The organism is Erwinia sp. AC075 (assembly GCF_979253995.1).
On record NZ_CEEDEU010000001.1, the window covers coordinates 3,249,361 to 3,364,703 of the forward strand.

A 115,343-nucleotide genomic window follows, 5' to 3' on the forward strand; every position below is an offset into this window, starting at 1 on the left:
CATGAATTCGAGTTCTTCGGGGTCGGCAAGGCGGTAAAGATCGAAATGATAGACCTGGCGATCGGGCAGACTGTAAGGTTCTACCAGAGTATAGGTGGGGCTTTTAACGTTCCCCTGATGCCCCAACGCCTGCAGGAAACCGCGGCTGAAGGTGGTTTTTCCCGCGCCGAGATCGCCAAACAGGTAGATCATGGCCGCGCCATGACAGGCGCGTGCCAGGCTGGCACCTAAAGTGAGGGTTGCTGCCTCGTCGGACAGTGCAATTACACAGGTCTTCATTCTTTTTTATTCAGGATCTCTGGATTAACAAACAGATAAAGTTCGGAAAATAGATCGGTAGCCAGCATGCCGCGCGTACCGACGCGCGCTGAAACGGCTTCAGCCGCTGCGCCATGCGCGACGCATCCTGCACAGGCGGCATCATACAATGAGAGCTTTTGCCCTAACAGACTGCCGATGATCCCTGAAAGCACATCGCCCATCCCGCCCGACGCCATGCCTGCGTTGCCGACATCGGCAAACGCCATTTCGCCTGCCTCGCTGGCGATGATTGTGCCGGCGCCTTTCAGCACCACCACGCCGCCGTAGCGTTTCACCAACTCTCTGGCTGAATGTAAGCGGTCACTCTCAATTTCGCTGGTCTTACAGTTCAGCAAACGCGCCGCTTCGCCAGGGTGAGGCGTAAGGATCCGATTTTGACGTTTATCGGGACTGATTGCCAGCAGGTTAAGCGCATCTGCGTCCCAAAGCATCGGTTTCTGAGAGTTTTCCACCTTTTGTAACGCTTTTTTACCCCATTCGCCCTGGCCGAGCCCCGGACCAATGACAATCACATCCGCCCATTCCAGCGCCTGATCCACGGCCTTGTCGCTCAGCTCCTGCACCATCAGTTCGGGTCTGGCGGTCAGCAACGGCGTGATGTTGTCTTTGTGAGTAAGCACTCGCACTAATCCAGCACCGGCGCGCAGTGCGGCCTCCCCGGTCATACGAATCGCCCCGGCGGTGCCGTGATCGCCGCCAATAATCGCCAGCGAGCCATGATCGCCTTTGTGCGAGGTGGGTTTACGCGGTTTCAGCCAGCCAGAAAGTGAAGAAGCATCAAAGCGGGCCATCGGTGCCTGCTGTTGTGACAGCCAGGCATCCAGGCTCAGGGCATGAAAATGCAGCTGGCCGGTGTAATCGCGGGCTTTACCGGTCAGTAAGCCGGGTTTCAGGGCAATAAACGTCAGCGTGTGGCTGGCTGCGATAACGGCGCCTGGCGCTGTACCGTTAGCGGCCACTAACCCAGACGGGATATCGACCGCAAAAACCGGCGCCGCATGGCCGTTTGCCTGCTCAATCAGATCGGCATAAGGCGCGTTCGGGGCCCGGTTCAGGCCGGTGCCCAACAGGGCATCAACAATCACCTCGATACCGTCAGGCCAGACATAAGACGGATCGTGGATCACCCCACCCGCCGCCAGCCAGGCATCACGCGCCTGATCGGCTTCTTCGGGCAACGGCTTGCTGCCTTCGCAGGCAATCACCGTCACCGTTAACCCGGCCGACTGCGCCAGCCGCGCGACGATAAACCCATCGCCGCCGTTATTGCCGTGTCCGCAGAGTATCACCCAGTGCTGCGCGTCAGGCCAGAGCGCGCGGAGTTGGGCAAATGCCGCGTCGCCCGCGCGCTGCATCAGTTCAAACAGCGTGATGCCCAACGCATCAGCCGCTTCACGCTCCAGACGCGCCATCGCCTCTACAGGCCAGACAGAATAGGGTAAACTGGTGGGGTTACTTTGTTTATTCAGGTTTGTCATGTCGCTTCCTCTCGATCTCCATCAACTTGCCCTCGATATCAAACGCTGGGGGCAGGAACTCGGCTTCCAACAGGTCGGTATCTGCGATACCGATTTAAGCGCGGAAGAACCGCGCCTGCAGGCCTGGCTGGACAAGCAATACCATGGCGAGATGGAATGGATGGCACGTCATGGCATGATGCGCGCACGTCCCCATGAATTGTTGCCCGGCACGCTCAGGGTGATTAGCGTGCGGATGAACTATCTTCCTGCCAAAGCGGCTTTCGCCAGCACCTTAAAAAATCCGCAACTGGGTTATGTCAGTCGCTATGCCCTCGGGCGGGATTACCACAAAGTATTGCGCAATCGCCTGAAAAAGCTCGGAGACTTGATCCGTGCGCGCTGTGAAGAAGTGCAGTTTCGCCCGTTTGTCGACTCTGCGCCGATCCTCGAAAGGCCCATTGCCGTCAAAGCGGGGCTGGGCTGGACGGGCAAGCATTCGCTGGTCCTTAACCGCGAGGCCGGTTCGTGGTTTTTCCTGGGCGAACTACTGATTGATCTGCCGCTGCCCGTCGACCAACCGCAGGAAGAACAATGCGGCCGCTGCGTAGCCTGCATGACCATCTGCCCTACCGGCGCCATTGTCGAGCCCTACACGGTCGACGCCAGGCGCTGCATTTCTTATCTGACCATCGAGTTGGAGGGCGCGATCCCGGAAGAGTTCAGGCCGCTGATCGGTAACAGGATTTACGGTTGTGATGACTGTCAGCTGATTTGCCCGTGGAACCGTTATGGACAGCTGACTGACGAAGATGATTTTAGTCCCCGCGCGGTGCTGCATGCCCCGCCGCTCAACGAGCTATTTGCCTGGGATGAGGCCAAATTTTTACGGGTAACCGAGGGTTCCGCCATCCGCCGTATTGGTCATCTTCGCTGGTTGCGCAATGTGGCGGTGGCCCTCGGCAATGCGCCGTGGTCGGCCGACAATGTGGCGGCACTGGAAGCCCGTCAGGGAGAGAACGCGATGCTGGATGAACATATCAGCTGGGCGCTGGCCCGCCAACTGGCGAATCGCAGCGAACATGCGGTCGAAATTCAGGGACAGCAGAAACGGCTGGTGAGAGCGGTAGAAAAAGGGTTACCACGCGATGCATAAGTGAACAATGCGCGATTATTTTCTGCCGTAGAAGGTTTTCCACACGCTGTGCATAAAAATAAAAAGTTGTTGTCATTCAAGAGTCACAGAAAGCACAAGCGATCCAGATAACAATTTGAAATATTATTATAAAGCGTAAAAACAGTAAGTTACACGAATTCTCAACAACTGTGCGCAAAGATGACCAATTGATGACAGATACGTCGCCTGTGGATAACTCTGTTAAAGAACTTTTTGTGATGAGCAAATGCAACGAAGCGCAGCTGGGTTATCGCTGTGGATAACATCATCTGGATATAATGAGAAGAATGAAGATTTGGAGCGGGAAACGAGACTCGAACTCGCGACCCCGACCTTGGCAAGGTCGTGCTCTACCAACTGAGCTATTCCCGCATAAGATACTTGGTATATGACTGCAAAACGTTTGGAGCGGGAAACGAGACTCGAACTCGCGACCCCGACCTTGGCAAGGTCGTGCTCTACCAACTGAGCTATTCCCGCTTAAGATACCTGGTACATTACTGCAAAAAACTTTGGAGCGGGAAACGAGACTCGAACTCGCGACCCCGACCTTGGCAAGGTCGTGCTCTACCAACTGAGCTATTCCCGCTCTGCGTAACGAGTAAAAAACTCTCTCGGTACGGGGTGCGCATTATACGAGAAAACAGACCTGCTGCAAGACTGAAAATACAAAAATTTTCTGCTTTCGGTCTGATTGCTGATTAAATCGGCAAAGTGGCAATTTAATCAGCAGCAACAGGTTGCAGGGTTTACAACTGGATAAAATGCTCGCGGTAATACGCCAGTTCCGCCACCGATTCACGGATATCATCCATTGCCTGATGCGTGCCCTGCTTCTTAAAGCCCGGCAGAATGCCTGGTTTCCAGCGGCGCGCCAGCTCTTTCAGCGTGCTGACGTCCAGGTAGCGATAGTGGAAGTAGGCTTCCAGTTCAGGCATGTACTTGAAAAGGAACCGACGATCCTGGCCGATGCTGTTGCCACAAATTGGCGAACTGTTTTCCGGCACCCACTTTTTCAGAAACTCAATTGTCGCCTGTTCAGCCGCACGATCGTCATACTGACTGGCCTTCACGCGTTCGACCAGGCCGCTGTTGGTGTGCGTATTCACGTTCCACTCATCCATCAGTGCCAGCTGCGCATCGGACTGATGCACCGCGAAAACTGGCCCTTCCGCCAGAATATTCAGATCGGCGTCGGTCACCAGGGTCGCAATCTCAATAATGCGGTCCTGTTCCGGGTCCAGCCCGGTCATTTCTAAGTCAATCCAAATCAGGTTACTGGCATTTGCGGTCATAGGGATCCTCACCGTGGCTTATATCATCAAACATTAGGGTGTATCATAAACGTTTTGCCCTGTCAGGGCGAAGCCTGCCAAGCCGTGTGAGGAAGAGTGAGTAAAAACAAACTGTCCAAAGGTCAGCAACGTCGCGTCAGCGCTAACCACGACCGCCGTCTTAAACGCGCGGATAAACCCGAGCCCGATGACAGCCTGTTTGGCGATGCGCGGGACGGTGTGGTCATTAGCCGTTTTGGTATGCACGCCGATGTGGAAGATGCGGATGGTTCAGTGCACCGCTGTAACATCCGTCGCACCATTCGCTCGCTGGTCACCGGTGACCGCGTGTTGTGGCGTCCAGGTGTCGAAGGCAGTGCCACCGTTAAAGGGATTGTCGAGGCCGTTCATGAACGCACCTCGGTCCTGACTCGCCCCGATTTTTACGATGGCGTGAAGCCGATTGCAGCCAACCTCAACCAGATCGTCATTGTTTCTGCGATCCTGCCCGAATTATCACTGAATATTATCGACCGCTATTTGATCGCCAGCGAGACGCTGGATGTCGAGCCCTTACTGGTGCTGAACAAAACCGACCTGCTGGATGATGCAGGCCGCAAGTTTGTTGATAAGCAGATGGAGATTTACCGCCGCATTGGTTATCGCGTGCTGATGGTCTCCAGCCATCAAAAGAACGGTCTGGAAGAGCTGCAGGCCGCACTGATTGGGCGTATCAGCATCTTTGCGGGCCAGTCGGGCGTCGGCAAGTCCAGCTTGCTGAACACCCTGCTGGGGCTGGAATTGGGTGCCAATGAGATCCTGACCAACGATGTCTCTGACGTCTCCGGTCTCGGCCAGCACACCACCACCGCTTCCCGTTTGTACCACTTCCCGCAGGGCGGCGATGTGATTGACTCCCCTGGCGTCAGGGAATTCGGTTTATGGCATCTTGAGCCGGAACAAATCACCCGTGGATTTGTCGAATTCCGTGAGTTTCTGGGCCACTGCAAATTCCGCGACTGTAAGCATGACAACGATCCGGGATGTGCGCTGCGTGAAGCCGTCGAAAACGGCAAGATCGATGCTGCCCGCTTTGAAAGCTACCACCGGATTCTGGACAGCATGGAGGATATGCAGTTGAAAACCCGGCGATCTTTCTCAGAAAACAGTAACTAATACTGGCCTGCCTGCATACCGCAGGCAGGCGCCATAGCCTAATCACCAGGGCGCTGCTACAATCCGCCCCGTTTCTCTATTTGTCTGATCAAGCCAGGAGGCTACTGTGTTGGATCGTTTTAAACTCGGCCTGAATAACATTTTGCCTAAAAAAGGCCTGACTGAACTGGCTGGCTGGGGCGCAGGTAAGCGCGCGGGCTGGCTCACTAAAGCGGTTATCGATGCGTTTGTCTGGTTCTATAAAGTCGATATGAAAGAGGCGCAGAAATCAGATACGGCGAGCTATCGCACCTTCAACGACTTCTTCGTGCGCCCATTGCGTGACGAAGCGCGTCCGATTGAGACCGATCCTAACCTGTTGGTACTGCCTGCCGATGGCGCGGTGAGCCAGTTAGGTCATATCGAAGGCGATCAGATTTTCCAGGCGAAAGGTCACACTTACTCACTGGAAGCGCTGCTGGCCGGAAATACCGCCATGGCCGACCTGTTCCGGGATGGTGAATTCATCACCACGTACCTGGCACCACGGGATTATCACCGCGTGCATATGCCGTGTAATGGCATCCTGCGCGAGATGATTTATGTGCCTGGCGATCTCTATTCCGTTAACCCGCTGACGGCACAGAACATCCCTAACCTGTTCGCCCGTAACGAGCGCGTGATCTGCCTGTTTGATACCGAATTTGGCGCGATGGCGCAGATTCTTGTCGGTGCCACTATCGTTGGCAGCATCGAAACCGTCTGGGCTGGCACGGTCACCCCACCGCGTGAAGGCGTGATCAAGCGCTGGAGCTGGCCGGGTGCCGACGCTGAAGGATCGGTGGTGCTGTTGAAGGGCCAGGAAATGGGCCGCTTTAAGCTGGGTTCAACGGTGATTAACCTGTTTGCGAAAGACAGAGTAAAACTGGCCGAAAGCCTGACGCCAGAAACCAAAACGCGCCTGGGTCAGACGCTCGCCATCGCACTGCAGAAAAACAGTGCGGAAGAAGTTTTACACCACCCATAGCAGACTCCTATGTTACGCCTGATCCTCCCAATTTTGTTCGGCTGGATGCTCCTCCAGCCCGCCTGGGGCGCCAGCGCCCCGGATACTGCTCAAATCAAGCAGCAGCTTGAGGACGCTAAGTCGGACAAGACCACGCCGAATCAGGCGGAAACGATAGACGCGCTGCAGGCGACGCTGAACTGGCTGGATGAGATGCAAAAATCTCAGGCCAATTCAGATGCCTATCAGCAGGTTATCGATGGTTTTCCGAAACTTTCACGCGATCTGCGCCAGCAGATCGCCGCGCTGACGGATAACCCGAAAACCATCAGCAATACCATGACGGCCCCTGAACTCGACCAGGAGATCCTGCAGGTCAGCAGCCAGCTGATTGAAGAAGGTCGCCAGGCCCAGCAGGAACAGGATCGCGCCCGGGAGATCAGTGATTCACTGGCGCAACTTCCGCAACAACAAACCGAAGCCCGCCGGGCGCTAAACGACATTGAACGCCGTCTGCAAGGACAGCCTTCCGCCACCACGCCGTTAGCCCAGGCACAGCTGGCTTCCCGTCAGGCGGAATCGGCAGCGCAGAAAGCCAAAGTCGATGAGCTGGAACTGGCTCAGCTGTCGGCCAACAATCGTCAGGAGCTGGCAAGAATGCGCGGTGAACTTCACCAGCGTAAAGCCGCACAGCTCGATGCCTATCTGCAGGACTTACGTAACCAGCTCAACAGCCGTCGTCAGCGCGAAGCCGAAATCGCCCTTGAGCGCACCGAGCAACTGGCGGAGAACAGCGGCGATCTGCCGAAGAATCTCGACAAACAGTTCCGGGTCAACCGCGAACTGTCCAATGACCTCAATCAGCAGGCCCAGCGTATGGACCTGGTGGCCTCGCAGCAACGCACCGCCAATAACCAGACCATTCAGGTGCGTCAGGCGCTGAGCACCATCCGCGAGCAGTCGCAGTGGCTGGGCGTCTCTAACGTGCTGGGCGAGGCACTGCGCGCGCAGGTTGCACGCCTTCCTGATATGCCGAAACCGCAGCAGCTTGATAATGAGATGGGCGAACTGCGGGTGCAACGGCTGCGCTATGAAGACCTTCTCGAACGTCAGCAGCAGCTGTTGCAGATTAAACAGGATGACGGCACGCCGCTCACCGCGGAACAGAAACGCATTCTGGATGCGCAAATCAAAACCCAGCGCGAGCTGATCAGTTCGCTGCTGTCAGGCTGTGACAACCTGATCCTCGAAGTGACCAAGCTGAAGGTGGCAAATGGTCAGCTGGAAGATGCGCTGAATGAAGTGAAAGAGGCGACCCACCGCTACCTGTTCTGGACCGCGGATGTTAATGCCTTAAGCCTGAATTTCCCGATGGATCTGGCGCGGGATCTGAAAAGCCTGCTGTCGCTGGATACGCTCGGTCAGCTTGGCGGCGCGATGGTGATGATGTTTACCAGCCGCGAAACCGTTATCCCGATTATTGGAGCCGTGCTGCTGGTTGGCTTTAGCCTCAGCTCGCGCCGCCATTACCGTGATTTTATGACCCGCTCGGCCAGCAAGGTCGGCAAAGTCACGCAGGATCGTTTCGGCCTGACCATGCGGACGGTGTTCTGGTCGATTCTGGTGGCCGTGCCCTTGCCGGTGCTGTGGATGGCGCTGGGTTATGGCCTGCAACACGCCTGGCCGTACCCTATCGCGGTAGCGATTGGCGATGGCATAACGGCCACCGTGCCGCTGCTGTGGGTGTTTATGATCAGCGCGGCGTTTGCCCGTCCGCAGGGATTGTTCATTATCCACTTCCGCTGGCCTCAGGCCCGCGTGGCCCGCGCGATGCGCTTCTACTCGTTGTGCATCGGTCTGGTGGTTCCCCTGATTATGCTGCTGATAAGCTTCGATAATCTGGAAGACCGGCAGTTCTCCGCCACGCTGGGAAGGCTCTGTTTTATCCTGATTTGTGGCGCGATAAGCCTGGTGACCATCAGCCTGAAGCGTGCCGGGATCCCGCTGCATCTGGACAAAGAAGGCAGCGGTGACAACCTGATCAACAAGCTGCTGTGGAATCTGATGATCTGCATTCCATTGTTTGCTGCGCTGGCGTCATGCATTGGTTATCTGGCGACGTCGCAGGCGCTGCTGGCCAGGCTGGAAACCTCCGTCGCCATCTGGTTCCTGCTGCTGGTGATTTACCACATTATCCGCCGCTGGATGCTGATTCAGCGTCGCCGTATTGCCTTTGACCGTGCGCGAAATCGCCGTGCTGAGATCCTCGCCCAACGTGCGAAAGGCGAAGAGGAAGCGGTCGCACATCAGAGCAACTCCGATACGCTTGAAGTGGAAGAGCCGGTGATCGATCTGGATGCCATCAGCGCGCAGTCTCTGCGACTGGTACGTTCAATTCTGACGCTGGTTGCGCTGATTTCGGTGATTGTGCTGTGGTCCGAGATCCATTCGGCATTCGGCTTCCTCGAAAACATCCATCTGTGGGATGCCAGCACCACCGTGCAGGGCGTTGAAAGCCTGCAGCCGATCACGCTGGGATCGGTGCTGATTGCCATTCTGGTGCTGATTATCACCACCCAGCTGGTGCGCAATATGCCGGCGCTGCTGGAACTGGCGCTGTTGCAGCACCTGAGCCTGACGCCAGGCACCGGCTATGCGATCACCACGCTGACCAAATACGTGCTGATTTTTGTCGGCGGGCTGGCCGGGTTCTCAATGATTGGCGTCGACTGGTCGAAGTTGCAGTGGCTGGTCGCGGCATTGGGTGTCGGATTAGGGTTTGGCTTGCAGGAAATTTTCGCCAACTTTATCTCCGGTCTGATTATTTTGTTTGAGAAGCCGATCCGTATTGGCGATACCGTCACCATCCGCGATTTGACCGGCAGCATCACCAAAATCAACACCCGAGCCACCACCATTACCGACTGGGACCGCAAGGAGATTATCGTGCCGAATAAGGCCTTTATCACCGAGCAATTTATTAACTGGTCGCTGTCAGATTCGGTGACGCGCGTGGTGCTGACCATCCCGGCCTCTGCCGAAGCCAACAGTGAAGAAGTGACCGACGTGCTGCTCACCGCGGCAAAACGCTGTCAGTACGTGCTGGAAACCCCACCGCCGGAAGCCTATCTGGTCGATCTGCAGCAGGGGATCCAGCTGTTTGAGCTGCGTATTCACGCCGCAGAAATGGGTCACCGTATGCCGCTGCGCCATGAACTGCACCAGCTGATCCTGCGGGGATATCAGGAACACGGGCTGGAAATGCCGTTCCCACCTTTCCAGGTGCGCATGGAAACCATTGGACGCAAGACGCCCGCGCAGAATGGCGCACCGGCGGCAAGAGCCTATAAATCAGGCGGATTGTAAGGCAGCAGAGGCGGCAGACCGCCGCCTCTGGGAAGGGTTTAGCAGCGATCGACCGGGAAGGCGATCACCTCACTCAGGGAGTCGGCTTTCAGCGCCAGCATCACGATACGATCGACGCCTAACGCCACGCCGGAACAATCTGGCATGCCGTGCGCAAGCGCATCCAGCAGGTTGGTATCGATCGGCTGCTGAGGCAGACCGCGCGCCGCTCGCTTGCGGTTATCCTGGTCAAAGCGTTGCTTCTGCTCACGGCTGTCGGTCAGCTCGCGGAAACCATTCGCTAACTCAATCCCCTTAAAGTAGACCTCAAAGCGCTCCGCCACGCGGTGATCTTCGGTGCTGATCTCCGCCAGAGACGCCTGGCTGGCCGGGAAGTGATACACAAACGCCGGCTTATCTTTCCCGATTTGCGGCTCCACACCCATCATAAACAGCAGCTGCAATAAGGTGTCGCGGTCTTCTTCGCGGTTAGCCAAATCGCCCACGCCCAGTTTTTCCGCCACTTCACGCATCTGCGTTTTATCCGCCGACAGCGGATCCATTTCAAGATGGCGGATAAACGCCTGCTGATACGAGAGCGTTTCGGCCGGTGCGCATTCCAGCACCTGCTGTAACAGGTCATCGACCTCGTTCATCAGCCGGTACATATCGTAATGCGGGCGATACCACTCCAGCATGGTGAATTCAGGATTATGGTGACGTCCGGCTTCCTCATTACGGAAGCTGCGGCAGAGCTGGAAGATCGGTCCACTTCCCGCCGCCAGCAGGCGCTTCATATGGTACTCAGGGCTGGTCATCAGATAGAGGTCAAGCCCCTGCGCGGCACCCGGGCCGACAAAACGCGTCTGAAAAGGAACCAGATGAACATCGGTCACCGTGGCCTGGCTCATCGCCGGGGTTTCCACTTCCAATACCCCACGATCGGCAAAAAATCGCCGAATTTCCGCCATAATCGCCGCACGCTTCAGTAAATTGCTTATCGAAGCGCCAGGCAGCCAACTGGCCGTATCGCTCATTGTTTCTACTCCTCATCAGACAGGGTGAAGCAGTCTACCCGTACGGAGATAAACACACAAATTTGCCGCGGGAAATTCCTCTCTTTGCCGGATTTCACCGCCCATATGCCGATCTGAATGGCGAAAAACGTTGCTCAGATCCCGCTTTTTCTGTTTATTTCTCATACTAATACCCGAGCACATCAAGTTTAGCGCTGATGGCCAGTTTTATACTGTTCTCCCTGGAAAAAGTGAGGATTTCCCTCTCTTTTCCCCTCTTCTGACATTTTGACAGGGAGAACACCGTGCAAACCTGTACTGCCGATCTGGTCATCGTCGGCGCTGGCGGAGCTGGACTCCGCGCTGCCATTGCCGCCGCTGAAGCAAATCCCACCCTGACTATTGCGCTGGTCTCTAAAGTTTATCCGATGCGCAGCCACACCGTTGCCGCTGAAGGCGGATCCGCCGCGGTGACGCAGTCTCACGACAGTTTCGATCTCCATTTTCAGGACACCGTTTCAGGCGGAGACTGGCTGTGCGAGCAGGATGTGGTCGACTATTTTGTTGAGCATTGCCCACGGGAAATGACCCAGCTGGAGTTGTGGGGCTGCCCGTGGAGCCGCCGCGACGATGGCACCATCAACGTGCGTCGCTTCGGCGGCATGAAGATTGAGCGCACCTGGTTTGCCGCAGATAAAACCGGCTTCCATATGCTGCACACGCTGTTTCAAACCTCGCTGAAATACCCGCAAATCCAGCGCTTTGACGAGCACTTCGTGTTGGATCTGCTGGTTGATGAAGGCGAAGCGCGCGGCGTGGTGGCGATGAATATGATGGAAGGGACGCTGGTCCATATTCATGCCGGTGCGGTGGTGCTGGCAACCGGCGGCGCCGCCAGGGTTTATCGCTACAACACCAATGGCGGCATCGTGACCGGGGATGGCATGGGCATGGCGCTGCGCCATGGCGTGCCGTTGAGGGATATGGAGTTTGTGCAATACCATCCCACCGGCCTGCCCGGATCGGGGATCCTGATGACCGAAGGCTGTCGGGGCGAAGGCGGCATCATGGTCAATAAGGACGGCTATCGCTACCTGCAGGACTACGGCATGGGACCGGAAACGCCGCTGGGCCAGCCGAAGAATAAATATATGGAGCTTGGCCCACGCGACAAGGTTTCGCAGGCCTTTTGGCATGAGTGGCGGAAAGGCCGCACCATCGCCACGCCGCGCGGTGATGTGGTGCATCTGGATTTACGCCACTTGGGTCAGAAGAAGCTGCTTGAACGCCTGCCGTTTATCTGTGAGCTGAGTAAAGCCTATATCGGCGTCGATCCGGCTCAGGCGCCGATCCCGGTGCGGCCCACCGCGCACTACACCATGGGCGGGATTGAAACCAATGCGCAGTGTGAGACGCGCATCGCCGGTCTGTTCGCCGTCGGGGAATGCTCGTCGGTCGGCCTGCATGGTGCCAATCGCCTCGGGTCTAACTCGCTGGCTGAACTGGCGGTATTCGGCAGGCTTGCCGGGGAAAGTGCCGCAAGACATGCGGTACAGGTTCACAAAAAACCCGCCAGCGCCTTGCAGGCCCAGGCTCGGGACTGTGAAAAACGCCTGCATGGGCTGGTCAATCAACAGGGCAAAGAGACCTGGTCTGAGCTGCGCGATGAGATGGGGCTGGCGATGGAAGAAGGCTGCGGGATTTACCGCACGCCAGAGCTGATGCAGAAAACCATCGACAAACTGGCCGAGCTGCAAGAGCGCTGTAAGCATCTGCACATCAGCGATACCTCCAGCGTCTTCAATACCCAACTGCTGTACAGCATCGAGCTGGCGCACGGCCTGAACGTCGCCGAATGTATGGCGCACGCCGCGATCCAGCGCAAAGAGTCTCGCGGTGCGCATCAGCGGCTGGATGAAGGCTGTGCCACCCGCAATGACGCGCAGTATCTGAAACACTCCCTGAGTTTTTATCGCCCTGACGGCGCACCTGAAATCAGCTGGGATGACGTTAAGATTACCCGGTTGCCGCCGGCGAAACGCGTCTACGGTGCCGAGTCTGAAGGTAAGGAGGCCGTCCATGAGTGAACTCGCTCGCTGTAAAATCACCGTTCAGCGTTATAACCCGGAGTCCGACAGGGTCCCGCGTCATGAGATCTTCGACGTGCCCTGGGATGACCAGACCTCTCTGCTCGATGCGCTGGGGTTTATCAAAGATAACCTGGCGTTTGACCTGTCCTACCGCTGGTCCTGCCGCATGGCAATATGTGGCTCCTGCGGCATGATGGTCAATGGCATCCCGAAACTGGCCTGCAAAACCTTTCTGCGTCATTACCCCGACGGCCTGCTGGTCGAACCGCTGGCCCACTTCCCGGTTGAGCGGGATTTGGTTGTGGATATGAGCCGCTTTATCGAAAGCCTGGAGGCGGTAAAACCGTGGATCATCGGTAATGCACGGAATACCGATCGCGGCCCTCAGCGGCAAACGCCGGCTCAGATGGCCAAATATCATCAGTTCTCCGGCTGCATCAACTGCGGCCTGTGTTACGCCGCCTGCCCGCAGTTTGGCCTTAACCCGGAATTTATTGGGCCGGCGGCCATCACCCTGGCACATCGCTACAACCTGGACAGCCGCGATCAAGGCAAGGCGCAGCGAATGCCGACGCTCAACGGCGATAACGGCGTCTGGCCCTGCACCTTTGTCGGTTTCTGCTCGGAGGTCTGCCCGAAACATGTCGATCCTGCGGCGGCGATCCAGCAAAGCAAAGTGGCAAGCGCCCAGGATTACCTTATCACCACCCTCAGACCGCAGTAGGGAGCCCAGAAATGACAACCAAACGGAAACCCTTCCATCGCCCGATGACCGCTAACTGGTGGCAGAAGTCTGGCTATTACCGTTTTTACATGCTGCGCGAAGCCACGGCATTGCCGGCGCTGTGGTTCAGCCTGGAGATGATTTTCGGGCTGTTTGCGTTGAAGAATGGCGAGCAGAGCTGGCAGGCGTTCGTCGCAGTCTTACAACATCCTATCATGCTGCTGATCAATATCGTCGCGCTGGCCGCCGCCTTGCTGCACAGCAAAACCTGGTTTGAGCTGGCACCCAAAGCTCAGGTCATCGTGTTGGGGGGCAAAAAAATGTCTCCCGCCCCGGTGATTAAAGGACTGTGGCTGGCGATGGTGGTGGTCAGCCTGATCCTTCTGACATGGGCACTGCTTATTAAGGAGTCGCTGTGAAAAATAAGGCCATGCGTTCAGATGAACCGGTGTTCTGGGGGCTGTTTGGTGCCGGAGGGATGTGGGCGGCGATCGTCTCACCGGTGGTGGTGCTGCTGGCTGGCATCCTCCTTCCGCTGGGCATCGGCACGGAGCGGGGGCTCAGCTATACGCACCTGCTGCAGGCTGCGCAAACCCTGCCCGGCCGTCTGTTCCTGTTTCTGACTATCGTGATGCCGATCTGGTGCGCGCTTCACCGTCTTCATCACGGCATGCACGACATTCGCCTGCACGTTCCCGCCGCGAAATGGCTGTTCTATGGGCTGGCGGCGATCCTCACCGTAGTAACGGCAATTGGGGTGATCACCCTGTAATCCACAGGCGGCAACCCTGCCGCCTAAACTTCCTCTATACTCAAGCTATTCAATCGTAAAGGAATAGCCTATGTCTCTGTGGAAAAATCTGGTTGCCGGCACCGTCGCCCTGCTCTCCGTTGCCTGTAGCACCACGCCGCCCAAGGGCGTGACGCCAGTCGAAGGCTTTAATGCCGATCTTTATCTGGGCGACTGGTATGAAATCGCCAGGCTGGATCACTCGTTTGAACGTGGGCTCGATCATGTCACCGCCAGCTACAGCAAGCGTGATGATGGCGGCCTGAAGGTCATTAATCGCGGTTATAACGTCGAGAAGCAGCGCTGGCAGCAGAGTGAAGGTAAAGCCTACTTTACCGGACCACAGAGCCGCGCGGCCCTGAAGGTCTCCTTCTTTGGCCCGTTCTATGGCGGATACAACGTGATTGCGCTGGATAACGACTATCAGTATTCGCTGGTGAGCGGCCCGAACCGGGACTATCTGTGGATCCTTTCCCGCACGCCGCAGATTTCGGATCAGGTCAAAGCGTCGTTGTTAGCGAAGGCCCGTGATAATGGCTTTGATGTCAGTAAGCTGATTTGGGTGAACCAGGGGAAGTAAACAATGAGGCCGGTGCGGGAGCACCGGCACCGTAATTACTGAGCGCTTTTTTGAATCGCCTGGCCACCGGCTGACACGTCTTCACCCACGCCACGCGTGGTATTACAAGCTGTGAGCACCGAAGAGAGCACCAGTACAGAAAGAATTGAAATAATACTTTTCTTTAACATGAGAATGTCCTTTTAGCGTGAAGTAAAGTACAGCGAATTAAGCATAGCCGTAATTTAACCACATGCTATTGAGGCAGGTAGCAAAAGGACATTTTTTGCGAAGAGAGACTAGTTGGCTGCGTGTGAGATAGCACCGCCGAGGTGTTGAACATCCTCACCAAAACCGTGGAAGGTATTGCAGGCGCTGAGCGCACTGGTCATAAGCACTGCGACAGCAATGAGTTTTAACCACTTCATCATCTGATTCAGCTCACATCGTTAAAGAAAAGGGCCTGACAGTCAGGCCCACTTCATCGGGCTTATTTCACGCGAGAAACGTATTCGCCTGAACGGGTATCCACACGGATCACTTCGCCAATCTGCACGAACAGAGGCACTTTCACCACGGCACCGGTAGACAGCGTGGCTGGCTTGCCGCCAGTACCCGCAGTGTCGCCTTTCAGGCCTGGGTCGGTATCAGTGATTTCCAGTTCAACGAAGTTTGGTGGCAACACCTGGATCGGCTTACCGTTCCACAGGGTTACGATACATTCTGCGTTATCCAGCAGCCATTTAGCGGCATCGCCCACGGTCTTCTCTTCAACAGGGTGCTGTTCGAAGGTTTCCGGGTGCATGAAGTGGTAAAACTCACCGTCGTTGTACAGGTAGTTGAGGTTAGTATCTACAACGTCTGCGCCTTCAGCGGAGTCGGTAGATTTGAACGTTTTCTCAACGCGGGTACCGGTCAGCAGGCGACGCATTTTTACGCGTGCAAAAGCCTGACCTTTACCTGGTTTAACGAACTCGCTCGATTCGATAGCGTAAGGTTCGCTTTCGAACATGATTTTAAGACCGGGACGGAAATCGTTGCTAGAATAAGTCGCCATAAAGGCCCTCTACAATTTAATACTGGTACTAAGCCAAAAAAATGGCACACATTGTAACCCTAAAAACCCCTTCGCGAGAAGAATGGTTGCATCAACTTGCGGATGTAATCACCGACCCAAATGAATTACTGCAACTTTTAGGCCTCGATTCGCACCCGGAGCTGACGGCCGGCAGTGATGCCCGACGTCTGTTTGCCCTGCGCGTCCCACGGGCCTTCGCGTCCAGAATGCAAAAAGGCGATCCACAAGATCCGCTCCTGCTGCAGGTAATCACCGCCAGCCAGGAGTTTGTTGATGCTCCGGGTTACAGTACTGACCCGCTCGATGAGCAGAGCAGCGTGGTGCCGGGTCTGTTACATAAATATCGCAATCGTGCGCTGTTGCTGGTCAAAGGCGGCTGTGCGGTTAACTGCCGCTACTGTTTCCGCCGCCATTTCCCCTACCAGGATAACCAGGGAAACAAGCGCAACTGGCAGCAAGCCCTGGAGTATATCCGAGAGCAGCCAGAACTGGATGAGATTATTTTCTCCGGTGGCGATCCGTTGATGGCAAAAGACAGCGAACTGGACTGGCTGATCGGCGAACTGGAGCAGATCCCCCACCTGAAACGCCTGCGCATCCACAGCCGTTTACCAGTGGTAATCCCCAGCCGCATCACCCGCACGCTCTGCCAGCGCCTGGCGCAGTCGCGGTTGCAGGTGCTGATGGTGACGCACATTAATCACGCCCAGGAGATTGATGACGCGCTGCGGGACGCGTTGCAACTGCTGAAGAGCGCGGGCGTGACACTGCTTAACCAGAGCGTTTTGCTGCGCAATATCAACGACGATGCGACCACGCTGGCGACGCTCAGCAACGCGCTGTTTGATGCCGGCGTGCTGCCTTATTACCTGCATGTGCTGGATAAAGTACAGGGTGCGGCGCATTTCTACGTGTCGGATGACGATGCCAGGGCGATTATGCGGGAACTGTTGGCCAACGTTTCCGGCTATATGGTGCCGAAACTGGCCCGTGAAATTGGCGGAGAACCGAGTAAAACGCCGCTCGATTTACAGCTAAGACAGGTTTAAGCCCATCCTGAAAACAACAGCGGGGAGGATCATCGATCCTCCCCGCTTTCTTATCTGCTTTAAACACTCTACCGGCAGCGATAACGCGGCCCAGACGACAGAGGCTTTCCACAAACGGTTAAGGGCACTTATACACCTGGCCGCTCATTTTGCTGTCCAGCGGGGCAAAGCTTGACCAGATATTCTGTGTTGGGCTGGTTGCACCGTAAATGGTGTTGCCGCCCATTTCTGCCGCACGGTTGCGCAGATCGTTGGCCGCGCCACGCAGCGAGCTGCTTTCGCCGCCGCCTGCACCGCTCAACCAGTTGCTCTGTTCGCCGGTCAGGTTGCCCAGCAGCTGGCACTCTTTGGCTGGTTGCTGGTCGGTGAAGCTGACGCGCTCACCCGCAGCACTCAGGGTGTTAGAACTGCTGCTACAGCCTGCCAGCAGCGCAGTCGCTACTGAAAGTCCCAGCAAGACCTTAATCCGCATTTTAAATCCCCATTATTATCATCATCAGAATCAGTTCTGAGCGTACCGGAAATCGACAACCTTGGTGAAGCTTCCGTTGCCCAACACAGATAAATCCTTGTTCGGGCTACTGCTTGCGCCATAACTTTACTATCTTCCCCCCAAAAAGAAAAACCCCCGTTATAAAACGGGGGTTTTTCAGGAGGCTGCCCTTCCCGTCAAAGACGACGGGGAGCGTTATAGCCAGCCGGCAGGCATTACATCATGCCGCCCATGCCGCCCATACCACCCATACCGCCACCGCCTAAGTCAGGGGTGTCGCCTTTCGGCAGGTCGGTGATCATGCACTCGGTGGTGATCATCAGACCGGCAACAGAGGCCGCGTACTGCAGCGCAGAACGGGTCACTTTAGTTGGGTCCAGAATACCGAAGTCGATCATGTCGCCGTATTCTTCAGTCTGCGCGTTGTAACCGTAGTTACCTTCGCCTGCTTTCACTTTGTTGGTGACAACTGAAGGCTCTTCACCGGCGTTAGAAACGATCTGACGCAGTGGAGATTCCATTGCGCGCAGCGCAACTTTGATACCCACGTTCTGGTCTTCGTTCTGGCCACGCAGATCGCCCAGTTTAGACGCCACGCGAACCAGCGCAACACCACCACCAGCAACCACGCCTTCTTCAACCGCAGCACGGGTCGCGTGCAGGGCATCTTCAACGCGCGCTTTCTTCTCTTTCATTTCAACTTCAGTGGCCGCGCCCACTTTCAGAACGGCAACGCCGCCTGCCAGTTTCGCTACGCGCTCCTGCAGTTTTTCACGATCGTAATCAGAGGTCGCTTCTTCAATCTGCTGACGGATCTGAGAAACACGGCCAGAGATAGTTGCTTCTTCGCCAACGCCATCGATGATGATGGTGGTGTCTTTGCTGATCACAACGCGTTTTGCCTGACCCAGATCTTCCAGCGTGGCTTTTTCCAGCTCCATACCGATCTCTTCAGAGATGACGGTACCGCCAGTCAGCACAGCGATGTCCTGCAGCATAGCTTTACGACGGTCGCCGAAACCAGGTGCTTTAACCGCAGCCACTTTCACGATACCGCGCATGGTGTTAACCACCAGCGTAGCCAGCGCTTCGCCTTCAACATCTTCAGCAACGATCAGCAGTGGTTTGCCGGCTTTCGCCACGGCTTCCAGAACTGGCAGCATTTCGCGGATGTTGGAGATTTTTTTGTCAGCCAGCAGAATGAATGGGGTTTCCAGTTCTACTGCACCAGTTTCTGGCTTGTTGATGAAGTACGGGGACAGGTAGCCACGGTCAAACTGCATACCTTCAACCACGTCCAGCTCGTCCTGCAGGCCGGTGCCTTCTTCAACGGTGATCACGCCTTCTTTGCCGACTTTTTCCATCGCCTGAGCAATCAGTTCGCCCACGGTTTCATCGGAGTTAGCAGAGATGGTACCCACCTGAGCAATCGCTTTAGAATCAGAGCAAGGCACAGACAGTTTTTTCAGTTCTTCAACAGCGTGGATGACCGCTTTGTCGATTCCGCGCTTCAGATCCATTGGGTTCATACCCGCAGCAACGGCTTTCAGACCTTCGTTAACGATAGACTGAGCCAGAACGGTTGCGGTGGTGGTACCGTCGCCTGCAGCGTCGTTCGCTTTAGAGGCCACTTCTTTCACCATCTGAGCACCCATGTTTTCGAACTTGTCTTCCAGTTCGATTTCACGTGCGACAGATACACCATCTTTAGTGATGGTCGGTGCACCAAAAGATTTATCCAGAACCACGTTACGGCCTTTCGGGCCCAGGGTAACTTTTACTGCATCTGCCAGTACGTTAACGCCACGCAGCATTTTTACGCGTGCGTCATTACCGAATTTTACGTCTTTAGCTGCCATCTTAAAATATCCCTTAAATTCGTTTGTTCAGTGAGTTACGCGTAATTACGCTTCAACAATTGCCAGAATGTCGCTTTCAGAAATGATCAGCACTTCCTGGTTGTCGATTTTCTCAGTTTTAGCACCGTAACCTTCGCTGAAGATGACGACGTCGCCAACCTTCACGTCCAGCGGTTTCACATCGCCGCTTTCCAGGATACGGCCATTGCCAACAGCCAGTACTTCGCCACGGGTAGATTTACCGGCTGCGGAGCCAGTCAGCACGATGCCGCCAGCTGATTTAGATTCCACTTCTTTACGCTTGACGATAACACGGTCGTGCAATGGACGAATTTTCATTGATAACTCTCCTTTGAGAAGTCCAATCAGGTTTTTGGGATGAACGCCGGGCTTCACTGGCACCGACCTCGTGACGAAAGAGATAGGGCCTGGCGGAGGGGCTTTCAAGGGGAAAAAAATAAAAATTTCGCTTCTGCGAAGCAACTGCGCAAATAACAGGCAATCGTTTCCCCTGAAAAGCAAAAAGGCGGGAAATCCCGCCTTCGGCTCAGTTATCGGCGATCCTCTGGATCGTCGTGTTCAAGCAGTTTGCTGTCTTTTCGCTCAAATTCACCGTCAACGGTGAAGCCACTGTCCGGGCCAGCGCCGGCACCACGCCAGACTTTCAGATGCGGCATCAGCTTCAGCGTCAGATGCTTTTGCACCGGCGGCAGCAACAGCAGCAACCCGAGGAAATCGGTGAAGAAACCCGGCAGCAGCAGCAGGAAGCCGGCGATGATCAACGAAACGCTCTTGATCATTTCCGCGGCAGGGCTGTCGCCCACCGCCAGCTTCTGCTGCATCAGCATAAAGTTTTTCATCCCCTGGTTTTTGACCAGAGAGATACCGATCAACGAGCTGAACACCACCAGCAGCAGCGTCAGCAGCACGCCCATCACGTGGGCCACCTGAATGAAAATGGTGATCTCAATCCAGGCGAGAATAAATAGCACTAAAAACGGTAACCAGCGCACCGCAGTCTCCTGTCTGTCCGGGCCATCTCGCTCACAGCGGGACGGCAAAAAGAGGGATCGTCACGATCGTAGAGTAATGAAATGGGCTCTTACAGAGCATTTTTCAACTACCTTATACGAAATTCATGTTGGTCAGCGGTATGTGACCCGCATCACACTGTGTCGAAGATGGCTGAAAATGAACGCAATTTAAGTGATCTGGATTCAGGCTTTTCGCCCTTAACAGAATATGATCGTGCTCAGTCTACCGCAAATGGATAAAATGTCGGCCGAGGCTGTTCATGACCAAAGATTCACTTTGATTGTGATGATCTACACCGAATGATTGGGTGTATCCGGTAGCAAAAACAAGAAGGTTCTCATGACAAATAGCATTCGTATCGAAGAAGACCTGTTAGGTATGCGTGAAGTTCCGGCAGATGCTTACTACGGTGTTCACACTCTGCGTGCGATTGAAAATTTCTACATCAGTAACAGTAAAATCAGCGATATCCCTGAGTTTGTCCGTGGCATGGTGATGGTGAAAAAAGCCGCCGCCATGGCCAACAAAGAGTTGCAGACCATTCCCCGCCATATCGCGAACACCATTATTCAGGCCTGTGATGAAGTGCTGAATAACGGCAAATGCATGGACCAGTTCCCGATTGATGTCTATCAGGGCGGTGCCGGCACCTCGGTCAACATGAACACCAATGAAGTGCTGGCCAATATTGGTCTGGAGCTGATGGGCCATCAGAAAGGGGATTATCAGTTCCTCAATCCGAATGACCACGTCAACAAGTGCCAGTCCACCAATGACGCCTACCCAACCGGTTTTCGTATCGCGGTGTATACCTCTATTTTGAAGCTGTTGGATGCTATCGGCCAGTTGAGCGAAGGCTTCCAGCGCAAAGCCGTGGAGTTTGAAACCATCCTGAAAATGGGCCGTACCCAGTTGCAGGATGCGGTGCCAATGACCCTCGGTCAGGAATTCCACGCCTACAGCGTGCTGCTGAATGAAGAGATCAAGAACCTGCTGCGCACCGGCGAACTGCTGCTGGAAGTGAATCTGGGCGCGACGGCGATCGGCACACGCCTGAACACCCCGGACGGTTATCAGGCGCTGGCGGTACAGAAGTTAGCGGAAGTCAGTAACCTGCCCTGCGTTCCTGCAGAAGATCTGATTGAAGCGACCTCAGACTGCGGTGCCTATGTGATGGTACACAGCGCGCTGAAGCGCCTGGCGGTCAAGCTCTCCAAAATCTGTAATGACCTGCGTCTGCTCTCTTCCGGGCCGCGTGCCGGGCTGAATGAAATCAACCTGCCAGAATTGCAGGCCGGTTCTTCTATCATGCCGGCCAAAGTGAACCCGGTGGTGCCCGAAGTCGTCAACCAGGTGTGCTTCAAGGTGATCGGCAATGATGTCACCGTGACCATGGCGTCTGAAGCTGGCCAGCTGCAGTTGAACGTGATGGAGCCGGTTATCGGCCAGGCCCTGTTTGAGTCGGTGCATATTCTGACCAACGCCTGTTCGAATCTGCTGGAAAAATGCGTTAACGGCATTACTGCCAACAAAGCGGTGTGTGAGGCCTATGTCTTCAACTCGATCGGCATCGTGACCTACCTCAACCCGTACATCGGCCACCATAACGGCGATATTGTCGGCAAAATTTGTGCCGAGACCGGCAAAAGCGTGCGGGAAGTGGTGCTGGAGCGCGGGTTACTCACCGAAGCCGAACTCGATGATATTTTCTCAACGCAGAACCTGATGTTCCCGGTATATAAAGCCAAACGTTATACCGATGAAAATGAACAATAACAGCTTAACCTGACAGACCTTTAAGGCACGCGCGTTCGCAGAACGACGTGCCTTTTTTTATGGCACAGCCTACAAATTATTAACGGTTAGTTATCAAAAAAACCCAAGGAGCAGATCATGATTGTGCCGGAGTTACTTGTCGTCCTGTTGGCGATTTATCTGGGAGCGCGGCTGGGCGGCATTGGCATCGGTTTTGCCGGCGGTGTGGGCATGTTAATTTTAACGCTGGGCTTCCAAATCAAGCCGGGCGTCATTCCCTTCGACGTCATCGAAATCATTATGGGAGTGATTGCCGCGATTGCCGCGATGCAGGTCGCCGGAGGGATGGATTACCTGGTGAGCCTGGCGGAACGTCTGTTAAGGAAGCAGCCCCGCTATATCACCTTCCTCGCGCCGCTGGTGACCTACTTTATGACGCTGCTGGCGGGAACCGGCCATACGGCATTTTCCACCTTACCGGTGATAGCGGAAGTGGCAAAAGAGCAAGGCGTTCGCCCTTCCCGTCCGTTATCAATCGCGGTGGTCGCTTCGCAGATTGCCATTACCGCCTCGCCAATTTCAGCGGCGGTGGTTTTTCTGGCGGGGATTCTGGAGCCAAAAGGCATCAGCTATCTGGCGCTGCTTGCCGTCTCCATCCCCTCAACCATGATCGCCATTTTCCTCGCGGCGCTGATCACCAACTTCCTCGGCAAAGAGCTGAAGGAAGATGCCATTTACCAACAGCGGCTGGCGAAAGGCGAAACGGTGCTGCGTGGCGCAGGCGTTTTTGAAGCGAAACCCGGCGCAAAACTGTCGGTGCTGCTGTTCCTGCTGGGCATTGTTGCGGTGGTGCTGTATGCCACCGCCATCAGCGATACGGTTGGCCTGATTACCCATCCGGTGCTGCCGCGTAATGAAGCGATTGTGGTCTTTATGCTGACCGTGGCGGCGATTATCTGCTTCACCTGCAAAGTGGATACCGCCAAAATCCTTTCTGCCAGCACCTTCAAGTCCGGCATGAGCGCCTGTATTTGCGTGATGGGCGTGGCCTGGCTCGGCGATACCTTTGTCAAAGCGCACATTAGCGAGATCCAGCAGGTGGCAGGCGATCTGCTGACCGATTATCCGTGGATGCTGGCAGTGATCCTGTTCTTTGCTTCCACCCTTCTCTACTCACAGGCCGCGACCACCAAAGCCCTGATGCCTGCCGCGCTGATGCTCGGCGTTTCGCCCATCACCGCCGTGGCATCGTTCGCTGCCGTCTCCGCGCTGTTTGTCTTGCCAACCTACCCTACGCTGCTGGCAGCGGTAGAAATGGACGATACCGGTTCAACGCGCATTGGCAAGTTTGTCTTTAACCACTCGTTTATTGTGCCGGGCACGCTGGCCATTGCACTGTCCGTGCTGTTTGGCTTTATCTTTGGGCATCTGATTCTATAGCCACAGACGGCCACGGCACGCGCTGAACAAGGGCGGAGAGAATTCCGCCCTGCTTTCGCCGGTTACATCCTGAAAAACTCCCTGCCGTAACGCCATGTTATAGTCTGCACGCCCCGAGGATACCCCTCTGAGCTCCGTCAGAGCGCTGCCGGACGTGCTTGCGTCCTCTGCCCGACTCAGCCCAACATGGAGAATGTGGTTACCGTTATGTCTAAGCGCATTACAACACTGATTTTTATCCTGTTCACAACGCTGTTCAGCCTGAATGCGGCGGCTTCGCTGTTCGGACAGAACGGCAATCATTTCGGCACGGTTGACCAGGCCTTTGCTTTTGACTTCAATCAGCAAGCCAACACGCTGACCCTGAGCTGGCAGGTTAAACCCGGTTATTACCTCTATCGCCAGCAGATAAAAATCTCTGCTCACGGCGCAAAACTCGCCGACTTTACCCTGCCTGAGGGCACACCTCATGAAGATGAGTTCTACGGCAAAACCGAAATTTACCCCGAAAGCCTGACGCTGCCCTTAATCCTGCAGCAGGCGGATAAAGGGGCGACGGTAAGCGTCACCTATCAGGGCTGTGCCGCCGCGGGATTCTGCTATCCGCCGGAAACACGCAGAGTGCCGCTGGATGAAGTGAAGGCCGGTGATGCCACCCCGGCTTCTCAGGCAGCGGCTTCGACACCTGCACCGGTCAGCGTGCAGACCGCACCGACTGAAAACCTGCCGTTTTCGCCGCTGTGGGCGCTGCTGATCGGTATTGGTGTCGCTTTCACCCCTTGCGTGCTGCCAATGTACCCGCTGATTTCCGGCATTATTCTCGGTGGCAATCGCCAATATTCGGCGGGCCGTTTGTTCGCCCTGGCGATGGTCTACGTGCAGGGAATGGCGCTGACTTACACGGTGATGGGCGTGATCGTGGCCGCCGCTGGCCTGCGTTTTCAGGCGGCACTGCAGGCCCCGGCGATTCTGATTGGCTTGTCGCTGCTGTTTATTCTGCTGGCATTGTCGATGTTTGGCCTGTTCACGTTGCAGCTCCCTTCCTCGCTACAAACCCGTCTGGCACTGTGGAGCAACCGTCAACAAGGCGGATCGCTGACCGGGGTGTTTTTAATGGGGGCACTGGCCGGACTGATTTGCTCTCCGTGCACCACGGCGCCGCTTAGCGCGATCCTGCTGTACATCGCCCAAAGCGGCAATATGCTGGCGGGCGCAGGTACGCTCTATCTTTACGCGCTGGGAATGGGGCTGCCGCTGATTGCCGTGACGGTGTTTGGCAACCGTCTGCTGCCGAAAAGCGGTGCCTGGATGCAAACCATTAAAGAAGGGTTTGGTTTTGTGATCCTTGCCCTGCCGGTATTTCTGCTGGAGCGCGTGATTGGCGATCAGTGGGGTTTGCGGTTATGGAGCCTGCTGGGTGTCGCCTTCTTCGGCTGGGCCTTTATCAGTCTGAAGTCGAACAATGGCTGGCTGCGCCTGGGACAAATCGTGATGCTGGCAGCGGCGCTGGTTGCTGCACGTCCGCTGCAGGACTGGGCATTTGCTTCGCCCGGTCAAAATGCGGCTATCGCGCACCTGAACTTCACCCGGATTAGCGATACCGAGCAGCTCTCCCACGCGCTGCAAAACGCGCAGGGGCGTATCACGATGGTCGACCTTTACGCTGACTGGTGTGTGGCCTGCAAAGAGTTCGAAAAATACACCTTCAGTCAGCCTGAAGTCCAAAATGCCTTGGGCCATACCCAACTGCTGCAGGCCGATGTCACGGCCAACAATGCCCAGGATAGCGCGCTGCTGAAACAGCTGCAGGTGCTGGGTTTGCCGACCATTTTGTTCTTCGATGCCAACGGCCATGAGATCCCCCATTCTCGCGTCACCGGCTTTATGGATGCCGCCGCGTTTCAGCAGCATTTGCAGAAACTGGCGCAGTAAACGACACTAAGGCGTGATTTCCCGGTTAAGAACCGCGAAACGGGCATTCAAGAGGAGAGTCACTTGCAACGTGAACAGGTACTCGAGCATGCGCTGAACGTACTCGAGCAAAAAGGCCTGGCGGCCACCACTTCTTTCGCCGATATGGCGCAGGCGGTGGACTGCCAGTTAGAGGATCTGCAACGCTTCTGGCCAGACCGCGAAGCGCTGCTGTATGACGCCCTGCGTTATCACAGCCAACAGATAGATATCTGGCGACGTAAGCTGTTGCTGGATGAGACGCTGAATGCAGAACAAAAGCTGATGGCGCGCTATCAGGTGCTGGAAGATGCGGTAAATAATCACCGTTACCCTGGCTGTTTGTTTATTGCCGCCTGCAGTTTTTATCCGCAGCCGGATCATCCCATCCATCAGGTCGCTGACTTCCAGAAACGCGCCTCCTGGCAGTACACGCACGATTTGTTGTCCGCGCTGGAAACCGACAATCCCACGCTGGTTGCCCATCAGATGGAGTTAATCCTTGAAGGCTGCCTCAGCCGTCTGTTGGTGACGCGGAACGTACAGGAAGTGGTGACGGCCCGCACGCTGGCGGAGGATGTGCTGAGCATTGCGTTGTGTCGTAAGAATGGTGCGCTGGCCTGAGCAAAAACCGCGCCGACTGATTGAAAAGCAATCACTCAGTCGCGCTTTACGGGTTTTTTGTGACAAAGCCGTTGACGCCAGACGGCCTTTACGGTTTAATGCGCCCCGTTGCCCGGATAGCTCAGTCGGTAGAGCAGGGGATTGAAAATCCCCGTGTCCTTGGTTCGATTCCGAGTCCGGGCACCATATTTATAAGGCCTTGCTGAAAAGCGAGGCTTTTTTCGTTTCTGGCGCAGAGTAATACGTCAGAGCCTGGCCGGGTGACCTGGAAAAGTGACTGACAGGGATGCCGTGGTATTTTCCAGAGTGGCTACCTCCCTGATAGCCCTCTGGCACGCGAATGAAACTCGCTTCACACACTCCTCGTTGTTAGCCTCTTTCTCCTGTTAACGCATTCTGCTTAATTTCTGCATAGCTCGCCGTTAGCTGCTTCAGATGCATCTCCAGCTGCGCGTTGGCCGCGGCAGGTAAAGGCTCCCCTTTTGGTGCCTGTGACAGTGCCCGCAGCTGCTCCTCAGCCGGAATCGATTGATTAAAGGACTGCAGAGTGGCAAACACGGCGGATTTCAGTTCGCTGACCGTCATGTATTTCCCCTTCTGTTCATCCAGCCTGCTCAGCCGCTCACTCAGTTGCGTCAGCTTCGTCATCCCCTGATGCCAGCCAGACAGGCTTTCGGCTGACAATGCATTGGCCTTCTGCTGTTGCTGCCACGCCTGCACCAGCGGCCTGGCCTGCTCCGGCCACAGTATCTGCATCTGTTCGACCAGCTGACGACCGTAATCGATATTCCAGCCCGGCGGTAACTGCGCCAGCCGGGCAAGCTGCCGCTGGGTTTGTGCAATTTGGGGGGGTAACGACGCTTGCTGGCGCAGGCTATCCCGCTGTGCGGGAGAAAGCGCTGCGGGCAGCGGGGCCAGCGATGCCGCCAGCTGAGCCTGCAGCGGGTCAGGCCGGTGGAAAGCATGCCATCCCCACAGCGCGGCGCTTCCTGCCGCCAGCATGGTAATCATCCCCAACGCAAACGGCTTCCAGGATTTTGCCGGTGCCGGCAGCGTCGTCAACACGGCCACATTCGGCTGAGGTTCCGGCTGCGCCACATACACCCACTTAACCGCGTTAATGCGCTCATATTTCTCTGCCGCCGGACGACCGGACGGGGCACTAACCCAGCTTGCCTGGCCGTCAGTTGCCGGTGCGGGCAGCACAACGTCGGGTTGAATCGTAGTGCACGTGCCAGCGGCGCCGTCACTGTTTTCCAGCCGGACAGCGCTGTTATGCATCTGGCTACGCAATGCATCAAGCTGGCTAAGATGCTTAAGCTCCAGCCGCTGGAGAACGTCCCCCAGACCGGTAAGCTGCTGTTCGGCACGATACAGCTGGTTGAGGTCGCTGTAGCTCAACGGTAAAGTGCGCATCAGCTGCTGGATACGCTGGCTCAGACCGCTGAGGATCTCCATGCGGGCGTGCACAGGCTGCGGCCAGAGCGCGCCCCACTGATGGCTTATCAATGCCTCCAGGATAGACAATCCTTCATTCAGGCCAAACAGTCCGGCCAGTTGCGTGCGGGCGAGCGTGTACCAGGCCGCCGTCTGTAGCTCCACGCCATTTTGCTCAAACAGCGAAAGACACAACTTTTCGGCATAGCGCCAGTTCACATCGGGCCGCGCAGGATGGGACAGCTTGCTCAGCTCATCACGCAGGGCGGCATAATCCGCCAGCGTACGCGGGTCGTTACCGGTTTTGATTTTACGGGAGGGGGTGTCATTCATGACCTGATATCCATTTCCTGGCATTAGGGTTAATAAACTGCTGCTGTTTCAAATGGCGGATCAGCACTTTGCCTTCCGGCATAAAGTCGGTGCCATAGCGCACCAGGCCGATACCTTTGAGTTCGGCATCAATGGCGTAGCGCAGTTCGCCGGGGAGTGTTTGCGGTAGCATGTCCACCCGGATGCTGCTGAGGCGCGGCTCGTAGCGCAACAGCACGCCGGACAATGTGGTCATCAGCTGGTGCGCGGTACCGGGTAACCCCTGCAGGATGGTGGTCATATCCGGCAGACCGTAATCGGGCAGATGCGCCAGCGTGCCGGCGCGACAGTTGAGAATGCGCTGCATATTGTCGAGCACCGAGAGGATCACCTGGTTCTCCTCGCTGACGTTATGCAGCTCCAGCCCGCCGCTGAAATTGCCGTACAGCATTTCATACAGCGAGGGGGCGTTATGGGATTGTGGCATTACTTATCCTTGAGCGGTTGCAGGATCAGGCTATTGTCGGCCGCTTCCAGCACCCGGGGTTGGTCAGGGTTCAGTGCTTCGCGCTGTAGCACCTGCTGCCAGCTTTTTTTGGCCAGGTCCGGCTGACGAAATAGCGCCACTACGGCAACAAACTGCGCTTCTTGCTCCATTGGCATATTGAGGTTAACTGCACCGCCGGGAGTCAGCACCACGTCACGGCTTGCAAGCAAATCAGCACCCAAGAGCTGATCTCCGTCGGTGGCCAGCTGTTGATAGACCAGCCTGTCAAAGGTCTTGCTATCTTTCAGCTGATAAATACGGATGACTAAAGACTGCGGACTGGAATGGTTTTCTCGCGCGTCGGTATTCAGCCCCTCACGCGCAGTAAAGTCTAGGCGCAGCACCTTAATTTTTTTATAGAAAATAGACGATACCGCAGAGCGGGTACCGTCAGAAACGGTCTGCGTCAGCCCGCAGCCGGTCAGGCTAATGGCAAGCAATGGCAGCAGCCAGCACACAGGTTTAGTCAAACTGGTAATTAACACGCTTATTTCCTTTTACATGTGTGGTCGGTTGCAGGCCGTAATAGCTGCCAAGCTCGGTGGTAAATGTCTGCGGGATGTCAGTGGGGATTTCTTTCCCCTCCACGCCCAGTACCCCGCTCATGCCCAGCCAGAACGGGGCTTCTCCAAGAGGCACAACGGGCAGCAGAGCTGTACTGACGGTCAGACGAATTTTCGCTTTAAAACGCCAGCCGAGATAAACGCGCAGCATCACCAGAAAATCCAGATACAGCTGACCGTCCGGCTTCCAGCCCTGTGCTTCACGCTCGCAGTCGGTCATTAATTCAATCAGCAGCTGGCTGCTGGTATCCATCACTTCATCACCCAGCGGGGTGTTGCCATCCAGCAAAAAATCCTGCTCGCCGTAGAAGCCGAGCGGCTGATTGATTTCAATCGGGCGCAGGCAATATGGGCTGACCCGCGCCCGCGTTTCTGGCGCCAGCAGGCGTACCATTGCCTGCACGCCCTGCTGGGTTTTTGCAGGCTGGCGCAGCACGCCGAGCAGCGCCAGAAAGCGCGAAACCGGAGTGGCGATATGGCTGGCAGTGCCGGGAATTCCCAGCCCTATCAGCCCGAGCAGCGACTGGGAGATGCTGTCCGTTCCGCCGCTTTCGAAGGTGGCCGGATAGGAGTATTTACACCAGATGCGGTAGAACTGCGTCAGGATGCGATGGCTGAAGATATCGAGAAAATCCTGCAGCTCCTCGTGTCCCTCCCGCCGCTGGCTGATGTCGTCGAGATAGGCGGTCGGTAGCGGAGAATCCACTCCGTAGACGCCCATAAAGGTGGTACGCACTTTTGGTGCCAACGTGACATCGTCTTCACTGTACTCCACGCTTTTCAGCTCGCCGGCAGGAAAACCCATACCCGGCCACGGGCTGAAGCGCACAGTGTCATCTCGCAGGTGGCTAGTACTGCCGAGCGGGGGTTTATCCGGGTGCTGTTTTTCCAGCAGCTGGCAGAAGCGGTAAAAGTTCATCCGCGTCAGGTCCGCTTCCATGCGCGGACTTAGCCGGGAATGCGGCGGTTGTGTTTCTCTTGCCATTCCAGGCGCTCTCCGGTGGGTTGCAGAATGATAACCAGGCGGTTAAACAGATAGATGTCGGTGTACAGGGCGAAAAAATGGCTGAGCATCTCGCCGAACAGGCAGATATCCCCGTGCCCGGCAAAGCCGTGACTGTCGAGCGTCACCTCAATCTGCACGCCGCGCAGCAGGTAGCCCTGCTCAAAGCGCTCGATTTCGCTGTGGCTAACGTCGACTATCGCTTCCAGGCGGCGGCGGTTCATCTCGCTGCCGGTCCACTCGTACAGGGCCAGCGTACCGCGCAGCACTTCGGCATTGTCCATCATCGACAGGAAGTTGCTGCCAAGATGGCTCAGCACCCGCCAGTGGAAGCGGTCACGGTCCGGCGGATAACAGGGCAGCGTCGGCGCACAAAGGTTTCGCACCCCCATGCTAGCAGAGTTGGTTATTATCGCGGTATCCAGCACCGTGCTCTGCAGTGCACGACGCGGCAACTGGCCATTGGTACCGGTCAGCGTCAGCGACAGGCTTTCTTCATTTGGCACGCTATGGTTATCAAAGGCTTCCCCGCCGAGAATCAGCCAGGTGTTATGCAGCCCTGATGCGCCGCGCCGCACGCGGGAATGGTAGTAATATTCCGGCGCTTCGTGGCGCATCATTCCGCCTTTATGTCGGAAGCTGGAGAACGGTACATAGATGTGATTGCCGGAAGACATCACCGAGTCAACGGAATAAATTTCCGTATGACCATCCTGCACGCGCATCGGGCGCAGCAGGTATTCGGTCTGCAGCGAGTTTAGCGTCAGCGGATCGGACTCCAGTGGAAAGAGGTTGATCACCGGCGCGCAGTGCAACCGCAGATGTTTCTCACTGAAGGTAAAGTCATGTTCCCAGCGCTGCCCCAACACCACGTCGATTTCGAACCACGGCAGATCCGCAGGCAGCGCAACATTCTCCAGGCCGCGCAGGCCGGTGAACATAAACTTCTCGCGAAAGGCAAAGTACTCCAGCAGCAGCTGGTAACCACTGAAGCTGCTATTGCTCTTTGGCCACAGTCCGTCGTCTTCACCAAATCCCAACGCGGTAAAGCGCGCATCCAGCGGACGGCGATCCGGGTCGCCAGGCAGGCGCAGCCAAATGCCTGCATTGTTTAAGGTAAAAGCTTCGTGCATGGCACAGGCCAGCGGCGCGTCGGCATCGAAGTAGAATGGGATCAGGCTGAGATCCACACGGCTCCAGTCGGCCAGGCTGCTGCAGGCAAAGCGCAGGCATACTACCGAGCAGCCGTCCGGGTCGGTTGAGAGCGAAACCCGCTCCAGCGCCAGCGGCATCAGGCTGATTTCCTGGGTCGTTGTATAACGGCAACGTGTCGACTTCTCACCTATCGGCCGGGAAAGGACTTCTGCTCCCTTCGCAATCCGTATTTTCTCTTTCATTTCACGCCAGTCAGGGCTGAACTCCACCACCGACATCGACGGGATGGTGCGCAGATAGTGCGGCCACAGCAGCGTGACCAGCCCTTCCGTCAGCTCAGGCAGGTCGTCGTCGAGCTTTTCGCGCAGGCGCCCCATCATAAAGGCAAAGCCCTCGAAGAGGCGTTCAACGTAGGGGTCGCGCGCACCTGATTTATCCAGGTTCAGCAGTGCCGCCCGATCCGGATGGGCACGGGCAAACTCTTCACCGGCTTCGAGCAAGTAGCGCATTTCAGCGTCGTAATAACGCAGGGTTAAGTCGTCCATAATAAAACCTGAATAAGGGGTGTACTGGAGGGGGAGATCAAACGCAAAGTACTGCCGCACGTACCGGGTCGAGGCTGATTAATCCGCTTAGCAGCAGGTCCATCTCAGGCTGAATGCGGGTTTTATCCGTTTCGCTGCGCGAGGCTTTAATGCGCAGCAGCTTCAGACGCCGCGCCCGCACCTCAAACAGCAACCCCGGGGACCAGTGTTGCAGCGTCAGGGTTTGTGCACCGCTGTCCAGTTCGCCAAGCAGGTGGAATGCCAGTTCATGGCGGGCGTATTGCTCGGCCACGCGCGCCATCAGCAGGCGCATCAGCCAGCGGTCGCGCACGGAAGTCATACCCGGGCGCGACTGCAGCCAGCCAAACGCGGCTTCAATGCCATCGCTGTCCGCCAGCGCCAGCAACTCAGGCTCAAGCAGCAGCACCTCTTCATCACTTTGCGATTCAGGAGTCAGCGCGTCAGAACCCCAATCGCCCGGGTCATCCATCACCTGCTGGCCTATCCAGTTCTGCGTAACTTCATCGGCAAACGGCGTGCCGTCGTTGAACGCCAGTGCCTCCAGTCCAGGCAGCCGCGAAAGCAGTCCCTTAACTCCGCGACAGAGGATATCGGCACGCACGCTATCGGCATCCAGTTTCGCCAACGCCTGCCAGCTGTACCACTGCAAATCCAGCCACAGATGGTTGACGCCCTGGGCATACAGGCTGTCGGCCTGCTCCAGCAGTTCCATCCAGCTCTGCTGCAGATACAAACGCTTGAGTTGGGCACGGTGGTCCGGCTTCGGCGGCGCGAGTCGGGTACGACCGCTGGCATCAAGCGGCGGCAACTCTGTCACGGTGTCCCAGCGAATACTTTTCATCAGGTGGTGTCCTGCCAGCCAGCCGCCAGGCCGATCGCGAAGGTAGCCCGCCAGCATTTTCGCCTGGTCGAGCAGATCGCGCCCGGATGTCACGGCCGTCATCGCCGGGGCCGCCGCTGACGGCACAGCAGTAGATAAGGACTCATCACGACTGGTCTGCGGCACCATGCTGCTTGCCCCGCCGCTCTGCGCCAGCCGGGTTTCGAGCGCCAGGCACAGCCCGGTAAGCTGCGGGCGGTGCGCTTCGGCAAACGACTGCATCGCCTGATCCGCCATCAGCAGTGCGCCGGTGATGCGCTGCATGGCCGCCATATCCACCTCCGGGTAGAGCGAGAGGCTGTCGAGCACGCGCCCGCTACCGAGCCACTCCAGCGCGGATTTGCGGCTGCGTTCACGCTGCGGGTGCAGCTGCACACCGAAGCGCTGTAATATGGCGGCCAGCAGTTCCAACCCTTCCGCCAGCCCGACCTCGCCATCCTGATGTAATCGCGCCCAGATGTAGAAGGTCACTACGCGCAGGTCCTTGCTGACCGTGGTCAGTAGCTTTTCGGCCAACTGGCAGATGAGCGAGGTATCAATGCCGGAGAGCTTGTTCACCTCTTCGCGAATGCGTTGGAAATCATCGTCATAACCGGGTTCATCTCCCATCGGTTGCGCGTCACTCAGCGGTAGCAACCATGCGCTCCAGTTATCAGCCCGCGCCTGTGCCAGAGGAATTAGCGTGCCTTCATCTGCCCGGCAGGCGATGACTAAATTTTGCAGGGTGGTCATTAGGATTCTCCTTCCATGGCGGGTAGCTCATCACTTCCCGGCTGCGCCTGTGCGGCCATTTCGGCATCGACGCTGAAAATCTCTGCCGGCAGCGCGAAGTTACGCAGCTGCAGCAGCTGTAACGGTCCGCTGCCCAGCTGTGAGCGCAGTGCCCACTGCAGGACGCTACCGTCAGGGGCAGTAAAGATCATCATCCACTGGCTGCGGTCAAGCTGGTGACGCTTACCCTGCTCCAGCCAGCGGATCAATCCCCATGTGCCGCTATAGTCGCCAAACAGTCTGGCGCCGGCACTGTTGGTGCTCCATGTCAGCAGGGTACCCGGCTTAAAGGTGTCCCCCGGCCAGCGGAAGGTCTGCCATTCAGCCATCTGATTGAAGTACTTCTGCTGCTGGCCATCGATAGTGAGCTGAGTCTGAACCACCCCCGGCGTCGGCCTTGCCTGCAGCTCAAAACTGATGCCCTGACTGCCGTCGGTGAACAGCACGTCTGACAGCTGGCTCAGCTGATTGAGCGCTTTAATAAACGCCGGGTTAAAGGTCAGGCTCTGGCTGTTAGTGCGGTCCGGCACCCACTGGCTGCCCTCTTTGTGCAACACACCGCTCAGCTCGCTGTTAAGAAAGCGCTCAATGCGCCCGCTATCCTTGCGCAGGAACTCGGCCAGCATCGGCAGCGAGGCGTCGTTATTGCTGGCGGCAAACGGGTAGCGCCCATCAAACGCGCTGCGCCACAACGCCACCACCGAGCGTGACCATTTATCATTAAGGCTGGCGGCGGAGGGTTGCAACACCGTTTCCCATGCCTGGGTCAGTGGCTGAACAAACATCGTCTGTCCAAAGCCACTCCACTCCTCGCCGAGGCTGGCGGCAATCAGGCTGCCATATTGCCGCGTATCGGTCAGGTCAATGCTTTTGCCCTGGAACACGGTTTGTGCCAGTGTCTGCATCATCTCCTGCGGGTCAGAGCTGCCCGCCACCTGCTGCAGTCGCAGGCGCACGCGGGTAATGCGCGTCAGGTAAGTTTGCAGGCTCAGACTGTCGTCACCGGCCAGCGCGTTGGCGGCGCTATTCCTCCCCATCAGCGTCAACAGCGGACCGAAGGTATCGTCAAGCGGGCCCTGCGGACCGGCTGCGCCCTGGTCAATGACCGGCTTTTGGCTACTGCCGACCAGCTCCTTCGCCGATTTGATTAACGAGTCTGACAGCGCCTCGCTTTTCTGCCCGGCCTGCCCCTGCCATGCCAGCGTGTTCATCAGTGCAATCAACGGCGACTGACGTACATCGCTCATCAGCGTCAGCTGATCGGTGACGTCAGCAATATTGGCAGCCGGGTTCAGGTGCAGGCCGTTAAGGAAGCTGAGCCAGCTGCCGGCAAAGTCGGTGAAGTAGCGCTGCGTAAGGCGCTCTTTCAGCCTTTCCGGCGTGAGGTCAGCGGACAGGCTACGACGATTGTCGCTCAGCACCCAGTCAATCTCATCGCGCCGTGATTTGGCCGCGGTCTCAATCGCCTGCTGCACGCCGTCTTCCCATGCCTGGCGAGTGAACATGCCTGGCACTGTTGCATTGGTGGTGAACAGTCGGCGCGCATCGGTGCCGCTGGTCATATCCTCCAGGGAGACGTCGGCAAAGTTGCGGCGCACCGATTTCAGCATGTTCTGATACAGCGTGCTTTCGGCATTACGTCGGCCAATCTGCTGCAGCAGAACCTCGCGGCTTTGGCTGACTAACGAGGCATCCGGGATAATTTTCCACTGCGGCTGGTGCGGCAGCTCCGTGATGTAAAACGCCCACAGGTCCGGCGCCAGGCTCACCCACAGGCCGGGCGAGATGCCGTCCCGGGTCGGTTGCACCGTCTTCATCACCTGCGCGTAATACGCGCCGTCTGCCTTATCCGGGCGCGCCATCATCAGCCATGCCTTGAGCTGGTCATATCCCGGTTTAGCGCGTTCGGCGCGCAGCGGGCTGTTTGGCGGCAGCTCTGCCAGCGCGTTCAGCCGCTGCTGCAACGCGGCGCTGGCCGGGTCGCGTATCAGGCGGTTATTCGCCACGCCGTACCACGGCATCATCGCTTCAAGCAGCGGCGTATTATGGTCGAGGCCAAAGCGTTGATACCAGGGCGTGCCGTCCTGATGATGGTACTTAAGTAGCCCGGCATCGTTGCGCAGTGCGTGCAGGTCGGTGAGCTGCCGATCGGAAATCGTCGGAGTCTGCACCAGCATTTGGGCCTTCTCCGCCATGCTGACAATCTGCTGACGGTTGAGCGCAAATGAGAGCAGCAGACCCGCGCCCCACAGTCCAATAAACCCCATCAGCGCCCAGGCCAGCACCCGCTGCCAGGGCATGCCGATGCGATGCCCGGAAATATGCCGGCTGGCATTCACGATGCCGTCCCAACTGTTGGAGAGAGTCACCGCATGGTCATGGCTGGCCGAAACCCGCGCGTCGGACGGCAGGCTGAACATCAGCCCGCGCAGCGGAATAGGCGGTTGCAGGGTCAGCCAGCGTGTCAGGCGCTGCTGCCACTGCAGGCTTTCCCCCTGCGCCAGCTCGCTGCCCAGCCGAAGCAGAAAGTCATGTTCGCGATGCAGCGCAATCTGCGCCATGCCCTGCTCACGCAGCTGCGGGGCCAAACTGTCGAGCTGCTCACTGACCTCTTCCGATCGCACGCGCGCGGAAAACAGGACGCCAACCGTCTGTTCTTCGCGCCCCTGCTGGGACCAGTCGCTACCATGCAGCTGCCACAGCCAGACCGGCGGCTGCCAGCGAAGCGCCTGCGAAATATTCTCCAGGCTGCGCAGACCGTAATCCTGCATCTGCGGGGTCATCAGCTGGCCGTGTGCCAGTACCCAGACAATACCGTCGAGCGGCCGGCTACGTCGCAGCCTGCTCAGCGTGCCGAGCTTGTCGGCGTCCGGTTCTGAGCTGAGGCTACCGCCGTCAATCAGAACGGTGCGCTGCCCTTCCAACCACTGCTGCTCCCGCAGCCCGGGGATCAGCGCTTCACGCGCGGCATCATCGCCGACGACCAGCAACAGGCGTACCTTGTAGCGCCAGAACAGGTGATAGCGGTTGCGGAGGTAAGTTTTAAGACGGATCAAACTTTGCCCAACAACTGCGGTGTTAGCAGATGTTGATTTATTTGCCTTACTCGCCGTATATGGTTTGTAAATTGCCTGATTTTTTCTTTGTTGCCAACGCCACCACAGCGGTGAGCCAATCAGACCAAAAAGCAAGACGGCAAATATGGCTCCCCATATGGCCCAGACCGTATGACGCGTTGCTCCTGCACTCTCCAATGCATCCTGATTGATATACAGCAGTAATGCACTTATCCCTGCCAATCCAATAATCAGGAGAAAATATCCCCAAGAGCCATATCGTGCGGCAGGCTGTATTGTATGTTCCTTCATAGATAAAGCTCCCGGGTAATCAGACAAAGTGCCCCAGTTTGATGTGGTGTTTGATAGATAAATAGTTGGTCTTTATCTTTTTTATTCGCGACTTCAACCATCATTGCTATGCCAAGGGGCAAAGCCATTTCTCCCGGCGGTCCAAATGAAAAATCAACAGAGCGTAATGGCTGGCTATTTGGTAATAACCATTGAGTATCTGTTGCGTATTGCATGATTTCTGCGGTTGTTTTTTCTGTATTACCAGAAAGCCAGATATATTCAAGATCCTGTTTACCCGCTTGGCTATATTCGAAAAACATATCCAAATCTTTTTTGAAGCTCCCAGCCTCCAGCGGCATTATACGATTCAACCCAGCAATAACCGGTATAGAATGTTGCCGGGCATACTTGGGCATGGCCATAAGCTGGGCAGATATGAATTCACTGACTTCGCCGGCAGCAAGTGCAGACCAGTTTTGAAAGCAAATAATTAAAACCAGTCCATCGCTATCATGTGAATCGAATAGAGAGTGTAGGGGCTGGGTAGGATCAATGATGTCAGGGACTAAATCCCATTGTTGGAAAATGGCCTTATTACTCTTCTTATCATATCGCCCTGAAGCCTGTAATACATAAATAGCGTGCATTAAATTACGATAGCGAGGATATTGCTGCTCAAGATTAAGGTCTATCTTTCTCATTAATGAGGCATAGATGCATGGCGAATTAAATAACGGTCGTGCTTTTTCAGGGTATGCAGGAACATCTTCGAATTCGCCCAATAGCGACTCCATCCCATTTTCTTCAGGAGAAAATAAAACATTTCCTACTACCGCAAGCTGCCGACGGCTCCACTGCTGCCATTCAGCTTTAGTCCGTTCTCTCTCGGCTTCCCAACTTATTCTGGCATTTGAAGATTGTTCATAGCGATTAAACACTACGCCAAATATACATAGCCACAGTAAAAAAGCAGAAAGTACACCACTGAGCAAAATGGCATCATAATTCGTGGTTTTAAATACCCACATACTGGTTATAAACCCAAACGTTTGTATAACTAGCAACACAACTATCCACAGCCAAATTTTTGGCTTGGGAAAGGAATATTTCTCTGGAATATCAGGTATAGGCCAGGCCATATTATAAATTATTCCATTTTTATTTTGAATAAGAGTCTTGTATAGAAGGTATAAATCGTGCGCGGCACGGACAAGAACTAAAGCTTTCGAGTGAACCGGCTAGCATCACCCCCTCATCAAACATGTCCCCCACACCCGCTAATATTTTAAATGTACCGGTAAATTGACCGCATGAAACCATGTCCCCAGCTCTGGCAGTAGGTTTACCCCCCCATAAAAAACGGGGGGCACCCGTTAAAATTTTTCCGCCACAGGTGGTGCTATCACCAACTATTAGAAAATATCCTACGCTCATTGTATTTCCTTACTTAATGAGTATTAATTACACAGCATGGTTCTGGGTTGATAATCACCACTGCAGATCATCATCCTATATGCGTTGAAACGTACACTGAGAACTATAAAGATTGAATCAACTATTTGTAGCGTAAGGAATTTACCAGCCGGTCCCAGATTTCAACCATTTGTGCTTCGCTGTAACGTGTTTTCAAGCTCTCGTTGCCTATCCCCATGGTTAGCCATGGTTTGTCAGGTATGGCATCGGCTTCATGCGCATATAGATCGAAATCATAAGTCGGGAACATTACATTTCCCCTCGCCTCAGAGTTGGTGATGGTTTGCGTTCCGCCAGACAACCATGCCTGTGAGGAAATACCGTCTGGTGAGAGTTTGTATTTTTTTATTGTGTGTTGGTTGACTGAACGAAGGAATTTATCAATTTCATCACTGCGATTGAAGAGAGTATAATTTGAACCTGTATAAGTATTATTTGTATATACACCAAAAACAAACTCATCAGTTATGAAGCTAAATGTTACTTTTTCTTTGTGTGGCATTCCATCATCCCGGATAAATCCGTTCGGAATGCACACACCTTTTTCTTTTGGGATTTCTTCATCCTGTCTGCCACTCAAACGCGAGATCAACGATTGCAGTGCGGCGAGCTTGGCTGGTTTGGTGTTTGTCTGTTCTTCTGTAGTAGTTTTAAGATACTCAGATTTTCTACCCCTGTATTTTGGCGCCGAAAAATCACGAATGTTTGTCGTAATAATAAATGCCACCTTATTCACATAGACATGAGCTTCCAATCTTCGGTACAAATCATCAGAACCGGGTCTGTTACTATCAAATATTACCCCCTTACCTTCAGGAAGCAGGATCCTTTCTTTTATAAAAGGGGCATTTTTCGGATCGTTTCCGGGTTTATTAATTGTTTCACGTAACTCCTGCTCCCTGAGCTTTATCCGCTGCTGAAACGCAGGCGGATACATCCATTTACTGCTGATTTTAAAATCATCAATAAAGATCATATCGCGCAACTGATTGTTAACGACTGCGGGACGTCAATTACATAGCGCCCGATGCACTGCGGTTTAGTCTCTGCAAACAGAGTATTGATCACGGCACTCTTCTTCATCGGTGACGTGACGGCTATAGCCGGGAAAATAAACATGATGCAGGCCAGCGATAGCGCTACTCTGTAATAGAGAATTTTCATGATAAGCATCCTTGCACTGCTTTTAACAGTGGCTCCCAGGCAAAACCGGAGAGCCATAAGTAACTCAAGTGGTTATCTGAAGCGCAGTGAATTGACCAGTCGATCCCAGACTTCAATCATCTGTGCTTCGCTGTACCGCGTTTTAAGGTACTCGCTGCTGAGGCCAATATTAAGGTTAGGTTTTTCGGGCGTGGCGTCCCGTTCATTAGCATACAGATCAAAGTCGTAGAAGGTGATTTTATCATCCTCTTTCGTCTGCTCATTTCTGAGGGTTTGTTTACCACCAAACAACCACATTTCAGTTGGGATACTATTAATGGTTCGCGCTTCTTTTTTAATGCTGTACTCATTGGAGGTTTTCAGCGCTTCGTTTATTTGCGCACTGCGATTAAACAGGGTGTCATCTGACCCCTGTATCGTATTGTCCATTTCAGCGCCAAAGTTGAAATCCTCATTCCCATAATGGAAAGTAACTCGCTCAGTATGCGGAGCGCCATCATCCCGGATAAATCCGTTCGGAATACACACACCTTTTTCCTCCGGGATTACTTCATCCTGTCTGCCACTCAAGCGCGAGATCAACGATTGCAGTGCGGCGAGCTTGGCTGGTTTGGTGTTTGCATCAGCTTCAGTAAAGCCCCTAGCTAAATAACCGGCTTTCTTTTCCTTATTTTTTTCACCAGAGAAATCCCGAAACTCCGCGGTGATCACAAAGGCCACGTTATTTACATAGACATGGGCCTCAAGCTGTCGATAAATATCAGGGGTATCTGATTCATTATGATCGAAAATAACACCTTTCCCTTCTGGAAGCAGAATTTTTTCCTTTATATACGGAGCGTCTTCCGGTTCATTTTCGGGCCTATTAATCGCTTCCCGTAACTCCTGCTCCCTGAGCTTTATCCGCTGATGAAAGGCGGGTGGGTAAATCCATTTGCTGCTGATTTTAAAATCATCGATGAAGATCATATCGCGCAGCTGATTATCAAATGATACAGGGACATCAATCACATAGCGCCCGATGCACTGCGGTTTAGTTTTTGCAAACAGGGTATTGATCACGGCACTCTCCTTCTGCGTGACGGGTGGCATTGTGGCGGCGGCCATGGCCGGGCTAGCAAAAAGCATACTGGTGGCAACCAGCAAAAACAGGGTTAGTTTGTGGAATGATTTCATGGGACCGGGACCTCCTGAACCATTTTAACAATCGCCCGCAGGGTAAATTTCAGGGCTGGTTTGTTTGGAATATCGTTCAGGCTGTTTACGTTATAGGCGCCCTGATGGTCAACATTGGTTGCCAGCACGCTTTTGATGCTGCGGCTTTGGCGTATGGCGTTGAGGGATTCCACCGGGACCGTTCCATCACCCGGCGTATTGGACGAGCCGAGACGGTAGACTTGAGCGCCGTGAGGCGGTAGAGGGACTTCCCGGTAGTTATTGGGCAGTTTTAAGTCATTATCACCTGTTTTTTTCAGATAAACCTGGGTGATTCTGTTCCAGCTGAGCGTACCGTCAGAGCCTATTTTATGACCATAAAACGCATAAGTATTGGGATGATATTTATTGTCTAATTTTTCAATAAATCGTTGTACCGCTTTACTAATAAGATCGCTGTATGCATTCCAGTTGCGTTTAATTTCCGCAGCATCCTTATCGATGATGTCGGCCTCATACAGGCGGCACCACAGGGTTTCATTCAGGTAGATCTCACTGAACGGATCCCGCCTTTTGGGTAGTTTTATATCTGTACCATCTTCGTTGCCTCCTTCCACCGTCAGCCAGGGCGCCCCACCGAGATATTTGGCGGAGGGCAACAGCTGCAGAGGTGCCGGGGCGCGGGCCAGTACCGGCATCAGCTCCTGCGCCGTATTGCCCAGCACGGCACCCGCCATTCCCTCCTGTTTTGCCCCGACCTTCATGCGGCGATATGCCGCGGGGGAACCGATGTCCGGAATAACGCCGTGCACTATCCCCAGGATTTTATCCTGCGCCCCTGAAATCTGCGACGCATAGCGCGCCACCAACCCCCCCATGGAGTGGGTGACGATAATAACTTTCTCCTGCCCGGCGGGAAACGCCATGCCGTGACAGTGCTGGTGAGTATAGAGGTCAATCACCTCTTCAATGTAATCTACCAGGCCTTCGGCCGAGGTTTTATTATCCTGCAGCCAGTTGTAGCCATAGACGTGCAGCGGAAACAGAAAATTCCTGAAGTGGTCAAGCTCCTGCTGCGTCATCACCGATTCATCGGCGATTTTCGACGCTTTATCTTCCGACAGGCGCGCCCCAACCAGCTGGCTTAAGATCCCACCCTTTCCCCCGACGCGCGCTGCGTAATTCACCATGTCCCGCTGCCAGTCATCCAGCAATGCGCCCTGAAAGACGCTTAAAAACTTTCCATAGCTGAAGGATAAGACCCCGCCCCAGCCGCGCTCCCGCCGGGTTGGAAACAGGTTTCCGTCATCAGAAAATGGAGAATAGATGTTTTGATTAATATCGCCACGGTTATCCACCTTTGTGGTATCCGGGCTTAACAGCTTTCTTCTGCGGTTACCATCTTGTCCTGCCCACTTGAAATATACGCCAACCTCACTGTCGCCACGCCAGATAGGTTGTTCTCTTTTTGAAGAACCATCTGACATCAAATTAGTCCCCATCACCCCGGGGAGAAAAATAACCGGAATAACCCTGATGGGTGGCTGCAGCAACACCACCTGAGCGTCCAGTGATTTCTTCTGGTTTTGAATCCCCTTCCATTTAACCAGACCGTTATGCTCCCACTCAGGCAATATGCAGGTTGATGGCTGACCGTCACCGGCACCCGCAGTTTTTTCTTCCGCCATTCGTTCCGTCCTTTTCGTTCAGATGCTGACTTTATCGTTACGCCGGCTGGCGCCTTCCCTTAGCTTTTTTTTGGCAGGGTCGCGCTGAGAGAATCAATACTGACGCTGTTCTGCGTATCCACCGCCCCCGATGCCGAGGTTGGCAGGGCAGACTGGCTGCCGTCTGCATTTTTCAAACTTAACTGCTGCCTCGCCACGGGAGAGCGGTCAGAAAGGCGCAAAACCGTTGGCGTTACCGCAAAATCACTGGTACTCCATTGCTGGGCCGCCACGTTGAAGCTTTGCCCAGCAAACTTTTGCCACACCGTCGCACGCTCAACGATGTTGTCTGGCGCACCACACTCTATTGATCCGTCCGCGATGCGAATATATCCGCCACCGCTGGTTAAGATAATTTCCTGCTTCGCACTGATAAGCAGTTTTCCTTCGCTGCTGGAGATACGGATATCCTTAAGGGCATCCAGCGTCATCTCATCACTCTGAGCCTGGATTTCCACTTTTCCCCGGCTGGCAAAGAGTTTCATCCCCATCTTGTTTGCAAACAGACTGATGGCTTCACCCGCCGCCAGGGTGAAGTTTTTCACTACGCTAAAGTCGGTGTTTTTGCCGCTGGTGCTGATAATATTTTCACCCGCCGCAAGCTGCAGGCTGGCCGGGGTAGCCTGGGCAATACCCGCCGGCGCGCTCAGTAATAATGCCGACTTTTTCAGCTCGGTCAGACTCTCTGCCAGCAGGTCTTTTTGTGACTGAATATCTGCCAGTTCGGCCTTGGCCTCTTCTACCGCACTGCTTAGCGCCTGCGCCTGCGACAGCGCCTGCTGTAACTGGCTCAGTGCTGCCTGCATCTCCAGCTGCTGGCCCTGCGCCCTTTGCTGGCCATCTGCCGTTATCAGTAGCCCCTTTTCTGCACGGATGCTGCCCCAGCTGTCGCTGCGCAGCTCAAACCCTTCGCCGCGCTTCTGCTTCTCGCTGTCGACCAGGTGACCGAGATTCAGCTGACTTTTGCCGCCGTATTCGGTGCTGAGCTTGATATGCTCCTGGCCCGCCGTGTCGTCGAGGCGCAATTTGTTGTTCTTCGGCGTGCGCAGCACATTGCGTTTGTAATTGCGGATGGTGACGTGGTCGCCATGCGCCGAGTCGTGTAGCACCCCGGCAATATATGGCCGGTCCGGGTTGCCGTGATCGAAGGCGATGGCCACTTCAGTACCCGCCAGCAGCGGCAGGTGCAGGCCATATGTGTCGCCCGCATAGGGACGCGCCTGACGAACCCACAGGCTTTCAAAGCCTGTTTCCCAGCCCGCACGGTCAAACAGCATGTTGACGCGGTAGCGACCGTCGCGGTCGATATGGCCGTATTGATCGTTGACGGTGGTACTGGTGACGCGCGCCGGGAGCGTACCCGCCATCACGGGATGCGGCTGCGACACCGGGCGGAAGCCGTAGCGATTGTTCAGCGGAATACCGTCAAAGGCGGTTTCAAAGCTGCGGTCGCGCCGCGCAGTGCTGACGATGGCGGTGACCAGCACCCCGCTGCGGAACACCTCGCTGACCTCCTCCTCCCCGCTGACCTTCAGCTCGCAGCCAGGGGCCAGCGCCGGACAAGTGGTGACTGCCGCCACCCGCGTCTGGCCGTTCAGGTAGCGCTCGTGACGCAGGCGGGCATAGAAAGCCCCACTCTCCGGAGTCGGGTTATGGCTGTAACCATCGCCCGGCGCAAGGTAGTTGTCCGCCCAGCGATAGGACTCACCGTAGGTGGTGTCGTCACCGCCAGTCACATCGACCTGCACGTTCATATCTACGCTGGCGTTGCGGTAGTTGTAATCGCGCCCGCTGACGCTTTTTTCCACCACCGTAAAGCGGCTGGCAAGATCCCACACCGAATCGACAGCCGCATCGTGCATGCCGGAAGGTGGAACGGCAGGCAGCGTCAGCCCTTTAACATGGCCCTGCTGACCGTCATAGAACTCAACCACGTCGATCTGCAGGCGCGTGTCGGTGGTGAAGCGGAACCAGATGCCTACCTCACCCAGCAATCGGGTGATAAACGCCAGATCGTCCTCGCCGTACTGCATTACCTGCTCGCGGCGCGGGTACTCGTTGCTCAGCGTGAAGACAAAGTCCTGACCGCGCATCCCGTGGCGCTCACGCAGGATTTTCTCGACTATCTGCGGCACCGACAGGTCCTGATAGATGGCGTTCTGACGGCTGCGCGACAGTAGCGCCAGCCGCGGTTGCAGGGTGACGGTATAGTGGGTCTGATCGGCGCTGGTACTGAGGCGCTCAAAGCCGATCACCACTCCCTGCACCACGCGCACCGGCTGCTGCACCCTGATGCCCCAGCCCTGATCAACCGGAGCCTGCAGGGTCAGCGAGGCCGGTTTCATTAGCATTGCCTCGCGCGTGATGGCGTGATCGGCGCTGGTGAACTCCACGCGCCATCTGAACGGCTCGCTCAGACGTTCTTCACCCCTGAAGGCCAGCACGTCGGGTTGAGACGTGCTGTCGCGGACCGCCAGCAGGTGGTGGCTGTGGCTATAAAAAGAGACCGGATTTATGCTCATTCTTCACCTTCCTTTTTTGTATCGAACGCCAGAACAATCCCTTCTTCTTCATCCCAGTCCAGCGTCAGGTGCTGCGGCTTCTGTTTCACGGCCATTTGCTGTAACAGCTGCTGGCTCAGCACCGGCAGGATCTGCTGATTCAGCAGGCTGTCGATATTGCGTGCACCGGTATCCGGCAGCAGGCAGGCGGCGGTCAGGGCCGCTGACAGGCCGTCGCCGAGGGTGGTTTTCAGGCCATAGTGGCGCGCCAGCCGCTGGCTGACCTGGTCGAGCTTCATGCCGACGATGGTGCGCATCGCTTCTGCCCCCAGCGGCCGGTAGATAACGGTCTGGAAGCGGGCCAGCAGCGCGGGCTGGAAGTGGTCGCGCAGCGTCGGGCGCAGCAGCTCCTGCAAATCCCCTTCCGTGGCCTGCGGGTTTTCCGCCAGCAGCTGCATAATCGCGTCGCTGCCGAGGTTTGAGGTCATCAGGATAACGGTGTTGCGAAAGTCGATTTCGCGCCCTTCGCCGTCGCGCATAAAGCCGCGGTCAAACACCTGGTAGAACAGGTTCAGCACGTCGCGGTGCGCCTTCTCCACCTCATCCAGCAGCACCACGCTGTAAGGCCGCTTACGCACCGCTTCGGTCAGGATGCCGCCCTGGCCGTAGCCGACGTAGCCCGGAGGCGAACCCTTCAGCTGCGAGACGGTGTGCGGCTCCTGGTACTCGGAGAGATTGAGGGTGATCAGCGACTTTTCGCCACCGTACAGCACGTCGGCCAGCGCCAGCGCGCTCCCGGTTTTTCCGGTGCCGCTCGGCCCGACCAGCAGGAACACGCCCTGCGGACCGTTTTCGGCGGTCAGCCCGGTTTTGGCGGCGCGCAGCCGTTGCGCGATGGCGTTCAGCGGCACGTCCTGCCCGACCACGCGCCTGCCGATTTCCGCTTCCAGGCCGAGCAGGCCGGTCTGCTCGTCCTTCATCAGTGCGGAGAGCGGCACGCCGGTCCAGTCGGCAATCACGTTGGCAACGGTGCGGGTATCCACGTCCACCTGAATCAGCGCGTCCTGCTGCTGCTGGGCTTCCAGCTGCTGCTGAAGCGCGGCAATCTCCGCCTGCGGCCGTTGTTCCTGGCGGCCGGCCATCAGCTGCTGCGCCAGCGCCTGCTGCGCGGCGAAATGCGCTTCCTGCTGCCCGCGCTGCGCTTCCAGTCCGGCGCGGGTGGCGGCGATGGCGCGCAGGCGTTCGTCATGCTGCGCGCTGCCGGCGGCAATATCGTCCGTCAGCGCCTGCGATTCCAGCGCCAGCGCGGTCAGCCGCGCGTTAAGCAGGGTGATGGCCTCCGGCACGGTGTCGAGGCTCATGCGCACCCGCGCGGCGGCGGTATCCAGCAGGTCCACCGCCTTGTCCGGCAGCTGGCGGCCCGTCAGGTAGCGGCGCGACAGGCTGACCGCCGCTTTCACCGCGTCGTCGGTGATATGCACGCCGTGGTGCTGCGCGTAGCGCGACTTCAGGCCGCGCAGCATCAGGCAGGCGGTTTCGTCGTCCGGCTCGTCGACTTTTATCATCTGGAAGCGGCGCTCCAGCGCGGCGTCCTTCTCGAAATACTGCTTGTACTCGCTCCAGGTGGTGGCGGCGATGGTGCGCAGCTCGCCGCGCGCCAGCGCCGGCTTCAGCAGGTTGGCGGCGTCGGCGCCGCCCGCCTGGTTGCCCGCGCCGATAATGGTGTGCGCCTCGTCGATAAACAGCAGCACCGGCGCCGGCGACCGCTGCACGGCCTCAATCACGTTCTTCAGCCGCTGCTCAAACTCGCCCTTCACCCCCGCGCCGGCCTGCAGCAGGCCAAGGTCGAGGGTACGCACGCTGACGGTTTTCAGGCTGTCCGGCACGTTGCCCTCGCTGATACGCAGCGCCAGCCCTTCCACCAGCGCGGTTTTACCGACGCCCGGTTCGCCGACCAGAATCGGGTTGTTCTTGCGGCGGCGCGAGAGGATGTCGACCATCTGGCGGATTTCCGTGTCGCGGCCAAAGACCGGGTCGATGCTTCCCGCCAGCGCTTTGGCGGTGACGTCGAGGGTGAATTTGTCGAGCGCGGCCTGCAGCGCCTCGCTCAGCGCATCGCCGGCCGGGCTGCCGCCATCCTTTTTAGCCGGAGCATCCGCATCGCCCAGCGTTGAAGGCGACGGGCTCAGGCTCTCCTGCTGCTGCACTTCCGGGCGCTCGTCGGACTGCGCGTCCAGCAGCGGGCGCAGGCGATCCAGCTGGGCGCGCGTGAGGCTCAGCAGCGGCCACAGGCCTTCGCAGCTGACCAGCGACGGCTTATCCGTCAGCGCCGCCAGCAGGTGATGGCTGCGGATGTGGGCGTCGTCATCTTCCAGCGAGGCAATCAGCCAGGCCTGCTTAATCAGCGCCAGCAGGGGGCCGGCGAGCTGCGGGCGGGTGCGGACCGAGCGCGGCACGTTATCCAGCCAGCCCAGCAGCGCCTGCCAGATGCCGTCCATATCCCACTCGTAGCGCCGGGCCAGCACGGTGATGTCGCCCTCGCCCTGCTCCAGCAGCTTAAGCAGCAGGTGCTCAGTGCAGACCTCACTGTGGGCGCGGGTCTGGCACAGCGAAGCGGCCGCTTCCAGCGCGCGGGCGCAGAACGGGTTTAAACGACGTAAAAGAACGGCTGACTGGTTTTCCATGTTTTCACTCTCTGAGTAGGATGGCGGCACGCTACCGCCCATAGCCATTTCCTGAAGCAGGAACCAAGGCCCATAAGGTCACACTTGCGGATAAAATTATTTCTGGTCAGCGCGTTCGCAGAACGGAAATAACTGAAAAAGCAGGCGGCGAACCGCCTGCAGATAAACCATTACCCTAAATAATTCGTGGCGCAGGAAGGCGGCAAGTGAGCAGGTCCCCGGGAGCAGAGATAACTCTGTGACCCGGGCCGGCAAACGTAGCCAACGCACCTGCGGCGCGAAGAATGACGGGTAATTAAGCGGTGGTGCGTTCGTTCCATGAATCGGAATGAATGATGTTGCCGTCTTTGTAGGTCCAGGTGATTTTTTCGTAGCGCAGTTCAATGCGCTCCAGGTGGTTGTGCTTCTCTTTCGACGCATCCTTGATGTCGTGCATCAGCGGCGCGACTTTCACCAGCTTGACGTTCTCAAGCCGGGTGTTGAAATACTCCACTTCCTGACCGGCATCGTTGATGCGGTACCACTTGAACTCGGCGGATTTCAGGGTCTGACCGGTGGTGACCGCCTTGTAGAGGTACGGGCTGGATGAGTCGATTTCCTTGGTGAACAGGAACGGCGTGTGCACGCGGGTCCCGGTCAGCTTGCCGGTGTTGTTGTCGGTCGGGATGTACAGGTTGTGTTCCTGCGCCACCACTTCGATGCTGCCTTCACGGTCTTTCACGTCCACGGAGCCTTTGATGTCCGCACCGCCGTCGTCTTTCAGCCACAGATAGACTGGAATTGCCATGTGTTACTCCTTATCAGAACTTACTGTTGTGTCATCATCCTGTGATGACGTTCGGGTTGCTGCTGCCTGGCAGGCGTCTGCCTGCGGCACCAGACTGATTTCGACCCGGCGGTTCAACGCGCGACCGGCCGGGGTATCGTTGGTGGCTATCGGGCGTGAAGCCCCGAAGCCCTGTACTGCAAAGCAGGTTGGCGATACGTCGCTGGTCGACAGCATCCAGTCGCGCAACGCGTCGGCGCGCGTCAGCGACAGTTGCTGATTGGCCAGCACGTTGCCCGTGCTGTCGGTATGTCCGGCGACGACAATCAGCCAGCCCGGGCGGGCTTTGATATCGACCAGTGCCGTGACCAGCATTTTCAGCGAACCGGGTTTAAGCACCGCCTTGCCCGTGTCAAAGAGCGACAGGCTGTCCAGGCGCACGATTTTAGGGGTGTCCTTCGCCACCGACGGGGCCGGTGGCGGAATATAAGAGCGGATAGCATCCAGAAGCGGCAGACGCAACTGTCCTCCCTGATACAGGCCGAAGCCGAGCCGCATCGGAGCGCCGTTACGGGCATGCTCATCCAGTTCAGCAACCTCCCGCTGCAACACATTGACCGCCGCCACTTTCTCGACGTAATCGTTCATGGCAATACGCTCATAGTGAGCAATATCAAAGGTGACGCGCTGCAGCAGTCGATGGTTATTCCAGGCGCTGCAGCAGAATGCAACGATGCCCCCTAACACCAACGTCCACAGCGCAGCACGGCATGCCCGCTGCCGCGGGGTCAGACCACGACCTTCTGGCAAAAGCCGCATGACAAACTCAGGCAGCATTGATGACTGCGTCAGGTCCTCATCCTCGGTCGGTAGCCAGCCTGCCACTTGTACCAGCCCGGTTTGCTGTTGCAGCCAGCGCGTCCAAAGGGACGTTTTCAGTGCCGTGCAAAATGAACTGCTTACCCCCCAGACGACACATACGGGGTAAATCGATGGCATATCCGGATTGCTGTCGGCTAAAACCGCGATAACCTCCTGTCGGAACCACTCGGTCAGGCTGTTCATCAGCACTTGCTGCTGCAGAGCCATGCTGCCGCCAGCGGCCAGCCAGCGGTCAGACGGGGAACGAGCTGAAATGTTGGGCCACATGCTGACGGGTTCTCCCACCAGCCTTGTCTGCCAGAGGCACTCACTGACCAGCGCACTGCCCACATGCGCACTGAGGACCAGCGGCAGTGAATAGCCGCTTTCACGCCGCAGTTGGCCAACCTGCCAGCGCAGTGCCAGCAGACGGCTGGAGAGTACTTCGTGATCCTGCTGCTGCTGTGGACAGATGCTGACCATCACCGACAGCTGTCGGCCCCACTCCGGGCGCAGCGAGAGTAGCTGACGCGCTACCACGTCAAGCGCCTGATTCTCTGCCACCCTTAGCCAGCAACCGTGCGGCACGGTTAGTACCGCAGCTCCTTCCGGCCAGGCCTGGGGGCTGTCGCCGCAAACCAGCACCACCGGTTGACGATAAGCAGCATCCGGCAGGTCATCCGAGCTGAATACCGTTCCCTTCAAAGCCACACGGCGGGAAGCCACCATCACGACAATCAGCAGCGCCAGCCCGGCAGTCAGCAACAGCACGGCAACCCAGTGAGGAAGTGGCAGGAGCAGCACCGCGATCAGCAGGACAATCCACACCGCCAACGTGCGTTGTAGTGCAGGACTCATTTAACCGCTCCCGGCAGCAGCGAACAAACCAGGCTACTCAACCAGTGGTTCAGGGCCCACCAGACTGCGACCAGTAACAGCACGGAAAAGCCAATGCGCAATGGCCAACTGGATAACCAGCCGCTGGAGCTAAATCCTGCTTTGCTTTCGGCAAGTACTGCCTGCGCCAGGGGTCCGGTGAATGGCGGAACCTGCGCATTGAGCGCCTGTACCAGCTTTTCGCGTTCCGGGTCGTTCAGGGAGCGGTAGCCACCGAGGAAACCCAGCAACATCACCCGCTGGAAGCAGGTAATAACAACCCCTTCCGGAGCCGGCTCGCGCAGCACTTCGCGCATGCGGTCGCAGAGCAAGTCACCGGCATCAACCGTGCCGAGGAAATGCCCCTGCAGAGGCAAGTGAAGCCATTGGACGTAAGCGTCATCCTGTGCGCCGCGCCCTTTGACCACTTCATCGATCAGCGAGCATTGGGCATAGAGAACATCCTTACTCTGTTGTGTATCGTAGCCCGCGTCTTTTAGCGCCTGCTGGACCTTCTCTACTTCTGAGACGCAGCGCTGCCATAATAGCTGGCCTTCTCCCTCCTTAATCTTAGGGCCATGGCGCAGACTGATGACCTGCAACCAGCTGTTTTGCAGCAGCGCGTCAATATCACACTCGTTTCTATGGCTCATGTTCTCAGTACCGCAAACAGTTCAAGTTGAGGTTCACCGAGCATGCCCGGCACGTAAAACATGCAGCTGCCGGTTTCCAACATTTCGCGCGCTGCCGGGTGCGACAGGTCGAGGGCAAAATACTGGTTTTCCAGACGGAGAGGGATCGCGGCGGGTACGTGGCGTAATGGCTTTAGCGGGATCCCCTGCTGTGATGAATTGACCAGTCCGGTCACATAATCCGGGCTGCCAACTTTGCACTGTCGGGGAAACTGTTCCTGTAGCTGTGCCACCGGGAGCGGAGATCGAACCGAAAGGTAGAAATCGGCATCCTCACGAAGGCGCGGCTCCAACAGACGGGCAAGCCATTGATGCAGACGTTTATCATGCTCCAGCCCAATCGACACCACGCGCGACGGCAGGCTGGCTTCCAGAAGATCGCTTAGCAGATTGAACAACGGTGGGAAAACGCCGTTAAGATCTGAGTGTTGATAAACGGGAATAGCACTGATTTGATGCTCCAACGAGAAGGTCAGCAGGCTTCCAGCCAGACGGGCAAGCTCTGGGTAAAGACGTTCAGGCGCACTCTGCGTAAAACGCAGGAACTGACCCAGCACTGGCTCCGCACTATTGAGCGCATTCAACAGCCAGAACAACGACACATCGGCTACGGCGAAATCGGCCATACGTTCGTTGCTTTCACGTCGCATCGCCATCAACCGATTGAGGCGCGCACGCAACTGCGTCATCAGCTGTTCAAGCTGGGTTAGCAGCCAATGGTTGCTTTGCATGCTAAGTAGCGGCGGAAGATAAGTCTCGTCCTGCGTCCAGCAGCCCTGACTGTCCTGATTCAGACGTGCTACAGGGCAGACCAGATAATCCCCGTTGTTCTGATGTCCAAAACGCAGCGTCAGCTCAGGTTTTATCACCGCAATCTGTCGCGTATCGTCACCAAACTGATTGCGGATATCCCGCCAGCGCTGCCGATAACGCACCGGACGCTCGGCAACGTCGTCAGGCTGCAGGCAGTTGCCGCCGTTCGCCCTCAGCAGAGGCAGTGCCAGCACCACGATCACCTCATGCCCTTCCGGCATCGCTACCGGCGGCAGATCGTCAACGTTATTGGTGTCGATCAGCGTGCCGTCCTGAAAGCGCACGTGCAGATGCCGTGCCTGCAAACGTCCCAATTTAAGGGCGTCTGCTTCGAATTCGGCACGGATCACACCCCAGGGATGATTCAGCCCCATCTGTGCGATACATTCCGCGGACCAGGCCGCATACGCGGCCTGCTGCTGGAAATGCTGTGGCGAGACCATCACGCCCCGACCCCACAGCGGTTGTTCCGTTTTCATCCAGCCTCCGCCTTACGCTTTCGCCTTCGGCATCTGGGAAACCAGAGACAGGTTGACGTCCATGCCTTCCACCTGGAAATGTGGGATGGCGAACAGCCTGACGCGGAAGAAGCCCGGGTTGTCTTCGATATCTTCGACAATCACTTTGGCATCGCGCAGCGGGTGGGAGGCCTGCAACTCGTCGCCCGGATCGGTCATTTCCGTGACCAGCCCGCGCACCCAGGTGTTCAGCTCCAGCTCCAGCAGGCGGCGATCCTTGGTGGTGCCGATGTTTTCGCGCTGAATCAGCTTCAGATAGTGTGCAATGCGCGACAGCAGGAAGATGTATGGCAGGCGCGAGTTGATGCGGCTGTTGGCGGTGGCGTCTGCGGTGTCGTACAGCGCCGGTTTCTGCGTCGAGTTGGCGGAGAAGAAGCACGAGTAGTCGCGGTTTTTGTAATACGACAGCGGGATAAAGCCGAGGTTAGCGAACTCAAACTCGCGGGTTTCCGGGATCATCACCTCAGACGGGATTTTCACCTGATTGCCGGTGCCGAGGTCGTACAGATGGATCGGCAGATCCTGAACAGCGCCACCGGCCTGCGGACCGCGGATCTGCACGCACCAGCCGTTGTTGATAAAGCTTTTCACCATGTTGGCGGCGAAGGCGAACGAGGCATTGGTCCACAGGTATTTGTCGTGGTCCGGGCCTTTCACCTCTTCAACGTAGTTAAAGCTGCGCACCGGCACGGTGTCCGGGCCGTACGGCAGGCGGCCGAGCACGCGCGGCATCACCAGGCCGATATAGCGCGCGTCGTCGGTTTCGCGGAACGCCTTCCACTTGATGTATTCGGCGCGATCGAAGTAGTTGCCGATATCTTTGATTGCCGCCACGTCTTCCATATTGTCCTTCAGGAAGAACTGCGGGCCGGCGGAGCCGATAAAGGGCATATGCGCGGAAGCCGCGACTTTAGAAATGTTACGCAGCAGCGCCACGTCCTGCGCCGAGGCGTCGAATTCGTAGGAGGAGATCAGTGCGCCAATCGGCTCGCCGCCCGGAGTGTCATATTCGGCAATATAGGTGTGCGCGTACAGCCCGCTCTGGATGATTTCCGGCGCGTCTTCAAAGTCCTGCAGCAGGTCGGCTTTCGACAGGTCCAGCACGTCGATCTTCACGTTCTGACGGAAGTCGGTTTTATCGACCAGCGACTTCAGGCCGCGCCACAGGGATTCCACCTGCTGGAACGCGTCGTGGTGCATTACCGCATCGAGCTGACGGCTGATCTGCCCGTCCAGCCGGGCGATATGGTGGTCCAGCAGGGTCTTGTCGAGCTTTTCAACCGTTGACCCTGACTGATTCAGGCACTCAACCAGCACCTTCATCGCTGCGGTGACGCGTTCGTTGACGCTGGCATCGGACATCGCCTGGTTGTCCTGCCAGATATTCAGGTCGCTGAGGTGCGTGACCGGGCTGAGATTGATTTTTTCAAACAGTGAGGCATAAACGCCGCCCGCAACGGGGCGATCCAGCACGGTGGTGGTGCCGGCAGAGGCGGTTTCATTGTGAACTGACATCAGCATTCTCTCTATATCATTCCGTGAAGGGGGATCAGGCTTTTTCAGGCGCCAGCGCAGACAGTTCGCCACGCAATTCGTCACTCAGCGCCGGGTTTTTCAGGATGGTTTCCAGCTCCTTGCGGAAGGTGACGTTATCCAGCAGGTTGGCTTTGAGATCGCGCAGCAGGTTGCGCATCGCCAGCATGGCGTTGAGTTGCGGGATCTGGCGGGCAACCTGCTCCGGCGTGAAGTCGTTCATATCGCGGAAGGTCAGCCTGACGTTCTCTTCGCTGCCGTCGCCGGCGAGGGTGTTTTCTACCGAGATGTTGAGTGCCGGGGAGAACTCCGCCAGCACGCTGTCGAAGTTGTTTTTATTGACGTTGATCTTTTCACGCTCAGAAAGCACCCGCTGCTCCTGACCGTTGCTGAAATCGCCGGTCACCAGCAGCTTCAGCGGCAGCTCCATCTTTTTCTGGGCGTTACCGGTATGAACATCCAGCTTGATATTTACTCGCGCTTTTGGAATTTCGTTCTGATAAGAGTTGCTCATATTTCTTCCTGTAAAAATGGGCGCGGAAAGCAGGCGTTACGCACACTTTCCCTGTGTGTACCGGCGCGACTATATAGCAGTCAGTTTAAGATGAGCAATATGAAATATTCGATATTTATCATCGATTTATCTAGTACTTTTCTTATAATTTTCGTTAAGCTCATGATTAAAAAACGCATTAATAATAAGATTCGTCCGAAAAATAAACAAAAGCGTCCCTTTTCCACCGCAGGAGAAAAGGTTAACGCCGGTGCGATACCATTACATTTGGTTAACTGTTCAGACTTATGATTGTCAGGGCGGATGATTATCATCGGGGTCGCATTGCCTGAAGACAGCGGGATGACGGGTTGCAGTAACACGCGCAGGAGGTGAAATCGAAATTTAGCCTTACTTAACATATGATTAACATCATTCCGCTAAAAAACTCCGCTATCAGACTTGATCGCTGACCTCAAATGATAATACTGTATTTATATACAGTAATTTTGCGAGTCACCATCATGAACCTTCTCCAGATTGCCGAAGTGCGGGAAAGCCTGCATTTGCCCCTTTTTCTTTCCCGCGTGCCTTGCGGTACGCCCTTTGCGGCCGGAGATGATGTCGGGCAGCGTCTTGATCTCAATAACCTGCTGATCCAGCGTCCAGACTCGACCTACTTTATTAAGGTCAGCGGCGAGTCAATGAAGGATGCCGGGATCAACGATGGCGATTTACTGGTGGTGGATAACTCGTTGACGGCGGGCCATGGCGATATCGTGGTCGCCGCTATCGACGGTGAGTTCACCGTAAAAAAATTGCAGCTGCGGCCCACGGTGCAGCTGATCGCGATGAACGCGCGCTGGGCACCGATTGTGTTGTCCGGGGAAGATAAGCTGGAGATTTTTGGCGTGGTGACCTTCACCATAAAAGCGATGGAATAACACAGAGGCAGGTATGACTGAGTTGATTAAATATGATGTTACGGGTGAGGTACTGGCTTCTCATGCGGCCAGCTTTCCCTCTCCTGCACGCCACGAAATCAAATTTCTGTTCAGTAAATTGCAGGATTTGGTGCCGACCAATCACGACTGCTACCTGACCTCCTGCAACGGCACGCTGTGCATTATTGACCGTTACCGTCCCGCCATTGCCGGCAGCCGCGTGCTGGTCGAGCTGGATGGCAGCTGCAACTGGGCACGGGTCAGGCAAAATCCGCCACAGCTGGTCACCGATGACGGCGAGATCATTGAAGGTGAGCAGCTGGATGACGCGACGGTGATTGGCGTGGCCATTCGTGAAGTGGTTTCCACTTATCTGGCACCGCGTCCCTGCCTGTAAATTCAGCGGTATGGGTAAAAAGCAGCCGCACAGAAATCACAGTTTTTCGCCGATGTGCTCTGTAGTATGGAACCTTCAGGCCCAATCAGGCTGCCGCCTTAGCGCGGCCGCTGCTGGACAGGTTACATTCAGGAGCAGTTCAGATGGTGAAGGATTCAGGCGTCATTACCCGGCTGGAGCAGGTATTGGGTAAAGAGCAGGTGCTGACCCGTGAGGACAGCAAAGCGTATTACACCAAAGGCTTTCGCGTCGGCGGGGGCAACGCGCTGGCGGTGGCCATACCGCAAACGCTGATGCAGCTCTGGCAGGTGCTGCAGGCCTGTGTCGCCTGCGACACCATCATTCTGATGCAGGCGGCCAATACCGGCGTGACCGGCGGTTCAACACCGGATGGCGCAGACTATGACCGTGAGGTGGTGATTGTCAGCACCCGCAGGCTGAAAGGGGTGCAGGTAATCGACCAGGCCCGCCAGGTCCTTGCCTTCCCCGGCAGCACGCTGACCGAACTGGAAAAGGCGCTGCTGCCTCACGGTAAAGAGCCGCACTCGGTGATCGGTTCATCCTGTATTGGCGCGTCGGTTATCGGCGGCGTCTGCAATAACTCTGGCGGCTCGCTGATCCGCCGTGGTCCTGCCTTCACGGAAAAATCGCTGTTCGCGCGCATCAATGCGGATGGCTCACTGCAACTGGTTAATCATCTGGGTATTGAGCTGGGCAGCACGCCAGAAGAGATGATTGCTAACCTGGAATCGCAGCAGTTCACCACCGGCACGGCGCCAGACTGGGAAGGTAAAATCTGGGCCGATGATTACGCCGCGATCCTGCGTAATGTCGATGCCGACACGCCAACCCGCTACAACGGCAACGTACAGTACCTGCATGACAGTTCCGGCAGTGCCGGCAAGATCGCGGTCTTCGCGGTGCGCCTGTCGACGTTCGATGCCAGCGACCGCACCCGCACCTTTTATATCGGCACCAATGATGAAACCGAGCTGGTTGCCCTGCGCCGTTATCTGCTGGAAGGACTGTCGGAATTGCCGCTGCAGGCGGAATATATCCACCGCGATGCCTTTGACCTGACCGTGCGCTACGCCAAACATATGTACTGGGCGATCAACCGCTTCGGTCCTGAAGCCCTGCCGCAGCTGATGGCTAACAAAGCGAAATGGGATATACGGGTAAAAAACCTGAAGGTCCTTCCTGCTAACTTTGTCGATAAAGTGCTGCAGTTTGCCAACAATGTGACGCCAAAAGGGGTTGCCCCACGCATTCTCGATTACCGCGAGCGTTTTGAGCACCATCTGATGATCAAAGCGGAAGCCCGCCATGCGGATGAGTTGCAGCGGCTGCTGGACACCTTCTTCTCCGTTCGGTCGGGTCAGTATTTTGCCTGCGACGCGCGCGAAGAGCGGGATGCTTTCCTGGTGCGTTTCGGCGTCGGCGGCTGCACCATCTCTTATTGCGACTATAAAGGGATTAATACCGACCAGCGGCTGATCGCCTTTGACGTGGCGTTACGTCGGAACGATACGGAATGGCGAATTAAATTACCGCAGGCGTTGCAGGATCAGGTGCTGGAAGACTCGTGCTGTGGGCACTTCTTCTGCTTTGTGAATCATCAGGACTATATTTTAAAACCCGGCGTGGATGCGCTGGCATTTAAACATGATGTGCTGGAATACCTCGATCGGCGTGGCGCGAAATATCCGGCGGAGCATAACGTCGGCCATCTTTATCACGCGTCCTGTGAACATGAGTCGCATATGCGTCAGCTCGATCCGACCAACAGCTGTAATCCGGGGATCGGCAAAACCAGTAAGAAGAAGTTCTGGCAGTAGCGCAGGCAGGGAAATTGCGCAGGAGGACGATAAGCAGTGCGGAAAGCAGGCCTTCCGCACTGAAAAAGCTTATTTCGCGTAAGCTTCGGTAGAAATAGTCAGCTTCACGTCATCGCTGACGGCTGGCACGTATTTATCCAGCTTGAAATCAGAGCGCTTGAAGGTGGTGGTGGCGTCAAAGCCAACCGCCTGCTTCTTCACCATCGGATGCATACCCTGCTTATTCAGTACCGCGTGCAGGATCACCGGCTTGGTAATATCTTTGATGGTCAGGTCGCCGTAAACGTCCATTTTATTTTTCCCTTTGCTGACCACTTTGGTGCTTTTGAAGGTCGCGGTGGGGAATTTAGTCACGTCGAAATACTCAGCACCTTTAAATTCGGTGGTCAGCGCGTCAACATGGGTATTAATGGTGTCGACCGGAATGGAAACGTCCACTTCTGATTTCGCCACGTTGCTATTATCAAAATCAATATTACCGGTGATGCCAGATAAATCAGCCGTAGGATGCGAAAAACCAAAGTGCGTCCAGGAGACAACGACCGAGGTGTGGCCTGAATCCATCGCATAGCTTTCAACCGCAGCCGCAGAGAACTGAGAATATAACGCGGCGGTAATGAATAACGGGACGGACATTTTTTTAATCAAGGACATCAATCTAGCCTTTATTTTCGCGAAGTGTACTGCTGATAGTGCAAGATTAATCTCTGTGCCGATAGTGAAGATATTTGACCGGGTCTGTCAAAAAGATTAGCCGACACGCGAAATTACTTTCCCGCCAGGGATTCTATTTCCGCTTTGGTTTGTAATAACGCAGGCAGTAAACTTTCCAGCCGATCGTCGAAACGGAGGGTGGGCACCGCCACCGACAGCGCATAACGTTCGTTACCGGGCAGGTCTAACACCACCGCCAGCGCACTGACGCCCAGCGCATGCTCCTCGCGATCGATGGCCATGCCCTTATGCCGGACACTGCCGATATCCGCCAGCAAGGCTTCCCGCCCTACCCGCGTATTGACCGTGCGCTGCTCCAGCGGCTGCGAAAGCAAAGCCTGTAGTTGATCGTCAGGCAGCGCGGCCAGCAGCGCTTTTCCCGGCGCGGTGGCATTGACCGGGAAGGCGGTGCCCACCGGCGACACCACGCGAAGCTCCTGATCCGACACGCATTGCTCTACCAAAATGGCATGCAGCCCGCGAAACACCACCAGATCCACCGTTTCCCGCATTCGGCGCGCCAGTGCTTCCACCGCCGGTCTGGCGAGCGCCACAATATCGGTATGCGCAGCCGCCGCCAGTCGGGCCAACGCCGGACCCAGCGTCACGCCTTCCGCCGTTTGCATCACAAACTGCTGCGCTTCCAGCGAGGCCACCAGCCGGTAAACCGTGGTGCGGGGCAATTCGCATTGACGCGCAAGCTGGGTCAGACTCAGCCCGGAAGGGCAACTCTCCAGCACTTTCAGTACCGCCGCCGCCCGGGCAATAACCCCAGACTCACCTTCTGCTTTCACCGTCGATCCTCCTGCGGCCATTGACATTGACGCACGCTCCCACGACACTTATACCACTATACGGACACACTGTCCACTATTCGGACGGTGCGGACGTTTTTATTATGGAGAAGACCATGAAGCAGATTTCTACCGCCGGGGTGTTTACGCTGCTGGCTATCGCCTGTCTGACCATTATGGTCGGTTGTGTGATTGTCCCAGGATTGCCTTCCGTTGCCGCCCATTTGGGCATTAGCGGGCAGGCCAGCTGGCTGATCACCCTGCCCTCGTTGGGCGTGGTCATGTTTGGCCCGATTGCCGCCAAAATCATTGAAAGTAAAGGGCTGTATCGCTCGCTGATGGTGGGTCTGCTCAGCTATGGCGCGTTAGGCGCCGCCGGGGCTTTCCTGACGCATCCTGCGGTGCTGTTCGCCGATCGTTTTCTGTTAGGCGGCGCAACGGCGCTGGTGATGTCAGCAGGCACCGGGCTGCTTTCCAGCTTCTTTAGCGGCGAACAGCGGCTGAAGATGATTGCGCGTCAGGGCATGTCGATTGAGCTGGGTGGGGTGATTTTCCTGTTCTTTGGCGGGCTGCTGGCCACGGCAGGCTGGCGCTGGCCATTCAGTCTGTATCTGTTTGCCTGGCTGTTTTTACTGATGCTGCTGATCTTTGTGCCCCGCCCGGATGAAAGCCGTTATCAGTCGGTTCTGGAAGAGGCCGACGCGCCAGCAACCTCCCGACTGATCCCGGTTTATCTTGCCGCCTTCTTTTCGATGGTGTGCTTTTTCACCGCAGTGATCGTGCTGCCTCTCCAGCTGCATGGTCTGGGCTATAACGAAGCGCAAACGGGTTATTACCTGGCATTTATTTCGCTGATGGCGGTGGTTGCCGCCTGGCTGATGCCGCGCGCGGTCAAAGGACTGGGAGAGTTTACGACGCTGTATCTGGCGTTTCTGGCCTACGCCGCCGCGCATCTGCTGCTGGCATTTTCTTCCGATCCCGGTGGCTTGATCGCCGCAGGCATTCTGATGGGATGCGGATTTGGTCTGTCGGTGCCGCTGGTCAATCATCTGGTGGTTGAGCACAGTCCGGTCAGTCGCCGGGGACAAAATCTGGCTTACCTGTCGATGGCGATTTTTTCCGGGCAGTTCTGCTCTTCTTTTATGGAGCTGATGCCTGGCAATCGCAGTGGGATTTTTTGTGGCGCGGCGGGTATCGCATTGATGGTGGTGCCGGTGTTATGGCGATTCCATGCCAGCCAGCATAAAGAAGCACGGGAGAGTCAGACTCTCCCGTAATCATCAGCCTTAGGTCACGAACGCTTTGACCACATCCTGCCATGGGGTGGTCGGGTGTCCGGTCAGTTTGCTCAGGGTGTGGCTGTCATCAAACAGACCGCCTTTCGCCGCTGCGGCATCAGAATCCGCCAGCATCTCTGCCAGCCAGTCCGGCAGGCCTGCGCCCTTCAGCGCGGCGGAGAAATCGGCCTGTGGCATATCGATATACTGGATCTCTTTGCCGCTCTGGCGGGCAATCTCCGCAGTGAATTCCGCCAGGGTGTAAGCGGTATCGCCAGACAGCTCATAAATCTGACCCGCAGCCTCATTGCCAGCCAGCACCGCAGCAGCGGCTTCGGCATAATCCTTGCGGCTGGCGGAGGCAATCTTGCCTTCGGCTGCTGCGCCAATAAATGCGTCGTGCGTGATGGCCGGCGCAATGCTGGCGGCATAGTTTTCGGTATACCAGCCGTTACGCAAGATGGCGTAAGGCACGCCAGAGGCGATCAACGCCTGCTCGGTGGCCCGGTGTTCCGTTGCCAGTCCCAGCGGGCTGGTGTCCGCATGCAGCAAGCTGGTGTAGGCCAGCAGAGACACGCCCGCCTCTTTCGCCGCGGCGATCACCGCTTTATGCTGCGCCTCACGCGCGCCGACTTCGCTGGACGAGATCAGCAGCACTTTTTCCACGCCACTGAAGGCACTGGCCAGGGTTTCGGGTTTGGCATAGTCGGCCTTGCGCAGCTGCACGCCCAACGCCGCCAGATCCGCCGCCTTTTCTGGCGAACGCACGGCGGCAATAATTTCCGCGGCAGGCACTTTCTTCAGTAAAGCATCAATCACTAAGCGGCCCAGTTGGCCCGTCGCACCGGTAACAGCAATCATGATCATCTCCTGTGGATTTTAATAAGGTGTGGCGGCCGCTGCCGCCGAAATCGCTTTCACCCAACCAGCCTATGCCATACACTAATCAAAAGTAAGTACTTACAGGAATGTTAGTGTGAAAAAAAATCAAGATGTGGCCTGTGACTCGCTCAGCGAAAAGTTTCGCCGGGGTGAACTGTTCGATGCCAACTGCCCCTCACGCGACGTGCTGAAACGGCTAACCAGCCGCTGGAGCCTGCTGATCCTCGTCGCCTTGCAGGATGACACGCTGCGCTTTAGCGAACTGAGAAGAAAAATCGGCGGCATCAGTGAACGCATGCTGTCGCAAACGTTACGATTTATGGAAGAGGATGGCTTTGTAGAGCGTATAGCCTATGACGTTATTCCGCCACACGTTGAGTACCGCCTTTCGCCCAGCGGACATGAAGTGCGGGGCCAGGTGATCGGGCTGGCAGACTGGATTGAGATGAACCTGCAACAGATTATGGATCATCGCCGCCAGTATGCCGGCGACGTTGAGAAAGCGTAACGCGTCCCCCGCCAGACCGCGCAGGGGACGCCTCGCCGTTAACGGCGTTTTCTTTTGCTTACCAGGCGATACAACGCAAACAGCACCAGCAGCGCAACCCCGCCGCCAACCGCCATCAACACGTTAACGTACCGCACGATAAACGGCGCATCGCCACCGGCACGCAGGGTTTTCACCTGCTCAGCCGTCACCTGCGAGTCGATATTGGCAAAGTGGCTGCGAACGTAGTTGGTGACGGACGCAATTTGCGCATTGTCCAACTGCTGACCGAAGGCCGGCATGCCGACATCGCTGTCACTGCTTTTACGGTGGATCCCGTCGACGATGGTCATCACCAGGTTGCTGGCCGTCTGACCCGAGACCGCGCTGTTGTGGGTCAGTGACGGATAGAAGTTATCCTTCGTGCCCTCGCCTGCGCGACCGTGACAGCTGGCACAGGCGCCACTGTAAAGCTCCGCGCCATCGGTGCTGCGGCTGTCGGCCAGCGACGCCTGATCGCCCTGCCCGCCGATCACCTGATTAATATCGGTCGCTTTCACCGGCTGGGTTGCCGCAGGTGCGGACGGTGTGGCGATCGCCGGGACCTGTTTCATCCATGCTGCAATCGCCTGCAGATCGTCATCGTTCATATGCTGGAAGCTGTGTTCCACCGCTTCGCCCATCGGCCCGGCGGCCTGCGCTTTGCCGGCAAGATGCCCGGTTTTCAGGTAGGTGACGATATCATCCTGACTCCAGTCGCCAATGCCACTTTTGTCCGGGGTGATGTTCGGCGCATACCAGCTTCCCAGCGGGCTGCCCGCCAGCGCCTGGTCGCCTTTTTCGGCCATCATCATATTGCGCGGCGTATGGCAGGTGCTGCAGTGCGCCAGCACATCCACCAGATACTTACCGCGATTCAATTGATCGGACGCGCCCGCCTGCTTTTCAAACGGTTTATCGTTGCGATACAGCAGGTTCCAGCCCCACATAATCTGGCGAACGTTGAACGGGAAGCTCAGGTCAGTTTTCGCTTCCGCCGGAATATCCGCCGGCTTCACCCCTTTCATAAAGTAGGTGTAAAGCGCGTGAATATCCTCGTCGCTCATCGCGCCGTAAGCCGTGTAAGGCATCGCCGGATAGAGGTTACTGCCATCGGCTGCGACGCCTTTGCGCACCGCATCCGCAAACTGCTGCTCGCTGTAGTTGCCAATGCCGTACTGCTTTGATGGCGTGATATTACTGGCAATAATCCGCCCCATCGGCGAGTCGATGGCATAGCCACCGGCAAAGGGCGCACCGTCTTCTTTGGTCTGACGGTGACAGGCACCGCAGTCAGCGGCCACGGCGGTGTATTCACCGCGTTTAATTAATGCCGATTCATCGGCCGCGCTGTCCGCCAGCGCGGCGGCAGAGGCCAGCAGGCCGCCCACCAGCACGGCGCTTTTCAGCAGAGAATAAGATCCAGACAGTTTCATGATCAGATCTCCCGCTCAATAATTTCGGCCAGACGAATACTCAGCGCGACGCCGGTCAGCGTGGGGTTAATCACCCCGGAAGCCGGGATAACGCCGGTTGTCGCCAGGAACAGGTTGCTGTGATCCCAGCTCCGGCACTCGTGATTCACCACCGAATCTTTCGCATTGTCACCCATGATCACCGTGCCCATCAGGTGGTCACGGTTCTGCCAGCCGGTATTGTCTTCTATCACTTCACCGCCCATCAGGCTGACGAACTTTTTGTAGTCGGCATCCACCACCTTCTTGCCGGCCTTCACATAGTCATCCACCTCGTAATTCACCGTCAGCATCGGAATGCCGAGCGCATCTTTACGGGTGGTACTTGGACGCACGGTGTTGGTCGCGTGCGGCAGGATTTCGAACACCGTTGAAATATCGACCCAGCGCGCGGCCTGATGGCGGATCTGTTTATCCAGCTCGCTGCCAATCACACCCTGGCCGATCAGACGCTGTGCCACCGCCATATTCGGCACGTTGTTGGACACGGCATGCTTGATCGCCGCGTGATTTTTACGGAAATCCCCGTCGCGGTAGTTAAAAATCCCGCCCTGCTGAACCGCACCACGGCCAGGCCACATCGGTTCGTCAGCGAGGAATTGCAGGCCCATCCCGGTGTGGTCCATCAGGTTACGGCCGACCTGATCGGAACTGTTGGCCACATCAGAAATCAGCAGCAGTTTTGGCGTTTCCAGGCCATGCGCGGCAACGATAAAGTATTTGGCGGTCAGTCGGGTATCCACCCCTTTGGAGCTGCGCACGTGCACCGCGACAATCTTGCCGTCGCTGCCTTTTTCCAGCTTCCACGCGGTGGAATCGGTCATCAGCTTCGCACCGGCATCTTCCGCGTGCTGCGCGTGCTTATCGCCGCTGTACATCGAGCCGATAGGGCAGACCGGCATACAGTTGTTGTTGCCGCTGCAGGCCGGACGACCGTCGTAAGGACGCGTCGCACGGGCGTTTGGCTCATGGATAAAGTGATAGCCTGACGGGCTGAGGCGCGCTTTCAGGCGCTGGAACAGATAGGTTTCGCCTTCTGGCTCCATCGGATAGGGTTTGGATCGCGGTGGGAATGCGCCGCCAGCCTGACCGCTCTGATCGTCGGTATCGCTGCCGCAGACGCCCAGCGCCTCTTCGGCTTTCTGGTAAAAAGGTTCCAGCTCGCTGTACTCCATCGGCCAGTCGCGGCCAACGCCATACAGGGTTTTCAGCTTCATATCGTTCGGCAGATAGCGCCAGCAGGCGGATGCCCAGTGCCAGGTGGTGCCGCCGACTAACTTCAACATTCCCGGGCGGAAATCAAAAGAGCCGACGTTTTCAATGTACTGCTCGTCGTAGGAGTGATGGGCCCAGGGCTCGTTGGGATACGGCGAGTTGTAGTTGCCTTTTTTGGAAGAGTTACGGAAATTCTCGACGATTTTCCATCGCGGGATCTTCTCACCGGCTTCAAGAATAATCACGGATTTACCCGCGCGGGCGAGCGTTGTCGCGGCATTACTGCCCAACGCGCCGGACCCGACGACAATCACGTCGGCATCAAATTGCTTGTCCATGGTGTGCTCACATAAATTGGGAAAAATTAGTCGTTTTTCAGGGTCGCTGGCGGCTGTGTCCAGTAATTGGTATGGCCCCGGGAATAGGTCGGGATCACCGTGGCATCGAGCGTCGGTGCGTACATCAAGGCGTCGGTGTAGGTGACAAAGCGGGTGTTATCCACCGCCCGCAGGCTTACTGGCGTGCCGGTAAAGCCCAGATACCATGCCGAGACGATTTTCTTCGCCGTCGCACCGGTATTGGCATCGGCCATAATGGCGTGGCCATTAAGCGCGTCTGCCGAAGTGATCCCTGCCGCGTTCAGCGCCGCCGCGAGCTTTTGCAGCTTCTGCGGAAACTGGCTATCCTCTTCGGTCAGCCCATTCAGCGCCCGCTGCGCGACCAGTGAGCTGAGCGACGCTTTACCGGTCAGCAGCTGCGAAATGGCCAGAAACTGTGCGCTGTCGGAGCTGGATGCGGGCGTGGCAGCCCAGGAGAGCGCGGGGCGAAGCACGGCAAACCCCAGCAGGGCGGCACCGGAAGTCATAAATTGTCTGCGCGATAACATCGTGATCATCCTTGTTGATAAAGTGTGATCCATTTCACGTTATAACCCCACATTTGTAAATGCTTTGTAAACCAAGGGAATTATTAAGCAGTGCTGATAACAAACCCAATACATAAAACTCACCAGCTGAATCCATTAAGCTAACAATGGCGGATTCACCCGGCCCTCGAAGGAGACAGAAATGACCCAGCCAAAAATTGGCGTAGGCGTACTGATTGTGCGGGAAGGCAGGCTGTTACTGGGCCGACGCAGGGGAAGCCATGGCGCAGACAGCTGGTCTGCGCCCGGCGGACACCTGGAATTTGGCGAAACGCCAGAGGCGTGTGCGCGCCGGGAAGTGCTGGAAGAGACGGGTTTGGTGGTGGGAAAACTGGCTAAGGTCGCGTTCACTAACGACTTTTTTATCGCCGAGAAGAAACACTACGTTACGCTTTTTATGCTGACGGAAGACATTAGCGGCACGCCGCAGCGCTGTGAACCCGACAAGTGTGCCGGATGGGAATGGTTTTCCGCCGATGAATTGCCGCAGCCGCTGTTCGCCCCACTGGAAACACTGCTTCAGGAAGGCGGCCTGCTGCCTTTACTGACCGGCCGCTGATGCCCCGGCATCGTCAGAGGCATCGGGCCAGTCGCTTATGCAGGCCGCTGAGCCGCTTATTCCAGCGTCACCAGCCGCCCTTCTTTGGCGCTGAGTAATGCCGCATCCAGCACTTCCAGCGTCATAATTGCCTGCTCTGGCGTAACGGGAGGCGCGGTCCCTTCCCGCACGGCCCTGGCGAAAGCTTCGTAATAGGCGTGATAGCAGCCCTGAGCGGACGGCACGCGTTCTTCACCCGCCGCCGTGCGCAGCGTTCCCCACAGCGCCTGCTCTTCATAACCCCAACCTTGCAGATCGTCGGCCGGCCGCTTTCCGGCAAAGATGGCGTTGGCCTGCACGTCCGTGCCGTTGGAGACGTAACTGCCCTGGTCGCCATAGGCACGGATATCGCGCGCGGCCAGGTGATTCAGCTTGCTGGAGGAGATATGCGAATGCACGCCGCTGGTGTGCGTCAGGGTGATGACAAAGCTGGCATCGGTCTGGCCTTCCGGGCGGTCAACCCTATCCGTCTGTGCCAGCACCGATTTCACCGGCCCAAGCAGCCACACCGCCTGATCGACCAGGTGGCTACCCATATCACGCAGCAGGCCGCCGGTTTCGCCGCCTTCCAGCGTATGGGGATCGTCAAGATCCATGCGGTTATGCAGCCGCCACAGCTTGCCGACGCGCTGCTGTTCCAGCACATCCCGCAGCGTCAGGATATCTGCGTCAAAGCGGCGATTATGATAAATGCCCAACACCACGCCTTTCGCTTTCGCGGCGGCGGCCAGTTCGCGTCCGGTGGCGGCATCCGGCGCAAACGGCTTATCGGCAATCACCGCCACGCCCGCCTCAATCGCTTCCAGCACCAGCTCCCGGCGGGTTTGCGGGGGTGTGGTGATGGTGACGATATCCACGCCCGCGTCCAGCATCGCCGTCAGGCTTGGATAGATCGGGACATCCGGAAAATCCGCCTTCACGCGGGCAATGGTGGCCGGTGCTCTGGCGACGATCCCCACCAGCTCCACGCCTTTTGCCGCGGTAATAAACGGTGCATGAAAGTTCTGACCGCCGGTGCCGTATCCCACTAGTCCAATTCGCATGCGTGGCTCCTGTTCGATGATGATCACAATTTAGCTTTTAACTTTAGTCATTTAACCACAAACCAGCCAATCGGCCCGGCGAATATCTGGTGAGCAAGACCAACTGGCAGTAGAGTAAGAAATCCTGATAGCTGATGACGATGAGCGTGTGATGACCCAGCTGGCCCCGATTATCAATTTGTCCTCCCATCCGATTATGGATGCCGAATACCTTGCCAGTTGCAAAGCGTCGCTGGACGACAGCGGTGCGCTGGTCCTGCGAAATTTTCTGACTGCCGACGCGCTGGATGCTATACGCCAGGAGGGTGAAGCGCAGCAGCATATGGCGTTTTATACCGCCAGCAAGCACAACGTTTATCTGAAAGCGCCGGATGACGCCTATGCGGCCGATCATCCGCGCAACCATCAGATTGTCTCGTCCAAAGGCTGCATCACCGATGATCAGGTGCCCGAGCACTCCCCTTTGCGCACGCTGTATAACGCCGAGGCATTTAAAGCGTTTCTGTGCAGCGTGCTGGGCGAGCAGCAGCTGTATCCCTATGCGGATTCCCTTTCCTCTATCAATCTGCACTATGCCCACACCGGGCAGGAACTGGGCTGGCACTTCGATAACTCGTCGTTTGCTATCACCCTGCTGATCCAGAAACCGCAGGGCGGCGGCGTGTTTGAGTACGTCAGCAATCTGCGCAATGCTGAAGCGGGCGAGATGAATTTCGAGGGTGTGGAAAAGGTGCTGCACCAGCAGCAGCCGGTCGAGAAGCTGGCGATTAATCCCGGCGACCTGGTGCTGTTCCGCGGCCGCAATGCGCTGCACCGCGTCACGCCAACCGAAGGCGATACCAGCCGGATGTTGGTGGTGCTGGCCTACAATGCCCAGCCCGATATTGCCCTGTCCGAAACCGCCCGCATGACCTTTTACGGCCGCCTTTAAACGTCGGAACAGTCCGGCGCGATGCATATCGCCACGCGCCTGACTGCCCTTCTGCTGTCTTTCTGCACCGATCTTGCGCCCCAATTCAACGCACGCCTGAAACGCCGGCCAGCTGAACTATTCAAAATCAATAGCTTATTTTTGGCACTCATTTTGCAATCTCATTAAGTGGAACACAATCCCATTTTATGAGACCTCGCCATGTCCATTCTGGAAACTACCGCCAGCATTCTTAAATTGATGGTATCGCTGCAAAGCGGAATCCGTATCAATGACGTGATCAGCCATCTCGGCATGCCCAAGAGCACGGCCTCCCGAGTGATGAATCAGCTGGAATCTTATGGCTATGTCGAAAAAGACGAAGCAAGAGGCCTGTTCCTGCCCGGTCCGCTGATCCTGTCCGCTTCACATCTGGTGAATCGCGCCGCGCCGCTCAGTGAACTCGTCGATAACGCGTTGCGATCGTTATGCGAACAGACGGGATACACCGGCTATATCTCGATGCTGGATAACCAGGAAATCCTGGTGCTCAGAGTCATTCACGGTCGCCAGACGCTGCCAGTGGTGACCTGGCCGGGTTCACGATCCCCGGCCTGGGGCACTTCAACCGGTAGAGCCCTGCTGGCCCGTCTCAGCGAACCCCAGCTGCAGGCCTTCTTAACCAGTCCTCAGGTCCAGACCCAGCTGATCGGCACCGATCACAGCATTGAAAAATTGACCGCGGCGATTGCCGTTGCCCGCGACGCCGGTTTTGCCACTGCGGTGAATGAGTCGGTGGCCGAGACGGCGTCGGTCAGTTGCGCCATTGGCGATCCCACCACCCATGAAGCGGTGGCGTTTTGCCTGTCCTTCCCCCAAACGCTGGCCCAGCCAGAAGAGCTGCAGCGTATTGCCACCTTGCTGAAAGAGACCGCCTTGCTTATCGCCCAGAAAACAGGTGACCGGCTGGTGAGCCACCAGCCTTAACAATTTTGCCAATACCAGGAGATTCACCGTGAGTCAGAAACCACGTTCAAACTCATCCCACGATGAGGTCCATCCCCGCACTTTCGCGCCAGCAACACTGCTGCTGCTGCTGGCACTCAGCGTGTTTGGCGCGATCATCGGGGTTCAGTTACTGACCACCCTCGGCGTCACGCCAAATACCGCCATTATTGGCGCGATGGTGGCGATGGTGATCGCCCGTATTCCGCTGCAATGTTTTGCGCGGTTTCGCTCGATCCATATTCAAAACCTGGCACAGAGCGCGACCTCAGCGGCGACCTTTGGCGCGGCCAACTCGCTGCTGCTGCCGGTTGCCATCCCGTGGCTGTTTGGCCGTCAGGATATGGTAATGCCGATGTTTTTCGGCGTCGCGCTGGCGATGTTGCTCGACGGCTATCTGCTGTACCGTCTGTTTAACACCCGCATTTTCCCGGCAGAGGGCGCATGGCCACCGGGCGTGGCGGCCGCCGAATCGATCAAAGCGGGCGATCAGGGCGGCAAGCACGCGGCCCTGCTCGGCGTGGGTATCGCGATGGGTGCGGTGGGTTCCTGGTTCAAATTCCCGATGGCCGCACTGGGAACGGCGTTTATTGGCAACGTCTGGGCGCTGGGCATGCTCGGCGTTGGCTTCCTGTTACGCGGCTATTCGCTGCCGATGTTCAATATTGATATCAACAAACTCTATATCCCGCACGGCATGATGGCCGGTGCAGGCATCGTGGCGTTATTCCAAATCGTCAAGCTGGTGCGCAGCGGTAAGCATGACGTTCAACCGCAGAACGCCGCAGCGGGCGTATTGCCAGAAACACAAAACGCGCAGATCGGTAAAACGCTGCGATTGGGTGCGCTGGGGTTTGCGGTCATTTCGGTATTGATTGCGCTGAGCAGCGGCCTGTATCTGCACCTTTCGTTGCCATGGCTACTGGCCTTTATGCTGTATTCCGCCTTTGCCGCGTTCCTGCATCAGATGATTGTTGGTCTGGCAGCCATGCATTCCGGCTGGTTCCCGGCGTTTGCCGTGGCGCTGATCACCCTGCTCGTCGGCATTCTGATTGGCTTCCCGCCTGAAGCGCTGGCCATGCTGTGCGGCTTTTCGGCTGCCACCGGTCCGGCTTTTGCCGATATGGGCTATGACCTTAAAGCGGGCTGGATCCTGCGCGGTAAAGGCGAATTTACCGCGTTCGAACTGGCGGGCCGCCGTCAACAATTGCTGGCCGCAATGCTGGCCTTCGTGGTTGCCATCCCGGTGGTGCTGTTTATTTACAAAGGCTACTTCTCGCAAGGGCTGATCCCGCCAGTCGCCAAAGTGTATGTGGCGGCCATTAATGCCGGGGTCTCGATGGAGATCGCCAAATCCCTGCTGATCTGGGCCATTCCTGGCGCATTGATCCAGTTGGTGGGCGGCCCAGGCCGTCAGATGGGCGTATTACTGGCAACCGGCCTGTTAATCAATAACCCGATGGCGGGATGGGCAGTACTGATCGGCATCCTGATCCGTACCGTATGGCTGCGGATGGGCGGCGAGCCCGCACGTAACAAAATGGAAGTGCTGGCGGCTGGCATGATTGCCGGTGATGCGCTGTTCAGCTTCTTCACATCGGTTCTGCCTGGCGGCAAAAAATAATTCGTCTATTTAAGGGAAAAAATGAGCTTACATCAGACTTTACAGGTATTTGAATTACTGGACAGCGCCTGGGCCAGTGGTCAGAAGGTGCAGCAACTGCTGGCGGGATACGCCAATGTGGAGGTCACGGTGAAAGAGGTTCACGGCCTGAAGGGCAAAACCGATTTCATCAAAATCGTTATCCCCGGCTTTGAAGGTAAACGCCTGGGCGGCTCGGCACCCACGCTGGGCATTGTTGGCCGGCTGGGCGGCATTGGTGCCCGGCCGGGGCGCATTGGCATGGTTTCCGATGCAGATGGCGCGGTGGCAGCCGTTGCGTCGGCACTGAAGCTGGCCGAAATGCAGCGCCAGGGCGACAGCCTGCCGGGCGACGTGATTATCACCACCCATATCTGTCCGGACGCCCCCACCCGCCCACATGAGCCAGTGGACTTTATGGACTCGCCGGTCGAAACCGAAGACATGAATGAGCAGGAAGTCTCCGATGAGATGGACGCGGTGCTGTCCATTGACACCACCAAAGGCAACCGCATCATCAATCACAAAGGCTTCGCCATTTCGCCGACGGTGAAAGAAGGCTATATCCTGCGCGTGTCGGAAGACCTGCTGCGGGTGATGGAGATGACCACCGGACAGCTGCCGGTCACCTTCCCGATCACCACCCAGGACATCACGCCTTATGGCAACGGCGTTTATCATCTGAACAGCATCCTGCAGCCGTCCATCGCCACCCGCGCACCGGTGGTCGGTGTGGCGATTACCGCCGTCGGTCTGGTACCGGGTTGTGGCACCGGAGCCAGCCATGAGGTGGATATTGCGCTGGCCTGTAAATTTGCCGTTGAAGTGGCCAAAGAGTTCTCACGCGGCACCTGTCAGTTCTTTGATCAGGATGAGTATCAGCGTCTGCTGAAGCTATATGGCTCGTTGGCTCATCTGCAAAAACGTCAGCCGGAGGTTTGAGATGGCAATCACGAAAATTGGCACGCTGACCATTGGCCAGGCCCCGCGTAGTGACATCACACCGATTCTGGATAAGGCTCTGCCTGGCCACGTCAGTTGCCTGCACGCCGGGGTGCTGGACGGGCTGGACGATGCCACCATTGCCAGCCGCTTCACGGTGATCCCCGGCGAGGCAGTGCTGACCTCACGCCTGCTGGACGGTCGTGCCGTGGTGATGGGGAAAGCGGCGGTCGGCCTGGCGGTGCAGCAAAAAATCAGTGAACTGGCGGCGGCAGGCTGTCAGCTGGTGGTGCTGCTGTGCACCGGTGAATTTCATGGACTGCACGGTGATGGCGCCTGGCTGATTGAACCCGACCGGATTATGCCGCCGACGCTGAATGCGCTGGTCGGCGATCGTCAGGCGGGGATCCTGGTGCCGCTGGCCTCGCAAATTGCCAGCGAGCAACAGAAGTGGCATAACGCTACCCGTCCGCCGGTATTTGCCGTGGCGTCACCCTATACGGCGACGGAAGAGGAGGTTGCCGCCGCCGCCCGATCGCTGGCCGATCGGGGGGCTGAGATTATCCTGACCGATTGCATGGGCTACACTGGCTGGCACCAGGCAATCTGTAAACGCCGCGTCGATCTGCCGGTGATTTTATCGAATCAGCTGCTGGCGGACCTGTTGCGTAATCTGTTGTAAAAGGAGCGATGATGAAACTGCTGTTACTGAGTAATTCCACCTTACCGGGCTCCGGTTTTCTTGGCGCCGCTAAGCCGCTGATCGGCCGCGATCTGACACCCGGACAGTCGGTGGTGTTTATTCCCTTTGCGGGCGTAACCCAAAGCTGGGATGCCTATACCAACAAGGTGCGCGACGCGTTAGCCGACCTGCAGCTGGAGATTACCGGCGTGCATTCCCTTGCCGATCCGCTGGCGGCGATTGCCAGTGCCGACGCGATTATGGTCGGCGGCGGCAACACCTTTAACCTGCTGAAAGAGTGCCGCATGCGCGGGCTGCTAAAACCGATTGCGGCCGCGGTGAAGAAAGGCGCGCAATATATTGGCTGGAGTGCCGGCGCGAATCTGGCGTGCCCGACCATTCGCACCACCAACGATATGCCGATTGTCGATCCGGGTGGCTTCGACGCGTTAAATCTTTTCCCACGGCAGATCAATCCGCATTTCACCAATGCATTACCGACCGGCCATCAGGGGGAAACCCGTGAACAGCGTATCCGCGAGTTACTGGTGCTTTCCCCTGAGCTGGAGGTGATCGGCCTGCCGGAAGGTAACTGGATTGAGATGCATGACGGCGAAGCCTTTTGCCACGGGCCGCATGCCACACTGCTGTTTAAAGCCGGTGAAGATGCGGTGGCCCTCACAGCCGGACAGCGGCTCCTCTGATATCGGCTACTTGCTCAACAACGCCTTCCAGGCCCGGGCGAAGATCTGCTGGGTGCGGAAGGCGATCAGCGCCTGCCAGTCAGGATCGCAAGGATAGAAACCGTCATAAAGATCCTGCTTGATCTGCTGCCCGCGATCGCTGGCAGGATCGCCATACAGATGCAGCCAGTGATCGTCGCGCACGCGGCGATGCATCTCTTCCCCGTCCAGCGTACCGCACTCCACCACCAGCTGCAGCAGCTGCGTCCCCGGCAGAAGATCGAGCATAAATTGCGACAGATAGCCGGTCGCCGTCGCGGTGACGCCGGTTTCACTGTCGCGTCCGGCGCCGGTGATCAGCACCGTCAGCCATTCGCCAAAGATCGCCCGCGCCTGTTCGAGCGCCGGATAATCCCGTTCGGCAATCGCCATCAGCATCGGATGACCATAGGCGCCCGCACCGGTATGCAGATCAAAGCTGATGATGCGCTTCGCCTGCGCCAGGTGACGGGAAATGATGGTTTTCAGCGTCTGATGGGACCAGCTGGCCTGCTGGCCGCCGAAGAAAATGCCGTCGGCAAACTGATACTGACCGGCTTCCACAATGCGCTTAACGCCCGCCCAACCCAGCGCTTCGCGACTGGCCTGCAACAGCGCATCGGCCTGCTGACGCGCTGCGCCATCCAGATCCTTGCAGCTATAAACGGCATGCAGATCGCGATAAGCGGCGTTATCCGGTGCACCGGCCGCGAAGTCGATAAAGTTACGGTTAAGATCGGCGTTATCTTCGTTCACCCGGCGCAGGTGGGCCGTGCCCCACGGATTGATCAGATGCACCATCACCAACGCCACACCGGCGGGCAATGTTGCAGCGTCGAGTCCGTCCAGCCAGGCAATCTGACTGTCCGATCCGTAATAGCCTTCAACACCGTGGGTGCCGGAAACGATCAGCAGCAAATTGTCAGCGGCCGGGTCGCCAATCACCGCCACATCGGTGCTTAAGGCTTCGCCCTTCGGCCCGCTCAGCGGATGGGGATAATGGGTGACGTGGCCATCCAGCCGCGCCACGGCGGCAAGAAAGCGCGCCCGCTGCGCGCTGTAATCAGGTAGGGATCGCATCAGGCTCACTTCTGAATATGATAGACGTCAAAGCTGAAGTACTTCTTCGCCAGCCGCTCGTAGGTGCCGTTTTTATGCAGTTCGGCCAGCGCCGCGTTGATCTTCTCAACCCGCGCCCGATCGTCTTTGCGCAGGCCGATCCCCACGCCTTCGCCGAAGTATTTTTTGTCATACAGGGTATCGCCGCTGATCTGGTAATCCTTGCCCTGTGGCGACTTCAGGAAGCCGGTTTCCGCTGAGGCGGCGCTGGTCAGCGTTGCATCTACCCGTCCCGATGCCAGATCCGGCCAGATCTCTTCCTGGTTAGGATAGGACACCACGTTGATGCCGGTGGTTGCCCAGACGGCTTTGGCATAGGTTTCCTGAGTGGTGCCCTGCGCGACGCCCACTGACTTGCCTTTCAGCGACTCCGCATCGGGTTTCAGGCCGCTGTCCTTCTTGGTCACCAGCGCGCTTGGCGTGTTGTAGAGCATATCGGTGAAGGCAACCTGCTGGCGGCGTTTGTCGGTCATCGCCATCGCCGAGAGGATCGCATCGAATTTACGCGCCTGTAGGGCCGGAATAATGCCGTCGTAGCCGGTCTGCACCCACACGCACTTCACCTTCATCTGATGGCAAATGGCGTTGCCCATTTCAATATCAAAGCCCTGCAGGCTGCCATCGGGCGCTTTGGACTCAAACGGCGGGAAAGTGGGATCGACGCCAAAACGCAGCGACTCGGCAGCAAAAGCGGTTGAACTGGCGCAGGCGAGCAACACCAGCGCAGACAGGGCGATTTTTTTCATGCAGGCTCCCAAAAAAGCAAAAAGGGTTAATAAAAAAGCGGTTATCCTCTTTCATACCATGATTTATTGCGCAAAGTGGGGATTTTTTCTTCGCTGTGAACAGGCGCTGCGCAAAAAAAAGAGCCTTCATAAGAAGGCTCTGATTCAGTGACAACGCGGATTAGCGTTTGGGTGCGGCATCCGGATACATCTCCAGCAGGCGGCGCGTGACGCCGTTGGTCCAGCCGAAACCGTCCTGCAGCGGATACTCACCGCCGCCCGCCAGCACCGGCGCGCGTCCGGCGACGTTATATTTTTCGACCATCTTGTGATGACGATGGTAGGTGGCGCCGACAATCTGCAGCCAGCGGGTAGCAATCTCTTTCGCCAGCAGCTCTTCGCCGTAGTTATTCAGCCCTTTGATCGCCATCCACTGCATTGGTGCCCAGCCGTTAGGCTTGTCCCACTGCTCGCCGGTCTCTTCCACCGTTGACAGCACCCCGCCCGGCGCCAGCAGATGCGAACGGATGGCCGCTGCAGTGTGCGTGGCCTGATCGAGGCTCGCCATACCGACAAACAGCGGCGTTACCGACGCGGCAGAAAACGCGCCTTTCTCACGGTCACGCCAGTTGTAGTCGCGATACAGACCCGCTTCGGCATCCCACAGATATCTGTCGAGGATTTCCCGGCGGCGCACCGCTTTCTGCTGGAACAGCTCGGCCGTGGCATGGTCGTTTTTACTGGCCGACAACCGCGCAATGGTGGTTTCCAGCTTATAAAGGAAGGCGTTCAGATCCACCGGCACGATGCTGGTGGTCTGGATGCTCTCCAGACGGCCAGGCTCGCTGAGCCAGCGCGATGAGAAGTCCCAGCCGGACGCCGCACCGGCTCGCAGGTCGCGGTACACTTCGTTCGACGGACGCGAAGAGTTTCTCGCCGTTTCCACATCTTCAATCCACGACTCGTCGCGCGGCGTATCCCGATCGTCCCAATAGCGGTTGAGCACCGAGCCATCCGACAGCATCACCACGTGGCGATAGGCTTCATTCGGCGTCAGCGACGCTTCACCATCCATCCAGAATTCGTACTCGCGCTTGAGGTGCTTCAGATAGCGCTGCGCTTCGTGCACGCCGTCCTTTTCGAACAGCTCAACCATCATCGCAAACACCGGCGGCTGGGAGCGGCTGAGGTAATAGGTGCGGTTGCCGTTAGGGATATGCCCGTAGGTGTCGATCATCCAGGCAAAGTTATCCGCCATATTCTTCAGCAGATCGGTGCGACCGCTGGCGGCAAAGCCCAGCATGCTGAAGTAGGAATCCCAGTAGTAGGTCTCACCAAATCGTCCGCCCGGCACCACGTAAGGCTGCGGTAACGGCAGCAGCGAAGAGAACTCCGAGTGCTTCTCCGGCTTGCGGGTTAACACCGGCCACAGCGCGTCGATATGCTCGCCCATCGATTTATTGGGGTCCGAAACATAGCGGCTGTCATGGACTTTTGGCAGGTCAAAATTCTCCAGCACGAACGCCAGTAAATTAAAATCCTCGCGCTCACGCTGCATAAAATAGCGGTACAGAATTCTTTCAGGTTCAATTTTGGGCGCACAGTCGGCAAACGTTTTACTGTCAGTAAATATCCGCGACGTTTGTACGGCTTCAAACAGCTCCTGATACCGATCGGAAGGCGTCAGGATGTCCGATGCGGGCAGACCACGAATCGACTCCGGTTGCGGTTCAACGACCGATTCCAGACCCGCCTCGTAATCGTGATAATAGGCTTCGTAGTCAGTCTGATTATTGTCAATGATTAGGTCATTTTGGTTAAAAGTGATAGAAACCTCCTGTGCCAATTGATATCGACAATGATTGCGCTGAATTTCAGAAACAAGCCCTCAGTATAGTACCCCAGTCTCACAACGCAACCCATTGAACTTATTACCGACGATGAGAAGATATTTCAAAAAATAACCGTACGCGGTTACTTAAGATTATTCTGCATATTAATTTACAGTAATTGAAAAGCGAGCATTCCATATCGCCGTTGTTCGCAAGCCCGCCAGCCCTGCACTTAAGCCAAACCGTTAAAATGATGTTTATTTATCCAGTTTTGAAATTAAATTAACTGAAAATTTACATTTATAAAAAATAATTGGTTTTACCATTTACATTATATTTAAACCGCCGAATACTGTGCGCACCAGATCGTCGCGCAGCCCTTGCCACGCCTGGTAAAAATAAGTTTATCTGATAGCAAACCAGACCTTTAAATGATTAATTAAGGAACTCTCGTGGCACCGGTAGTAAATAAATCCGCAGCGTTGCACTCGGAAAGCCTCTCTGATGAGGATGACAGTTTAGTTTCCCCCCTTGATACATCCGCTCCCATAAATAAAACCTATATTACCCGTGGAACCCGGCGTTTTACCCACGCCACGCTGGCGCTATTTTGTGCCGGGCTTTCGACGTTTGCGGTGTTGTATTGCGTTCAGCCCATTCTGCCGGTGTTCTCGCAGAGTTTTCATCTGACGCCGGCACAGAGCAGCCTGTCACTTTCCGTCACCACGGCGATGATGGCATTGGGATTGCTGGTCACCGGGCCGTTGTCGGATGCCATCGGGCGCAAATCGGTGATGTCGATTTCGCTGCTGCTGGCGGCGTTCTTCACGCTTATCTGCGCCACCATGAGCAGCTGGGAAGGCGTACTGGCGATGCGTGCGCTGACCGGCCTGGCCCTCAGCGGCGTGGCGGCGGTGGCGATGACCTGGCTGAGCGAGGAGCTGCACCCGGTGTTCCTCTCCTTCTCGATGGGGCTGTATATCAGCGGCAACTCGATTGGCGGGCTGGTCGGCCGACTGTCGACCGGGATGCTGGCGGATCACTTCTCGTGGAACGTATCGCTGTTTGTGGTCGGGCTCTTTGCGCTGGCGGCCGCCGGGCTGTTCTTCCGCCTGTTGCCGCCGTCGCAGCATTTCCGCGCCTGCTCGCTGCGGCCGCATAAGCTGCTGGTCAACTTTATGTTCCAGTGGCGCGACATGGGGCTGCCGATGCTGTTTATCGTCGGGTTTATCCTGATGGGCAGCTTTGTCACGCTGTTTAACTACGTCAGCTACCGCTTTATGGCCGCACCGTTCTCGTTAAGCCAGACGGTGGTCGGACTGCTGTCGGTAGTGTATCTGACCGGCACCTACAGCTCGCCGCGTGCGGGAATGATGACGGTGAAATATGGCCGTGGCGTGGTGCTGATGGGCGCGCTCAGCCTGATGCTGGTCGGCTTGTTAGCCACCCAGTTCACCACGCTGTTGCTGGTATTGCCGGGACTGATGCTGTTTGCCGCCGGCTTTTTTGCCGCGCATTCGGTGGCCAGCAGTTGGGTAGGACACCGCGCCCGCCGCGCCAGAGGACAGGCGTCGTCGCTGTACCTGTTCTTCTATTACCTCGGCTCCAGCGTGGCCGGTACGCTTGGTGGCGTGTTCTGGCACAACTGGGGCTGGATGGGGGTTTCCGCCTTTGTGGCGGTGATGCTGATCGGCGGTCTGTTTCTGGCCAACAACCTGCGTAAGATCCCGGTGCTGGTGAAAAAAGTTCGCTAACCGGCGGGCGGAGCTCAGGCTCCGCCCCTGCTCGCCTGCCGTGACGATTTACTTCCCCCTGTCCAACCATTAAGCTAGCGCCCCTGATTATCACACCCCTTTATTCCCCGCCTGCGACCCTGTTCAGGCTGAGAATTTTCAGGAGCCGAACCGGCGATGAGCGACGTAGAAAACCTGCAGGGGATGGTGATCTTTGCCAAAGTGGTGGAGACGCTGAGCTATACCGAAGCGGCAAAGCTGCTGGGATTATCCAAATCCTCGGTGAGCAAAGAGATCTCCGCGCTGGAAGTCCGGCTGGGCACCAAACTGCTGCAACGCACCACCCGTAAAATCGTGGTGACCGATGTCGGCATGACCTGGTATCACTACTGCGCGCGCATCCTCAGCGAAGTGAAAAGTGCCGGGCTGTTTATCCGCCAGTATCACGAAGAGCCGACCGGCAGCCTGCGCGTGGTGGCGCCCGTCACCTTTGGCTGTCAGTGCATCGTGCCGGTGCTCAATCAGTTTGTCGCCAATAACCTGCATGTCAGCGTCGATCTGGACCTGACCGATCGCCCGGTTAACCTGGTCGATGACAATGTCGATTTGGCGATAGTGATCCGCCGCGAGCCGCCGGAGCATGCCCACTGCACGCCGTTGATGGACATCGGCTGGGGCCTGTTTGCCGCACCGGACTATCTGCAACGCTTCCCGCCCATCGCCCAGCCGGACGATTTACCACGCCATGACTTTATCCTGTTCCGTGGCCCGGCCCACACCATCTCGCTGCCGTTCCGTAAAGAGAAGCAGAAGCTGGATATCGAAGTGCGTAGCCGTTTTCGCGCCAATAACAGCACCGCACTGCTGAATTCCGCCATCGCCAACAGCGGCATTGCCTATTTGCCGGAATACGTCGCGCAGGAAGCGGTCAAAGAGGGCAAGCTCAGTCGGGTGTTAGCGGAATGGGAAATGGACGTCTATCAGTCGTGGATCCTGACCAAAGCCGACAGTTTGATTTCACCGCGGGTCAGGGTATTTATCGAGGATTTGCAGCAGGCGTTACGCTTGAAATAAAGGGCGGAACAGCGTCCGCCCTCTGCATACTTAGTAGTAGTTACCGTGACGGTAATCCCAGGTGGTGAAGGTGTCAGACAGCATCGACATAATTTTGTCCACATCCAGACCTTTACGGATCAGGATTGGGCATGGCGTGATGTTGCGCTCGCCTTTCTGCTCTGGCACCAGTTTGCCCTGCTCATCCACCATCGCCACCATCACACCCTGCTCGTAACGGGTTTTCTCAGACTCGTTCGGCTGGATGGATTTCACGTAGTCGTTGGCTTCAATAATCAGGTCAGCCTGCGATTCGATACGCTCGCCGATCCCTTCGACCAGGCCACGGTTGCCTTTGCCTGACGGGTTAGCGGAGCTGGCGAAGGAGAATTTACCGTGGTTTTCCCACAGCTCTTTCGCCAGGTTTTCGCCAGGGGTACCGAATTTGATCACGAAGCAGCTGGTCTGACGGCGATCCATCATCAGGTCTTTTGAACCGTCTTCCGGAATGCGTGCAACTGCGTCTTCTTTCCACGGCAGGATGCAGCCCAACAGCACGTCCTGATCCCAGTGCTGCTGATACAGCGATTCAATTTCCGGGTTCAGCTGCGCCAGCTCTTTCAACTGCTCCAGAGAACCACACAGCACCACGCCCGGCTTGTTGCGGTTGCGCTGCTTGGCATCAAATTTACGCTCCAGCCCTTTGGCATCGGAGGTCATGATGATGTAGCCCACTTTGGTCGGGCAGACGATCATGCCGCCGTCAGCAGACAAAACCTTAACTGCTTCTGGCTGTAAGCCGCCGTTCCAATGGATAGTCTTATTGCTCATGGTCGCACCTGTATAACGTAGAGGGTTAAAGTGTGTCGGTCAGTATTTCAAGGTAGCACGGCTGGCTAACCCTGCACTGGCCTGTTGCAACCATCCTGACGTTAAACCGCCATTCAGGCAACAATAAAACACTTTAACCCTGCATTGTTTTCCACAGGAAACAGTTGTTGCTGAAAACCGAAATCAGGAAGGGATCAGCTTTTCCGCTTTCAGCTTGTCGAACAGCGCGAAAAAGGCGTCACGCGTGGACTGATAGCCGGTGAAGCCCGCTTTACGGCTCTTGCTGATGTCGGTAAACACTTCCATCGGACGGCCCAGATCGGCATCGGTATGCCACCAGGACACCAGCTTGCTGATATCCGCTTCCTTCAGGTTGAACTGCTTCGCCAGCGCCTGCCACTCGGCGGGAGCCGCGTCCATGCGCCCATCCAGCGGTTGCACGTCGTCCGGGAACGGCGCGGCCTCAATGCCAAAGTAGCTGGCGATTTCGCCCCACATCCACTTCCAGCGGAACACGTCGCCATTCACCACGTTATAGTCCTGATCCTGCGCCGACGGCGTGGTGGCGGCCCATTCGAGCTGCTGGGCGAGAATATGCGCGTCGGTCATATCGGTGACGCCTTCCCACTGCGCTTTGGAACCTGGGAAGACAAACGGCTGGCCGGTCTGCTTGCACAGGCTGGCGTAAACGGCCAGCGTCTGGCCCATATTCATCGCATTGCCCAGCGCGAAGCCGATGATGGTGTGCGGGCGATGCACGCTCCAGCTGTAGCCATATTTTTCGGCACCCGCGAACACTTCGTCTTCCTGCGCGTAGTAGAAGTTATCCACCGGCCGGCGGCCCTGCTCTTCGCGGAACGGCGTCATCGGCACCGCGCCTTTACCGTAGGCATCAAACGGGCCGAGGTAGTGCTTGAGGCCGGTGACCAGCCCGACGTGGCCGCCTTTCAGGCTGTCGCCCAGCGCGTCAATCACGTTGCGAACCATGGCGCTGTTAACGCGGATGTTCTCTTTCTCGTTGGCCTGACGGGCCCAGACGCTGAAGAAGACCTTATCCACGGTGACGCCTTGCAGCGCCTTTTCCACCGAGGCCTGGTCGGTGAGATCGGCAGTCAGCGCGGTGCAACCGGCAGGCACCGCGGTGCGTCCACGGGACAGGCCGTAAACCTGCCAGCCGTCACCGGTGAGTTGTTCCGCCAGCGCGGTTCCAATGACGCCACTGACGCCGACAATAAGTGCACGTTGTTGCATAGCCAGACTCCTGAATAAAGGGGTAACAATCAGCTTAATAGAGAATTGGAGTCTTATCTGAGGTATAAATTCACATAATTAATGAACTGGATTCCCTAATGATGATGACTCAGGATCGCCTTAAGGGCATTACGCCGTTTGTGGCCAGCGTCGAACAGGGCAGTTTTACCGCCGCCGCTGCGGTACTGCACCTGACCAGTTCAGCGGTCAGTAAAAGCGTGGCGAGGCTGGAAGCGCGATTAGGTTCGCAGCTGTTTGAACGCACCACCCGCCGGCTGGCGCTGACCGACGCCGGTCAGGCCTTTTATGAAACCTGCACGCGCGTGCTGAACGAGCTGTCGGAAGCGGAGTCGGTGCTGGCGGCGCAGCGCGCCATCCCGGTCGGCCGGTTGCGCATGGCGGTGCCGCACACTTTTGGACGGATGCAGGTGGTGCCGCTGCTTAACGACTTCTGCCTGCACAATCCGGAGATGCAGGTCAGCCTGTCGTTCTCGGATCGTATTGTCGATCTGTTTGAGGAAGGCGTGGATATCGCGGTGCGCATCGGTGGCCCGGCAGACTATCCCCCTTCGCTGGGCTTTCGTTATCTCGGCCGCGAGAAGCTGATCTTCTGTGCCTCTCCTGCCTGGCTGGCGCAGCACGGCACGCCGGCATCGTGGCAGGAACTCGCCAGCCATCGGGCGATTGTGTATGACCGGGTTGACGGCAGCACCAGTCCATGGCACCTGATGTCGCCGGATGGGCGGATGACCACGCGCACGATGGCGCACCGCATGGCGCTGGGTGATGGCGAAGCGCAGGTGGCGGCGGTGGTCGCCGGATTGGGCGTGGCGCAGATGGCAACCTGGCTGATGGAGAAACAGCTGCAACGCGGTGAGCTGGTGCAAATCCTGCCGGCGCTGACGGTGGAAGGTTTGCCGCTGACCGTGATCTGGCCGCGCAAAAAGCAGCTGACGCCCAAGGTGGATGCGCTGCTGTCGGTGCTGACGGCGCTGCGGATTGCCTGATCGCAGGCAAAAAAAATGGCCGGAATATCCGGCCATTCAGCGTGTATGAAAGCGTTACTTCTCTTCCATCAACTTTTCAACGTCGGCATTGCCCTGATGCTCAGGCACCGTCTTGCGCACTTTCGCCACATCGCTGGCGCTGACCTGCTGCTTCGCGCTGTTGCCCCAGCTGCTGCGGATAAAGTTCACCACGTCAGCGACCTGCTGGTCGTTCAGACGCCAGCCGAAGGCCGGCATGGTGATGCTGGAAGGCGCACCCTTCACGCCAGGCAGCGTGGCACCGCTGAGCACGATATGGATCAGCGAGGTTGGGTCTTCTGCCTGCACCACCGCGTTACCGCGCAGTTCCGGGAAGAAGCGCTTATAGCCGCTACCGTCGGTTTTATGGCAGGCAGCACAGCTGTCGACGTACACCGAGGCGCCCGGCTTGCTGTCATCGCCTTTCCACAGGGCTTTCGCCACCGCGTCATCAGACTTGAAGCCGACCTGATTCGGATCGCGCGCGCCCAGCGACTTCAGATAACGGGCAATCGCCGTGGCATCTTCCGGGCTGAGGTGCTGCAGGCTGTGCTCGACCACATCGGTCATACCACCGAATACGGCGGTCTGATCGTTACGGCCGGTACGCAGGAACTGCACCAGATCGTCTTCACTCCAGCGGCCCAGGCCGTCACGGTTATCGCCACGCAGGTTGCTGGCGGTCCAGCCATCAATCGGCGCGCTGCTGCCGGACAGATAGTCACTGCCTTCGCTGTCGTTGAGGGCTTTTTCCTGCATGGTCAGGCTGCGCGGCGTATGGCAGGCACCGCAGTGGCCGAGGCCTTCAACCAGGTACTGACCGCGTGCCAGCACCGCATCCTGACCTTTGATTGGCTGGAAGGCCTTCACGTCCGGCGCAAACATGCCGCGCCAGATCGCCAGCGGCCAGCGCATCGACAGCGGCCACGGAATGTCGCTGTCCTGATTGGCCTGCGAAACCGGCTGCACGCCATGCATAAAGTAGGCATACAGCGCCTGCATGTCCTCATCGCTGACCACGGCGTAAGACGGATACGGCATCGCCGGATAGAGCGTATCGCCGTTCTTCGCCACGCCATGACGCACCGCTTTCTGGAAATCGTCGTAGCTGTAATCACCAATACCGGTTTGCTTATCCGGCGTGATGTTGGTGGAGTAAATATTGCCGATTGGCGTCGCCATCGACAGGCCACCGGCGAACGGCTGGCCGCCCGCTTTGGTGTGACAGGCCACGCAGTCACCGGCGCGCGCCAGGTATTCACCGCGTTGGATCTGCGCCGCGCCGGAGTCGTCCGCCAGCGCGGCAAAGCTTGCCATGCCCAGTAACAGGGCCGGGATCATCATCTTCATCGGGTTGTCCTTATGCCTGCACCAACGGACCTGGATTTTTCAGGTACTGTTCACGAATCGCTTTAGCTGACCAGTAGGTCAGGGCTGCCACCATGCCGGTTGGGTTGTAGCCCAAACCTTGTGGGAAGGCAGAAGCGCCGGGGACAAACACGTTCGGGACATCCCAGCTCTGCAGATAACGGTTCACCGCACTGGTTTTTGGATCTTCACCCATAATCGCGCCGCCGTTCATATGGGTGGTCTGATAGACGGTGGTGTCGAAGTGCGTGCCGGCCGCTTTCGGTGAACCGCTGATCAGTTTCGGGTTCATCGCTTCAGCAATTTTGTGCATTTTGCCGTGCATGAACTGCGACATCTTGATGTCGTTGTCCTGCCAGTCGAAGGTCATACGCAGCAGCGGCTGGCCAAAGGCATCCTTGTAGTTCGGATCCAGGTCCAGATAGTTGTTGCGATAGGACTGGTGAGCCCCGTGCGCATCCATCGACACGTGATGGGTGTAGTGATCGGCCACCGCGGCTTTCCACTTGCTGCCCCAGTTTGGCGTGCCCGGAGGCGTTGGCAGACCGGAGATAGGCTTCACGCCCGCCTGGTTCACCCACATTGGCGAGCCGCCAACAAAGCCGTATTTGGCGTGGTCAAAGTTATCGGCATTGAAATCATCCAGACCCACGCCCGCACCGCCCGCACCAATAAAGTTATTGGTGAACACGTCCTTATCGAAGAACGCCTTGATGGTGGAGATGTTCTGGTAAGCAAAGTTACGGCCCACGGTCCCTTCATTGGTCACCGGATCGTATGGCTTGCCAATGCCGGACAGCAGCATCAGGTGCACGTTGTGGAACTGGAAGGCAGAGAGGATCACCAGATCGGCAGGCTGCTCAATCTGACGGCCTAATGCATCGACATAGGTCACGCCGGTGGCGCGCTTTTTATCGGCGGTCAGGTTAACGCGCAGCACGTTGGCGTTCTCACGCAGTTCGAACTTCGCTTCCTGACGCAGCGCCGGCAGGATATTGACGTTTGGCGAGGCCTTGGAATACATGTAGCAGGCATAGCCGCTGCAATAACCGCAGAAGTTGCACGGCCCCATCTGCGCGCCATAGGTATTGGTATACGGGCCGGAGGTGTTGGCCGACGGCAGATCGTACGGGTGATAGCCGATGGATTCTGCGGCCTGGGCAAACATCTGCGCCGAGAAGGTGCGCTTCTGGGCCGGCAGCGGGAATTTATCGGAGCGGTCTGGCGCAAACGGGTTGCCCTTGCCCTGACCAATCACCTTGCCTTTTACGCTCCATTCAGAGCCTGAGGTGCCGAACACTTTCTCCGCTTTGTCGAAGAACGGTTCCAGCTCGTCATAGGTGACGCCGTAATCCTGAATGGTCATGCCTTCAGGAATGAAGTTCTTGCCGTAACGCTCTTCGTAATGGCTGCGCATACGCAGTTCCATCGGGTCGACGCGGAAGTGCACGCCTGACCAGTGCAGGCCCGCGCCGCCGGTGCCGGTGCCCGGCAAAAATGCCGCCAGCTGACGATAAGGCTGTGCGGTTTGCGCCGAATTGTGACGGATGGTGACGGTGCTTTTCGACAGATCCTGGAACAGCTTTTTACGGATGTTATAGGTCAGCTCATCAATTACCTGCGGATAGGCGCCGTCCGGATAGGTATCGCGATGCGGGCCGCGTTCCAGCGCCACCACGTTCAGACCGGCTTCGGTCAGCTCTTTGGCCATGATCGATCCTGCCCAGCCGAAGCCGACGATCACCGCATCTACTTTCTTCATTTCGTTTGCCATGGTTATGCTCTTTCCCCACGAATCGATACCGGTGGGAACGGATAACGCTCGCCACGTTCAACCCAGTCCATAAAGTCCGCACGCGCGCCGGGGAAGTTAATCAGCGTCCAGCCGACCATGCCCTGATTGCCGCCGTGGATCGGATCGCTGAAGAACCCTTCGCGGGTGTTCTGCAACAGGAAAGAGAAGAAGACTTTGGCCGGAACCTGTTTGAACTCGACGCTGCCCGCTTCGAACGCCTGCAGCAGCGTATCCTGCTGGTCCGCGCTCAGTTTGGCGAAGACCTTGCCATGCTGCGCTTTCGCCACCGCATCGGCATCTTCCAGCCCTAACCGGTAAATCTGGCGGGGCACCAGCGGGTACTGATAGCCCAGTTCTTTGTCGGCATCCGGGTGGAAAGGTCCCTGCATATACCAGTTGGAACCAATGGCATACGGCGTATTCATCTGGCGATCGATATATTCCGCCACGCCCGCTTCCAGCGCGCCAGGTCCACGATCGTCGGCCGGGATCAGGCGCGCGCAGGCGGCCTGCACAAAGGCATACTCTTCGGGGGTGAACCAGGTCGGTTGGTAATCACGGGCTTTTTGTGGACCGGATGGCGCGGATTCTTTCGCGGCGGCCGGAGCAGCGGCGGTCAGCGCGCCAATTCCGGTACTGCCGATCGCCATGGCCGGAGCCAGGGTGATGGTTTTCAGCAGAAAGTCCCGGCGGGAGCTTCCTGTGGTTTCTTTCGACATGACATTGCCTTAATAACTTGCGCCTGGTGCTTCGGCTTAGGATTCACGGTTGCTTGCAGTATTTTTTTTATCGGGCACATAACGCGGTTACCGAATCAATGTTACCGGTAACAATGCCATGGAGTTTAACAGGTCTTTTAGCAAAGATTTAGCGCAGGGAAACAAAATGGCACAAATTCATTAACAAGATTTGCATCTGGATATACAAAACCTGACATAAACCCTTAGGATGGAGGATCTGAGTACCGTAAGAACGAGGATTAAAAAGCAATGAGTGAAGTCTGTTCACCAGGGACGATGCCGTCTGAACCTGCATTCAATAACAATAAGCTTTCCGAACGTATCGATGCACTGCCGGCCTCAGCCGGGCTATGGCGCTTTATCGCCCTGCTCTCACTGGGTGGGTTTTTCGAGCTGTACGACCTGTTTCAGACCGGCTATATCAGCGCCGGTCTGGTGGCAGAAAATATCTTCCATGTTGGCAGCCAGGGCGTGTTTGGCATCTCCGATCAGGCCGCTTTTGCCTCTTCCACCTTCCTGGGGTTATTCCTCGGTGCCAGCCTGCTGGCTCCCTATGCCGACCGCTTTGGCCGTCGCATCACCTTTATGTGCGCGCTGGCCTGGTACGGCTGTTTTTCGCTGATCATGGCCTTCCAGAATCACGCCGAAGGGATCATTTTCTTCCGTTTCCTGGTCGGCGTCGGGCTGGGCATCGAACTGGTGACCATCGATACCTATCTGACCGAATCGGTGCCGAGCTACCTGCGCAGCAAGGCGTTTGCCTTTGCCTTCTTTGTGCAGTTTCTGTCGGTGCCGGCGGTTGCGCTGATGTCGTGGTGGCTGGTGCCGCAGACGATTCTCGGCCTGACCGGCTGGCGCTGGGTGGTGATTGCCGGGGCGTTATGCTCGCTGGTGATCTGGTTTATCCGAAAAAATCTGCCGGAATCGCCGCGCTGGCTGGCGCAGCAGGGCCGCCACCTGGAGGCGCATAAAGGCGTGACGGCGATGGAGATCCGCTGTGGTAAAGCCAGCACCGAACCGGCGGCAGAGACGATCGAAACCGGCGGCATCATTGAAAAGAAAGGTCGCTTCCGCGATATCTGGCGTCCTGAATACCGCCAGCGCACGCTGATGCTGGTGGTGATGAATATCTTCCAGGCGATCGGTTTCTTCGGCTTCGGCAACTGGCTGCCCGCGTTGCTGTCCGGCAAAGGCGCGAGCATCACCCACAGCCTGCTGTATGCCTTTTTCATTACCCTCGCCTATCCGCTGGGCTCGCTGATTTGCAGCCGCTATGCCGACAAGATTGAGAACAAATGGCAGATCGTGCTCGCCTCGTTGATGACGGTGGTCTTCGGCACGCTGTTTGCGCTGCAAACCAGTCCGATTTTGCTGATTGTCTGCGGCTTCTGCATCACCTACTCCAACGCCTGGCTAACCTACAGCTATCACGCCTATCAGACCGAGGTGTTCCCGACCTTTATTCGCGCGCGTGCCGTCGGGTTCTGCTACTCGTTCAGCCGTCTATCCACGGTGTTCAGCAGCATTATCATTGGCATGATTTTGCAGGTGGCCGGTGCGCAGGGCGTGATTGCCTTTATCGTGGTGAGTATGGTGATTGTGATGCTGGTGATTGGGATTTTCGGACCGAAGACGCGCGGTCTGGACCCGGAGCGGATCTAAAACCCCGCCCGGTATTGCCTGCATGCGCAGGCAATACCGGCGGCAGGCTTACTTTTCTGCCGGGAACCTGGGTTCGGGATGCCGGTCTGGCAGTGTGTTAACCGACATGACTGCATCCGGCGGTGCTTCCGGCAATCTGATACGGATCTCCGATGCCGTTTCAGCAAATCTTTCCGGCGGATTAAACACCTTGAGTCGGGTTTCTGGCGGCTGCGGTCGCCCGAAGAAATAGCCCTGGAACAGCGTACAGCCTTCACTTTTCAGCTGTTCAAACTGCTCATTGCTCTCCACCCCTTCTGCGGTAATTTGGATATCCAGGCTACGGCTCATGCCGGTAATGGCGCGAATAATCGCCAGCGCTTCCCGGCTGTCCTTCATATCGTTGATAAATGACTTATCAATTTTGATTTTGTCGAACGGGAAGGATCGCAGATAGCTGAGCGACGAATAGCCGGTGCCGAAATCATCCAGCGCAATGCGCACGCCCAGCGCCTTCAGCTTCTGCAAGGTGCGGATATTGACCAGCGTGTTGTCGAGCAGCACCGACTCGGTAATCTCCACTTCCAGCCTGCCCGGCTCCAGCCCGGACTCTTTCAGCGCCGCTTCCACCACCGACACCAGCGAGCTGTTTTTAAATTGCAGCGGCGACAGGTTAACCGCCACGCTCTGGTGCGCCGGCCAGTTGGCGGCCTCGCGGCAGGCTTCATACAGGGCATAAGCGCCCAGGCTGTGGATTAACCCGGTTTCTTCGGCAATCGGGATAAAGTCCATCGGCATGATCAGCCCTTTTTCCGGGTGATGCCACCGCATCAGTGCTTCGTAGCCGATGATTTCGCGACCGTGATTGTTGGTAATCGGCTGATAGTAGAGCCGCAGATGCTTATGGGTAATCGCATCGCGCAGATCGTTCTCAATCATCCGACGCAGATTGGCGGCTTCGCCCATTTGCACCGAGAAGTGTTCGAAGCGGTTACGGCCGTTGCGCTTGGCTTCATACAGCGCCATATCGGCACAGCGCAGCAGCTGCTCCGGCGTCGCCAGCTCGCGACCGCCAATCGCGATGCCGATACTCAGCCCGACCGAGAGGTTATGGCCATCGACGTTAAACGGCAGTTTGGTCACTTCAATCAGCCGGTGAGCAATCGCGTCGGCTTCCTGCTGATGGGTCAGGCCGGGCAGCACAATCGAGAATTCGTCGCCGCCGTTCCGCGCCAGCGTATCGACATCGCGCAGCACCCCGCGCAACCGGCTGGCTACCGCGCGCAGCAGATCGTCGCCGACCTGATGGCCAAGCGCATCGTTGACGTTTTTAAAGTTATCGAGATCCAGACCCAGCGTGGCGGTCAGTTTCCCGGCCTCGTGATCGGCACGCAGCGCCTCATTCAGCCGCTGGCTGAACAGCACGCGGTTCGGCAGGCTGGTGAGGTTATCGTGATGCGCCATATGGTGAATACGCGCATCCGCCGCACGCTGATCGGTGACGTCATCGGCAATCAGCAGCACGTAGTTAGTGCGCGCATCGTTGCCGCGTATAATCGACGCCGTGGCGGAGATAATCCGCTCGCCGCCACGGGTATTTAACAGCTGCTCGTTTTTATGCAGCCCTTCGAAGCGTTGCGCGGCGGTGGAAAGCTGGGTGAAATAGTCGCCCATCTCTGAGGTCAGGCAGGCTGCCAGCTTTTTGCCGCTCATCTGTTGCTGAGTCAGCCCCAGCAGCTGTTCGGCCTTGTTATTCATCAGCAGGATTTCGCGCGAAACCACATCTTCCACAATCACCGAAGAGGGAATATTGGCGATGATGGTGTCGAGGAATTTTGACAGCGACGCCGTCCTGGCGCTGTTCTGCTCGGCCAGATCCTTCGCCCGTAAAATCTGCTGCTCATATTCCCGCACTTCGGTGCAGTCGCGGGTGATTTTGGCGTAGCCAATCAGCTGACCACTGTCGTTATGGATGGCGTCGATCACCACATGGGCCCAGAACGCGCTGCCATCTTTGCGGTAGCGCCAGCCCTCGTCGTCAAAGCGACCGCTGGTTTCAGCCAGTTTCAGATTGGTTTCAGGCAGGCGCGCCAGGCGATCCTGCGCGCTGTAGAAACAGGAGAAGTGCTTTCCGACAATTTCGTCGGCGCTGTAGCCTTTGGCCCGCCGCGCACCGGCGTTCCAGTTCACCACCAGGCCATTCGGATCCAGCATGTAGATGGCGTAATCGGTGACGCCTTCCACCAGCAGGCGGAACACCTGCTCCCTTTCACGCTGCTCGACCAGCAGACGCTGTTGTTCGGTACAGTCGCGGGTGATTTTGGCGTAGCCGATCAGCTTGCCGTCGTCGTCGTGGACCGCATCAATCACCACGTGGGCAAAGAAAGCGCTGCCGTCTTTGCGATAGCGATAGCCCTGTTCTTCAAAACGTCCGGTGCGGTGTGCGGTCCGCAGGTTGGCTTCCGGCACCTTCGCCAGCCGATCCTGGGTGCTGTAGAATACCGAGAAGTGTTTGCCGACGATCTCATCGGCGGTATAGCCTTTCGACCGGGTGGCACCGGCGTTCCAGTTCACCACGTTGCCTTCGGCATCCAGCATGTAGATGGCGTAATCTTTGACGCCATCCACCAGCAGGCGAAATTTTTCTTCATGCGCGCGCTGCCCGGCCTGAGCGGCCTTTTGTTCGGTGCAGTCGCGGGTAATTTTGGCAAAGCCAATCAGCGTGCCGTCTTCCGCGCGCACGGCATCAATAATCACATGCGCCCAGAAGGCGCTGCCGTCTTTGCGGTAGCGCCAGCCTTCCACTTCATAGCGCCCGGTGCGGCTGGCGGTTTCCAGCCCATGCTGCGGCAGGCCTTTAGCGCGGTCCTGTTCGCTGTAAAACAGCGAGAAGTTTTTCCCGACAATTTCTTCCGGCAGATAGCCTTTGGCGCGCTGTGCGCCGGCATTCCAGTTGGCGACGGTGCCATCCGGCTTGAGCATATAAATTGCGTAATCCACTACGCTCTGTACCAATAAGCGGTACATCACATCGCTATTTTCTGTCATGGTCTTTTCGCCTGGTTGCTGAAGGTCTGGACGGGTATTTGCCTGTTCAGACCCCTGGCTTTCAAGTGCGTCAGGGCTTGACGCCAATGGGCTCAACACTGCCTTTTATCAGCAGGCTGCCTGTTTTTTTCTAAGAATATTCTTAATAGCTATAAACTGAAAAGCGCTGTCAATTCAAGCGATTTCAGATGAATGTCAGAGGTTCTTTTCTGTATATCGGCATTGTTTAAAAAACATTCAGCGTTTATTTAGGGCTGACACTTTCGGAAACAACCGCGATAAGATTGTTCACAGCAAAAAGCGTTATAAAAAAAGAGCACATTATTTGGAGTCATTATGTTCAAATCATTTTTTCCCCGACCGGGGCTGTTTTTTGGAAGTGTCGTGCTCTGGAGTGCCCTGGCCATTCTGTTGTGGTTTGCGGGTGCCAGTACCTGGATGACTCACTTTTCGGCCTTTGCTGGCAACGCGCAGGAACCGCTACCGAATAACGCACTGCGCTTTATCGCACCCAGTGCGCTGGCTTTTTATCTCTACTATCTGCTGGTGGTAGCGATATTTTATGCCTTCTGGGCCATCGTCAGTCCGCATCCGTGGCAGAGATGGTCGATTCTGGGTTCGGCGCTGATTATCTTCGCCACCTGGTTTTCGGTGCAGGTCAGCGTAGCGGTGAATGCCTGGTACGAGCCTTTCTATGATTTAATTCAAAAGGCGATGTCGCACCCTAATACCATCAAGATCGAAGCATTTTACCTGCAGCTTCAGGGATTTTTGAGTATTGCGATGATTGCGGTGGTAGTCGGCGTGCTGAATATGTTCTTTGTCAGCCACTACATATTCCGCTGGCGCACGGCGATGAACAATTACTATATGGATCATTGGCCGGAACTGCGGGGCATTGAAGGTGCGGCTCAGCGTGTGCAGGAAGACACCATGCGTTTCTCTTCGACGCTGGAAGATATGGGCACCAGCTTTATCAATTCGATCATGCTGCTGATTGCCTTTTTACCGGTGCTGGTCGCGCTGTCGGTCCACGTCAAAACCATTCCGATTTTGGGCAGCATTCCCTATTCGCTGGTGATTGCCGCGCTGCTGTGGTCCTTGCTGGGAACCGGCCTGCTGGCGGTTATCGGGATTAAGCTGCCGGGTCTGGAGTTCAGGAATCAGCGGGTTGAAGCCGCGTACCGTAAAGAGCTGGTCTACGGCGAAGACGATCCGCACCGCGCCCGTCCACCGACCGTGCGCGAGCTGTTCTCCAACGTGCGCCGCAACTATTTCCGCCTGTACTTCCACTATCTGTACTTCAACATTGCGCGCATTCTGTATCTGCAGCTTGATGCGGTATTCAGTCTGTTTGTGCTGTTCCCGTCGATCATCACCGGCGCCATCACCCTCGGGTTGCTGACGCAGATCACCAACGTTTTCGATCAGGTTCGCGGCTCCTTCCAGTATCTGATTAACTCGTGGACCACGCTGGTGGAGCTGTTGTCGATCTACAAACGTCTGCGCAGCTTCGAGCGCACACTGGATAATCTGCCCGACCCACAGGACGTCACCGTCGAGTAATCCCGCAACAGCAGAACCTGCGGGCAGAAAGCCCTTGTAAAAAAAGCCCGATATATCGGGCTTTTTTATGCGTGGTTCAATGACTCAGCGGCACCTTTTCCCCTCCAATCATCGCCAGGCCGCTATCGGTGCATTGCGACTGGGGCTGGCGGCATACCACCGAGTCAGCCCTTGACCTGTGCATCCCCAAATCCCACCAACAACTCAGAAGCTTAAGGGTGGCGGCAGAGTGCGCGTTAGCCGAGTGTCTGCCGCAGGGATGCGGCAGCCAAGCCCCCAGGGATGGGTTCACGGCGTCTCGGATCACGCGCACTCTGCCGACGCCGAGACACCCAAGCCGGTTTTGACCTGTGCGACCCTGATACTACCCGAGCCGCCCTTGACCTACCCCTAGACCCCTTAAGCCTTACCGCCCTTAGCCAACTCAGCAAACACCTGCTCCACGGCATAAGCGCCTGGGTCTTTCACCCCGTTCAGACTGTCCTTATTCAGATACGATGAACGCCCGGCTTTGGCTGAACTCATCTTCGCGGTGCTGTCCGCCCCTTTCTTCGCCGCGGTCGCCACCTTCTTCAAATCCTTACCGGCGACCAAGGCTTCAAAGGCCGGATGCAACGCATCGATCATCGTGCGATGACCCGGCTGCGCGCCACCGTAATGCTGCATTCTGTCCAGCCCCCAACTCAACGCCTTCGCCAACGGCTCGCCCTCTTCCAGCTTCTGCCCCGCCGCGGTAAACATAATCGACATCAATACCCCGCTGGAACCGCCCATCACCACCGCTAACTGCTCACCGACATAGGTCAGCAGACTGGACAGATCGTCTAATGGCAATGCCTTCGCCTTTAAGTCCTTCAACACCTTGCCCGCGCCGGCCGCAAAGGTTGAACCGGTGTCACCGTCACCGACCTTCGCATCCAGCTGATTCAACTCACTCTCTAATCCCACCAATGTGCTGCAAATAGACTTCACCACCGCGGCAACCCTGGCATTCTCCGATGGCTTCACCTTCTGCTGGGAGGCCACTTTCTTACCTTTGATCACCTTCGGTGCCTTCACCTTCACCGCCGACTGCCAACCGCTGGCCTCGACCGGCGCCAGCAATGCTTCCTCTAACGAGGGCGTCAATACCAGCGTCGAAAGCGAAAAGCCCTTCATGTCCAACGCACTCACCAGGGTTGCCGGACCCACCAACTGCTTAACGGTTTTACCTAAATCCGTTTTCAACACCTCGCGGGTTAGCACCGCCATCTCCAGCGCCGAAAAACCGCCCAGATTGTTCACTAACAACGCCACCTTCTTGCCATCCGGATTGTGCTTCGCCAGCTTCTCCACCAACACGCTGACGATCTCCTCGCTGTTCTGCGTCTTCAGCGTCGATGCACCCGGTTCGCCATGAATGCCCATGCCCAACTCGCTCTGCCCTTCCTTCACCCGATCGTCGCGCGTCTCACCAGGCACATGACAGGTGGAAAATGCCAAACCAATACTCGCGGTGGCCGCAATCGCTTTATTCGCCAACGCCGTCACGTCTTTTAAGGATTTGCCCTGCTCTGCCGCATAACCGGCCACCTTATGCACCAACGCCGTTCCCGCAATGCCGCGCGGCTGCGGGTTATCCGGCAAGGCGATATCATCGGTCACCATCACCAAATCGACCTTGAAGCCCAGCTTCTTCGCCTTCTCCGCCGCCAGACCAAAATTGAGCCGATCGCCGGTGTAGTTTTTGACGATTAGCAAACAGCCTTTCTTACCGGTTACGTTAACAATGGCGCTTAATACCGCGTCAACGCTGGGTGAGGCAAAAATATCGCCGCAAACGGCTGCGGTCAGCATCCCTTTGCCGACAAAACCAACGTGAGCCGGCTCATGACCGGAACCACCGCCGGAAATCAACGCCACGCGCGACTTATCCCAGTCATTGCGCACCACCACCCGGATATCCGGCCCCACGTCCAGCTGACTGATATTGTGATAACCACTGCTAATCAGGGCACCTTCGATGGCTTCATTGACCAGGCCGCTCTTCTGATTCATAAAAAACTGACTCATGACGCTTCTCTCTCTGATGATGTGAATGATGAAGGGGAAAACGAGCTAAGTGTCTAACTGTAGCTGAATTATTTTTCGTGATTGGGCAAAAAGAGTCAGTAACGCGATGCAGTAATAGAAGCGCATTTCCAGAAAATCTGGCGGCAATACTAAAATAGCGATTACTGACTCCGCTAATTATTCATCCTTAATATAAAGGCCACAGCAGAATAATGTCCTGCTGACGTTTTAAAAAACCTGATACATGCCGTTACAATCAGTGAATTTTTTTCAACGTTAATTACAACCGATTGATATAGATCAGTTTTATGATTAATCATTATCCGGACGACATGTTCCACATTCTGAAAAAGGTCAGGAGAGTGTTGTTTTTGTCACATTTCACCGTAAAGCTTGCTGCAATTTTCCGAGAAATGGCTTAAAAATATGGCGGATTTCCAGGAACAGCTTGTGGCAAAGATTGTTTTCCTATAAAAAATAAGCCAGCGGATTTTTATACAACCAACAATTAATACCGCTGACAGCAAATCTCTTTGGTTCAACACGCCAATTCCAGGGCGTTCAGAAGGCAGACCGCAAGGTCTGCTTTTTTTTCATTTGTCACTTTTGCCACACTGATTGTCAGCTTTCCGCCAGTCTCTGCCGCGACCTGCGCTCATGATGGTTCTCCCTTTTCAGGAGACTCATCATGCTGTTATCCCCCGCAGAAAAATACCCCACGTCCCCGGTGCTGGCACTCCCCGACCGTCAGTGGCCGGGCAGGACCTTAACCCAGGCACCACGCTGGTTATCCACCGATCTCCGCGACGGCAATCAGGCGCTGGCCGAGCCGATGGACAGCCAGCGCAAAATGCTGTTCTGGAACCTGCTGCTGCAGTGCGGTTTCACCGAAATTGAAGTGGCGTTTCCGTCGGCGTCACAGACGGACTTTGCCTTTGTCCGTGAGCTGATCGAAGGGGATCATATCCCCGAAAACGTCACCATTCAGGTGCTGACCCAGGCCCGCAGTGACTTAATCGACCGCACTTTTGCCGCCCTTGAAGGCGCACACCGCGCCACTTTGCATCTATATAACGCCACCGCACCGGTGTTCCGTAAGCTGGTGTTCCGCCAAAGCCGGGAAGAGATCGTCGCGCTGGCAGTCAACGCCACCCGACAAATTCGCCAGCGCTGCGAAGAGAACCCGGCCACCCGGTGGACGTTTGAATACTCGCCGGAAACCTTCTGTTTTACCGAAAGTGACTTTGCGCTGGAGATTTGTGAAGCCGTCGCCGCCGTCTGGCAACCCTGTGCTGAACGCCCGATGATCGTCAACTTACCGGCCACGGTGGAAGTGAACACCCCGAACGTTTATGCCGATCAGATTGAGCACTTCTGCCGCCATTTTTCGGCGCGATCGCAGGTGTGTATCAGCGTGCACCCGCATAACGACCGTGGCACCGGTATAGCCTGTGCCGAACTGGCGATGCTGGCCGGGGCCGACCGGGTTGAAGGCTGCCTGTTTGGCAACGGCGAGCGCACCGGCAATGTCGATCTGGTGACGCTGGCGCTGAACCTTTATACCCAGGGCATCCCGCCGGGTCTCGATTTCAGCCAGATTAAACAGGTGGTGGAAACCGTCGAGCAGTGCAACCAGCTGCCGGTGCATCCCCGCCATCCGTATGCCGGTGAACTGGTGTTTACCGCCTTTTCCGGATCGCATCAGGATGCGATTAAAAAAGGCTTCAGCGCCCGCCGGCAGACGCCGGACGCGCAGTGGGAAGTGCCGTATCTGCCCATCGATCCGGCGGATATCGGCTGCAGCTATGAAGCGGTGATCCGCGTCAACAGCCAGTCGGGGAAAAGCGGTGCCGCCTGGATGATCGAGCAAAACCACGGGCTGTCCCTGCCTCGCGCGCTGCAACAGCATTTCAGCCATCACGTGCAGCAGCAGGCCGACAGCGAAGGCGGGGAAATGACCCAGGCCGCCATCTGGCAACTGTTCTGCCGCCTGTATGGCTTAACCTCGCCCGCGCTGCAACTGCATGATTACCGCAGCCAGAGCGAAGGCGGCGAATTGCTGTTAAAGGGCGAACTGTGGCAGGGCGAAAAACGCCAGAAACTGGACGGTCGGGGAAAGGGCCTGCTGTCGGCGGCCGTGGCGGCACTGAGCAAGACCTATAACGTCACGCTGTCGATCCAGGATTACCACGAGCATACGCTGGGGCAACACAGTGACAGCCGCTCGGTGACCTATCTGCGCTGCATCCTGCCGGACGGCCAGAGCAGTTGGGGCGTCGGCATCGATGGCGACGTGGCCAGAGCTTCTCTGCAGGCGCTGCTCAACGCCTTCGCTCACCGGACGTCTTTGGCCGGGAAATAGTCGCTGGGCGCCACGCCCATAATCCGCCGGAACATGGCGCTGAAGGCACTGTGGCTTTCGTAACCCATATCCAGCGCCACGCGCAGCACCGACTCACCCGCCGCCAGCCGCGTCAGGGCTTCCATCAGCCTGGCGCGGCGCACCCAGTCACTGAACTGCAGGCCGGTTTCCTGATAAAAACGTCGGGCCAGCGTCCTGCTGCTGACGCTCAGCTGGCTGGCGCTATTCTCCAGCGTCCAGCGTTCGGCGGGCTGCGTGCGAATACGTTGGCACAGGGCCACCAGCGGCGGCGTTTGTGGCTCCGGCAGGCAAAACGGCAACGCTGCCATCACCCGGATTTCATCCAGCATCAGCTCGTAAATCCGCTCGGTGCGGGTGTTGGCCGAATAAGACGGCGGCAGCGACAGCGAGCTGACGATTAACTCTCTCAGCAACGGCGAAACCTGCACCACCTGGCAGCTGACCGGCAAATCCGCGCGGGCGAGCGGGTCGATAAACAGCGTCCTCGCCGCCACCTGGCCGGTGATCTGCAACGCATGCCGCACGCCAGCGGGCATCCAGACGCCGCGCCCCGGCGGCACAATCCAGTGTCCGGCGGCGGTTTCGACCCTGACCACGCCGGTCAGGCTGTGGATCAGCTGCGCGCAGTCGTGGTGATGCATCTGTTCGCGGTCGCCATGCTGATAATCATGGGCAAAAGGGATCAGTGGACGGGTGGAAAATTCGGGGATAAAGGTGGTCGACATGACGGTTACCGGCGGCAGGTTGTGACAGAAACGTATCACGCCACCGGTGAGAAATGCGAGCCGGTTGCAGTGCAATATTATGCGGCAACCGGACTGGCCAATGCGAGCCGGTTGCAGTGCAATATGATGCGGCAACCGGACTGGCCAATGCGAGCCGGTTGCCGCGCATTCGCGTGCCGCAACCGGGACCGGGGTTAGCGGAAGACGCTGATCGCTTCCACCAGCCGCGTAGCCTGACGCGTCATGCGGCCGGAGGCCTGAGCGCCCTCTTCCACCCGCGCGGCGTTTTGATGGGTGATGTTGTCCAGGTCTTCCACCGCCAGGCTGACTTCGCTGAGCGCAGTGGCCTGCTCGGAGGTCGCCGCGCTGATCTGCGCAATCAATGAGGTGACGTTCTGGACCTGACTGACGATGTTTTCCATGGTTTTACCGGCATCGTTGACGTGATCGCTACCCAACCGCACCTTGGTGGCGCTGTTTTCCACCAGATTCTTGATCTCACTGGCGGCGACCGCGCTGCGTTGCGCCAGGCTGCGAACTTCGCCAGCCACCACCGCAAAGCCTTTACCCTGCTCGCCGGCGCGTGCGGCTTCCACCGCGGCGTTCAGCGCCAGGATATTGGTCTGGAAAGCAATGCCGTCGATCACGCTGGTAATGCTGGCGATTTTCTTCGAACTCTCGTCGATTTCGGCCATCATCGTCACCATCTCGTTCATCGCCTTGCCGCCTTTGGTGGCCACATCGCTGGTGCTTTTCGACAGCGTATTCACCTGACGAGCGGTTTCGGTATTGCTCTGCACCGTCGCGGTCATTTCGTTCATGGTGGCGGCGGTTTGCTGCACGTTAGCGGCCGCTTGTTCGGTGCGGCGGCTCAGTTCGTTGTTGCCGTGGGCGATGGCATCGCTGGCACTCAGCACGTTAATCGCCTGGCCGCTGACGTCATCCACCAGCCAGCGGAACATCAGCCCCAGCTGACCCACCGCCCGCAGCGTCATGCCGACGTCATCAACCCGATCGGTTTCATCCACCTTGTGGCTGGCCCCGGTCGCCACCTTCAGCGCCTGCTGGCACATCCGCTCTATCGGGCGGGAAATCTGCTGCTCCAGCCAGGCCGACGCCAGCATTAACAGCACCGCCATGACGGCGGCAAAGATCGCCAGCGACCGGCCCGGCAAGCCCAGCAGCCAGACGCCCAGCAGCGCCAACGGCAGCAAAGCGATCATCGCGCTGCGGATGCGCCAGCGCAGAGACAGGGTTTTAAACAGCGTGGTCCAGCTCAGCAAGCCGGTTCGCACCAGCAGCCCTTTATGGAAGCGCCAGCCTTTACGTTTCCCTTCGCGGAACTCGCGGTAAAGCTTTTCGGTTTCACGCACTTCCTGCTTGCCGGGTTTGGTGCGAACCGACATAAATCCCTGCACCTTGCCGTCCCGGACCACCGGAATGGCGTTGGCACGCACCCAGTAATGATCGCCATTTTTACGGCGATTTTTCACCAGCCCGGTCCAGGGTTCGCCCTGCTTGAGGGTCGCCCACATATCGGCAAAGGCTTCAGGCGGCATATCCGGATGGCGCACCATATTGTGCGGCTGGCCGCTGATCTCTTCCGGCGAAAATCCGCTGGCCTCAATAAATGCATCGTTGGCATAGGTGATGTGGCTGCTGATGTCGGTGGTGGTCATCAGAGTGGCATTATCGTCAAACACATATTCCTGCTGTGTTACGGGCAAATTTGTACGCATGAATCAACATCCTTGAGGCTGTCGCCAGGATTGGGGTTAGGCAGAAGAGTTATCTTTTTTTATAGTTTCGGCGGGAAATCAGTGAACTTTAGCGACTTAACCTAACTTTTGCGATCCAGGCCAAAAAGCAGACAAAGCCCTTCCGCTGCGTGATTAGTGCACTTTGAACCGGTTCCAGGGCAGGCAATGCCCCTTGAATTGCTAAGCCATTATTATTAAGGCGGGTTTTAGTGTATTGCGGATGTATCTTCAGTGAGGGGGAATAACGGGCTGAGTTTCCCCAGCCCGCGATCTGTCAGAATGTCCAGCGGACGCCGGCGTTATAGCGCCAGCCTTTCGCTCCGTTGCCATCAATCTCTTTGCGGTAATCCGCTTCCGCATACAGCGAGACGTCATTTTTAAAGGTGGTGGTGCCGCCCACGCCTAACTCCCACATCTGACCAAACTGGCCGCCGGTGAAGGTGTGATCGAAGTTATCGTAGCCCTGCTGACCAAGGGTGGTTTTCGACTGGCCACCCCACCCTTTATAGACATTGCCGCGAACATACGGCGTGTACTGGCGTTCGCTGTCATCGGTCCAGGTTCTGTCCAGCCGCGCGCCAAGACGCCCGATGGTCTGGTTGTAGTCATTGTATTTCACCGTCAGGTTGTCCTTGTCGGTGAAGTTGTCTATGTCCAGATGCAGATACATCAGCTGCGCCTGCGGCTCCAGCCGCACGCCGTTGCCCAGCTCAAACGGATAGCCACTTTCCAGCGAGGCGGTCCAGCCCTGGCCTTTCAGCTTCGCCACCGTTTTCTGCCGGGCGATATCGGTTTCACCCCGATGCCAGTCGTACGACAGCACGCCATCCAGATAGAAGCCGTTATCGCGCTGCCAGGTGCCATACAGCGCCAGGCTGTCGCTGTCGAAGGTGGTGCTGCTGTAACCGTCCGCCGCATCCGGGCGCAGGCGGGTGTTGCCGCGCGTATAGGCAATACCGCCGTGCAGACTGTCTTTTTCACCATCAAACTTCAGCAGGTTGCCGCCCACCTGCACCGCGCTGTAATCCTCATCAAAATCGTAGCCAAAGGCCTTAAAGGATTGGTTGGTTTTGTAGGTCATGTTCGAGCCGATATAGCGCAGGAACATTTCGCCGCCGTAGCCTTCCGGCTGGCTTTGCTGATGGCGAAGTTCACCCAAACGTTTATGCAGGTCATCAATGATTGCGGTGGTGTAGTACGCCAGGCCCAGCGGCGCAGAGATATAGGCCGGCACCTGCGGCACCACGGCCGGACGGCCTGGCGCACAGGTATCAATGCCATCCTTGACGCAATTGTCAGCCGGCGGGTTGCTCAGGCCCGCGCCATCCGGCGTGGTCGCCACCGCCGCCACGTTGGCGCCGGGCTGGCAGGCAATGCCACCTTCGCAGACGTATTTGTTCGCCAGGCGGTAATCCCAGAACTGGTTGGTGTTGCCGTCGCCCACCCGCCGCTGGTTAGCGTCACTGCTGCCCGGCGCGAAGCTGTACAGCACGTAGCTCCAGGGCCCGGCGGCCAGATACCCGCCTTTTAAGGCAAAGCTGTCCGCGCGGGCACTGCCTGCCACCTGCGCCAGCGAGATCCCTTCATAGCCTTCCACGGTGCTGCTGTGGTTAAGATCGGTCAGATTACCGTTGCTGAGTACGCTGGGCGTGACATCCAGCAAGGTGGTGCCGCTGGCGTTGCCTTCCACACGCAGATTGTCGGTGAACTGATTGCTCAGCACGCCGCCCTCATTCAGATCGGTGTTCAGCTTTACCTGACCATTGTCAGAGGCCAGATTACCGTCGATCGACAGCGCATTACCCGGCGAACCGCTGCCGTTGGTCAGATCGATAATCCCGGCATTGTTCACCGTCAGCGAATTGTTGCTGCCGCCGGCAAGGGTGGGATTGACGCCGTTACCGGCATACAGGATCGAATCAGCCGCGATAGCGATCGTGCTGTGCGCCAGTTGCAGATCGTCGGTCAGCTCCCAGCGGCTGCCGGTGAAGTTGATGGTGCTCCAGCCGCTGCCCAGATTGACGCCTTTGCTCAGGTCGTCTGAGGCGAAGGAGCCGCCGCGTGCGTCGATGTTGTTAAAGGTCAGCGCGCCACCCGTTGCGCCACCGTTGGTGATATGCCGGGTCTGGCTGAGATCGACGCCATCGATCAGCGCCGAGTTATTCACGCCGCCACCGAGCGTCAGGCTGCCGTTCAGCGTACCGCCTGTCCAGCGCAGGCTGTCCGTGCCGCCGCCGGTGCTGACATCGCCGACCACATCCCCTTCCGTCAGCAGCACCACGTCATTGGCATCACTGCCCGCCACCGCCTGCCCCAGCGGCGATGTGGTGGTGATGGTACCGAGGTTTTCAAATACCGCCGTGCCGCCGCGCAGATCCACCACCGGTGCGGTGGTGCTGGCGGAGGTCAGGGTGCCGGTATTCAGCACCGAGCGGGCGGTTCCCGCCACCAGCGCCGAGCCGCCGTTGATGCTGGTGATATTCACGTTCGCCGCCGACTGTACGTTGCCAGTGGTGTTGGCGCGGATGCCGGTTCCGCCCGCGCCGCTGACGTTAAACTGATAGTCGTCGCCGAGGATCAGATCGTTGTCAGTGGCAGCGCCGTCGGCCTGGGTGAAGTTCAGACCGGTGCCGCTGCCGGAGACGTTGGTGGTCACCCGCGATCCGGCATCAAACGGCACCGCGGTGCGCAGGCCGCTGCCGTTGGCGACGTTCACCGTCAGGTTATTCAGCGTTACGTTGCCGGTTTCCACCCGGTTTTCAATGCCGTTTCCGCTGCCGTTAACGTTGAGCGTGGCGTCGCTGGCGGTTAACGCTGCGGCGCCGCTATCCAGCAGAATGCCGTGCGCCGTACCGTTGGTGGTGATCACCGTGTCGCTGCCGGTCAGGGCCAGGCTGGACCCGCTGCCGACCCGCACGCCAGCGATGCCATCAGCCACGTTGATTTCGCCGCCGCGCGCCAGCGTGGTGCCGCTGCCGCTGATATCCAGCCCGGTGCCCTGCGCGACGTTAACCACGCCCTGATTGGTGATATTGCTGCCGCTGCGGGTGCGGATGCCGATATTGTTGGCCCCGTTCAGAGTGACGTTACCCTGATTGACCAGCGTGCCGCCGTTGGCGACGTCATAGCCGATGGCATTCTGACCGCTGCCGGTGACGCTGGCCTGGCTGGTGACGGCGGTGGCGGCGGAAGTGCCGTTGAGGGCATTGCTGAGGTCAGTGCGCAGATTATTGACCCGTACGCCCACGCTGTTGGCGCCGTTGAGGGTGAGGGTGCTGCCGCTTGCCAGGGTGCCATTGGCGCCGCCTTCCACGCTGACCGCCGTGGCGCCGTCACCGTTGGCGATAAACTGACTGCTGCCGCTGTTAAACTGGCTGCCGCTGCCAGAGGCAATCACTCCGGTGCTGTCGGCCCCGCTGAGGGTGATGGCGGCCGGAGAGGTGAAGTTCAGCGCCGCCGCATCGTCGATACGGTACAGCGTTGAGCGATCGGTGCTGACGGTGTTGGTTGAGGTCGCGCTGTTGATCGCCGAGCCTGCGCCCGCCGCATGGTAGGCAATCTGGTCGGTATTGTTGAACACCGGGGTGGAGGCCGCATTCAGATTCACTCGCGCGCCGTTCAACGCTTCCGCACCGATGGCACCGAGGCCGTTCATGGCGATCGCGCCATTCAGGTTGGCGATGGCGTTGCTGCCCGTTGCGCTGACGCCACGGGTGCGGCTGGTGGTGCTGCCGCCGTTCACGTTGAGGGTGCCGGTGTTGTTTGCGGTGGTCGCCTGCGGCGTGCCGCCTACCACCCGGATGCCGGTCCCGCCGTTATTGACCGAGATATTGCCGCTGTTGCTGGCGGTGGCACCACTTTCCACCGAGATGCCGGTGGTGCCCGCCCCGGAAAAGTTAATGTCGCCGGTATTGGTCAGCTGCGCACGGTTGCGGGCAATCAGCCCGGTCAGGCCGCTCTGCGTTGAACCCAGCGCCGCGTTCGAGACCAGCGTAGTCGCGGTCTGGGCCTGGCCGCTGTTTTTGCCCGATAAATCATGCTTCTGCCCGTCCGCAATCGCGCCAACCGCGTTCGCGCCGCTGAGGTTAATATTGGTGGCGGCATCAATGGTGCCGGTGGCACCGCCTTCGACAATCACCCCGGTCGCGCCGGTGCCGGACACGTTGATATCGGCATTCTGGGTGCTGATTTGCGTGCCGCCGGTGCCGGTGCCCAGCACGCCGACCGAGTTGGCTCCGGAGGCGGTTAGCGCCAGGTTGGTGCCATCAAAATCGGCCCCTTGCTCCAGACGGAACAGGGTTGAGCCGGTGGTGGTGACGTCAAAGGCGTTGTTGCCCACCACATTGATTTTGGCATTGGGGCCGTAGGCAAAAAAGGCAATCTGATTGCTGCCCTGGCTGAAGCTCGGAATGGCGGCGCTGTCGACATTGACCGTGGCGTTGCCGCGTGCATGGACGCCAATCGCCCCGGTGCCGGTCAGGTTGATGGCGCCATCGACATTGGCCGTCGAGGTGCCGCTTCCCTGTCCTTCAACCCAGATGCCGAAGTTGCGGGTGCCGCTGGCGGGATCGGCGCCGCCCGCCACGTTGATGGTGCCGGTTGAATTGGCGGATGCCTGATTGCCGTTGGTGGCGACGACTTTCACCCCGGTGGAGTTAATGCCGTTGAGGTTAAGCGTGCCGGCGTTATTGATGTTGCCGCCGAGGCCGGCGTTGACGATCGACATGCCGATATTTTCACGCGGCACCGTCGAGGCCGCGCCGTTAATGCTGATGGTCCCGTTGTTGACCATGCGGGTGCTGTTGCCGCCGGTGGCAAGCATCCCGGCCGCATTCTGCACTTTGCTGCCAATCACAATGTTGCCGTCATTGGTGGCCGTGCCGCCCGCGCTGACCGAAATGCCGCTGGTGGTGCCGCTCTGGTTCATCGCCGTATCGGCCACGCTGTCTGAGGCGCTGTTTTGCGGGCCGCGTCCGATATAAATGGTGCCCTGCGCGTTATTGGTAAACTGCGACGTTGCGCCGACCGCCACGCCGCTGGTGGTGCCGCTGGCGCTGGAGCCGTTAACGCCAACGTTGATAATGCCGCTGTTATCGGCGGTGGCGCTGTCGGTGAGGTTTATGGCTGCGGTGTAACCGCCGGCAGGGTTGCCGGTAGTGGCAAAGTTAACGATGCCGCCCGGGTTGTTGCTGAAATTGCCGGTGCCGGCAACGTTCACCCCGTTTGAGTTATAGCCGGTCGAGCCGACGCCCGTGCCGTCAACCCGGTTGAAGAAGCCGCCGTTAATCACGCCATTGTTAGTGCCGGTGCTGCTGTTCAGGCTCAGCGCCGCGCTGTCCGATCCCAACGAGCCCTGGCTTGCCACCTTGCCATTATTGACCACGGTGGCACCGTTGCTGGCACGGATAGCGCCGCCGTTGGCCCCCGCCACTTCCAGCCGGGCGGTCGGTGCCACGGTGATGGTCGCACCCGCGCCCGTCGCATTCAGCACCACGCGGTCGCCAACCGCCTGCGCCACATCATCCAGCGGGTCGTCAGCGGTGATGGCGTAAGCGATATTCTGATTGGATTTGCTGAAGGCCTTATTGAATTCGGTCAGGTAACTGCTGGTGGCGAGATTACCGGCTTTCAACTCGGTAATCAGCCAGTCGTTGTAGCTTTTTAAGCTGGCCGCATTGGTGACGTTAAATGCCCGGCTGTTGCCATCCAGCGTGGTGACGCTGAACGCGCCGTTGTAAGTTGCCACGTTGGTAACCTGAAATTGCCGGGGCACGGTCGGATCGGCGGCGACGCCGGTGAAAGTAATGCGGTTCTGCGACGTCCAGTTGATTGACGCCGGATCGGCCGTGGAGGTGCTTTCGGCATTGAATAAGGTGGTCTGTTTGGCCGCCATGGTCCAGCTGTTGTTGGCCGAAGTGATGCTGGCACCCGCCTGACCAATATTGACCTCGAGCGCGCCAGCAGTGACGTCAGAGACCCGCGCGTCGATATATTGCCGGTCGCCAACGTTCACCACGTCCGGCACGCTGGTGGCGACGGTGACCGGAGCCTGATCGACCAGACTGCCGGGATTATACACCTGGAAAGTGGTGTTACCGCCGGTGGTGGGATCGGGAATGGTGATGCCAAAATTCTGCGGGCCGGGATCGAGGCGCGCGGCACCAATCAGCGCCGCCCCCGAGGTAATGCGCGAACTGTTGAGTAAGTCGCCGAGCACCGTCGGCTGCGTCCCGACCAGGCCCGGATCGAATTGCTGAATGCCGGTTAACGATTGCGAAGCGCCATCGGTAATATTCAGCGAACCAACTTTTCCGTCATTCGCCGTCGGATTATAACTATCCAGTACCGCCGCCCAGGCAACGGGCAGTGGAATAAATACCGCCTGCGCGGCTAATAAACCCATCATTACCGGATTCAGTTTTAACCTCATCGTTTTTCTCCACGCAAAACCCATCACGTGCCTGAAATAAAACAGACACCAGCGTGCTGACCCGGGGAGAAATACTGACAGCAGTAATGCATTTAAAGGTCTTGCCCCAGCGGTCAACCTGAAATAACAAGGATCGGTCGCCGTCAGGCGACAGAAATACCCCTCACCGCAAGGTGATAACGGGCGTAATTAAATAAGAGAAAGGCTCTTAAAATAAATGGACCTGATGGGTTTCGAAATTAAATTCCCTTTGCGTAGCGCGTCAGATCCAGATATCAGTAGCTATAGATGCAGGCTTTTGTTTACGCAAAAAATAATCCCGTGCGGCCGATTTATTTGACTGAATAAAAACATTGCACGCTAATCATTAACAGGATGAGATTAATTATCACCTGTCGTCTTAAATTTGGATTAAATCGCTATTTTAAAAGCCTTTCGCTTAAAAAATGACTTCTCTGGAATCAGGGAGATGGCGGGCATGGAAAAAGGAATAACGCATTAATACATTAACGATATGAACTAATCTGCTGCGAAAAAGGGTGTGGTTTTTGCGAGGTGGGACAAATCAGATGGATGAGGGCTGGCAGCAGGAAAACCTGCCACCAGCACCAACGTTAAATCAAGACGTTGAGGCTAAGGTCTTCATTTTAGTCTCGTAGGCAACCGCCTGTTTAGCATCAAACTGGTTCTCCCACTTGGCAATAACCAGCACCGCCAGCGCATTACCGACCACGTTCAGCGCGGTACGCGCCATATCCATGATACGGTCTACACCGGCGATAAAGGCCAGTCCTTCCAGTGGGATACCGACGCTACCCAGCGTGGCCAACAGCACCACAAAAGAGACGCCCGGTACGCCAGCAATGCCCTTTGAGGTCACCATCAGCGTCAGGACCAGCACGATTTCCTGCCCAATCGACAGGTCAATACCGTACAGCTGGGCGATAAAGATCGCCGCAATGCTCTGGTACAACGTCGAGCCATCGAGGTTAAACGAGTAGCCGGTCGGCACCACAAAACTGGTGATGGATTTCGGCGCGCCGTAGGCTTCCATCTTCTCCATGATGCGCGGCAGCACGGTTTCGGAACTGGAAGTGGAGTATGCCAGGATCAGCTCATCTTTCAGGATGCGCATCAGCGTGGTAATCCGCAGGCCGCAGATGCGGGCCACCGCGCCCAGCACCACAAAGGCGAAGAACAGGATGGCGGCGTACACCAGGATCACCAGCTTCGCCAGCGGCCACAGGGAGGCGAAACCAAAGTTGGCGATGGTCACCGAGATCAGCGCAAACACGCCAATCGGCGCATAACGCATGATCATGTGCGTGACCTTGAACATCGCTTCCGAGGTCGAGCGGAACACCTTCAACAGCGGGTCGCGGTGTTCAGACGGCAGCGAGGAGAGTCCCAGCCCGAACAGCACCGAGAAGAAGATGATCGGTAGCATGTCGCCCTTGGCGATCGCGGCAAAAATATTCTGCGGGATTAACGACAGGATGGTGTTGACCAGGCTGTGCGCCCCGCTCTGCACCTGTGCCGTGGTCGCTTCATATTTAGAGATGTCCACCGTTGCCAGCGTCGACATATCAATGCCGTAGCCAGGTTTAAACACATTCGCCAGGGTAATCCCTACCACGATGGCAATGGTGGTAATCACTTCGAAATAGACGATGGTTTTCACGCCAATGCGTCCGAGTTTTTTTGCATCACCGACGCCGGCAATACCGACAATCAGCGTAGAGATGACGATCGGCACGACGATCATTTTGATCAGGTGAATAAAGATGTCACCGGCCGGGCTGAGAATGTTGGTGATTAACCATTCACGTTCGGATGGCTGATTATGCAATATAGCGCCGACGATGATCCCCAGTACTAACGCCGTCACTATTTGCCAGGCAAGGCTGAATTTTACTTTCATAACTTGTCTTTTTCCTTAACAAAACCCGGTCTCCGCGCGCAGTTGGCGGAATGAATCACTCTCAAGGGGAGTAGGCCGAAGTCGGCTAATTCGCGGATGATGGATGGTTGAAACCTGAATTTCAGGCGCGTGATAAGTACCATTTTCACTGGGTAAATTGCAACCCTCGGCGAGATGTGGCTACTTTATGGCCTGCGGACAGGATAAAGCTCTGAAACAGCCCCACATAAACTAAGCCATTGTTATACTTGGCAATATTTGTTACAGATAAAGCATATCTATGCAATATCGTGCTGTGACCTGAAATAGCCCTGCGGTTCGGTTGTCTACTTTTCACTCAGCCCAGCGGCCCGCGTCGGCGTTTTGACCGACGGAAATAAAGGCAAATTTCGCGTCTCCGGCGGCCGTTTTCGCGCTTTTCATTACCTGTTGTTATGACGTGATCTGTGGCGCAAAAAGCAAACAAAACTCCCCGGCTCGCTTCAATTAACCTTTGATTGACATATCATTAACATCTTCAAGGAGAATAGCCATGAGCCAACAACACCGACATCCTGTTCCCGCCAATATTGCGGAAAACACCCTGATTAATGCCCAGCAGTATGAGTCCATGTACCAGCAGTCCGTGCAGGACCCCGATGCCTTTTGGGGCCAGGAAGGTAAAATTCTCGACTGGATCAAACCCTATACCGCGGTGAAGAACACCTCGTTCGCGCCGGGCAATATCGATATTCGCTGGTTTGAAGACGGCACGCTGAACCTGGCGGCCAACTGTCTCGATCGCCATCTGCACAGCCGCGGTGACCATCCGGCAATTATCTGGGAAGGCGATGATGCCAGTGAAAGCAAAACCCTGACCTTCCGCGAGTTACACCGGGAAGTCTGTCGCTTTGCCAACGTGCTGCTGGAACTCGGCGTGAAGCGCGGCGATGTGGTGGCTATTTATATGCCAATGGTGCCTGAAGCGGCCGTTGCCATGCTCGCCTGCGCCCGCATTGGCGCGGTGCATTCGGTTATTTTTGGCGGCTTCTCACCGGAAGCCGTTGCCGGCCGTATTATCGACTCCAACGCCCGTCTGGTGGTCACCGCCGATGAAGGCGTGCGCGCCGGTCGTTCAATCCCGCTAAAGAAAAACGTCGACGATGCGCTGGCCAATCCTGGAGTGACATCGATCGCCAACGTGGTGGTGTTTCGCCGCACCGGCAAAGAGGTGGCCTGGGAAAATGGTCGCGATCTCTGGTGGCACGAGCTGGTCAACAAAGCCAGCGCCCACCATCAGCCCGAAGAGATGAACGCGGAAGATCCGCTGTTTATCCTTTATACCTCCGGCTCCACCGGCAAGCCGAAAGGCGTGCTGCATACCACCGGCGGCTATCTGGTGTATGCGGCGACCACCTTCAAATATGTCTTTGATTATCATCCGGATGACGTCTACTGGTGTACCGCTGACGTTGGCTGGATCACCGGGCACAGCTATCTGCTGTATGGCCCGTTAGCCTGTGGCGCCACCACGCTGATGTTTGAAGGGGTGCCAAACTGGCCGAAACCCAGCCGGATGGCCGAAGTGGTCGATAAGCATAAGGTCACCCTGCTGTACACCGCGCCGACCGCCATTCGCGCCCTGATGGCCGAAGGCGATAAGGCGATTGCAGGCACCGATCGCAGCAGCCTGCGCATTATGGGTTCGGTCGGCGAGCCGATTAACCCGGAAGCCTGGGAATGGTATTACAACAAGATTGGCGACGGCCGTTGCCCGATCGTCGATACCTGGTGGCAGACCGAAACCGGCGGCTTTATGATCACCCCGCTGCCGGGTGCCACCGAGCTGAAAGCCGGTTCGGCCACCAAGCCGTTCTTCGGCGTGCAGCCGGCACTGGTGGACAACGAAGGCAATCCGCAGGAAGGCGCGGGCGAAGGCAATCTGGTGATTGTCGACTCCTGGCCGGGCCAGGCGCGTACGCTGTACGGCGATCACGATCGCTTTGAACAGACCTACTTCTCCACCTTTAAGAACATGTACTTCAGCGGAGACGGTGCCCGTCGCGATGAAGATGGCTACTACTGGATCACCGGCCGCGTGGATGACGTGCTGAACGTCTCAGGCCACCGCCTGGGCACGGCAGAGATTGAGTCGGCGCTGGTGTCGCATCCGAAAATTGCCGAAGCGGCAGTGGTCGGTATTCAGCACAGCATTAAAGGCCAGGCGATTTATGCCTATATCACCCTGAACAGCGGTGAAGAACCGTCAGCAGAGCTGTATGCCGAAGTGCGTAACTGGGTGCGTAAAGAGATTGGCCCGATTGCCACGCCGGACGTCTTGCACTGGACGGATTCACTGCCAAAAACCCGCTCGGGGAAAATTATGCGCCGTATCCTGCGCAAAATTGCCTCCGGCGATACCAGCAATCTTGGCGATACCTCAACCCTGGCCGATCCTGGCGTGGTAGAAAAACTACTTGAAGAGAAACAGTCTATTAAGATGCCTTAAGTCCGGTTAATAGATTTCCTTTATTGATGGGCAGCGTAATAAAAAGTCGTTAATAACGCTGCCCATTATTCCTTTCACTGACCATTACCCTTTTTAAAAAAATAAACCCTGTACTTATACCTCTGGAGACTCTGTGATGAATGAACTTATTTATCAACGGATAGAAAAGAGTGCACGCTTTAAAGAACTGGTGAGAAAACGCCAGGCCTTTGCCACTCTGCTCTCCGTCATCATGCTCATCCTGTACGTCGGTTTTATTCTGTTAATTGCCTTTGCGCCTGGCTGGCTGGGCGCGCCTCTGCATGCCGGTACCAACGTGACCCGTGGTATTCCCATTGGTATTGGCCTGATCGTGATCTCTTTCCTGCTGACCGGCGTCTACGTCTGGCGCGCCAACGGTGAATTCGACCGCTTAACCCGTGAACTGCTGAAAGAGGTGAAAGGATGAAGCGCCCTCGTTTATTGCTCTGTCTGGCGGCGCTGCTGCCGTTCTCTGCCCTGGCGGCGGACGCGATCACCGGTGCGGTGCAAAAGCAGCCCACCAATTACGAAGCGATCGTGATGTTCCTGATTTTTGTCGCCTTTACGCTGGGGATTACCTACTGGGCGTCGAAACGTACCCGCTCGCGCAGCGATTATTATACCGCCGGCGGCAATATTACCGGCTTCCAGAACGGGCTGGCGATGGCCGGTGACTTTATGTCCGCCGCGTCATTTTTGGGTATTTCCGCGCTGGTTTATACCTCCGGGTATGACGGGCTGATCTATTCGCTGGGATTCCTTGTCGGCTGGCCGATCATCCTGTTCCTGATTGCCGAGCGTCTGCGTAACCTGGGGCGCTATACCTTCGCGGACGTGGCGTCCTATCGTCTGAAACAGATGCCGATCCGCACGCTGTCCGCCTGTGGTTCACTGGTGGTGGTGGCGCTGTATCTGATTGCGCAGATGGTGGGCGCAGGCAAGCTGATCCAGCTGCTGTTCGGCCTGGATTATCATGTTGCGGTGGTGCTGGTCGGGATTTTGATGGTGATGTATGTGTTGTTCGGCGGCATGCTGGCCACCACCTGGGTGCAGATCATCAAAGCCGTGCTGCTGCTGTTCGGCGCGTCGTTTATGGCGTTTATGGTGATGAAAACCGTCGGCTTCAGCTTCAATAACCTGTTTACCCAGGCGATGGCGGTGCACCCGAAAGGCGTTGAAATTATGCGTCCTGGCGGGCTGGTTCACGACCCCATCTCCGCGCTGTCGTTGGGGCTGGGACTGATGTTTGGTACCGCTGGCCTGCCACATATTTTGATGCGTTTCTTCACCGTCAGCGATGCCCGTGAAGCGCGCAAAAGCGTGTTCTACGCCACCGGCTTTATGGGCTATTTCTACTTCCTGACCTTTATTATCGGCTTTGGTGCGATCTTGCTGGTCGGCGCGAATCCGGCGTTTAAGGATGCCAGCGGCGTGCTGATCGGCGGCAACAATATGGCGGCGGTGCATCTGGCGGATGCGGTTGGCGGCAGCCTGTTCCTCGGCTTTATCTCTGCCGTGGCCTTTGCCACCATTCTGGCGGTGGTCGCCGGTCTGACCCTGGCGGGCGCTTCGGCGGTCTCTCATGACCTGTATGCCAGCGTGTTCCGCAAAGGCCAGGCCACCGAGCTGCAGGAGCTGCGGGTATCGAAAATTACCGTGGTGCTGCTGGGCTTTGTCGCCATCGCGCTGGGGATTATGTTCGAGAAGCAGAACATCGCCTTTATGGTCGGGCTGGCGTTCTCTATCGCGGCGAGCTGTAACTTCCCGATTATCCTGCTGTCGATGTACTGGTCGAAACTGACCACGCGCGGCGCGATGATTGGCGGCTGGCTGGGGCTGATTACGGCGGTGATGCTGATGGTGCTGGGCCCGACAATCTGGGTTCAGGTGCTGGGCAATGCCAAAGCGATCTTCCCGTATGAGTATCCGGCGCTGTTCTCGATGTTAGCGGCCTTTATCGGCACCTGGCTGTTCTCGATCACCGACAGTTCGGCATCGGGCGCAGAGGAGCGTAAGCGCTTCCAGGCACAGTTTGTACGTTCACAGACGGGTGTCGGGATTGAAGGCGGGAAATCACACTAAACGGGCGTTGAGGGGCGGATCGAACGATCCGCCCTTGCGCATCAGAAGTGAACTGACGCACCGACATAAGGACCATCAGCAATGACGTTGTCTTTACGACCGTCTTTGCCGTTCATGGTCATGTACTTATAGCCCACGCGCACGTCAACCAGCGAGATTGGCTGGAAGCTCACGCCGCCAGAGGCTTCCTGGTAGTTGTCGATATGGCTGGAGAACGCGTCCGGCGAGTAGTAGTACTCACCAAATACGTTGAACATGTGGGTGACCGGCACCTTCACGCCAGCACCGACGGCAACGGCATAGCCATCTTTGCTGTCAGTGGGGTTGGTCGACATCACTTTCGCGCCAGGCGACAGGAACACATCGCCAATCGCGACGTTATAACCCAGACCCAGGCTCTCAACGTTGCCATCATGATCGCTACGCAGCCAGTCACCTGAAAGCGCAAATCCTGGGGAATCGGTGCCCAGACCCAAATGCAGGTTGGTGTAATCACGACCGACGTCAACGCCGCCATCGATTGCCTGCGCGGATCCTGCCAGCGCCAGAAGCGCCAGTGCGCCTGCGGTAGTTGCCACTGCTTTCATTTTTTATTCTCCTGATGAATTTACTCACACCCTGTACGGGCGGCCTCGCAGAGTAAACCAACTGCCAGCGTATTCCTATGAGACATCACTGACAGAACGCAGAATTTAGTTAACATTACAAAACAGCAGTAACAGGATGTGTCTGTCAGACCGTGGCCCACAGCAAATGGCCAATCGCCGGGGCGATAATCACCGTCACTACGCCAGACAGCATCATCACCAGGCTTGATACCACGCCCTCTTCCTGGCCGATTTCATAGGCGCGGGCGGTGCCGGCACCGTGCGACGCCGCGCCAAATCCGGCCCCTTTCGCCATGCCCTGTTTCACCGCCAGACGGATAAACAGCACGTCGCCCACTGCCATACCAAACACCCCGGTGATCACCACAAACAGCGCCACCAGGTCCGGCTGTCCACCGAGCTGTTTCGCTGCGGCCAGCGCAAAAGGCGTGGTGATCGAGCGCACCGCCAGGCTGCGCTGGATGGCTTCCGGCAGCGTTAACATGCGCGCCAGCCACACCGAGCTGAACACGGCAACCGAGGTGGCGGTGATCACCCCGGCGCTCAGCGACATCCAGTGGCGGCGGATTATCGCCAGGTTTTCATACACCGGCACGGCAAAGGCCAGCGTTGCCGGGCCGAGCAGCCACAGCAGCCAGTGGCTTTCGCCGATATAGTTCTGCCAGGAGATATGGGTGATCACCAGCAGCGCCACCAGCACCATCGGCGTCATCACCAGCGGCATCATCAGCAGTTTATGCCAGCGGCGATACAGCCGTTTGTTGAGGAAGTAGATCGTCAGCGTGGCGATCAGACAGAGTACGCTGACCCGCAGATCATTCATGGTTGCGCGCCTGTTTGCGTTCCGCCAGCCAGATTTCGAAGCGATAAACGCGATCGACCACCAGCGCGGTAGTTGCAAGCACCAGCAGCGTACTGATGCCGATCACCAGCATGATGCGCCAGCCTTCGACGCGCAGCAGTTGCGAGTAGTTGACCACCGCCACCACCGCCGGCACAAAGAACAGCAGCATTTCCGCCAGCAGCCAGCGGGAGCCGGCTTTAACCCAGTCCAGCGGCAGCACGCGCAGCATAATCAGCGCCAGCAACAGCAGCATGCCGACGATATTGGCCGGCAGCGGCAGGTGGAGCCAGTCCACCAGTTGCTCAGCCACTAAAAAGAATCCGATATACAGCGCCACCTGTAATGGCACCTGAACACGTTGCAGCCAGCCCGTTCTTTGCGGATGTAATGCTAACGCCATAATGACCTCTCCCCGAGATTGCGAGTGGGTAGTATAAATCGGTAACAAAGAGTGAAAAAAATGACTTAATATTATTCAAACTATGCCATTCAGGAATGTTTATGGACGTCCGAGCCCTGCGTTATTTTGTCGAAGTGGTCCGCCAGCAAAGCTTTACCCGCGCGGCGGAGCAGCTGTTTGTCACCCAGCCGACCATCAGTAAGATGCTGCGCCAGCTGGAAGATGAGTTGGGCTGCACGTTGCTGATCCGCGAAGGTCGCAAGCTGCATCTGACCGATACCGGGCAGGCGGTTTATCAGCGCGGGCTGACCATCCTGCAGGAGTTTAAGCAGCTGGAAGCGGAAATCACCGATATCAATGATTTAAAAACCGGCGAGCTGAGGCTGGGGATCCCGCCGATGGTCGGGATGCAGATTGCCGGTTCGATTTCGGCCTTCCGTCACCGTTATCCCGGCGTGGAGCTGAAGATTTCCGAATTTGGCGGCCTCACCGTGCAGCAGGCGGTGTTGTCCGGCACGTTGGATATCGCGTTGACCGCATTGCCGGTGGCCGATGATTTGCCGCTCAATTCGCTGCCGTTGATGAGTCATCCGTTATGCGTATTGGTGCCGCGCACCAGCGAATGGTTGCGGCGCACGCATATTCCGATTGCGGAGTTAGCCGGGCATCCGATCCTGATTTATAACGAGGAGTTTTCGTTAAACCGGCAGTTAATGAAGGCGTTTCAAAACAGCGGTTTTGCGCCACAGATCGCGGTGCGCAGCGGTCAGTGGGATTTTCTGGCGGCGATGGTGCAGGCGGGCATGGGCGTGGCGATCCTGCCCGAGCCGATTTGCCAGCGTCTGGATAAGAAGCATCTGCTGTGGCTACCGTTAGAGTCGGATTTGGTGTGGAAGCTGGGGTTAATCTGGCGGGAAGGCAGCTATCTGTCGAAAAGCGCGCAGGCATGGATTGCCTGTTGTCGCGAGTTCTGGCCGGGCCAGGCCCCGACGCTGTCGGTTGGGAGGTTGAAAGAGTGAAGGGCAAAACCAGCTTCGGGGGTAAGGCGTCAGCATAGAGCACGTTTTCCGGGACGCCGTAAATCCATCCCTGGAGGCTTGGCTGCGGCATCCCTGCCGCAGACACCCGGCTAACGTGCTCTATGCCGCCACCCACTAACACTGACGTTTTGGATTAAGGCGGTGGACACACAGGTCAAAAAAAATGGGTTTGACGTGTGTGTCCACAATCGACCATTCAACGCTGAAGCTTGAGGGGAAGGGTGCGAGGGGTGATAAGCAAAGCATCGGCGACAGGGATGTCGCCGCTGAGCCCCCAGGGATGGGTTTACGGCG

The 115,343-nt window shown here is 57.1% G+C and carries 92 protein-coding genes and 4 tRNA genes (1 of these 96 running past the window's edge); 37 read left to right on the forward strand and 59 right to left on the reverse strand.

The window, feature by feature from the left end:
• Both tsaE and nnr read right to left on the reverse strand, forming a co-directional pair.
• Positions 1–279 carry the 5' portion of a tRNA (adenosine(37)-N6)-threonylcarbamoyltransferase complex ATPase subunit type 1 TsaE gene (gene tsaE / locus AC0IXH_RS15385; RefSeq protein ID WP_013200485.1) on the reverse strand. The gene continues 198 nt to the left of window position 1, outside the view, so 279 of the gene's 477 nt are visible here — the first part of the coding sequence; its start codon is at positions 277–279; the stop codon falls past the left edge of the window.
• A complete protein-coding gene (gene nnr / locus AC0IXH_RS15390; RefSeq protein ID WP_471720670.1) occupies positions 276–1,799 on the reverse strand; it encodes a bifunctional ADP-dependent NAD(P)H-hydrate dehydratase/NAD(P)H-hydrate epimerase in 1,524 nt (507 codons plus the stop codon). The genes tsaE and nnr overlap by 4 nt, the downstream gene beginning before the upstream one ends.
• Between nnr and queG the strand changes: the two genes are divergently transcribed.
• On the forward strand, positions 1,798–2,934 hold the full coding sequence (gene queG, locus AC0IXH_RS15395) for a tRNA epoxyqueuosine(34) reductase QueG (RefSeq protein WP_471720671.1): 1,137 nt from the start codon (positions 1,798–1,800) through the stop codon (positions 2,932–2,934). The genes nnr and queG overlap by 2 nt on opposite strands.
• 317 nt (positions 2,935–3,251) lie before the next feature.
• On the opposite strand, the gene AC0IXH_RS15400 is transcribed toward queG, so the two are convergent.
• The 4 genes from AC0IXH_RS15400 to orn all read right to left on the reverse strand — a co-directional run bounded on the left by AC0IXH_RS15400 (position 3,252) and on the right by orn (position 4,250).
• A tRNA-Gly gene (locus AC0IXH_RS15400) sits at positions 3,252–3,327 on the reverse strand.
• A gap of 32 nt (positions 3,328–3,359) precedes the next feature.
• Positions 3,360–3,435, reverse strand: a tRNA-Gly gene (locus AC0IXH_RS15405).
• Positions 3,436–3,468: 33 nt separating this feature from the next.
• Positions 3,469–3,544: transfer RNA gene (locus AC0IXH_RS15410), tRNA-Gly, on the reverse strand.
• Between the two features lie 160 nt (positions 3,545–3,704).
• The gene (orn, locus tag AC0IXH_RS15415) at positions 3,705–4,250 is read right to left on the reverse strand and encodes an oligoribonuclease (RefSeq protein ID WP_013200482.1); all 546 of its coding nucleotides are present in this window, start codon (positions 4,248–4,250) and stop codon (positions 3,705–3,707) included.
• Positions 4,251–4,346: 96 nt separating this feature from the next.
• Here orn and rsgA point away from each other — a divergent pair, with 96 nt between their 5' ends.
• The 3 genes from rsgA (at position 4,347) to mscM (ending at position 9,756) form a co-directional block, all read left to right on the forward strand.
• A complete protein-coding gene (gene rsgA, locus AC0IXH_RS15420; protein ID WP_013200481.1) occupies positions 4,347–5,405 on the forward strand; it encodes a small ribosomal subunit biogenesis GTPase RsgA in 1,059 nt (352 codons plus the stop codon).
• Between the two features lie 106 nt (positions 5,406–5,511).
• Positions 5,512–6,411 (forward strand): archaetidylserine decarboxylase, encoded by a 900-nt coding sequence (gene asd / locus AC0IXH_RS15425; protein ID WP_471720672.1) that lies wholly within the window; start codon positions 5,512–5,514, stop codon positions 6,409–6,411.
• A 9-nt stretch (positions 6,412–6,420) separates the two neighbouring features.
• Positions 6,421–9,756, forward strand: a complete 3,336-nt coding sequence (gene mscM / locus AC0IXH_RS15430; RefSeq protein WP_471720673.1) for a miniconductance mechanosensitive channel MscM — start codon at positions 6,421–6,423, stop codon at positions 9,754–9,756.
• A 38-nt stretch (positions 9,757–9,794) separates the two neighbouring features.
• On the opposite strand, the gene epmA is transcribed toward mscM, so the two are convergent.
• Positions 9,795–10,772 carry an elongation factor P--(R)-beta-lysine ligase gene (gene epmA / locus AC0IXH_RS15435; RefSeq protein WP_106382199.1) on the reverse strand — a complete coding sequence of 326 codons (978 nt, stop codon included), beginning with the start codon at positions 10,770–10,772 and terminating at the stop codon, positions 9,795–9,797.
• Between the two features lie 284 nt (positions 10,773–11,056).
• Between epmA and frdA the strand changes: the two genes are divergently transcribed.
• The 5 genes from frdA to AC0IXH_RS15460 all read left to right on the forward strand — a co-directional run bounded on the left by frdA (position 11,057) and on the right by AC0IXH_RS15460 (position 14,935).
• Positions 11,057–12,838 (forward strand): fumarate reductase (quinol) flavoprotein subunit, encoded by a 1,782-nt coding sequence (gene frdA, locus AC0IXH_RS15440; protein ID WP_471720674.1) that lies wholly within the window; start codon positions 11,057–11,059, stop codon positions 12,836–12,838.
• Positions 12,831–13,565 (forward strand): succinate dehydrogenase/fumarate reductase iron-sulfur subunit, encoded by a 735-nt coding sequence (locus AC0IXH_RS15445; RefSeq protein ID WP_134823304.1) that lies wholly within the window; start codon positions 12,831–12,833, stop codon positions 13,563–13,565. Before frdA ends, AC0IXH_RS15445 begins: the two co-directional genes overlap by 8 nt.
• Positions 13,566–13,576: 11 nt before the next feature.
• Positions 13,577–13,984: a fumarate reductase subunit FrdC gene (gene frdC, locus AC0IXH_RS15450; RefSeq protein ID WP_013200475.1), complete on the forward strand. Its 408-nt coding sequence runs from the start codon at positions 13,577–13,579 to the stop codon at positions 13,982–13,984.
• Between the two features lie 11 nt (positions 13,985–13,995).
• Positions 13,996–14,337 carry a fumarate reductase subunit FrdD gene (frdD, locus tag AC0IXH_RS15455; RefSeq protein WP_151038787.1) on the forward strand — a complete coding sequence of 114 codons (342 nt, stop codon included), beginning with the start codon at positions 13,996–13,998 and terminating at the stop codon, positions 14,335–14,337.
• A 70-nt stretch (positions 14,338–14,407) separates the two neighbouring features.
• The gene (locus tag AC0IXH_RS15460; RefSeq protein WP_134823303.1) at positions 14,408–14,935 is read left to right on the forward strand and encodes a lipocalin family protein; all 528 of its coding nucleotides are present in this window, start codon (positions 14,408–14,410) and stop codon (positions 14,933–14,935) included.
• Positions 14,936–14,970: 35 nt separating this feature from the next.
• Here the strand turns inward: AC0IXH_RS15460 and AC0IXH_RS15465 are convergent, their stop codons facing one another.
• From AC0IXH_RS15465 to efp, 3 genes are all read right to left on the reverse strand, one after another.
• Positions 14,971–15,105 carry an entericidin A/B family lipoprotein gene (locus AC0IXH_RS15465; protein WP_013200472.1) on the reverse strand — a complete coding sequence of 45 codons (135 nt, stop codon included), beginning with the start codon at positions 15,103–15,105 and terminating at the stop codon, positions 14,971–14,973.
• 108 nt (positions 15,106–15,213) lie between these two features.
• A complete protein-coding gene (locus AC0IXH_RS15470) occupies positions 15,214–15,345 on the reverse strand; it encodes an entericidin A/B family lipoprotein (protein ID WP_034891515.1) in 132 nt (43 codons plus the stop codon).
• A 59-nt stretch (positions 15,346–15,404) separates the two neighbouring features.
• Positions 15,405–15,971: an elongation factor P gene (gene efp / locus AC0IXH_RS15475; RefSeq protein WP_346599758.1), complete on the reverse strand. Its 567-nt coding sequence runs from the start codon at positions 15,969–15,971 to the stop codon at positions 15,405–15,407.
• 41 nt (positions 15,972–16,012) lie between these two features.
• Here efp and epmB point away from each other — a divergent pair, with 41 nt between their 5' ends.
• Complete coding sequence (gene epmB / locus AC0IXH_RS15480; RefSeq protein WP_013200469.1) at positions 16,013–17,041, forward strand: EF-P beta-lysylation protein EpmB; 1,029 nt, start codon at positions 16,013–16,015, stop codon at positions 17,039–17,041.
• Between the two features lie 118 nt (positions 17,042–17,159).
• Here epmB and AC0IXH_RS15485 read toward each other — a convergent pair whose 3' ends face one another.
• The 4 genes from AC0IXH_RS15485 to AC0IXH_RS15500 form a co-directional block, all read right to left on the reverse strand.
• Positions 17,160–17,513, reverse strand: coding sequence for a DUF4156 domain-containing protein (locus AC0IXH_RS15485; RefSeq protein WP_013200468.1), 354 nt, complete (start codon positions 17,511–17,513; stop codon positions 17,160–17,162).
• Positions 17,514–17,749: 236 nt separating this feature from the next.
• Positions 17,750–19,393 (reverse strand): chaperonin GroEL, encoded by a 1,644-nt coding sequence (gene groL / locus AC0IXH_RS15490; protein ID WP_013200467.1) that lies wholly within the window; start codon positions 19,391–19,393, stop codon positions 17,750–17,752.
• A gap of 45 nt (positions 19,394–19,438) precedes the next feature.
• Positions 19,439–19,732: a co-chaperone GroES gene (locus AC0IXH_RS15495; protein WP_012442682.1), complete on the reverse strand. Its 294-nt coding sequence runs from the start codon at positions 19,730–19,732 to the stop codon at positions 19,439–19,441.
• A gap of 212 nt (positions 19,733–19,944) precedes the next feature.
• Positions 19,945–20,406: an FxsA family protein gene (locus AC0IXH_RS15500; protein WP_013200466.1), complete on the reverse strand. Its 462-nt coding sequence runs from the start codon at positions 20,404–20,406 to the stop codon at positions 19,945–19,947.
• Between the two features lie 361 nt (positions 20,407–20,767).
• Between AC0IXH_RS15500 and aspA the strand changes: the two genes are divergently transcribed.
• From aspA to AC0IXH_RS15525, 5 genes are all read left to right on the forward strand, one after another.
• On the forward strand, positions 20,768–22,204 hold the full coding sequence (gene aspA, locus AC0IXH_RS15505; protein WP_013200465.1) for an aspartate ammonia-lyase: 1,437 nt from the start codon (positions 20,768–20,770) through the stop codon (positions 22,202–22,204).
• A 117-nt stretch (positions 22,205–22,321) separates the two neighbouring features.
• Positions 22,322–23,623 (forward strand): anaerobic C4-dicarboxylate transporter, encoded by a 1,302-nt coding sequence (locus tag AC0IXH_RS15510; protein WP_013200464.1) that lies wholly within the window; start codon positions 22,322–22,324, stop codon positions 23,621–23,623.
• 207 nt (positions 23,624–23,830) lie between these two features.
• Positions 23,831–25,555: a protein-disulfide reductase DsbD gene (locus tag AC0IXH_RS15515; RefSeq protein ID WP_471720675.1), complete on the forward strand. Its 1,725-nt coding sequence runs from the start codon at positions 23,831–23,833 to the stop codon at positions 25,553–25,555.
• 63 nt (positions 25,556–25,618) lie between these two features.
• Positions 25,619–26,197, forward strand: a complete 579-nt coding sequence (gene dicD / locus AC0IXH_RS15520) for a division control transcriptional repressor DicD (RefSeq protein WP_013200462.1) — start codon at positions 25,619–25,621, stop codon at positions 26,195–26,197.
• Between the two features lie 110 nt (positions 26,198–26,307).
• Positions 26,308–26,383, forward strand: a tRNA-Phe gene (locus AC0IXH_RS15525).
• Between the two features lie 183 nt (positions 26,384–26,566).
• On the opposite strand, the gene AC0IXH_RS15530 is transcribed toward AC0IXH_RS15525, so the two are convergent.
• From AC0IXH_RS15530 to tssB, 21 genes are all read right to left on the reverse strand, one after another.
• Positions 26,567–27,967 carry a VasL domain-containing protein gene (locus AC0IXH_RS15530; RefSeq protein ID WP_346566862.1) on the reverse strand — a complete coding sequence of 467 codons (1,401 nt, stop codon included), beginning with the start codon at positions 27,965–27,967 and terminating at the stop codon, positions 26,567–26,569.
• Positions 27,960–28,433 carry a type VI secretion system baseplate subunit TssE gene (tssE, locus tag AC0IXH_RS15535; protein ID WP_471720676.1) on the reverse strand — a complete coding sequence of 158 codons (474 nt, stop codon included), beginning with the start codon at positions 28,431–28,433 and terminating at the stop codon, positions 27,960–27,962. Before tssE ends, AC0IXH_RS15530 begins: the two co-directional genes overlap by 8 nt.
• On the reverse strand, positions 28,433–28,978 hold the full coding sequence (gene tssJ, locus AC0IXH_RS15540; protein ID WP_471720677.1) for a type VI secretion system lipoprotein TssJ: 546 nt from the start codon (positions 28,976–28,978) through the stop codon (positions 28,433–28,435). Before tssJ ends, tssE begins: the two co-directional genes overlap by 1 nt.
• Positions 28,956–30,041, reverse strand: coding sequence for a type VI secretion system baseplate subunit TssG (tssG, locus tag AC0IXH_RS15545; RefSeq protein WP_041691870.1), 1,086 nt, complete (start codon positions 30,039–30,041; stop codon positions 28,956–28,958). Before tssG ends, tssJ begins: the two co-directional genes overlap by 23 nt.
• Positions 30,005–31,759 (reverse strand): type VI secretion system baseplate subunit TssF, encoded by a 1,755-nt coding sequence (tssF, locus tag AC0IXH_RS15550; protein WP_471720678.1) that lies wholly within the window; start codon positions 31,757–31,759, stop codon positions 30,005–30,007. Before tssF ends, tssG begins: the two co-directional genes overlap by 37 nt.
• Before the next feature lie 37 nt (positions 31,760–31,796).
• A complete protein-coding gene (gene tssA / locus AC0IXH_RS15555) occupies positions 31,797–33,392 on the reverse strand; it encodes a type VI secretion system protein TssA (RefSeq protein WP_013200456.1) in 1,596 nt (531 codons plus the stop codon).
• The gene (locus AC0IXH_RS15560; RefSeq protein ID WP_471720679.1) at positions 33,392–36,799 is read right to left on the reverse strand and encodes an ImcF-related family protein; all 3,408 of its coding nucleotides are present in this window, start codon (positions 36,797–36,799) and stop codon (positions 33,392–33,394) included. Before AC0IXH_RS15560 ends, tssA begins: the two co-directional genes overlap by 1 nt.
• Positions 36,796–37,920, reverse strand: a complete 1,125-nt coding sequence (locus tag AC0IXH_RS15565; protein ID WP_013200454.1) for a hypothetical protein — start codon at positions 37,918–37,920, stop codon at positions 36,796–36,798. Before AC0IXH_RS15565 ends, AC0IXH_RS15560 begins: the two co-directional genes overlap by 4 nt.
• A gap of 19 nt (positions 37,921–37,939) precedes the next feature.
• Positions 37,940–38,215, reverse strand: coding sequence for a PAAR domain-containing protein (locus tag AC0IXH_RS15570; protein WP_471720680.1), 276 nt, complete (start codon positions 38,213–38,215; stop codon positions 37,940–37,942).
• 121 nt (positions 38,216–38,336) lie between these two features.
• Positions 38,337–39,239, reverse strand: a complete 903-nt coding sequence (locus AC0IXH_RS15575; protein ID WP_471720681.1) for a T6SS immunity protein Tli4 family protein — start codon at positions 39,237–39,239, stop codon at positions 38,337–38,339.
• Complete coding sequence (locus tag AC0IXH_RS15580; RefSeq protein ID WP_471720682.1) at positions 39,227–39,418, reverse strand: hypothetical protein; 192 nt, start codon at positions 39,416–39,418, stop codon at positions 39,227–39,229. Before AC0IXH_RS15580 ends, AC0IXH_RS15575 begins: the two co-directional genes overlap by 13 nt.
• Before the next feature lie 72 nt (positions 39,419–39,490).
• On the reverse strand, positions 39,491–40,594 hold the full coding sequence (locus AC0IXH_RS15585) for a T6SS immunity protein Tli4 family protein (protein ID WP_013200452.1): 1,104 nt from the start codon (positions 40,592–40,594) through the stop codon (positions 39,491–39,493).
• On the reverse strand, positions 40,591–42,261 hold the full coding sequence (locus tag AC0IXH_RS15590) for a lipase family alpha/beta hydrolase (RefSeq protein WP_471720683.1): 1,671 nt from the start codon (positions 42,259–42,261) through the stop codon (positions 40,591–40,593). Before AC0IXH_RS15590 ends, AC0IXH_RS15585 begins: the two co-directional genes overlap by 4 nt.
• 59 nt (positions 42,262–42,320) lie before the next feature.
• Positions 42,321–44,822: a type VI secretion system Vgr family protein gene (locus tag AC0IXH_RS15595; RefSeq protein WP_471720684.1), complete on the reverse strand. Its 2,502-nt coding sequence runs from the start codon at positions 44,820–44,822 to the stop codon at positions 42,321–42,323.
• Positions 44,819–47,485, reverse strand: coding sequence for a type VI secretion system ATPase TssH (gene tssH / locus AC0IXH_RS15600; protein ID WP_471721155.1), 2,667 nt, complete (start codon positions 47,483–47,485; stop codon positions 44,819–44,821). Before tssH ends, AC0IXH_RS15595 begins: the two co-directional genes overlap by 4 nt.
• Before the next feature lie 295 nt (positions 47,486–47,780).
• Positions 47,781–48,272, reverse strand: coding sequence for an Hcp family type VI secretion system effector (locus AC0IXH_RS15605; RefSeq protein ID WP_013200448.1), 492 nt, complete (start codon positions 48,270–48,272; stop codon positions 47,781–47,783).
• A 3-nt stretch (positions 48,273–48,275) separates the two neighbouring features.
• Positions 48,276–49,970, reverse strand: coding sequence for an OmpA family protein (locus tag AC0IXH_RS15610; RefSeq protein ID WP_471720685.1), 1,695 nt, complete (start codon positions 49,968–49,970; stop codon positions 48,276–48,278).
• Positions 49,967–50,641, reverse strand: a complete 675-nt coding sequence (gene tssL, locus AC0IXH_RS15615; RefSeq protein ID WP_013200446.1) for a type VI secretion system protein TssL, short form — start codon at positions 50,639–50,641, stop codon at positions 49,967–49,969. The genes AC0IXH_RS15610 and tssL overlap by 4 nt, the downstream gene beginning before the upstream one ends.
• Entirely contained in the window at positions 50,638–51,972 is a 1,335-nt protein-coding gene (tssK, locus tag AC0IXH_RS15620; RefSeq protein WP_013200445.1) for a type VI secretion system baseplate subunit TssK, read from the reverse strand. The genes tssL and tssK overlap by 4 nt, the downstream gene beginning before the upstream one ends.
• Positions 51,973–51,984: 12 nt before the next feature.
• Positions 51,985–53,532 (reverse strand): type VI secretion system contractile sheath large subunit, encoded by a 1,548-nt coding sequence (gene tssC, locus AC0IXH_RS15625; RefSeq protein WP_013200444.1) that lies wholly within the window; start codon positions 53,530–53,532, stop codon positions 51,985–51,987.
• 28 nt (positions 53,533–53,560) lie between these two features.
• Positions 53,561–54,058 (reverse strand): type VI secretion system contractile sheath small subunit, encoded by a 498-nt coding sequence (gene tssB / locus AC0IXH_RS15630; RefSeq protein ID WP_013200443.1) that lies wholly within the window; start codon positions 54,056–54,058, stop codon positions 53,561–53,563.
• A gap of 503 nt (positions 54,059–54,561) precedes the next feature.
• Here tssB and umuD point away from each other — a divergent pair.
• The 3 genes from umuD (at position 54,562) to dld (ending at position 57,216) form a co-directional block, all read left to right on the forward strand.
• Positions 54,562–54,981, forward strand: coding sequence for a translesion error-prone DNA polymerase V autoproteolytic subunit (umuD, locus tag AC0IXH_RS15635; RefSeq protein ID WP_471720686.1), 420 nt, complete (start codon positions 54,562–54,564; stop codon positions 54,979–54,981).
• Positions 54,982–54,994: 13 nt separating this feature from the next.
• Positions 54,995–55,378 (forward strand): hypothetical protein, encoded by a 384-nt coding sequence (locus tag AC0IXH_RS15640; protein ID WP_013200441.1) that lies wholly within the window; start codon positions 54,995–54,997, stop codon positions 55,376–55,378.
• Between the two features lie 143 nt (positions 55,379–55,521).
• A complete protein-coding gene (gene dld / locus AC0IXH_RS15645) occupies positions 55,522–57,216 on the forward strand; it encodes a D-lactate dehydrogenase (protein ID WP_471720687.1) in 1,695 nt (564 codons plus the stop codon).
• Between the two features lie 69 nt (positions 57,217–57,285).
• Here dld and AC0IXH_RS15650 read toward each other — a convergent pair whose 3' ends face one another.
• Positions 57,286–57,870, reverse strand: coding sequence for a YceI family protein (locus AC0IXH_RS15650; RefSeq protein WP_471720688.1), 585 nt, complete (start codon positions 57,868–57,870; stop codon positions 57,286–57,288).
• 113 nt (positions 57,871–57,983) lie between these two features.
• The gene (locus AC0IXH_RS15655) at positions 57,984–58,751 is read right to left on the reverse strand and encodes an IclR family transcriptional regulator (RefSeq protein WP_471720689.1); all 768 of its coding nucleotides are present in this window, start codon (positions 58,749–58,751) and stop codon (positions 57,984–57,986) included.
• Between the two features lie 89 nt (positions 58,752–58,840).
• Here AC0IXH_RS15655 and AC0IXH_RS15660 point away from each other — a divergent pair, with 89 nt between their 5' ends.
• Positions 58,841–60,001 (forward strand): MFS transporter, encoded by a 1,161-nt coding sequence (locus AC0IXH_RS15660; RefSeq protein WP_471720690.1) that lies wholly within the window; start codon positions 58,841–58,843, stop codon positions 59,999–60,001.
• 9 nt (positions 60,002–60,010) lie between these two features.
• Here the strand turns inward: AC0IXH_RS15660 and AC0IXH_RS15665 are convergent, their stop codons facing one another.
• On the reverse strand, positions 60,011–60,862 hold the full coding sequence (locus AC0IXH_RS15665) for an SDR family oxidoreductase (RefSeq protein WP_471720691.1): 852 nt from the start codon (positions 60,860–60,862) through the stop codon (positions 60,011–60,013).
• Positions 60,863–60,977: 115 nt separating this feature from the next.
• Here AC0IXH_RS15665 and AC0IXH_RS15670 point away from each other — a divergent pair, with 115 nt between their 5' ends.
• Complete coding sequence (locus tag AC0IXH_RS15670) at positions 60,978–61,391, forward strand: winged helix-turn-helix transcriptional regulator (protein WP_013200435.1); 414 nt, start codon at positions 60,978–60,980, stop codon at positions 61,389–61,391.
• 38 nt (positions 61,392–61,429) lie between these two features.
• Here the strand turns inward: AC0IXH_RS15670 and AC0IXH_RS15675 are convergent, their stop codons facing one another.
• The 3 genes from AC0IXH_RS15675 to AC0IXH_RS15685 are packed head-to-tail and all read right to left on the reverse strand — an operon-like array spanning position 61,430 to position 64,985.
• Complete coding sequence (locus tag AC0IXH_RS15675) at positions 61,430–62,845, reverse strand: c-type cytochrome (protein WP_346600511.1); 1,416 nt, start codon at positions 62,843–62,845, stop codon at positions 61,430–61,432.
• A gap of 2 nt (positions 62,846–62,847) precedes the next feature.
• A complete protein-coding gene (locus tag AC0IXH_RS15680; RefSeq protein WP_013200433.1) occupies positions 62,848–64,437 on the reverse strand; it encodes a GMC family oxidoreductase in 1,590 nt (529 codons plus the stop codon).
• Positions 64,438–64,463: 26 nt separating this feature from the next.
• On the reverse strand, positions 64,464–64,985 hold the full coding sequence (locus tag AC0IXH_RS15685) for a sugar dehydrogenase complex small subunit (protein ID WP_013200432.1): 522 nt from the start codon (positions 64,983–64,985) through the stop codon (positions 64,464–64,466).
• A 181-nt stretch (positions 64,986–65,166) separates the two neighbouring features.
• On the opposite strand from AC0IXH_RS15685, the gene AC0IXH_RS15690 reads away from it, so the two are divergent.
• Positions 65,167–65,583: a nucleotide triphosphate diphosphatase NUDT15 gene (locus AC0IXH_RS15690; protein ID WP_471720692.1), complete on the forward strand. Its 417-nt coding sequence runs from the start codon at positions 65,167–65,169 to the stop codon at positions 65,581–65,583.
• Positions 65,584–65,639: 56 nt separating this feature from the next.
• Here the strand turns inward: AC0IXH_RS15690 and AC0IXH_RS15695 are convergent, their stop codons facing one another.
• A complete protein-coding gene (locus AC0IXH_RS15695; RefSeq protein ID WP_013200430.1) occupies positions 65,640–66,665 on the reverse strand; it encodes a Gfo/Idh/MocA family protein in 1,026 nt (341 codons plus the stop codon).
• 151 nt (positions 66,666–66,816) lie between these two features.
• Between AC0IXH_RS15695 and AC0IXH_RS15700 the strand changes: the two genes are divergently transcribed.
• The 6 genes from AC0IXH_RS15700 to pepE all read left to right on the forward strand — a co-directional run bounded on the left by AC0IXH_RS15700 (position 66,817) and on the right by pepE (position 72,550).
• A complete protein-coding gene (locus tag AC0IXH_RS15700) occupies positions 66,817–67,596 on the forward strand; it encodes a HalD/BesD family halogenase (protein ID WP_471720693.1) in 780 nt (259 codons plus the stop codon).
• A gap of 201 nt (positions 67,597–67,797) precedes the next feature.
• On the forward strand, positions 67,798–68,562 hold the full coding sequence (locus AC0IXH_RS15705; RefSeq protein WP_013200428.1) for an IclR family transcriptional regulator: 765 nt from the start codon (positions 67,798–67,800) through the stop codon (positions 68,560–68,562).
• A gap of 28 nt (positions 68,563–68,590) precedes the next feature.
• Positions 68,591–70,204, forward strand: a complete 1,614-nt coding sequence (locus tag AC0IXH_RS15710) for an OPT/YSL family transporter (protein WP_013200427.1) — start codon at positions 68,591–68,593, stop codon at positions 70,202–70,204.
• A gap of 21 nt (positions 70,205–70,225) precedes the next feature.
• On the forward strand, positions 70,226–71,164 hold the full coding sequence (locus AC0IXH_RS15715; protein WP_106381932.1) for a DUF1177 domain-containing protein: 939 nt from the start codon (positions 70,226–70,228) through the stop codon (positions 71,162–71,164).
• A 1-nt stretch (position 71,165) separates the two neighbouring features.
• On the forward strand, positions 71,166–71,846 hold the full coding sequence (locus AC0IXH_RS15720) for an AroM family protein (RefSeq protein WP_013200425.1): 681 nt from the start codon (positions 71,166–71,168) through the stop codon (positions 71,844–71,846).
• A gap of 11 nt (positions 71,847–71,857) precedes the next feature.
• Positions 71,858–72,550, forward strand: coding sequence for a dipeptidase PepE (gene pepE, locus AC0IXH_RS15725; protein ID WP_013200424.1), 693 nt, complete (start codon positions 71,858–71,860; stop codon positions 72,548–72,550).
• A 6-nt stretch (positions 72,551–72,556) separates the two neighbouring features.
• On the opposite strand, the gene AC0IXH_RS15730 is transcribed toward pepE, so the two are convergent.
• The 3 genes from AC0IXH_RS15730 to AC0IXH_RS15740 form a co-directional block, all read right to left on the reverse strand.
• Positions 72,557–73,648, reverse strand: a complete 1,092-nt coding sequence (locus AC0IXH_RS15730) for a DUF2817 domain-containing protein (RefSeq protein ID WP_471720694.1) — start codon at positions 73,646–73,648, stop codon at positions 72,557–72,559.
• A gap of 5 nt (positions 73,649–73,653) precedes the next feature.
• Positions 73,654–74,433: an ABC transporter substrate-binding protein gene (locus tag AC0IXH_RS15735; RefSeq protein WP_471720695.1), complete on the reverse strand. Its 780-nt coding sequence runs from the start codon at positions 74,431–74,433 to the stop codon at positions 73,654–73,656.
• Positions 74,434–74,593: 160 nt separating this feature from the next.
• Positions 74,594–76,240, reverse strand: coding sequence for an alpha,alpha-trehalase (locus AC0IXH_RS15740; protein WP_041692193.1), 1,647 nt, complete (start codon positions 76,238–76,240; stop codon positions 74,594–74,596).
• A gap of 456 nt (positions 76,241–76,696) precedes the next feature.
• Between AC0IXH_RS15740 and AC0IXH_RS15745 the strand changes: the two genes are divergently transcribed.
• Both AC0IXH_RS15745 and AC0IXH_RS15750 read left to right on the forward strand, forming a co-directional pair.
• Complete coding sequence (locus tag AC0IXH_RS15745) at positions 76,697–77,998, forward strand: MFS transporter (RefSeq protein ID WP_206404094.1); 1,302 nt, start codon at positions 76,697–76,699, stop codon at positions 77,996–77,998.
• Positions 77,999–78,154: 156 nt separating this feature from the next.
• Positions 78,155–79,051: a LysR family transcriptional regulator gene (locus AC0IXH_RS15750; RefSeq protein ID WP_134823268.1), complete on the forward strand. Its 897-nt coding sequence runs from the start codon at positions 78,155–78,157 to the stop codon at positions 79,049–79,051.
• Positions 79,052–79,081: 30 nt separating this feature from the next.
• On the opposite strand, the gene AC0IXH_RS15755 is transcribed toward AC0IXH_RS15750, so the two are convergent.
• Positions 79,082–79,861: an L-threonylcarbamoyladenylate synthase gene (locus AC0IXH_RS15755; protein WP_013200418.1), complete on the reverse strand. Its 780-nt coding sequence runs from the start codon at positions 79,859–79,861 to the stop codon at positions 79,082–79,084.
• Between the two features lie 183 nt (positions 79,862–80,044).
• Positions 80,045–81,112, reverse strand: a complete 1,068-nt coding sequence (locus AC0IXH_RS15760) for an SDR family oxidoreductase (protein ID WP_471720696.1) — start codon at positions 81,110–81,112, stop codon at positions 80,045–80,047.
• 98 nt (positions 81,113–81,210) lie between these two features.
• On the opposite strand from AC0IXH_RS15760, the gene AC0IXH_RS15765 reads away from it, so the two are divergent.
• Entirely contained in the window at positions 81,211–82,119 is a 909-nt protein-coding gene (locus AC0IXH_RS15765; protein ID WP_471720697.1) for a LysR family transcriptional regulator, read from the forward strand.
• Between the two features lie 54 nt (positions 82,120–82,173).
• Here AC0IXH_RS15765 and AC0IXH_RS15770 read toward each other — a convergent pair whose 3' ends face one another.
• Genes AC0IXH_RS15770 through AC0IXH_RS15780 form a run of 3 tightly spaced genes read right to left on the reverse strand, consistent with a single transcriptional unit; the run spans position 82,174 to position 86,019 of the window.
• Positions 82,174–83,487, reverse strand: coding sequence for a c-type cytochrome (locus AC0IXH_RS15770; RefSeq protein WP_041691866.1), 1,314 nt, complete (start codon positions 83,485–83,487; stop codon positions 82,174–82,176).
• A 10-nt stretch (positions 83,488–83,497) separates the two neighbouring features.
• On the reverse strand, positions 83,498–85,279 hold the full coding sequence (locus tag AC0IXH_RS15775) for a GMC family oxidoreductase (RefSeq protein WP_013200413.1): 1,782 nt from the start codon (positions 85,277–85,279) through the stop codon (positions 83,498–83,500).
• Between the two features lie 2 nt (positions 85,280–85,281).
• Positions 85,282–86,019 carry a gluconate 2-dehydrogenase subunit 3 family protein gene (locus AC0IXH_RS15780; protein ID WP_151038482.1) on the reverse strand — a complete coding sequence of 246 codons (738 nt, stop codon included), beginning with the start codon at positions 86,017–86,019 and terminating at the stop codon, positions 85,282–85,284.
• A gap of 270 nt (positions 86,020–86,289) precedes the next feature.
• Here AC0IXH_RS15780 and AC0IXH_RS15785 point away from each other — a divergent pair, with 270 nt between their 5' ends.
• On the forward strand, positions 86,290–87,702 hold the full coding sequence (locus AC0IXH_RS15785; RefSeq protein WP_013200411.1) for an MFS transporter: 1,413 nt from the start codon (positions 86,290–86,292) through the stop codon (positions 87,700–87,702).
• A 48-nt stretch (positions 87,703–87,750) separates the two neighbouring features.
• Here AC0IXH_RS15785 and AC0IXH_RS15790 read toward each other — a convergent pair whose 3' ends face one another.
• On the reverse strand, positions 87,751–90,729 hold the full coding sequence (locus AC0IXH_RS15790) for an EAL domain-containing protein (protein WP_471720698.1): 2,979 nt from the start codon (positions 90,727–90,729) through the stop codon (positions 87,751–87,753).
• A gap of 336 nt (positions 90,730–91,065) precedes the next feature.
• On the opposite strand from AC0IXH_RS15790, the gene sbmA reads away from it, so the two are divergent.
• Positions 91,066–92,295 (forward strand): peptide antibiotic transporter SbmA, encoded by a 1,230-nt coding sequence (gene sbmA, locus AC0IXH_RS15795; protein WP_134823260.1) that lies wholly within the window; start codon positions 91,066–91,068, stop codon positions 92,293–92,295.
• A gap of 399 nt (positions 92,296–92,694) precedes the next feature.
• On the opposite strand, the gene AC0IXH_RS15800 is transcribed toward sbmA, so the two are convergent.
• Positions 92,695–94,347, reverse strand: coding sequence for a dihydroxyacetone kinase subunit DhaK (locus tag AC0IXH_RS15800; protein WP_471720699.1), 1,653 nt, complete (start codon positions 94,345–94,347; stop codon positions 92,695–92,697).
• Between the two features lie 688 nt (positions 94,348–95,035).
• Between AC0IXH_RS15800 and leuA the strand changes: the two genes are divergently transcribed.
• Positions 95,036–96,709 (forward strand): 2-isopropylmalate synthase, encoded by a 1,674-nt coding sequence (gene leuA / locus AC0IXH_RS15805; protein WP_471720700.1) that lies wholly within the window; start codon positions 95,036–95,038, stop codon positions 96,707–96,709.
• On the opposite strand, the gene AC0IXH_RS15810 is transcribed toward leuA, so the two are convergent.
• The 4 genes from AC0IXH_RS15810 to gltP all read right to left on the reverse strand — a co-directional run bounded on the left by AC0IXH_RS15810 (position 96,682) and on the right by gltP (position 107,566).
• Positions 96,682–97,455 carry an AraC family transcriptional regulator gene (locus tag AC0IXH_RS15810; protein ID WP_471720701.1) on the reverse strand — a complete coding sequence of 258 codons (774 nt, stop codon included), beginning with the start codon at positions 97,453–97,455 and terminating at the stop codon, positions 96,682–96,684. The genes leuA and AC0IXH_RS15810 overlap by 28 nt on opposite strands.
• 194 nt (positions 97,456–97,649) lie before the next feature.
• Positions 97,650–99,194 carry a methyl-accepting chemotaxis protein gene (locus tag AC0IXH_RS15815; protein WP_013200404.1) on the reverse strand — a complete coding sequence of 515 codons (1,545 nt, stop codon included), beginning with the start codon at positions 99,192–99,194 and terminating at the stop codon, positions 97,650–97,652.
• 295 nt (positions 99,195–99,489) lie between these two features.
• Complete coding sequence (locus AC0IXH_RS15820; RefSeq protein WP_471720702.1) at positions 99,490–105,645, reverse strand: autotransporter outer membrane beta-barrel domain-containing protein; 6,156 nt, start codon at positions 105,643–105,645, stop codon at positions 99,490–99,492.
• 619 nt (positions 105,646–106,264) lie between these two features.
• Positions 106,265–107,566, reverse strand: a complete 1,302-nt coding sequence (gene gltP / locus AC0IXH_RS15825; RefSeq protein ID WP_013200403.1) for a glutamate/aspartate:proton symporter GltP — start codon at positions 107,564–107,566, stop codon at positions 106,265–106,267.
• A 532-nt stretch (positions 107,567–108,098) separates the two neighbouring features.
• On the opposite strand from gltP, the gene acs reads away from it, so the two are divergent.
• The 3 genes from acs (at position 108,099) to AC0IXH_RS15840 (ending at position 112,157) form a co-directional block, all read left to right on the forward strand.
• A complete protein-coding gene (gene acs, locus AC0IXH_RS15830) occupies positions 108,099–110,054 on the forward strand; it encodes an acetate--CoA ligase (RefSeq protein WP_265911572.1) in 1,956 nt (651 codons plus the stop codon).
• Between the two features lie 136 nt (positions 110,055–110,190).
• Positions 110,191–110,502: a DUF485 domain-containing protein gene (locus tag AC0IXH_RS15835; protein WP_013200401.1), complete on the forward strand. Its 312-nt coding sequence runs from the start codon at positions 110,191–110,193 to the stop codon at positions 110,500–110,502.
• Complete coding sequence (locus tag AC0IXH_RS15840) at positions 110,499–112,157, forward strand: cation acetate symporter (protein WP_013200400.1); 1,659 nt, start codon at positions 110,499–110,501, stop codon at positions 112,155–112,157. Before AC0IXH_RS15835 ends, AC0IXH_RS15840 begins: the two co-directional genes overlap by 4 nt.
• A 41-nt stretch (positions 112,158–112,198) precedes the next feature.
• On the opposite strand, the gene AC0IXH_RS15845 is transcribed toward AC0IXH_RS15840, so the two are convergent.
• The 3 genes from AC0IXH_RS15845 to AC0IXH_RS15855 form a co-directional block, all read right to left on the reverse strand.
• Positions 112,199–112,744 (reverse strand): YfaZ family outer membrane protein, encoded by a 546-nt coding sequence (locus AC0IXH_RS15845; RefSeq protein ID WP_013200399.1) that lies wholly within the window; start codon positions 112,742–112,744, stop codon positions 112,199–112,201.
• 145 nt (positions 112,745–112,889) lie between these two features.
• The gene (locus AC0IXH_RS15850; RefSeq protein ID WP_471720703.1) at positions 112,890–113,588 is read right to left on the reverse strand and encodes an LrgB family protein; all 699 of its coding nucleotides are present in this window, start codon (positions 113,586–113,588) and stop codon (positions 112,890–112,892) included.
• On the reverse strand, positions 113,581–114,009 hold the full coding sequence (locus AC0IXH_RS15855; protein WP_134823251.1) for a CidA/LrgA family protein: 429 nt from the start codon (positions 114,007–114,009) through the stop codon (positions 113,581–113,583). Before AC0IXH_RS15855 ends, AC0IXH_RS15850 begins: the two co-directional genes overlap by 8 nt.
• Before the next feature lie 101 nt (positions 114,010–114,110).
• Here AC0IXH_RS15855 and AC0IXH_RS15860 point away from each other — a divergent pair, with 101 nt between their 5' ends.
• Complete coding sequence (locus AC0IXH_RS15860; protein WP_013200396.1) at positions 114,111–115,028, forward strand: LysR family transcriptional regulator; 918 nt, start codon at positions 114,111–114,113, stop codon at positions 115,026–115,028.
• Positions 115,029–115,343: the final 315 nt, after the last annotated feature.

Excerpts from the sequence above, each read along its gene's own strand:
- queG (WP_471720671.1), top strand. The coding sequence starts at position 1,798 with ATGTCGCTTCCTCTCGATCTCCATCAACTTGCCCTCGATATCAAACGC.
- nnr (WP_471720670.1), bottom strand. The coding sequence starts at position 1,799 with ATGACAAACCTGAATAAACAAAGTAACCCCACCAGTTTACCCTATTCT.
- orn (WP_013200482.1), bottom strand. The coding sequence starts at position 4,250 with ATGACCGCAAATGCCAGTAACCTGATTTGGATTGACTTAGAAATGACC.
- mscM (WP_471720673.1), top strand. The coding sequence starts at position 6,421 with ATGTTACGCCTGATCCTCCCAATTTTGTTCGGCTGGATGCTCCTCCAG.
- epmA (WP_106382199.1), bottom strand. The coding sequence starts at position 10,772 with ATGAGCGATACGGCCAGTTGGCTGCCTGGCGCTTCGATAAGCAATTTA.
- AC0IXH_RS15445 (WP_134823304.1), top strand. The coding sequence starts at position 12,831 with ATGAGTGAACTCGCTCGCTGTAAAATCACCGTTCAGCGTTATAACCCG.
- frdC (WP_013200475.1), top strand. The coding sequence starts at position 13,577 with ATGACAACCAAACGGAAACCCTTCCATCGCCCGATGACCGCTAACTGG.
- frdD (WP_151038787.1), top strand. The coding sequence starts at position 13,996 with ATGCGTTCAGATGAACCGGTGTTCTGGGGGCTGTTTGGTGCCGGAGGG.
- AC0IXH_RS15460 (WP_134823303.1), top strand. The coding sequence starts at position 14,408 with ATGTCTCTGTGGAAAAATCTGGTTGCCGGCACCGTCGCCCTGCTCTCC.
- AC0IXH_RS15465 (WP_013200472.1), bottom strand. The coding sequence starts at position 15,105 with ATGTTAAAGAAAAGTATTATTTCAATTCTTTCTGTACTGGTGCTCTCT.
- AC0IXH_RS15470 (WP_034891515.1), bottom strand. The coding sequence starts at position 15,345 with ATGATGAAGTGGTTAAAACTCATTGCTGTCGCAGTGCTTATGACCAGT.
- efp (WP_346599758.1), bottom strand. The coding sequence starts at position 15,971 with ATGGCGACTTATTCTAGCAACGATTTCCGTCCCGGTCTTAAAATCATG.
- epmB (WP_013200469.1), top strand. The coding sequence starts at position 16,013 with ATGGCACACATTGTAACCCTAAAAACCCCTTCGCGAGAAGAATGGTTG.
- AC0IXH_RS15485 (WP_013200468.1), bottom strand. The coding sequence starts at position 17,513 with ATGCGGATTAAGGTCTTGCTGGGACTTTCAGTAGCGACTGCGCTGCTG.
- groL (WP_013200467.1), bottom strand. The coding sequence starts at position 19,393 with ATGGCAGCTAAAGACGTAAAATTCGGTAATGACGCACGCGTAAAAATG.
- AC0IXH_RS15495 (WP_012442682.1), bottom strand. The coding sequence starts at position 19,732 with ATGAAAATTCGTCCATTGCACGACCGTGTTATCGTCAAGCGTAAAGAA.
- aspA (WP_013200465.1), top strand. The coding sequence starts at position 20,768 with ATGACAAATAGCATTCGTATCGAAGAAGACCTGTTAGGTATGCGTGAA.
- AC0IXH_RS15510 (WP_013200464.1), top strand. The coding sequence starts at position 22,322 with ATGATTGTGCCGGAGTTACTTGTCGTCCTGTTGGCGATTTATCTGGGA.
- AC0IXH_RS15515 (WP_471720675.1), top strand. The coding sequence starts at position 23,831 with ATGTCTAAGCGCATTACAACACTGATTTTTATCCTGTTCACAACGCTG.
- AC0IXH_RS15530 (WP_346566862.1), bottom strand. The coding sequence starts at position 27,967 with ATGAATGACACCCCCTCCCGTAAAATCAAAACCGGTAACGACCCGCGT.
- tssE (WP_471720676.1), bottom strand. The coding sequence starts at position 28,433 with ATGCCACAATCCCATAACGCCCCCTCGCTGTATGAAATGCTGTACGGC.
- tssG (WP_041691870.1), bottom strand. The coding sequence starts at position 30,041 with ATGGCAAGAGAAACACAACCGCCGCATTCCCGGCTAAGTCCGCGCATG.
- tssF (WP_471720678.1), bottom strand. The coding sequence starts at position 31,759 with ATGGACGACTTAACCCTGCGTTATTACGACGCTGAAATGCGCTACTTG.
- tssA (WP_013200456.1), bottom strand. The coding sequence starts at position 33,392 with ATGACCACCCTGCAAAATTTAGTCATCGCCTGCCGGGCAGATGAAGGC.
- AC0IXH_RS15560 (WP_471720679.1), bottom strand. The coding sequence starts at position 36,799 with ATGAAGGAACATACAATACAGCCTGCCGCACGATATGGCTCTTGGGGA.
- AC0IXH_RS15565 (WP_013200454.1), bottom strand. The coding sequence starts at position 37,920 with ATGGCCTGGCCTATACCTGATATTCCAGAGAAATATTCCTTTCCCAAG.
- AC0IXH_RS15570 (WP_471720680.1), bottom strand. The coding sequence starts at position 38,215 with ATGAGCGTAGGATATTTTCTAATAGTTGGTGATAGCACCACCTGTGGC.
- AC0IXH_RS15580 (WP_471720682.1), bottom strand. The coding sequence starts at position 39,418 with ATGAAAATTCTCTATTACAGAGTAGCGCTATCGCTGGCCTGCATCATG.
- AC0IXH_RS15585 (WP_013200452.1), bottom strand. The coding sequence starts at position 40,594 with ATGAAATCATTCCACAAACTAACCCTGTTTTTGCTGGTTGCCACCAGT.
- AC0IXH_RS15590 (WP_471720683.1), bottom strand. The coding sequence starts at position 42,261 with ATGGCGGAAGAAAAAACTGCGGGTGCCGGTGACGGTCAGCCATCAACC.
- AC0IXH_RS15595 (WP_471720684.1), bottom strand. The coding sequence starts at position 44,822 with ATGAGCATAAATCCGGTCTCTTTTTATAGCCACAGCCACCACCTGCTG.
- tssH (WP_471721155.1), bottom strand. The coding sequence starts at position 47,485 with ATGGAAAACCAGTCAGCCGTTCTTTTACGTCGTTTAAACCCGTTCTGC.
- AC0IXH_RS15605 (WP_013200448.1), bottom strand. The coding sequence starts at position 48,272 with ATGGCAATTCCAGTCTATCTGTGGCTGAAAGACGACGGCGGTGCGGAC.
- AC0IXH_RS15610 (WP_471720685.1), bottom strand. The coding sequence starts at position 49,970 with ATGAGTCCTGCACTACAACGCACGTTGGCGGTGTGGATTGTCCTGCTG.
- tssL (WP_013200446.1), bottom strand. The coding sequence starts at position 50,641 with ATGAGCCATAGAAACGAGTGTGATATTGACGCGCTGCTGCAAAACAGC.
- tssK (WP_013200445.1), bottom strand. The coding sequence starts at position 51,972 with ATGAAAACGGAACAACCGCTGTGGGGTCGGGGCGTGATGGTCTCGCCA.
- tssC (WP_013200444.1), bottom strand. The coding sequence starts at position 53,532 with ATGCTGATGTCAGTTCACAATGAAACCGCCTCTGCCGGCACCACCACC.
- tssB (WP_013200443.1), bottom strand. The coding sequence starts at position 54,058 with ATGAGCAACTCTTATCAGAACGAAATTCCAAAAGCGCGAGTAAATATC.
- umuD (WP_471720686.1), top strand. The coding sequence starts at position 54,562 with ATGAACCTTCTCCAGATTGCCGAAGTGCGGGAAAGCCTGCATTTGCCC.
- AC0IXH_RS15640 (WP_013200441.1), top strand. The coding sequence starts at position 54,995 with ATGACTGAGTTGATTAAATATGATGTTACGGGTGAGGTACTGGCTTCT.
- dld (WP_471720687.1), top strand. The coding sequence starts at position 55,522 with ATGGTGAAGGATTCAGGCGTCATTACCCGGCTGGAGCAGGTATTGGGT.
- AC0IXH_RS15650 (WP_471720688.1), bottom strand. The coding sequence starts at position 57,870 with ATGTCCTTGATTAAAAAAATGTCCGTCCCGTTATTCATTACCGCCGCG.
- AC0IXH_RS15655 (WP_471720689.1), bottom strand. The coding sequence starts at position 58,751 with ATGTCAATGGCCGCAGGAGGATCGACGGTGAAAGCAGAAGGTGAGTCT.
- AC0IXH_RS15660 (WP_471720690.1), top strand. The coding sequence starts at position 58,841 with ATGAAGCAGATTTCTACCGCCGGGGTGTTTACGCTGCTGGCTATCGCC.
- AC0IXH_RS15665 (WP_471720691.1), bottom strand. The coding sequence starts at position 60,862 with ATGATTGCTGTTACCGGTGCGACGGGCCAACTGGGCCGCTTAGTGATT.
- AC0IXH_RS15675 (WP_346600511.1), bottom strand. The coding sequence starts at position 62,845 with ATGAAACTGTCTGGATCTTATTCTCTGCTGAAAAGCGCCGTGCTGGTG.
- AC0IXH_RS15680 (WP_013200433.1), bottom strand. The coding sequence starts at position 64,437 with ATGGACAAGCAATTTGATGCCGACGTGATTGTCGTCGGGTCCGGCGCG.
- AC0IXH_RS15685 (WP_013200432.1), bottom strand. The coding sequence starts at position 64,985 with ATGTTATCGCGCAGACAATTTATGACTTCCGGTGCCGCCCTGCTGGGG.
- AC0IXH_RS15690 (WP_471720692.1), top strand. The coding sequence starts at position 65,167 with ATGACCCAGCCAAAAATTGGCGTAGGCGTACTGATTGTGCGGGAAGGC.
- AC0IXH_RS15695 (WP_013200430.1), bottom strand. The coding sequence starts at position 66,665 with ATGCGAATTGGACTAGTGGGATACGGCACCGGCGGTCAGAACTTTCAT.
- AC0IXH_RS15700 (WP_471720693.1), top strand. The coding sequence starts at position 66,817 with ATGACCCAGCTGGCCCCGATTATCAATTTGTCCTCCCATCCGATTATG.
- AC0IXH_RS15705 (WP_013200428.1), top strand. The coding sequence starts at position 67,798 with ATGTCCATTCTGGAAACTACCGCCAGCATTCTTAAATTGATGGTATCG.
- AC0IXH_RS15715 (WP_106381932.1), top strand. The coding sequence starts at position 70,226 with ATGAGCTTACATCAGACTTTACAGGTATTTGAATTACTGGACAGCGCC.
- AC0IXH_RS15720 (WP_013200425.1), top strand. The coding sequence starts at position 71,166 with ATGGCAATCACGAAAATTGGCACGCTGACCATTGGCCAGGCCCCGCGT.
- pepE (WP_013200424.1), top strand. The coding sequence starts at position 71,858 with ATGAAACTGCTGTTACTGAGTAATTCCACCTTACCGGGCTCCGGTTTT.
- AC0IXH_RS15730 (WP_471720694.1), bottom strand. The coding sequence starts at position 73,648 with ATGCGATCCCTACCTGATTACAGCGCGCAGCGGGCGCGCTTTCTTGCC.
- AC0IXH_RS15735 (WP_471720695.1), bottom strand. The coding sequence starts at position 74,433 with ATGAAAAAAATCGCCCTGTCTGCGCTGGTGTTGCTCGCCTGCGCCAGT.
- AC0IXH_RS15750 (WP_134823268.1), top strand. The coding sequence starts at position 78,155 with ATGAGCGACGTAGAAAACCTGCAGGGGATGGTGATCTTTGCCAAAGTG.
- AC0IXH_RS15755 (WP_013200418.1), bottom strand. The coding sequence starts at position 79,861 with ATGAGCAATAAGACTATCCATTGGAACGGCGGCTTACAGCCAGAAGCA.
- AC0IXH_RS15760 (WP_471720696.1), bottom strand. The coding sequence starts at position 81,112 with ATGCAACAACGTGCACTTATTGTCGGCGTCAGTGGCGTCATTGGAACC.
- AC0IXH_RS15765 (WP_471720697.1), top strand. The coding sequence starts at position 81,211 with ATGATGATGACTCAGGATCGCCTTAAGGGCATTACGCCGTTTGTGGCC.
- AC0IXH_RS15770 (WP_041691866.1), bottom strand. The coding sequence starts at position 83,487 with ATGAAGATGATGATCCCGGCCCTGTTACTGGGCATGGCAAGCTTTGCC.
- AC0IXH_RS15775 (WP_013200413.1), bottom strand. The coding sequence starts at position 85,279 with ATGGCAAACGAAATGAAGAAAGTAGATGCGGTGATCGTCGGCTTCGGC.
- AC0IXH_RS15780 (WP_151038482.1), bottom strand. The coding sequence starts at position 86,019 with ATGTCGAAAGAAACCACAGGAAGCTCCCGCCGGGACTTTCTGCTGAAA.
- AC0IXH_RS15785 (WP_013200411.1), top strand. The coding sequence starts at position 86,290 with ATGAGTGAAGTCTGTTCACCAGGGACGATGCCGTCTGAACCTGCATTC.
- AC0IXH_RS15790 (WP_471720698.1), bottom strand. The coding sequence starts at position 90,729 with ATGACAGAAAATAGCGATGTGATGTACCGCTTATTGGTACAGAGCGTA.
- sbmA (WP_134823260.1), top strand. The coding sequence starts at position 91,066 with ATGTTCAAATCATTTTTTCCCCGACCGGGGCTGTTTTTTGGAAGTGTC.
- AC0IXH_RS15800 (WP_471720699.1), bottom strand. The coding sequence starts at position 94,347 with ATGAGTCAGTTTTTTATGAATCAGAAGAGCGGCCTGGTCAATGAAGCC.
- leuA (WP_471720700.1), top strand. The coding sequence starts at position 95,036 with ATGCTGTTATCCCCCGCAGAAAAATACCCCACGTCCCCGGTGCTGGCA.
- AC0IXH_RS15810 (WP_471720701.1), bottom strand. The coding sequence starts at position 97,455 with ATGTCGACCACCTTTATCCCCGAATTTTCCACCCGTCCACTGATCCCT.
- AC0IXH_RS15815 (WP_013200404.1), bottom strand. The coding sequence starts at position 99,194 with ATGCGTACAAATTTGCCCGTAACACAGCAGGAATATGTGTTTGACGAT.
- AC0IXH_RS15820 (WP_471720702.1), bottom strand. The coding sequence starts at position 105,645 with ATGAGGTTAAAACTGAATCCGGTAATGATGGGTTTATTAGCCGCGCAG.
- gltP (WP_013200403.1), bottom strand. The coding sequence starts at position 107,566 with ATGAAAGTAAAATTCAGCCTTGCCTGGCAAATAGTGACGGCGTTAGTA.
- acs (WP_265911572.1), top strand. The coding sequence starts at position 108,099 with ATGAGCCAACAACACCGACATCCTGTTCCCGCCAATATTGCGGAAAAC.
- AC0IXH_RS15835 (WP_013200401.1), top strand. The coding sequence starts at position 110,191 with ATGAATGAACTTATTTATCAACGGATAGAAAAGAGTGCACGCTTTAAA.
- AC0IXH_RS15840 (WP_013200400.1), top strand. The coding sequence starts at position 110,499 with ATGAAGCGCCCTCGTTTATTGCTCTGTCTGGCGGCGCTGCTGCCGTTC.
- AC0IXH_RS15845 (WP_013200399.1), bottom strand. The coding sequence starts at position 112,744 with ATGAAAGCAGTGGCAACTACCGCAGGCGCACTGGCGCTTCTGGCGCTG.
- AC0IXH_RS15850 (WP_471720703.1), bottom strand. The coding sequence starts at position 113,588 with ATGAATGATCTGCGGGTCAGCGTACTCTGTCTGATCGCCACGCTGACG.
- AC0IXH_RS15855 (WP_134823251.1), bottom strand. The coding sequence starts at position 114,009 with ATGGCGTTAGCATTACATCCGCAAAGAACGGGCTGGCTGCAACGTGTT.
- AC0IXH_RS15860 (WP_013200396.1), top strand. The coding sequence starts at position 114,111 with ATGGACGTCCGAGCCCTGCGTTATTTTGTCGAAGTGGTCCGCCAGCAA.